Origin of the sequence: Roseovarius sp. B08, assembly GCF_051417955.1 — a bacterium.
Taxonomy (GTDB): domain Bacteria; phylum Pseudomonadota; class Alphaproteobacteria; order Rhodobacterales; family Rhodobacteraceae; genus Roseovarius.
In genome coordinates this window covers 2,692,993-2,801,814 of record NZ_JBPRLW010000001.1, presented here as the reverse complement: position 1 = coordinate 2,801,814, position 108,822 = coordinate 2,692,993, and the positions used below count along the sequence as shown (strand labels likewise).

Sequence of the window (108,822 nt, the reverse complement as noted above, 5' to 3'; positions counted from 1 at the left end):
ATTCACGCCGAGGAAACGCTGAAGCTGAAACGGCGTCTTAACGAAATTTACGTAAAACATACCGGACAATCCCTGAAGAAGGTCGAGGATGCGCTGGAGCGCGACAACTTCATGTCGCCCGAGGAGGCCAAGGCCTGGGGCCTGATCGACGAAATCGTGGAAAACCGGGCGAAAGGTGACGAAGAGGGCAGCTGATCCGCATGGTCGGACGCAACGGGGGGCAGCGGCGATTTTGACATTGAGGTGCCAAACGCTCTGCCCTAAGCTGCCCGGGACGGACGAGAAACCAGGGACCCGCGCAAGGGCCGGCTGACCCGGCCACATCCCCGCGGATGGCGCAACACGACGGGTCGGATACGTGACGCAAGGCGTCAAAAGGTGCGAGAATGGCGAATAATTCCAGTGGCGACAGCAAGAACACGCTCTATTGCAGCTTCTGCGGCAAGAGCCAGCATGAGGTCCGAAAACTGATCGCGGGCCCCACCGTGTTCATTTGCGACGAATGTGTCGAGCTGTGCATGGACATCATCCGCGAAGAGACCAAGACCGCCGGGCTGAAGGCCACCGATGGCGTGCCCACCCCGCGCGAGATCTGTGACGTGTTGGACGATTACGTGATCGGCCAGTTCACCGCCAAGCGGGTGCTGTCGGTCGCGGTGCACAACCACTACAAGCGGCTGAACCACTCCGGCAAGAACGACATCGAACTGCAGAAGTCCAACATCCTGCTGATCGGCCCCACGGGCTGCGGCAAGACGCTGCTGGCGCAGACGCTGGCCCGCATTCTCGACGTGCCCTTCACCATGGCCGACGCCACCACGCTGACCGAGGCAGGTTACGTGGGCGAGGATGTCGAGAACATCATCCTCAAGCTGTTGCAGGCGTCCGAGTACAACGTCGAACGCGCGCAGCGCGGCATCGTCTATATCGACGAGGTCGACAAGATCACCCGCAAGTCCGAGAACCCCTCGATCACCCGAGACGTGTCGGGCGAGGGCGTGCAGCAGGCGCTGCTGAAACTGATGGAAGGCACTGTCGCCGCGGTGCCGCCGCAAGGCGGACGCAAGCATCCGCAACAGGAATTCCTTCAGGTGGACACCACCAACATCCTTTTCATCTGTGGCGGTGCCTTCGCCGGTCTCGACAAGATCATCAGCCAGCGCGGCAAGGGCAGCGCCATGGGCTTTGGTGCCGACGTGCGCGACAACGACGCCCGCAACGTGGGCGAGGTCTTCAAGGATCTCGAACCCGAGGATCTGCTGAAATTCGGCCTGATCCCGGAATTCGTCGGCCGCCTGCCGGTCATCGCCACGCTGGAAGACCTGGATGAGGAGGCGCTGGTCACCATCCTGACCCAGCCCAAGAACGCCCTGGTCAAGCAGTACCAGCGCCTGTTCGAGCTGGAGAACGTGACGCTCAGCTTCACCGAGGACGCGCTGACCGCGATCTCCAAGCGGGCGATCGAACGCAAGACCGGCGCGCGCGGCCTGCGCTCGATCCTCGAGGATATCCTGCTCGACACGATGTTCGAGCTGCCCGGCATGGAAGACGTCGAGGAAGTGGTGGTCAACGAAGAGGCCGTCAGTTCCGAGGCCGCACCGCTGATGGTGCATGCCGAGTCCAAGAAGGAAGGCACCAGCGCCGGCTGATCCGGCGGCGGGCCTTCTGCCGCACAAATTTTTACGAAGAATTTGGGCAAGAAAATTCGAATTTTCTTGCCCATTTTCTTTGAAAGAAAATGGTCCCGCGCCAACGCGCACGACCGATCTGCGACCAGAGCCTTTTTGCCGGCCATTGCCCGCGACCGGCAAAGACAGGCCGCCGCGGCGGTCTTGCGGGCTGGACCTTGGCGGCGATCTGCGGCATATCGGGGCCAGGGACATTCCGGAGGATCACGATGGGTCTGCTCACCTCGCTTCTGCGCGCCGTCACATGGTGGAACGGCGCCACGCTCAACACGATGATTCACACCCGCCGCAAGGGCGTGAAGGTCGGTGAGGACGATCAGGGCAACATCTTTTACCAGACCGGCGACGGCAAGCGCCGCTGGGTGATCTTCAACGGCGAGGCCGAGGCCAGCCGCGTCAGCCCCGAATGGCACGGTTGGCTGCACCACACCTACCGCGAGCCGCCCACCGAGGCGCCGTTCAAGCGCAAGCCGTGGGAAAAGCCGCACGAGGAAAACCTCACCGGCACCGCGCTGGCCTATGCGCCCGCCGGCTCGATCCGCCGCGCCGACCCGGCCGAGCGCCGCGACTACGAGGCCTGGAGCCCCGAGTAACCCCGACCCTTCGAGCCAGGAGCATCGCGATGGCCAGCGAGAACATGACAGAGGTCGCCGTCGGTGGGGCCGTGCTGGCTCTTGCCGCGGGCTTCATGATCTATGCCGGACAGGTCAGCGGTTTTTCCGGCGCCGCGCCGGAATACGAGCTGCGCGCCAGCTTCCGCAGTGCCGACGGCATCGACGTGGGCACCGATGTGCGCCTCGCCGGAGTGAAAGTTGGCCGCGTCACCGACATGCAACTCGACCCCGAAACCTACCGCGCCCGCGCCGTCTTTACGGTGCGCGAGGATATCGAGGTGCCCGACGACAGTGCGCTCGCCATCAGTTCCGAGGGCCTGCTGGGGGGCAATTTCGTCGAGATCATGCCCGGCGGCTCGCCGTTCTATTTCGCCGCCGGCGACGAGATCGAATTCACGCAAGGCTCGGTCAGCCTGATCGGGCTTCTGACCAAGTTCGTGGCCGGCGACGACATGACCGGAGACGCCCCCGAATGAGCCTGAGGCACCGCAGCACCCTGACTGCCGCACTGGTGGCGCTGGTTCTCGCCGAGCCGGTCGCGGCGCAGGACGAGGTAGAGGTCGGCACCGGCGTCGTCTTGCGCTGGGTCGACAAGATCACCACCGAATCCGGCGACCTCGAGATCGCCAATGCCAGCGCCGGCAACATCGGCCGGATGCGCGTGGAACTGGGCGAATGCCGCTATCCCGCGGGCAACCCGGCGGGCGATGCCTATGCCTTCCTGACCGTTCACCCCGAAGACGCGGCACCCCCAATCTTTTCGGGCTGGATGCTGGCCTCGTCGCCCGCGCTGAACGCGGTGGAACATCAACGCTACGATATCTGGGTGTTGCGCTGCACCACCCAGTGAGAGGACGGATCGAAGGGCGGGTGATTGATATCCGCCGTCACCTCCAGCGCGGCCCTGAGCAGGTCGCGGTACACGGCCCGCGGGATCTCCTCCGCGCCTAGGCTGGCCAGGTGATCGGTCTGGAACTGCGTGTCGAACAGGACGAAACCGCAGCGACGCAAGTGCCCGGTCAGATGCGCCAGCGCCAGCTTGGACGCGTCGGTGCGGCGCGAAAACATGCTTTCGCCGAAGAACGCGCCGCCGAGGGTCACGCCATAGACCCCGCCCGCCAGCACGTCGTCCTGCCAGATCTCCAGCGAATGGGCATGGCCCCTGGCGTGCAACTCCATGTAAAGGCTGCGAATCTGGCCGTTGATCCAGGTCTCCGCCCGGTCGGCGCAACCATCGACCGTGCCCGCGAAATCGGCGTTCAGCGTCGCGGTATACTCAGCCCGCCGCAGCCGTCGCGCAAGCGAGCGCGATACGTGGAACCCCTCCAGCGGCAGCACGCCGCGCAGCCGCGGGTCGACCCAGAACAGCTCGGGGTCATTGCGCGATTCGGCCATCGGGAAAATGCCCGCGGCATAGGCCTGCAACAACAGGTCGGGGTCGAGAGGCAGCTGGCGGTCTGACATGGGCGATCGGAGGGCGGGCCCGCGTTAAGGCTTCGTTACATGACCCCATGCTAAGCTTTTGCACGCTGCATGGCAAAGGAGATGACATGGACGGCCTGAACGATGCACCCGCACCCGGCAAGAATGATGACAGCGGCGCGGTGGACGACACCCTGCGCCAGCGGGCCAACCGACGACAGGCGCGCTACGGCATGCTGTTCGACTGTTTCCGCCACGTGATCACAGACAGCAGTGTGCTCTATCTCGGCGCGGGCGACGGCAGGTGGTGCGCCGACCTCGCGCAGGCCGGCGCGTTGCAGGTCGTGGGCGTCGAGGCGCAGGCGGAGCTCGTCGCGCGGTTCGACAACCTGCCCGCCATCGGCGCCCGCGAACGGGTCGAGATGCGCCATGCCCCGCCGCTCGACTTTCTGCAAAACGCCGCCGACAGGGACAAGCGGTTCGAACTGGTGGTGCTGATGGACGTGCTGCGCGATGTCAGCGACCTGCACGGCATCTTTGCCGATGTCGCGGCGCTGCGTCCGCGGATGGTGCTGGGCGACGGGGTGATGGCCAACACCTGCGACCCCATCCTGCGGCTGGAGCCGCGGCGCGCCACCGGCGGCACGGCCCGCCCGCCGCACATGATCCCAAGCCGCGGGGCGATCACCCAGGCGGCCGAGGTCGCGGGATTCGAGGTGGACTGGACCGACTGGACCCAGCTGCCCCAAGGCCTGCGCGACGGTCTGGCAGATTACTATCGCAACGGGCCGATCAGCCGGTCAAGCTTTACGCTGATCGCCAGACACGGCTGAGCGCGCCGCAAGGACGTGCCGCCAAGGCGGCGCAGCGGCAAGCGGCTGTTGTCATGACCAACGCCGCCAAGGTCTGAAAGTCTCGCCCTCGACGCCGCCCTGCGTCAGCGGCGCGAGACCGTTGCGCATCGTGCGTGATCGCGCGTCCGAAGCGCTCTTTCCCGCCGCGCCGCCGGGGGCGGGGTCAGCCGTTTTGCAGGTTTGTCTTCAGCCAGTTTTCCAGCCAATGGATGTTGTAGTCGCCCGAATGGATGTCGGCCTCCTGCAGCAGCGCGTGAAACAGCGGCACGGTGGTGTCGACGCCATCCACGATCAATTCGCCCAGGGCGCGGTTCAGACGGGCCAGTGCGGTGGCGCGGTCCTGCCCGTGTACGATCAGCTTGCCGATCAGCGAATCGTAATAGGGCGGGATCGAATAGCCGTCATAGAGCGCTGAATCCATCCGCACGCCCAGCCCGCCGGGCGCATGGAACTGCGTGATCCTGCCCGGCCGGGGCGAGAAGGTCGGCAGTTTCTCGGCGTTGATGCGCACCTCGATGGCGTGGCCGTTGATCTTCAGATCCTCCTGCTTGAAGGACATGGGCAGCCCTTCGGCCACGCGGATCTGTTCCTGCACCAGGTCGACGCCGAAGATCGCCTCGGTCACCGGGTGTTCGACCTGAAGGCGGGTGTTCATCTCGATGAAATAGAACTCGCCCTTCTCGTAAAGGAACTCGATCGTGCCCGCGCCGGCATAGTCGATCTTGGCCACCGCATCGGCGCAGATCTTGCCGATGCGTGCGCGCTCTTCTTCGGTGATGCAGGGGCCGGGGGCCTCCTCGAACACCTTCTGGTGCCGGCGCTGCAGCGAACAGTCCCGCTCGCCCAGGTGCACCGCGCGGCCCTTGCCGTCGCCAAACACCTGGATCTCGATATGGCGCGGCGTGGTCAGGTATTTCTCGATATAGACCTCGTCATTGCCAAAGGCCGCCTTGGCCTCGGACCGCGCGGTCAGAAAGGCGCTTTCCATGTCGGCGGCGGTCTGCGCCACCTTCATGCCGCGCCCGCCACCGCCGGCTGTGGCCTTGACGATCACCGGATAGCCCATCTCTTCACCCAGCGCCTTGGCGGCGGCGAGGTCGGGCACGCCGCCTTCCGAGCCGGGCACGCACGGTACGCCAAGCGCCTTCATCGTGTCCTTGGCGGTGATCTTGTCACCCATCACCCGGATATGCTCGGCGGTGGGTCCGATGAAGGTCAGGTCGTGGTCCTCGACGATCTGCACGAAATTGGCGTTCTCGCTGAGAAAGCCATACCCGGGGTGAATGGCCTGCGCGCCCGTCACCTCGCAGGCGGCGATGATCGACGGGATCGACAGGTAGCTTTCAGAGCCCGGCGGCGGGCCGATGCAGACCGATTCGTCGGCCATGCGCACATGCATCGCGTCGGCATCGGCGGTGGAATGCACCGCCACGGTGCGGATGCCCATCTCGCGGGCGGCGCGGATCACCCGCAGGGCAATCTCGCCCCGGTTGGCCACAAGGATCTTGTCGAACATCGCCTGGCCCTTATTCGATGATCATCAGGGGCGCGCCGTATTCCACCGCGGCGCCGTCCTCGACCAGGATGCGCTTGACGGTCCCGGCACGGGGGGCGGGAATGTGGTTCATGGTCTTCATCGCCTCGACGATCAGCAGCGTGTCGCCCTCGGCCACCTGCTGGCCGGTCGACACGAAGGCCGGCGCGCCCGGTTCGGCCTGCATGTAGACGGTGCCCACCATGGGCGAGGTCACGGCGCCGGGATGGCTGGCGGGGTCCTCGGACGGGCCAGAGGCGTCCGCCGCCGGCGCCGCCGACGGGGCAGAGGCCATGGGCGCGGGAGCCGCGGCCTGCGTCGGCGCCGCCATCTGCTGCACCACCTTCTGCTTGCGGCTGACGCGCACGTTCAGCGTGTCGTCGTCGCCATACTCGCGCTTGACCTCCAGTTCGGTCAGGTCGTTGTCGTTCAGCACCTCGGCCAACGCCTTGATGAAAGCCACATCCGCGTCGTGGTTCGTTTTGGAAGTCTTGTCCGGCATCCCGTATCCTCGAAGCTTGGATCGCGGCCTGCTGTCCCGCCGGGCCACGCCTGTCTTGTTTTGCGCGCTTATAGGCCAGGACGGGCCTCCTGGAAAGCGCCTATTTGCAAGGGAATCTGGGGCATCCGGTACAGGATTGCGAGGGAAAAATCACATCCGCCGCAAGCAGGTGGCTTTCCGCGCTGGAAAGACCGCGCCGCCGGGCGGCGACGGAGTTTGCGATTGCACTGACCGGCGGTCGGCGAAACACTGGTCGCAAAACATAGACCGCGAGGATGCGCATGAACATCGCCCATTGGCTCCAGCGCCAGGCAGAGGCCGGCGGGACCGCGCCCGCGCTCTTTCACGGCACGAAATGCTTGGCCGACTACGCCGGGTTCCACGCCCGCGCGGCCGCCTTCGCCGGCGGTCTCGTCGCGCGCGGCTTGCGGCCCGGCGACCGCGTGGCGCTCTTCATGGCCAACCATCCCGAGTATCTCGTGGCGCTTTTCGGCAGCTGGATCGCCGGGGCCGTGGCAGTGCCTGTCAACGCCCGCCTGCACGGGCAGGAGGTGGCCTGGATCCTCGACAACGCCGATGCGTCGCTCTGCATCGCGACCGGAGAGCAGGCCAGTGCGCTGCAGGACGCCGCCTGTCCTGTCGCGGCGCCGGGCGAGGTTGCGGGCGACGCGCTGCCCCTCGTGTCGCGGGCACCGTCGGACCTTGCCTGGCTCTTCTACACCTCCGGCACCACGGGCCGGCCCAAGGGCGTGCAGATCACGCACCGGATGCTTCAGGCAATGAGCCTGGCCTACCTCGCCTCGGTCGATGCGGTCAGCGCCGGGGACGCCACGCTTTACGCCGCACCGATGAGCCACGGCGCCGGGCTCTACAGCCTGGTGCACGTGTTGATGGGCACCCGCCACGTGGTGCCGCAAAGCGGCGGCGTCGATCCGGGCGAGATCCTCGACCTCGCGGCGCATTTCGGGCGGATGCACATGTTCGCCGCGCCCACGATGGTGCGGCGCCTGACCGACCATGCCCGGCAACACGGCCGCGACGGCACCGGCCTGCGCAGCGTGGTCTATGGCGGCGGGCCGATGTACGTGGCCGACATTAAGGCGGCGCTGGACGTGTTCGGGCCTGTCTTCCTACAGATCTACGGCCAGGGTGAGGCACCCATGGCGATCACGGCCCTGCCGCGCGAAGACGTGGCGGCCCGGCGCGCCCTTGCCACCGTGGGCCGCGCCCAGGCCGGAGTCGAACTGCGCGTGGGCGACGAAGCGGGCCGGCCCCTGCCGCCCGGCGCTGTGGGCGAGATCATGGTGCGCGGCGACCTGGTGATGCCGGGCTACTGGCGCAACGATGCCGCCACCGCCGAGACCATTCGCGACGGCTGGCTGATGACCGGCGACATGGGGTGTCTTGACGAGGCGGGCTATCTCACTTTGCAGGACCGCTCGAAGGACATGATCATCTCGGGCGGGCAAAACGTGTATCCGCGCGAGGTCGAGGAGGCGCTCCTGCCCATCCTGACGTCTCCGAGGTGGCCGTGGTGGGCCGCCCAAGTGACGAGTGGGGCGAGGAGGTGGTGGCTTTCGTTGTGCCGAAGGCCGGAACGCTGGACCGGAACGCGCTCGATGCGCACTGCCTGAACCGGATTGCCCGGTTCAAGCGCCCCAAGGCCTATGTCGCGGTGGAGGAACTGCCAAAGAACAATTACGGCAAGGTGGTCAAGACCGCGCTGCGGGACCGGCTGTCGCAGCCATGAGGCCCCGGGCGCCGGCGGAAATTTGCAAATTTCCGCGCCATTTTCTTGCAAGAAAATGAGTCAGGATTTGCGCAAATCCTGACCCGGAAAATACGCATTTTCCGGATCGATTTCTGCGCAGAAATCGCCCGCTCAATCCTCGTCCGTGTCGCCGGACAGCAGCCGGTCTGCCTTCTTGCGCACCAACACCGAGCGCAGGTCATGCATCGCCAGCAAGAGCGCGTCGGTCACGTCTTCCAGTTGTTCATCGGTGGCGCGCGATTGTGCCCAGTGCGTGGTCAGGTTCAGGTAATCCACCGCCCGGTGAATGTCGTCGATGTCCCGCCTTGCCAGCAGCTCGGTGCGGGCATCCATCCACTCCTTGATGACCCGCGCATCCTCGTCGCTCAGGTCCCGGTCGCCATGCGGTTTGACCTGGCCGTTCTTGATGTTGATGACCGCGATCTGGTCCATCTCGATCCGCCGCTGGCGGTTCTCGGTGTCCACGCGAAACACGAAAGCCCCGTTCTCGCGGACGCGGAAGTAATAGTCTGGCAACTCGCCGCTCACGCGGGCCTCCCCTGCGACGTGACAGGACTTCGGTCAATCGCCTGACCCATTACGACAATTTCCCGCAAAAGTCCGCTATCCGGGCGCAGGCCTCCGTCAGGGCGGCATCCGATGTGGCGTAACTGACACGGAAATAGGGCGACAGGCCGAAGGCCGCGCCATGCACCACCGCGACGCCGGTCTCCTCCAGCAGCGCCGTCACGAAGGCCTCGTCGCTGTCGATCACGGTGCCACCCGCGCTGGTCTTCCCGACCAGACCCTGAATCGACGGATAGACATAGAACGCCCCCTCGGGCCGCGGGCAGGTGATGCCGGGCACGGCGTTCAGCGCCTCGACCACCAGATCGCGGCGGCGGACGAACATCTCGTTATGCGGGGCGATGAAGTCCTGCGTGCCGTTCAGTGCCTCGATCGCCGCCCACTGGCTGATCGAGCAGGGGTTCGAGGTGGATTGCGACTGGATCTTGCGCATCCCTCCGATCAGCACCTCGGGCCCGGCGGCATAGCCGATCCGCCAGCCGGTCATTGCATAGGCCTTGGAAACCCCGTTGCAGGTCAGCGTGCGCTCGTACAATCCCGGCTCGACCTGCGCGGGGGTGCAGAATCGGAAATCGCCGTAGGCCAGGTGCTCGTACATGTCGTCAGTCATGACCCAGACATGGGGGTGGCGCATCAGCACGTCCGTCAGCGCCTTCAGCTCGTCCCACGAATACCCCGCGCCGGTGGGGTTGGACGGCGAGTTGAAGATGAACCAGCGGGTCCTGGGCGTGATCGCCGCCTCGAGCGCCTCCGGCGTCAGCTTGAACCCGGTCTCCAGCCCGGCCTCGACGATCACCGGCGCGCCGCCCGCAAGCCGCACCATGTCGGGGTAGCTGACCCAGTAGGGGGCCGGAATCACCACCTCGTCGCCCGGGTTCAGCGTGGCCATCAGCGCGTTATAAAGGATCTGCTTGCCGCCCGACCCGATGCTGACCTGCGCGCGCGTGTACTCCAGCCCGTTGTCCCGCTTGAACTTGGCACAGACCGCGTCTTTCAGCTCGGGGATGCCATCGGGCGCGGTATAGCGCGTCTTGCCTTCCTCAATGGCGCGGATGCCCGCGGCGCGGATGTTCTCGGGCGTGTCGAAATCGGGCTCGCCCGCGCTCAGCCCGATCACGTCCTCGCCCGCTGCCTTCATCTCCAGCGCCTTGGCGGATATCGCCATGGTCGGCGAAGGTTTCACGCGGGCCAATGTCGCGGACAGCGGATTCATGTCGCACCTCGGGTGGTTTTTACGCTGTGGTCTTCGTAGGTCATGGTCCATATGCTAGGCAAGACGCATTCGAAGGGCCGAGCCCCGGAAAGGAAGACCATGACCGCCGAGACGCAAGACAACTGGTACGATCCCGAGGCCACCACGTTCGGTGACCGTCTGGCGGGCGCACGCGAGGCGGCGGGCATGACCCAGAAGGAAATGGCACAGCGCCTTGGCGTCAAGCTCAAGACCCTGCAAGGCTGGGAAGATGACATCAGCGAACCGCGGGCCAACAAGCTCAGCACCGTGTCGGGCCTGCTGAATGTCAGCCTGCGCTGGCTTCTGATGGCCGAGGGTGACGGCCCCGAGGCTCCTGCCGATATCGAGGCCAACGCCGACGTCACGGCCATGATGACCGAGATCCGCGCCCTGCGCACCCAGATCGTCGGCACGGCGGAGCGTCTGGGTCGTCTCGAAAAGACCCTGCGCAAGGTCCTGCAGGACCGGGTCTGACCCGCCCCGTGGCCGAAACCGACGACACCAGGCTCAAGCGGCTGCGGATGCGCTCGATGCGCCGTGGCACCAAGGAGATGGACATCCTGCTGATGCGCTTCTCCGAGGCGCGTCTGGCGGCGCTGTCCCCGGCCGAACTGGACCTTTACGAGGCACTGCTGGAGGAAAACGACCAGGACCTCTACCAGTGGATCACGGGGCAGACGCCGCCACCGCCACACCTGGCCCCGCTGATCGGGCAGGTCCGCGCCGTGTCCGCGGGTTGACGCAAGCCGCGAAATACTTCGCATTTTACCTTATATTGGCTGCATTTAACCGATTATTCGGCTTTCTTTGTCACATCGGTCCCCGAGCAGTAGCGCACGGAGACAGTGATGAGTTTTCAACAACAGATGCCGACCGCTGTGCAGTCGGATGGATTCATGGCGGGGTATCTCGATGCGCTGTCCCTGGTGGAGCGGCTGCACCGGCTGCTCCTGGATGTCATCAAGGACGAGTTCGAGCGCATCGGCGTGCTCGAGATCAACGCCGTGCAGGCGCTGCTGCTGTTCAATGTGGGCGACAACGAGGTGACGGCGGGCGAACTCAAAACGCGCGGGTATTATCAGGGCAGCAATGTCAGCTACAACCTCAAGAAATTGGTCGAGATGGACTACATGCACCACCAGCGCTGCGAGATCGACCGCCGCTCGGTCCGCGTGCGGCTGACGCAGAAGGGGCGGGGCATCCGCGATGTGGTGGCGGGCCTGTTCGAACGGCACGCCGAGGGGCTGCAATCGCGCGGTGTCATCACCCATGACGGCATCGACCAGATCACCAGCGCCCTGCGCCGGGTCGAACGCTACTGGACCGATCAGATCCGCTATATCTACTGAAACATTTCGCGAGAAACCGGGGAAACAGATTTTCGCAAAACGCCTTGAGGCAGGCGCAGGTCCGCGGGCTGTGGCGGCACGAGCCGGGACAGGTTCGGCAGTTGCAGTTCGCGGATCAGCTTGCGGCGCATGGCGGCGGCGAAGTCGGCGTGGTCCTGCGCCACCTCGGCAAAGGCACCGGGGCCGTGCAGCACATAGGCGCGGTAATAGCCCGCCAGCGACTTCACGTTGTGCAGGTTCTTCGAGGTGTTCGAGCGCGACTGCGGCCCGATCACCAGCCCGTTAACAGTCACGTCGCCCAGATCCGTCGGGGACAGGTCGCGCGGGTGCAGCCCGATATTGGCTGGTCCGTCACCCGAGATATCCAGCGTCCGGCGCAGGCAGACGGCCTGCCGGTTCAGAGCCGCCACGCCGTAGAGGACCGCCGCGCTGATTGCCGTGGTCGGGTCGTCGCCCGTGGCCTTGCGCGTCGCCCGCAGGCGGGCCGCGACCTCGGCCAGACGCGCCGCACCATCGATCGTGGTCCAGTCCAGCAACAACCGCTGGTCCCGCACCCCGCTCCATTCATAGATCATCAGCCGCACCGGCGCCTCGGGGACGGCCAGAAACGCCGCCTGCACGTCTGGCGCCATCAGGGCGGCGGCTAGCCCGTCGGTCTGAAGCCGGTATTCGGCCGCATCCACCGATCCCGACACGTCCAGCCCCAGCGCCAGCGCCTGTCGGCACTCTGCCTGTGCCAGTCCCGGCCACAGCGCGGCACAGGCCAGAACCAGCGATCGCAATCTCATCCGTGCGGTCCGGGCCGCGTCACGCTGCCCAGGATGATGTCGTTGATTTCACGATATAGTTTACGGGTCATCGCCTCGGTGAACTCGTCGAACCCGTTGGCCACCACCAGAAACGCGCCGGGGCCGTGCAGCACCTCGGCGCCGTACCAGGTCAGCACGCCGGGGTCCTCGCCCAGCACCACCAGCCCGTTCACCGTGACGTCCTGCATCGGGAAATGCCGGTACGCCTCGCGCGGCCCGTAGCGATAGTTGTTCACCCCGTCGCCCGACACGTCGATCACCCGCCGCTCGCAGTCCGGCCCGTTCTGCAAAAGGCTCGCGCCATATCCCAGCGCCGGACCCATCGAGGTGGGAAACTCGTCATGGCTGCGGCGCATCTTCAGCAGGGTTTCCACGGCGGCGTCGATCGCGGCGGGGCGGTCCAGCACCGTCCAGTCCAGTTGCAGCTTGTGCTGGTAGAACCCCGACCACTCGTAGACCGCCAGCGCCACATGCCCCGGTGCACCCCTCAGGATCGCGTGGCGCACTTCCTCGGCATCCAGAGCGGCGGCCAGCCCCACGCGTTGCAAATCGTACTCGGCCGCGTTCACCGAGGACGACACATCCACCGCCAGCACCAGCGCCAGCCGGCATCCCTCGGCCCCGGCCTTCAGTGGCATCAGCGCCATGAGCGCAAGGGCAAGGCCGCGCGCCGCCCTCATTCCATCAAGTCCCTCAGACGCGCCCGCGTCGCCTCGTCCAGACGCGCGCGCAGCACCATGTCGTGGGCGAAAAGGATATCCTCGGTTCGCGTCCCCCAACCGATATTGTGCGTCACCAGCGGCCGCGCGCCATCGGCGCTGCGCCCCTCGGCCACGATCCCGATATGCGGCAGGCCCGAGCCGGTCAGCCGCCAGCTGACGATATCGCCCGGCGCAAAATCGTCCGGGTCGTCGCTCGGGCCCTCTGCCGCGCCCATCCGGCGCAGCAGGGTTTCCAAGTTCGGCACCCGCCGGTGGTCGATGTTGCGATCGGTCGTCGTCAGGCCCCAGATCGAGGGGTAGGCGGCGAAGTCGGCCTTCATGTCACGGTTCACCGCCAGTTGCAGGTCGATCCCGTGCGCATCGCGCAAGGCCCGGATCACCACGTCGGTGCACACCCCCGCTCTCGCGGCACGTCCCCGCCGGGAAAGTCCAGCCCGACATAGGACGGGTCGTAGGTCACCGTCACGCCCACCTGTTCCGCCGCCGCCTTTGCCAGCGGGTTGGCGAGGGCAGGGGTGGCGGCCAGCGCCGCCAGGACAAGTGCAAGGCGGCGCAGACCCATCACCAGTGTCCGGTATTTTCCATGCTGGCCCAGGGCTCCGCCGGTTCCAGCGCGTCGCCCGCCTGCAGCAGTTCCACCGAGATGTTGTCGGGGCTGCGCACGAAGGCCATGCGCCCGTCGCGCGGCGGACGGTTGATCGTCACGCCGTTGTCCTGCAGATGTTTGCACATGTCGTAGATGTTATCGACCGAATAGGCCAGGTGCCCGAAATGCCGGCTGTCATCGGGCAGGTCGTCGTCGCCATCCCAGTTCCAGGTCAGCTCCACGGGACATTCCTCCTGCCCCGGGGGCGCCATGAAGATCAGCGAAAACCGGCCCTGCTCGCTGTCCATCCGGCGTGTCTCCTTCAGGCCCAGCAGTTCGTAGAAGGCCATGGATGTCTCCAGGTCCTTCACCCGGACCATCGTGTGCAGGTATTTCAGCGCCATAAACGTGCGGCTCCTTCGTTTTTGGATACCCCCCACAGTTAGCCGAAAGCGCCGCGCTGTCCAGAGCGGGGCGGGGACCTCAGAATTCCGAGCGGATGCCGAAACTGACCGAGGTTTCGTCCACGTCGAAGCGGCTGATGTTCGACCGCGTCTGCTCGGCATTCAGCGATACTGTGGGCACGAACCCCATGTAGCTCCAGTCCTGGAAGGTCGCCGTGACGCCGCCAAAGGTGCTGGAGTCGCTGCGCCCGCCGGGGACCGTCAGGAAGATGCGGTAGCTGTCGTAATCCACGACACTGTGGCCCAGTTGAAAACTGAGCTTCGCCGGCCCGATCTCGCGCCCCATCGTGTAGCTGACAATCCCGGTCCATTGCTCGCGCGCCTGGTTCACGCCGTCGGTCTCGGTGGTGCGGTAATTGACGTATCCGCCGATGCGCGCGCCATTCGCCAGCTTGTAACCGACCTGTGCGAAGGCTTCGTATTGCGTGGCGTCGTTATAGGGCCAGGTCTCGTCTTCCTGAAACTCCACCGCGCTGCCAAAGCTGAGTTGCGTGTGCTCGCCAAGGCGATTGTGACGCTCGATCCCCAGCCGTGCGAAATCGTATAGCGGGCTGCCACCGTACCACGTGCGCCCGCCGGTGACATCGAATTCCCACTGGCCCCGCTTCGACGCATCGACCATGATATGGTTCACCCCGGCCTGCAGGCGCGAGGACGAAAGGTCCGACCCGCTCAGCCCCGGCACGGCGTTGTTGAATTTCACACGTCGCGTATAGGCCCGTCCGGTCAGCCGGGTCATGAACCGCTCGCCATAGGCGATGCGATAGCTGGCTTGCAGATCGGTGGTGGCGACGATCCCGCCGATGGCCTGCGCGCTGGGCGACAGCACGCCCACCACCGGCACGCCGTCGATGATGTTATAGGGGCTGTTGGACCCGTTATTGACGTTGTCCGAGGGCGAGACCGAGAATTTCAGGTCGAAGTTAAGCGGGTTATGGGCGCGCACCGTTCGGAACGCCTTGATGGAATCCTTCCGCACCTCCTCGGTCGGGGCGTGCTGTACCGCGCGGCGCAGCCAGAATTGCGACAGCGTCAGCCGGTCGTCGGCATAGGCCATCTGAGAGGCCAACTGAGCCGCCTCATATTTCTGCACCGGGGTCCGGGCCGTGTTGAACGCCTTGCGCGCGGATCTGCGGCCGAACCCGTAGGCCTTGACCTGCGCGAATGCCAGCGCCTGCGTGTAATGCGCCTGACCATCGCGCGGGTTGGCCTTGAGCAGTCCTTCGCTCAGGCGATAGGCCAGTTTGGGCCGCTTCTGCTTGAGCGCCTCGACGGCCAGCGCCTGCGCATCGGGCAGGGACAGTTCCACACTTTCGGGCGTATCGGCGCTGTCGGCCGGGGCCGAAAGCCCCCAGGCCGACAGCGCCGCAATCAGCGCCAGTGCGGCGGCTCCGCGTGCGTTACGGGTTGGTGCCGGCACAGCCCGCGGCGTCTTCGACAGGTTGGCCACATTGGTCGAGCACGAAGACACCGTATTCCTCTTCGTTGTCGAGGTCCAGCGGGTTGTTCGGTCCATCGAACTCTTCAAGGCGAACGATACCGGCTACGCCCGACGCGTTTGTCCCGCCAAATACCCCACCATAGGAACCAATCTGTTGGCCATCGACGTTCTCGTCTGGAAAGCCAAGCGCATCGTACTCGACAGACCCCACAAACGTGCCATCGCTGTCAATGGGTGTTTGAACCAGGACAACCGAAGGCAGTGGGGTGCCGCCCTCGACTAGTTCACGACTGGTTATGTTACCCTCTAGATTGCCATTCTCGAAATTTGCGTTAATGAAAACCTGGCCAGTTATTTCGCCAGCTTGAGGAATGCCGAGTTCTGTCTCCGTGGTCGGCGGTTGGGGAGTGAGATCCTCGCCGCTGCCCGCGCCATTTGTCAGACCAACATAATTGCCGGCATAGCTGACCTGTCCGGCTGCCGGTGAGTAGCCTCCGTCACGTTCATAAAAACCGCCGCCAAAAGAGCGATTGCGCGGACCGGGTGACATGGCGGCACCGGCACGCACGGCGGCGTCGTTGTTCGACTGGGCAATATAGATCGTGTAATGCCGGTCCAGACCGTCATCCTGATAGGTGTAGGCTTCATAACCATTGCGATCCTGTCCGGGACGGCGCTGGTAAGGCACCGGATTTGGGCTGCCGTCGAGCGTCAGCCCCTCCACCGTCAATGTCTGCGTCGCCGCATTGTAATTCAGACGGGTCAGGTCACCGGCCAAGATCTGCGGAATGCCAGCCTCGGTGACAGGATTGTCCTCGTCGCCGGGGTCGGGGTCCGGCGCCGCGGGATCGGGATCGAACGGGTTGCTGCCCCCGCCACATGCCAGCAGGAACGCCGGCAGCACGAGTGATGCCACGAAACGGTTCATGATGAGTACTGCCCTCAATATGTGTTCGTTTTTTCTTTGTTTTGCCCAAGAGTCAGGGGTCTAGCGGGCAAAGTCAAAGTTTTTTTCATGGGCTTGCCCAGGAAATTCAGGCTGTGTTGCCATGCAACCTCCACCCGATCTGGAGGATTGTTTGCGCCGCGTCACAAGATATAGTGGGGCGCGACTCGCATTAGTTGTCCGCGCCCCGCAAATGCCCAAAGGCGGAAAGACTTGATGAAGCAATATCACGACGCATTGGTCCATGTGATGGAGCATGGCGTGCCCTCGACCGACCGCACCGGCACCGGCACGATCTCGGCCTTCGGGCTGCAATCGCGCTATGCCATGGCCGACGGCTTTCCGCTGGTGACCACCAAGAAGCTGCACCTGCGCTCGATCATCCACGAACTGCTGTGGTTCCTCTCGGGCGAGACCAACATCGCCTATCTCAAGGAAAACGGCGTCTCGATCTGGGATGAATGGGCGGATGCGGACGGCGACCTCGGCCCCGTCTACGGCCACCAGTGGCGCCACTGGCCGGGGCCGGTGGGCGAGATCGACCAGATCGAAACCCTGATGAAGATGATCCGCGAAACCCCCGACAGCCGCCGCCTGATCGTCTCGGCCTGGAACCCGGGCGACGTGCCCGACATGGCGCTGCCGCCCTGCCACACGCTCTGGCAGGTGCGCATCAATGGCGGCAAGCTGCACCTGCAGCTCTACCAGCGGTCCGCCGACATGTTCCTTGGCGTGCCGTTCAACATCGCCTCCTACGCGCTATTGCTGCACATGCTGGCCCATGTCACCGGCTACGAACCCGGCGATTTCGTGCACAGCTTCGGCGACGCGCATATCTATTCCAACCATGTGGATCAGGTGAAACTGCAACTCTCCCGCACACCCAAGCCGCTGCCGACGCTGCGCATCACCCGGGACGTCAAATCGATCTTCGATTTCCGGTACGAGGATTTCGAGATCACCGGCTACGACCCCGACCCGCACATTCCTGCCCCGGTGGCGGTCTGATGATCTCGCTGGTGGTGGCGACCGACCGCAACCGCGCCATCGGGCGACAGGGGGGCATCCCGTGGCACATCCCCGCCGACCTCAAGTTCTTTTCGCGCGAGACCACCGGAACCGCCTGCATCATGGGCCGCCGCACATGGCAAAGCCTGCCCGAGCGCTTCCGCCCCCTGCCGAACCGCCTGAACCTGGTGGTGTCCTCCGGCACGCCCGACGGCGCCGAGCACGTCCACCGCTCCGTCGACAGCGCCATCGCCGCCGCGCATGACGCCGGCTACGCCCATATCTGCGGCATCGGCGGGGCGGGGATCTACGAGAGCCTCTTGCCCCGCGCCGACCGTCTGGTGATCACCGAGGTCGATCTGGCCGTCGAGGACGCCGACACGTGGTTCCCGGAGTATGAGGCGGCGGAGTGGGAGGAAACGACCCGCTTCGTGCTCCAGTCCGACGACCCGCGCTGCGAGGTGGTGGAGCTTCTGCGCAAACGCTGATCAACCGTTCCGCCCGGCCCCGCCGGGCCGCGCCCGGCCTCCCCCCGGAGGGCGCGTTTGCGACTTCAGACCCAAAATGACCGGCGCGAGCCTGTGGGCGAGACCACCCGGATCGGAACCATGCGCCCTCCAGGTCGGGCGCGCCCCGGCAGAGCCCCCGTCCACGCACCGGCACCACACGCTCCCACATTAAAAATTGACACACCCCCGCCACTGCGTACCATATCCGGTATCCGTGGGACGGGCTTGGAAAAATTCATAGCGAACGAGGATCTTATGCAAATTCTTAAACCCATCGTGGCCGCGCTGGCCATCACCGCCATCGCCGGGCCGGCGTTCGCCGACGCCAAGATCTATCCGTATCATTCCAAGGACAACTATTGCCCCTACGGCCTGCAGCCGATCACCATTTCCGGTGTCATCTCCTGCGGTACGCCGAACCAGTCGCAAAGCTACAAACAGGTGATGCAGCATCCCACGCCTAAGAAACGGCTGCACGTCTACAAGGCGCGCCGCTCCTCCAACTGTGCGGAAGGCGAAAAGGGTTGTTTCTGACCCGCCACTGACAATTCCGGGTTTCGGGAAAGGGCGTGCCGGGGGCGCGCCCTTTCTTTGTCCGGCGCAATCGGTTTTGTTATGGACGCGTATATGCTGCGTATATACAGGCACTATACGTGACGTCATGAATCTGTTACATCCGGGCGGTGCAGGCAATTACAGGAGCACCGCCATGTTCAGGCATATCATCGGCCTCGCGCTCATCGTTCTCGGCACCACGCCGGCGGCGGCGACCAGCCCGATCGCGGACATTCTCTGCGAACCCAGCCATGCGCTCGTGCAGAAACTGTCGCGCCAGTTCGGCGAGGCGCGCTTTGCCCGCGGCACGCAAGGCCCGGATCAGGTGATGGAGGTCTGGACGGACGACGATGGCGGCTGGACACTGGTCGTGACTTACGCCACCGGCACATCGTGCATCGTCGCGATGGGAGAGAACTGGGATAAGGTTCAGGCCGAGAACCCGGCCTGAAGAGAGTGCTGCCTCGCGCGGGTGAAAGGCGGGATCAGACCGCCTTTATGTTGACGGCCATCGGGCGGCCGTCGCGGCCATCCTGAAGCTCGTATTCGACTTTCTGATTGTCGGCCAGGCCGGTCATCCCGGATTGTTCCACCTGGCTGATATGCACGAAGACGTCCTTGCCGCCTTCTTCCGGGGCGATGAAGCCATAGCCCTTCGTCGTATTGAACCACTTAACGGTGCCGGTCGGCATTCCGCTTCTCCTTCTTGCCGTTGTCTTCCCCGGATATGCCGGGCCATGTCGCCAAGGGGGACCGCGATCCCGCGCGTCGGCCCGAAGGCCGCGGGAGGCAGAACCAAGACCACAGATAAGAAGATTGTGCGCATCGTGTAAAAAGCAAGTGAAACACGCGTTCCCGATGCTTAGGTAGGGGGGCACGATGAAAACATGAGCGGAGCGAAGATGATCCTCTACGGGCTGAAAAATTGCGATACCTGCCGCAAGGCGCTGAAATCCCTTGGAAACGCAGAATTCCGCGATGTCCGCACCGATGGCGTGCCCGCCGACGTGCTCGAAAAGGCCCATAAACGGTTCGGCGCCGCCCTGCTCAACACCCGCTCCACCACATGGCGCGGCCTCGGCGAGTCGGAGCGTGTCAAAGACCCTCTGGATCTGCTGGCCGCGCACCCGACGCTGATGAAGCGCCCGCTGATCGACGATGGCGGCACGCTCTACCTCGGCTGGGGCAAGGACGTGCAGGCCGCCCTGGCCTGACCGAGAAAGGAGACCGTCATGCGCAACGCGGCACTCGTCCTGGGGATCATCGGCGGCTGCCTCGCCCTGATCGTCGGGTTCTTCAGCTTCGGCTATACCGAGTTCATCCGGGAATATGGCGAGGTCGAGGGGCTTGCCTCCGCGCTCGACCGCGAGGGGCTGGTGCGCACCGCCAGCTTTGTCTCGCCGCTTCTGGCCATTGCCGGGGCGGCCATGTCCAAGGCGCGGGCGCTGTGGGGCGGCGTCCTGATGCTGATCTCGGCCGGGCTGATGGCCTACACGTTCGGCATCGGTGCCTTCACGCTTTTCCCCATCGGTTTCGTCGGGCTGGCCGGTCTGCTGGCCATCGCGGCGGGCAAACCGGACGAACCCAAGGCGCATTTCTGAGTGAGACCCGCCCCGGGCTTGACCCGGGGCCTCTTGTTGCGGGAGGCCCCGGCTCGGAGGCCGGGGCGGGTTTTCCTTGAATTGACCTGTCAGCCCAGATCCGGCGGCGTCGCGTCCTTGGCCAGCGATGCCGTGACCTCCTCGAGGCTCTGAACGCTGGTCTGCTTTTCGCCCAGGCGGCGCACCGACACGGTCTTTTCCTCGACCTCGCGCATGCCCACGGCCAGGATCACCGGCACCTTGCCCACCGAATGTTCGCGGACCTTGTAGTTGATCTTCTCGTTGCGCAGGTCGGCCTCGGCCCGCACGCCCGCCGCCTTCAGCTGCTCGACCACGTCCAGCACGTACTCGTTCGCCTCCGACACGATCGAGGCCACGACCACCTGACGCGGGGCCAGCCAGAAGGGCAGCTTGCCTTCCCAGTTCTCGATCAGGATGCCGACGAACCGCTCGAACGACCCAAGGCAGGCGCGGTGCAGCATGAAGGGCCGGTGCTTCTCGCCATCCGCGCCGATATACGTCGCGTCCAGGCGCTCGGGCAGGTTGGGGTCCACCTGGAACGTGCCGCACTGCCAGACCCGGCCAATCGCGTCGGTCAGATAAAAGTCCAGCTTCGGCCCGTAGAACGCACCATCCCCCGGCTCCAGCGTATACTCACGCCCCACCGCCTTGATCGCGTTCTCCAGCGCGCCCTCGACGTAGTCCCAGGACTCGTCGCTGCCCACGCGCTTTTCGGGGCGCGTGGCAAAGCGGATCTCGAATTCGGGAAAGCCCAGCTCGCGGTAGACATCCGCGAGAAAGTCGATGAACCGCGCGCATTCCTCCTGGATCTGCTCCTCGGTGCAGAAGATATGCGCGTCGTCCTGGGTGAATCCGCGCACCCGCATGATCCCGTGCAGCGCGCCCGACGGCTCGAACCTGGCGCAAGACCCGAATTCGGCCAGCCGCAGGGGCAGGTCGCGATAGGATTTCAGACCCTGGTTGAACACCTGCACGTGGCAGGGGCAGTTCATCGGCTTCAGCGCGTTGATCCGCGTCTGGTCCTTGTTCTTGACGCCCGCGTCGTCATCCTCTCCGTCGCGGCTTTCGTCCACTTCAACCAGGAACATATGGTGCTGGTACTTGTCCCAGTGGCCGGATTTCTCCCACAGCTTTCGGTCCACGACCTGCGGCGTGTTGATCTCGCGGTAGCCGCCCGCGCGCTGCTTGCGGCGCATGTAATCCTGCAACTGGGTATAGATCGTCCAGCCATTGGGGTGCCAGAACACCTGGCCGGGCGCCTCTTCCTGCATGTGAAACAGGCTCATCTCGCGGCCCAGCTTGCGGTGGTCGCGTTTCTCGGCCTCTTCCAGGAAATTCAGATACGCCTTCAGCTTTTCCTTGCCGGTGAAGGCCACGCCATAGATCCGCTGCAACATCTGCCGGCTGGAATCCCCGCGCCAATAGGCCCCCGCGATGGACATCAGCTTGAACGCATCCGCCGGCACCTGTCCGGTGTGCTGCAAATGCGGACCCCGGCACAGGTCCTGCCAGTCGCCATGCCAGTACATCCGCAACGGCTCGTCGCCCGGAATGGCGTCGATCAGCTCCACCTTGTAGGGCTCATTATTGTCCTTGTAGTGCTGCACGGCGCGGTCGCGTTCCCACACCTCGGTGCGGACAGGATCGCGCAGGTTGATGATCTCGCGCATCTTCTTCTCGATCGCGCCCAGGTCCTCGGGGGTGAACGGCTCGGACCGATCGAAATCGTAATACCAGCCATTCTCGATCACCGGCCCGATGGTGACTTTCGTGTCGGGCCAGATCTCCTGCACCGCGCGGGCCATGATGTGGGCAAGGTCGTGGCGCACAAGCTCGTTGGCGGCTTCCTCGTCCTTCATCGTGTTGATGGCAATCTCGGCATCCTGCTCGATGGGCCAGGCCAGGTCCCAGTGCTTGCCGTCCACATGGGCCGAAATCGCCTTCTTCGCCAGCGAGGTCGAGATATCAGCGGCCACCTCGGCCGGGGTCACTCCGGCGTCGTATTGTCGCGCATTGCCATCGGGAAGGGTAAGGGAGATCTGAGCCATGTCTGGCCTCCTCGTCAGTTTGGCGCCCACGGAACGCCCGGTTGCAAGTTATGGTCTGCGCGGCTTGTGGCCTGCGCGCGCGAGCAAGTCAAGTAAACCTCGCGAATCCTGGGCCTGAATGGCCGTGCAGCAGGGGATTCGGTGTGCAAATGTATGCTTTTCCGCCGCGCCGCATTGCGGCGACATGAGCCGCAACACACCAAGAATATGAGAAAAATCACACTTTACGACTCGCTGCGATTCCCTATATAAGAAAAACGAAACGTACATTCCGTTTTAGTTATCGCCGACTGCAGCACAGCGAAGGAGCAAAACGTCATGAGCCGCTTTAACGAACATTTCGAACTTTCGGTCGAAGACATGGAATTGATCGAAAGCGCCCTGCACCAGTCGAAGGCGCACCAGCCCGAGCCGGTGACGCGCCGCATTCACGACCTGCTGGGTCGCCTGCACAACCAGAAAATCTTTTACCGTCCCAAGTCCGCGCCCTATGTCGGAGGCTAACCCGCCTCAACGACAAGGTGCGCAGTGCAAGCCGCATTCGAACGACTGACAGGACAGGAAAGTGACAAGGCCGAGGCCCGCAACGGGCTTCGGCATATCTTTCTCTCAGCCTCACCAAAATTGCCGATGGCTTGATCGACCCCAAGCTGGTGCTCAGCTGGCTCCTGGGCGTTCTCGGCGCGCCGGGCAGCCTTGTCGCGCTACTGGTGCCCTTGCGCGAGGCCGGCGCGCTCTTGCCGCAGGTCCTGCTCGCGCCGTGGCTCGAACACCGCAAACAGCGACGCTGGATGTGGGTCGTAGGCAGCGCGGGGCAGGGGGCCATGGCCGCCGGCATCGCCGCCTCGGCCCTCTTCCTGCAAGGTTGGGCCGCGGGCCTTGCCATCTGCGTGCTGCTGGCCACGCTGGCGCTCTTTCGCGCGGCCTGCTCTGTCTCCTACAAGGACATTCTGGGCAAGACCGTCGGCCAGACCAAGCGCGGCGCGGTTACCGGCTCGGCGGGCTCGGTGGCGTCCATCGCCGTGCTGGTCTTTGCCGGGCTGATGCTGGCGGGCCTCATCCAGTCCAGGACCGCCGTGATCGCCGCCATCGCCCTCGCGGCCTGCCTCTGGATCACCGCCGCCGTCATCTTCTCGACCCTCGACGAAGACGACAGCACTCCGCAAAAGGACACCGGCCTGCACCGTTTCCGCGATGTGATCCGCGAGGACGCGAACCTGCGCCGCTTCATCCTCGTGCGCGGCCTGCTGACCGCCACCGCGCTGGCGCCACCTTTCCTGGCCGTGATGACAACGCAAGGCAACGAAGAGACGGACAACCTGCGCACCCTTGGCGCGCTGCTCGTGGCTTCCTCGGCGGCGGGCTTCGTCAGTTCCTACGTCTGGGGCTGGCTGGCCGACCGGTCCAGCCGCCTGATGCTTCTGGCGGCGGGTCTTTTGGGCGCGCTGGCCATGGCTGCGGGTGTGGCCGCCAACCTTGCCGGATGGGCGCAGACCACCGCCATCATCCCCGGCGTGCTCTTCGTTCTGATGGTCGCCTATCACGGCGTGCGGCAGGCGCGCTCCACCTACCTCGTCGACATCTCGCCCGAGGATCGCCGCACGGTAAATTCCGCCGTCGCCAACCTCGCCATCGGGATCATTCTGCTGCTGGCCGGCGCCTTCGGCGGTGCGCTCAGCTGGGTCGGTCCCAACGCCGCGCTGATCGGCTTCGCGGCCATGTCGGCCCTGGGCGGGCTGACCGCGCTGGGCCTTCGCGATGTCACCTGACTGCATACCGCCGTATACAATTGTATCGCGCTGTATTCGCCCGCATGCGTGTGTTCACTGTAACATATTGTGACATAAAGAGATTTTTCATTTCCGGATGAAATGCTAACTTTGTTGCACGGCCCCACGGGTCGCAGACGCGGACAAAGAAAACGGTAGATTAAATGGCACGTCTCGATACCAGCACCGACGCCTCCGATGACGCGGGGGATGCGGACGATCCCGATCAAGCGGCGGGAAACACCTATTTCGGCTTCCCGGCCAGCGCGGTCCCCGACAAACCGGGGCAGGAGCGGGAATACACGCTCGACCGCATCGAGCGCAAGATAGGCTCCATTCTCTGACCACCGCTGGCGGCTTGAAACGCCGCCCTTTGGGTGACAGGTTCCCTTCAAACCTCGAAAGGGAACCCAAGATGTCAGAGACCAAGATGCTGACCTCGCCGCAAGGGCGGCGTCTGGCCTATAACAAGACCGACGGGGACGGGCCGGGCGTGGTCTTTCTCGGCGGCTTCAAGTCCGACATGGAAGGCACCAAGGCCCTCCATCTCGAAGACTGGGCCAAGCGCACGAGCCGCGCCTTTCTGCGGTTCGACTACTCCGGACATGGAAAAAGCAGCGAAGCATTCACAGACGGCTGCATCGGCGACTGGGCGGCGGATGCACAGGCCGCGATCGAAGAGCTGACCGACGGCCCGCAAATCCTCGTCGGCTCCTCCATGGGCGGCTGGATTGCCCTGCTCATGGCCCGCGCCATCCCCGACCGCATCGCGGGCCTCGTCACGATCGCCGCCGCGCCGGATTTCACCGAAGACAGCATGTGGGCAGGCTTTACCGAGGCGCAGCGCGCCGAACTCAAGGCCAAGGGCCGTCTCGCCCTGCCCAGCGAGTATGATGAGCCCTACATCATCACCCATCGCCTGATCGAGGAAGGGCGTGACAACCTCGTCCTGCGCTCGGAGCTCAAGCTGCCCTTCCCGGTGCGCTACCTGCAAGGCACGGCGGACGCGGACGTGGACATGTCGGTGGCGCTACGTCTGCTGGATCATGCCAAGGGCCGCGACATGCGCCTGACCCTCGTGGACGGCGCCGATCACCGCTTTTCCGACCCGGACTGCCTCGCCCTCATGACACGCTCCATCGAAGACGTGCTCGAGCGCATCGGGTGAGCGTCGCCGGATCGGCGGATTGCCGTAGCCTGCGCAACTTTCCTTGGTTTTCCGCCGCGCCTGTGGCAGAATCACCTTCATAAAACAGCGCAAAGCGCGCGGGCAGGCTAAGGAAAGCAGCAATGAAGGACCCCTTGGTGTTTCTGCCGGGCATGATGTGTGACGCACGTCTGTTCGGCCCCCAGATCGCGGCGCTCAGCCCCGATTTGCCTGTCACCGTCGCGCCCATCTCCCACGGCGACCGGGTCGAGGAAATCGCTTCGGGCCTGCTCGACCATCTTCCGCGCCGCTTCGCGCTGGCGGGGCTGTCGATGGGCGGCATCGTGGCGCTGGAAATCGTGCGCCGCGCGCCCGACCGGGTGACAAGGCTCTGCCTGATGGACACGAACTCGCTGGCCGAGACGCCGCAATCGGCCGCCAATTACGAACCCATCGTGACCAAGTTGCGCGCGGGCTTCACCGATCAGGCCGTGGCGGCGCTCCTGCGCCCCGAACACCTGGCACCCAATGCAGACCGCACCTCGATCCTGCACATGGTGACCAAGATGGCCGAGAACCTCGGCCCCGAGGCGATCACCCGCCAGGTCCGCGCCCTGCAGCGGCGCCGCGACTACCAGGCGACGCTGCGCAAGATCCACGTCCCGACGCTGGTGATGTGCGGCGTGCATGACACCCTCACGCCGGTAAAGCGGCACGAGTTCATGGCCGGTCTCATCCCCAATGCCGAGCTTGCGCTGGTGCAGGAGGCCGGCCACCTGCCGACGCTTGAGTCGCCCGAGGCCGTGACGGCCGCGCTGCGCGTCTGGCTGAAACAGCCCCTGGTTCTGCACAGGCGGGTGGAGGCGGGGTAGGGCGGGTCAACCTGGCAACTCAGCCTGTCATCCTTGGGCTCGACCCAAGGATCCTTCTGAGCGCGAGATCCCGGATCAAGTCCGGGATGACGTTTGTTTGACTTGGCCGCGCGATTGCCAGACCGCGGGATGGCGAATCGCCCGGCGTTCAAGGCACTTTATGGTAGCCATCTCCGCAAAATCTCGGTGTGAGGCACTTACGTCGCCCAATCGCCAGCCCGAGGGCGGTCTGGCGATCGCGCTGCGGCGCGGCCTTGCCGCGCCTTTGTTCCGCGCGTGGACAAAGACGGGCGTCATCCCGGACCTGATCCGGGATCTCTCCGCCCAAGGCGCACCCCTCACTCCGCCGCGATCTTGGCCTTCTTCTTGTCCTTGCGCGACTTCGTGCGGCTGCGCGCCGCCGGGTCCTCGGAATTGGCGTCGATGAAGTCCAGCACCAGGGGCCGGATGTTGTTGCGCCACGACCGGCCCGCGAAGATGCCGTAATGGCCCGCCTCGGGCTCCAGGTGGCTGGCCTTCATGTCGTCGGGCAGTCCGGTCAGCAGGTCCAGCGCCGCCACGCATTGCCCGGGCGCCGAGATGTCGTCCTTGCCGCCCTCAACCGTCTTTACCGCGACCTTGCTGATCGCGCCGATATCCACCTTGTGGCCATCGACGACGAATTCGTTCCTGGCGATCTCGCCCGCCTTGAAGATCCGCTCGACCGTCGACAGGTAGAACTCCGCCGGCATGTCCATCACGGCAAGGTATTCGTCGTAGAACTTGTTGTGCGGGTCGCGGTCGCTCGCCTCGCCCTGCGCCACGCGGCTGATCTGATTCAGGAACGCCTGGCTGTGACGCTCGGCATTCATCGACATGAACGACGCCAGTTGCAACAGCCCCGGATAGACCTTGCGCCCTACGCCCTTGTACTTGAACCCGACGCGCTGGATCATGGTGCCTTCCAGCTGGCCCATCGTCACGCTGTGGCCGAAATCCGTCACCTCGGTCGGTGTCGCGTCAGGGTCGATCGGCCCGCCGATCAGCGTCAGCGAACGGGGCTGCGCATCGGGGTCCTGCTCGGCGAGGTAGGCCGTCGCCGCGAGTGTCAGCGGCGCGGGCTGGCAGACGGCAATGACGTGCAGGTCATGGCCAAGCTCCCGCATGAATTCCACCAGGTAAAGCGTATAATCCTCGACATCGAACTTGCCTTCGCTGACGGGGATGTCGCGGGCGTTGTGCCAGTCGGTCACGTAGACCTCGCAATCCGGCAGCAGCGACTTCACGGTCGAGCGCAACAGGGTCGCGTAATGCCCGGACATCGGCGCCACCAGCAGAACGCGGCGGTCCATCTCGTCGCGTCCCTGCACGTTGAAGTGGATGAGGTCGCCAAACGGCTTTTCCACCACCGTCTCAATGCTGATCAGGTGGTCGCGCCCGTCCTCGCCGGTGATCGATTCGATCCCCCAGTCGGGTTTCGCCACCATCCGCTGAAAGGTGCGCTCGGTCACCTCGCCCCAGGCGGCCAGCCATTGAAACGCGGGGTTTGGGGTCAGCGCGAAGATGGGGTAAGATGCCATGGAAAACGCCGTCGCGCCCAACCACTGGTTGGTGTTTCGCATGGTTTCCATCAGGTCGTAGGTGGCCATGTACCGCATTACTTGCTCCTTCGGCGCAAACCGCCGAGTTGGTTCCATTCGTCGCAGTCCCACGGGCCTGCGCGGCCAGTATAGGCGGGCTGACGTTGCGCTGTGCTTACCAGACGCACGCATTCCGCGCCATGCTGCATGGCAGAAAGATTAGAGGATTTCGTAGAAATGGCAACGCCCGACACCGCTGACGAAAAAAATCTGGAGCGGATGAACGAAAATCTCGCAAAGGTCGAAGCCTTGTCACAAAGGCTCGTTCAGGCGCTAAGCCACCGCAACCCACCGATGCCTGAACTGAACGGTCCGGGACAGGATCTTTATGCACGTGCAGCGGCCTCGTACTGGCAGGCGCTGATGGAAAACCCCGGCAAGATCTACGAACAGCAACTGGAATACTGGGGCAAGTCCGTACGCCATTTCATGGAAGCGCAGCAGGCGCTGTTGCAGGGCCAGCCCCCCGCCGACGCCGCCGAGGACGATCCCGACCTGCTGGAGGGCGACAAGCGCTTCACGAATCCCCTGTGGAAGACGCACCCCTATTTCCGCCTCGTGAAGCAGCAATACGCCCTCAACAAGCAGGCGGTGGAAAAGGCCGTGGCCGAGGCCGACGACCTCGATCCCAAGGATCGCAAGCGCCTGAACTACTTCGCGAGCCAGATCGTCGACATGATGAGCCCGACCAATTTTCTCGGCACCAACCCCGACGCGCTGGAACGCGCGATCGAAACCGAGGGCGAAAGCCTGGTAAAGGGGCTGGAAAACCTGGTGTCGGATCTTGAGGCCAACAATGGCGAGATGGTCGTGCGCCTCGCAGATGAAGGAGCGTTCAAACTGGGCGAGAACGTCGCCGTGACCGAGGGCGAGGTTGTGTACCGCAACCGCCTGATGGAACTGATCCAGTACGCCCCCACAACCGCGCAGGTCCACAAGACGCCGCTGGTGATCTTCCCGCCCTGGATCAACAAGTACTACATCCTCGATCTCAAGCAGGAAAACAGCCTGATCAAGTGGATCACCGATCAGGGTTACACGCTCTTCGTCGCCTCCTGGGTCAATCCCGACGCGTCCTACCGTGACGTGCGGATCGACGACTATATCGAGGAAGGTTTCCTCACCGCCATCCGCGAGGCCAAGGCGATCACCGGCGAGAAACAGGTCAATGCCGTGGGCTATTGCATCGCCGGCACCACGCTGCACCTGACCCTGGCGCTGATGGCCAAGAGGGGCGATACCTCCGTCAAGTCCGCCACCTTCTTCACCGCGCTCACCGACTTTGGCGAGCAGGGAGAGTTCGTGCCCTTCCTGCAGGACGATTTCGTCGACGGCATCGAAAAGGAAGTCGAAGAGCAGGGAGTTCTGCGGTCCTTCATCATGGGGCGCACCATGTCCTTCCTGCGCTCGAACGACCTGATCTACAAGCCCGCGATCCGCAGCTACATGATGGGCGAAACGCCCCCCGCCTTCGACCTGCTCTACTGGAACGGCGACGGCGCCAACCTGCCCGCCGCCATGACCAGGCAGTACCTGCGCGACCTCTGCCAGGCCAACGCCTTCGCCGACAAGGGCATGAAAGTCTGCGGCGAAACCGTGCATATCAGCGACGTGACCGTGCCGATCATGGCGGTGACCTGCGAGAGCGATCACATCGCCGCGTGGCGCGACTGCTACCGCGGCTTCATGCAGACCGGTTCGAAAGACCGCAGCTTCATCGTGTCCGAGTCCGGCCACATTGCCGGCATCGTCAATCCGCCGTCGAAAAAGAAGTACGGCTATTACATGAACAAGGATCTGCCGCCCACGCCCGAAGAGTGGCTGGAAGGCGCGACAGAGCGCGAAGGCTCGTGGTGGACGATGTGGGAATCGTGGCTGCGCAAGCGCTCGGGCACCAAGGTAAAGGCCCGCGACCCCGGTGATTTCGAGCATCCCAGCCTCGGCCCGGCGCCCGGAACCTACGTGCTGCGCAAGGCAAACTCCTGACGCGAAATACCTTTTTCGGTTACATGAAGGTTTTGCTGCAGCGCAGCAAGAGGGGTTGCAATGCTGCATTGCAGCGTCTATATATGCTGCAGATGCAAACAGCGGGTCAGCCGCTGGCAAACAGAACACGACCGAAACCGAACATTAAGGAGCCGTACCCATGGCAAAAGCACAAGCACAAGACTTCAACGCGATGATGAAAGACATGATGGGCGCATTCCCCGTCGACACCAAGGCGATGGAAGAAGCGTTCAAGAACCAGGCCGCGCTGAGCGAGAAGATGTCGGGCGTCGCCCTCGAGGCCGCCACCAAATCGGCCGAGTTGTCGGGCAAGTGGACCCAGGACACCCTGACCAAGCTGCAGGACGTCACCAAGGCGAAATCCGAGCCGGCAGACTATGCCAAGGCCATGACCGACTTCGCGTCGGCCAATGCTGAATCGGCTGCCGAGCACATGGCCGCCTTCGCCGAGATCGCGAAGAAGGTCCAGATGGACACGGTCGAGCTGATGATGGCTGCTGGAAAAGACTTTCAGGAAGACGCCACCAAGGCCGTCAAGAAAGCCACCGACGACGTGACCGCCGCGGCCAAGAAAGCCTCGACCACCGCTGCCAAGTAATCGCAGCCGGTCACCGGTTTACCGAGTACGGGCCAACTTCCTCCCTTTCTGGCCCGGAACAGCGAAGGGCGAGCCTCACCGGCTCGCCCTTTTTTCGTATCCCTGTCGGAGAGGGCCGGGCCTGCCGGCGCGCTGTCAGCTGTCACGCGGGTCCGCCTGGGTCCCTGCTTGACGTAGCGGGTTGCGCTCAGAGCCGCCGTTCGGGCAAGGCCACTTGAGCCTCGGCTATGCGGGACATTGCTGCCGTTAATGTCTGACGCTGAGGAGACGCGTATCGACGGGCCGTGGTGCGGCGACCCGGCGATGGTGACGGGCAATTCATGCCAGCCAAGCACATCCAACCTCAGCGCGTGGCACGTTACCTGCCAAATCGCCGTGCCGGGGGACGGCCCGGCGATGCGCGGCGGGCTTCGCCCTTGGTCCGCGCGGGCGCTTCGTGACTATGGCAAAAAGGGTTCGCACCGTATATTCGCTGCGATGATAATGAATGGCCGATATGCAGGTTTTGCTGCCGTTCACGACACAGGCGAGCGTCAGCCCCTGGGGTGGCGATCCGACGGCAATTCTGAAGCGCTTTATGCCTGCCAAATACATCCTCGGAATGATCGGTGCGCCCAGCCTCAGCCAAATCGCCAGCCCAAGGGAGGGGCTGACGATGGCCGGGCCGCTTCGCGGCTGTTAACCGGCTGCGGGCTCGATGCCAGTGTCTCACATGCGCTCGCACCAGGCTTTCTCCGCAAGGTGCATGAAGGCCGCAAATGCGGGACGAAGCGGATGTAATATCCCGAGGAGACGCGCATCGACGGGCCGTGGCGCGGTGAACCGACGAGGGTGATGGGCATTTATGCCTGCCAGGCACTTCCAACCCGAGAGCGTGGCACTTCCCCTGCCAAATCGCCGTGCCGTCGCACCAAAGGTGCGCCAACTATAGTCGGCACGCCTCTGGCGTGACGGAACGGCCCGGCGATGCGCGGCGGACTTCGCCCTTGGTCCGCGCGGGCGCTTTATGAGTGTGGCAATCAAGGGGTCACTCAGGACCTCCGCTACCACACGTACAATTGGCGGCTATCGGCCTACGGTGGACATGCACTTGTGACCGCACAACCACACTCGCGGGACCGAGCGATTGCCATCAGATGGCAGCGCTTTAAGGTGGCCGGTGATTTCAACGACTCATCGGACGGACACATGCCCTTTGCCGCAGCAAGAAACCTCGTTCTCCTGGCGTGCAGCCTTCTTCTCGCGGCCTGCGCGGGAACGATGCCTTCGGACCTACCCGGCGGGTCGACATACCCCGAGTATAGCGAGATGCAGGAAGGCCACCTCACCATCGACGCCATCGACCCGCAATACCTGCGCGAGCCGAACCGCCGGACATCTGTGGAATACAACGGCCAGGAAGCCCCCGGCACCATCGTCGTCGATCCCTACGCCAAGTTCCTCTACTACGTCCAGGACAGCCAGAACGCCATCCGCTACCCCGTCGCCGTCGGCCGCGAAGGGCGCGGCTTCAGCGGGCGCGCCACGATCGGGCGCAAGGCGGAATGGCCGGGCTGGACGCCCACCGCCAACATGATCCGCTCCGACCCCGAGGCCTACGCGCCATTCGCCAAGGGCATCCCGGGCGGCAAGGCCAGCCCGCTGGGCGCTCGCGCGCTTTACCTCTACCGGGGCGGCCGCGACACCTATTACCGCATCCACGGCACGAACGACCCGGCCACGATCGGCAACCAGGGCAGCGCCGGGTGCATCCGTCTCTTCAACCAGGACATCATCGACCTTCACGCACGCGTCTCGGTCGGCGCTCCGGTCGTTGTCCGCAGCTACGAACAATCCGTCGCTGCGGAAGGTGTCGAGACGGCCAACCGGGGCGGCGAAATGGTGCCGAAACCTGTCGATCCGGAAAGCGTCTATGCCTATGTCGCCGAAGAGGCGCGGCGCAAGGCCGAGTATGAAGGCAGCCAGTAAGCGCCAGGGCGTCCGCGCGAGTCCTGCATCCCGCATAAATGAGCGGCTGACGGGCGCCCTGTCGAATCCCGAGGACTGAACCCGACGCCGCCTGTCATCCGACGACGCGCCGCGCTTTCGGCGCGTCCGGCGTCCGGTATGAAACGGTCATCCGGGGGCAGGGCAGATTGCTCGGCCTACCCGTTCCCGCGGATTGCAAAAGATTGACCGTATTCCAGTCTTGGTGTTGACGCGATTGCCGATCAGAAGGCTCGCATGACACACCTGTTCGCATTCGGATTCCTCCTCGCAGCTTTTTACCTGGGCGTCGCGAACGGCTTGATCCCCCACAAGCCCGGTGCGCCCCGACGTGGCGCGAGGCTAATGATCGTGGCGGGTGTTGTGGCCTTCGCGATCTGGGAATTCGGCCAATCCACTACCGCCGCCATGACGGCCGTAACCCTCGTGTTCGCGATCTTGTTTATGGTGCTGGTTTTCCTGTTGGGCCTGGGCATCCTGCTTGGCGCTCAAGTGGCGCGGCTCCGGACAAAAAGCACGACACGCACCCTTGCGGTCTGTGCGACGATGGCGGTTCCCGCCGCGCTCTGCGGATTGACGGCGTATCAGCTTGAACGTCACCGGGAAGCCGAAGAAGCCGCCAAAATAGCAGCCCGAAAGGCGTTCCGAAGCCAGACACTCAGCGCGAATTTCGGCGCACATTCCGTGACCTTCCCGGTAAGCCCGGGATTGACGATCAGGCATTTCTGCAAAGATCAAAGCCGGGTCTGTGTGACCAGCTGGTTAGCGGAAGGTATCAACCAGGCGCCAGCCGATGATCTGGTCCTGGTTTCGATGCAATTTTCAAGCATCACCAGTTTCGCGGAGGAATTCACCACGTGGTGCGCTAGCCGCCCCGATATTGCAAATACAGCCTGGTGCGAACGGCATCGGACACGCGATTTCACGCTTCAACTGGAAGGCAAGAGCCGCGTGCCCTGGGGACAGGGCGAAGGTGCCGAACCCTTTGAAGCGCCCGAGCAAATCAATTCGCTTGCGTGTTTTGATCATTGGAAAGGGCGCTATTGCCGCGCCATAATCGACGTTGCTCCGGGAATCGAGGCGCATGTCCCGTCGCACGGTCTGACGCCCGATGACGCAGGCCGGCATGCCCTCGAAACACTGCCCGCAATAAATCGCCTTTGGCAGGCCATGCTGCAAAGCGAATGACCCGCCGCGCGAGGGCGGCCCCCACCACACGCTCTTTCTTTTTGTTCTGCACTGGCATAGGCTTTGCTGCAGTGCACGCATTCCGGGGAGGACACACGTGGCCGAAGATGAAAAACCGCTCCTTATCAAACGGTATGCCAGCCGCCGGCTGTATAACACCGAGACATCGGATTACGTGACGCTCGAGGATATTTCCGAGTTCATACGCGGGGGTCGCGAGGTGCAGATCATCGACCTCAAATCGGGCGACGACCTCACCCGGCAATACCTGCTCCAGATCATTGCCGAACACGAAAGCCGTGGCGAGAACGTGCTGCCGATCAACGTCCTCACCGATCTCGTGCGCAGCTACACCACCCAGGCCACCTCGATGGTGCCGGATTTTCTGGCCGCCAGCTTCGAGATGCTGCAACAGGGTCAGTCCCAGATGATGGAAAACATGGCCAAGGCGAACCCGCTGGCCAAATCCTTCAACCAGATGCCCGGGATGGACACGATCCGCGCCCAGCAGGAGGCGTTCCTCAAGGCCATGACCGGCGGCGGCGTTCCCGGCATGACCGGCAAGGCGCCCGAAGAGGGTGCGCCCGCCAAGAGCGACACCGGCGACGAAGGTCTCGACGACATCAAGAAGCAACTGGCCGACCTGCAGGACAAGCTGTCCAAGCTCAGCAAGTAGGGGCGCCCGCATGGTCGACAGCCCCGGCCGCATCACCCTGTGGGGGATCGAGGTGTTCATGGCCGCGGCCGACGAACGCTCGATCTCCGCCGCCGCCAAGCGCTTGGGTGCCAGCCCCTCGGCGGTCAGCCAGCAACTCACCAACCTCGAGGGCGCGGTCGGTGCGACCTTGCTGCAGCGCAACGCGCGCCCCATCCGCCTGACCCCCGCCGGCGAGATCCTGAAACGCCGCGCCCAGGTCATCCTGAACGAGGCCGCACAGGCCCGCGCGGAACTCGCAATGTCCGACATGTCGATGCTCACCCGTTTCCGGCTCGGCATGATCGAGGATTTCGAGGCCGACGTGACGCCGCAGCTCCTCACCCACGTGGCTGCCGAGCTCAAGACCAGCCAGTTCCTGTTGGAAACCGGTGCCAGCCATTACCTCTACGATCTTCTGGAAAGCCGCACGCTCGACATGATCGTGGCCGCCGAGCTCAACGCGGGCGACGACTGGGCCGAGGTCCATCCCTTGCTGCGCGAGGGCTTCGTCGTGGCCGCCCCCAGGGCCCGGATCAAGCCGGACGGCGACGTGCTGCGCCAACTCAAGCGCCTGCCGCTCATTCAGTACACACAGCGCCATTACATGGGTCGGCTGCTCTCGGCCCATCTCGCCCGGCAGAAACTCAGCCTGCCACACCGCTTCGAGCTCGACAGCTACCACGCCATCCTCGCGCTGGTGGGGCAGGGGACCGGATGGACCATCCTGCCGCCGCTCGCACTGATGCGCGCCCGCCGCTTTGCCGACCAGATCGACGTGATGCCGCTCCCGTTCGAGCCGCTGACCCGCACGATCAGCCTGACCGCGCGCAAGCACATCCTGCAGGACCTGCCGGCCCAGCTGGCCGAAACCCTGCGCCCGATCCTGCGTGACACGATCGTCACCCCGGCGCTGGCCGAGTATCCGTTTCTGCGCGATCAGCTCGACCTGCTCTAGCTCTTTATGTGCCGTAGGCCCGTTCCGGCTCCACCGGCCCCGCCGCCGCCTCTGCCGCCGCAATCAGCGCATCGGCCACGAAGTCGAGATCAGCCCGGCTCAGCCGCGCGGGCAGCCGCACGTCACAGGCCCGCATCAGCATCGCCCGCGTCCGCGGCAGGTCCGGGGTCGGCCCCGGCAGGAACTGCCAGTTCCAGAAGGCCCGCGCATTGTCCGCCGACATGCCGAACACCTGCACCTTCACCCCGCGCTCCGCGGCGGCGGCGGCAAAGGCCCGCACCTCCGCGTCGCTCATGCCGACAAGGTTGAACTGGATCGAATCCGGCGCCCGCTCCTCGAGCTCCAGCTTGTCGGGCACCTGCATCCAGGGCGAGCTGTTCAGCCGCCCGGCCACGTAATCGTGGTTGTCGCGCCCGTCGCGCACCCGCCGCGCCACCTGCGCCAGCTGTGGCCGGATGATCGCCGCGCTCAGGTTGCCCATGCGCAGGTTGTAGAGCGGCAGCCGGTTCTGCCAGTCGGCAAAGGCGGCCGCCAGCAGGGAATCCTCGCCCGCCATATGCTTGGCCCAGTTATGCTCATACGCGCCCGACATGATCACGGCCCGCGCCACCAGGTCGGCATCGTCGGTCACCAGGATCCCGCCTTCGCCCGCGTTGACCAGCTTGTAGGACTGGAAACTGAAGCAGCCCACGCGGCCTATCGTGCCGATCTTGCGCCCGCCCCAGACGGTTCCCAGGCTGTGGGCGGCGTCCTCGATCACCGGGATGCCGCGCACGTCGCACAGCCCCATGATCGCATCCATGTCCGAGGTATGGCCCCGCATATGGCTGACGATCACCGCGTCGATCCGCTCGTCCAGCTTCGCTTCGAAATCGGCCATGTCGATCCGGTAATTCTCGCCCACCTCGCACAGCACCGGAACGCAATCGGCATGGATGACCGACGACGGCACCGCGGCAAAGGTGAAGCCGGGGATCAGCACCCGCGCATCCCGCGGCAGGCCCAGTGCCTTCAGCGACAAAAACAGCGCGGCTGAACAGGAAGACACCGCCAGCGCATAGCGCGTCCCCATCAGCGCGGCGAATTCCCGCTCCAGCAGGCTGACCGGCGCATCCTCGGGCGCGGTATAGCGGAACAGGTCGCCCGATTGCAGCATCCGGTCAATCTCGGCCCGGGCCGCCTCGGGGATGGGTTCGGCGTCATAGACGTTGGGTGCAAGGGTCATGTTCGGATTTCCTGTATATCGTTTTTCGATTTTCCGAAAGTATTACACCAAAACCGTCCCACCCCAAAGCGAAGATTTGGTAACCGCGACGCTCCGCCTCTCTTCCTCTGGCGACAAATATCCCAGGGGGGCGTCGAAACGCCGTTTCGACGCGGGGGACTGGTCCCCCTCCGCCGCGCGGACCGGTTCACCGCGTCTCGGACTGGGCCCAATCGCGAAACGCCGCCACCTTCGGGTCGTCCCACCTCTCCCGTGTCGCGATCAGGCAGACGCCGCCCATGGGCGAGGTGCAGACCATCTCCGGGAAAAGCTTCACCAGCAGGCCCGACTCTAACTCGTCGCGGTTCAGCGCAAGGTCCGCCATCACCACGCCCGCGCCCAGTGTCGCTGCCTTTGCCGCCATGTCGAGATTGGGAAAATCGCTGCCGCGGTCTGGGTCCACGCCGCGCACCTTAAAGGCCTCCAGCCATGCGCGCCAATCGGCATGGCGCGGCGTTTCGTGCAGCAGCAGGAAATCCGCCAGGTCTTCCGGCCGCTCCGGCCGTCCCTTTGCCGCCAGCAGCGCCGGCGCGCAGGCCGGGGTCACCTCCACCGGGAACAACGTCTCGACCCTCAGGTGATCGGGCCGGTCCGGCCAGTTCGTGACCGAAAAGCCCACGTCATACTGGTGCGCGTCAAAGCCATAGGGACCCACGAAATCCGTGGTCAGCCGCACACCGATTTCTGGGTGCAGGGCGCGGAATCTCTCAAGCCGTGGCAGCAGCCAGCGGATCGAGGTGGCGGGTGGGCAGATGATCCGCAAATCCGCCGCCTCCGTCCCGATCCGCGAGGTCTCGGCCAGTATGTCGCCGAAGGCCCGTGTCAGCACCGGCTGCAACCGCCGCCCGGCCTCGGTCAATTCGACGCCCTTGCCGTGGCGGCGAAACAGCAGCGTGCCAAGGTGCTCTTCCAGCAGCTTGATCTGCCGGCTGATCGCCCCGCGCGTCACGTGCAACTCGTCGGCCGCCCCGACAAAGCCACCGTGGCGGGCGGCGGCCTCGAAGGCGCGCAAGGCATTCAGCGGGGGCAGTCTCACGATCCCTCCCAGGGTGAGGTTTTCTCACCAATGATGCCAGAAAGAATGGTTTGAGTGCAAGCCGCCTCAAGCCGTATCCTCGAGGGGTAAATCGACCTCGAAAGGTTTTTCGATGTTCTGTAATTCAACACCATTGCCGCAACATCCCGCGCTCGCACAGCGTTTGTTCCGGTGGCTCACGCCCATGAGAAATACTGAGCCTTCCGAGGCGGCGATGCTGGCCGAGCTTGAGCGCCTGGCCGACACCTCGCCCCACCTGATGGTAGATCTCGGGTTCCGCGAAACCCGCACCGGTCCGCCCGGCGTGACCACGTGGCGGCGCGGGTTCCTGCGGGTCGTCCGCGACCCCGGCACGGGCGCCCGCCATCACGCCTTTCGCGTGCCCCGCGTCTGACCCGCCTCAGATCCCCATCCGGTCCCGCGTCGCGTACCACGTCATCGCCAGCACCAGAAGAGGCGAACGAAACGCCGTGCCCCCCGGAAAGGTCGGCGCCGGCACCCGCGCCAGCGTGTCAAAGCCTTGCGTTTCTCCGCGCACCGCGTCGGCCATCAGCTTGCCCGAGAACGCGGCCATGCCCACACCGTGCCCGGAATACCCCGAAGCCGACAGGACATTCGGCGCCACCCTCGCCAGGTACGGCATCCGTTTCATCGTGATCGCCAGCGTCCCGCCCCAGGCGTGATCGATTCTCACGTCCCGAAGATGCGGGAAAATCTGCGTCATCGGCTTGCGCACCAGCGCCGCGATATCGTCGGGGAAACGATAGCCATAGCTTTCGCCCCCGCCGAACAGCAGCCGCCTGTCATGGCTCAGGCGAAAGTAATTCACCACGAACTTCGAATCCGCCACCGCCACGTCCCGCGTCAGCACCTTGTCGGCATCGTCCCCCAGAGGCTCCGTCGCGACCACGAAATTGTTGATCGGCATCACCTTCGCGGCGACCTTGCGATTGAGCCCTCCCAGATAGCCGTTGCACCCCAGGATCACGTGATCCGCCGTCACCCGTCCTGCATCCGTGGCCACCACGGCGGGCGCGCCTTCGTCGATCCGGTGCACCTCGGCCCGCTCGAAGATCCGCACGCCCGCATCCCGCGCCGCCCGCGCCAGCCCGAATGCAAAGGCCAGCGGATGCAGATGCGCCGCCGACATGTCCAGCGACCCGCCCACGTATTTCGGCGAGGGGCAGAGCGCCTGCGCCGCGTCCCGGTCCAGTCTCTCGATCTGGTCATGGCCATAACGGCGAAAGAGAAAATCGGCATACTCATGCTCTTCGCGCACCTCCGCCCTGGAAAAGCACATATGCGCCACGCCGGGCTTCAGGTGGCAGTCGATCCCGTGCTTCTGCACCAGCCCTTTCACCAGCGCCTTGGAGCCTTCCGCCAGTTCCCACAGCTTCGCCGCATCGGCGCGCCCCACCATCTTTTCCAGCGTCTGCTGATCCTGCCGCTGCCCCGAGCCCAGCTGCCCGCCATTGCGCCCCGACGCGCCAAAGCCGACGCGATGCGCCTCCAGCAGCACCACGTCCAGCCCCGCCTCGGCCAGGTGCAGCGCCGCCGACAGCCCGGTGAACCCACCACCCACCACGCAGACATCCGCTTTCACCTCGCCCCTCAATGGCGGGAAAGGTTCCAGCTGCGGGGTCGTGGCGGCATACCAGCTGTTGGGATACTGTCCGGGTGTATCGTTGGAATAGAGCAGGTTCATTGCGGTACGGTCCTGTAATGGCTCAGCGAAAATGACGGCGCGTCGAGCGTGTCCACCCGGATGCCGTCGACTGTTGCCACCTGCAATTCGATCTTGAAACAGTCAGGGCAGGGGCGGCCCAGATGCGCCTCGGCCATCTCTGCCAGCCGGTCCGCCACGACGGGCGGCTCGGGCGGCGCAAATTCAGGGATCGCGGCAAAGGCATCCTCGGCTTGCAGCGCCTCGGCCATCCGCTCGGTCAGATCGACCGTCAATGACGGCTCGATCACCATGATCCCGCCCAGCCCACGCAGCTCTCCGTTCGTGTCGCGCAAATACCCGTCGATCCCTTCGCCCACGACCGGCCAGCCCCGCGGCGACGGATACTGCCGCCCGATCCGCATCGGGTTCAGCCGATAGGCATCGGTCTCGGGAAAGGCATGGGTGAACCCGGCGACGAACCGCGCCTCAAGTGCCGCCTCGTCAAATGGCTCCACCGGCTCGTGCCCGCTCTCGTCGGTCTCAACCAGGATGGCAGGCAGGCTCAGCCGCACCCGCTTGGGAAACACGATCGTCCCCGGCGCCGGCAGGTTCGGCGGCTCGATCATCACCACGTCCGCATCCTGCATCAGCTTGAACATTCGCGCCCGCGCCGTGTCGTGGTGGTCGAAGCTCTCGGTCACCAGTTCCACCGGCTCCGACGCCTCGACCAGCCCCGCCATGTCCCGCTCGTGCGGCGGATCGAAGGCCTCGTCACCGGAACAAAAGGCCCGGTAACAGCGGTACGTCTCGACCGCCTGCTTGTCTTGCAGCACCGTCACGAAGGCGCCGTCGGGCGGCATGCCCGGCGGGCTCAGGAACACGACCGACAGCAACGTCCGCTTCAGTTGTGCGCCCGGATCGTCGGTGTAAAAGGCCTGCCCCTGCGCCGCCTTCAGCGCGGCGGCGTCCCGCACCACGCGCAGCCCGTCGCCGGTCACCTGTTCATGCAGCATGAGCGCATAGCCACCTTCGTCCAGCGGCAGCCCCTCCAGAAAGTCATGCCGCTCGAGCCCGGCTGTATCTTGGGCCGCCGGTGCCGGGGCAGGGGTGTCGCGCAGCGCCCAAAGCCCTGCCGCCAACAGGGTCATCGCACCAACGGCAAGGACCGTGACCTTAGACATTCATCAGCAGATGCTCGCGCTCCCACGGGGAAATCACCTGCAGGAACTCGGCATATTCCGTGCGCTTGACGATGGAATAGACCCGCGCGAATTCGGGGTGCAGCACGTCGTGCAGCTCTTCCGCCTCGTCGAACAGATCCAGCGCCGCGCCCAGGCCGTCGGGGAAATCCGGCTCGCCCTCATAGGCGTCGCCCCGGTATTGCGGCTTGGCCCGCAGTTCGTTCCTGATGCCCAGCAGACCACAGGCTAGGCTGACGGCGATCCCCAGATATGGATTGCAGTCCATCCCCGCGATCCGGTTCTCCACCCGCCGCGCCTCGGGCTTGGACAGGGGCACGCGGATGCCTGTCGTGCGGTTGTCGCGCCCCCATTCCAGGTTGATGGGTGCGGCATTGTCCTTCACATACCGCCGATACGAATTGACGTAGGGCGCCATCACCGCAATCGCCGCCGGCATGTATTCCTGCAAGCCGCCGATGAAGTGATAGAACATGTCCGTCTCGCCGCCCTGGGGGCCGGAAAAGGCGTTCTTGCCGGTCTCCATGTCGATGATCGAGTGGTGGATATGCATCGCACTCCCCGGCTCGGCGGCGATGGGCTTGGCCATGAAGGTGGCGAAACAATCGTGCCGCAGCGCCGCCTCGCGAATGAGCCGCTTGAAGTAGAACACCTCGTCGGCCAGTTTCACAGGGCTGCCGTGCCGCAGGTTGATCTCCAATTGGCCCGCGCCGCCTTCCTGCGTGATCCCGTCGATCTCGAAGCCCTGCGCCTCGGCGAAATCGTAGATATCGTCGATGACCGGGCCGAACTCGTCCACCGCCGTCATGCTGTAGGCCTGCCGCGCGGCGGCCGGACGCCCCGACCGGCCCACCATCGGCTCGATCTCCTGCCGCGGGTCCAGGTTGCGGGCGATCAGGAAGAACTCCATCTCCGGCGCCACGACCGGCTTCAGCCCCAGTTTTTCATATTGCTTCACCACTCGTTTCAGCACGTTGCGCGGGGCGAAATGGATGGGGTCGTGATCCCTGTCATAGGCGTCATGGATCACCTGCAACGTCCAGTCTCCGGTCCAGGGCGCGGCGGTGGCCGTGCTCAGGTCGGGCGTCAGGATCATGTCGCGCTCGATGAACCCTTCGGCCCCCGCGGCCTCGCCCCAGTCTCCGGTTATCGTCTGGTAGAAGATCGAATCGGGCAGGTGGAAATACTCCTGCCGCGCGAACTTGGTCGCCGGCACCGCCTTGCCCCGCGCGATGCCGGGCAGGTCGGCGACGATGCATTCCACCTCGTCCAGCCGGCGGTTTTCCAGATAGGCCTGTGCCGCCTCGGGCAGTCCGGCCGTCCAATCCTCGGCCATGTCAGGCCCCTTTCCTGAAATGCACCGCCATGCGCGCGGCAAAGGCGGCGGCGTCCGTGGGCGTCTCGGCACTGGCGGTCGCCTGGGCCAGCTGGTCGTCCGGCACCACGCCCGCGCCGCGCTGGTCGATGATGGTCTGCAACACACGCGCGGTGAATTCCGGATGCGGCTGAATGGTCAGGATCGTGTCCCCGATCATCAGAGCCGCGTTCTCGCAGAACTCCGACCGCCCGATCACCTCCGCGCCCTCGGGCAGCTCGACCACCTGGTCCTGGTGCCAGGCGTGCATCGCCATCGGCTTGCCCTCGATCTGGTACTCGGTGCGCCCCACCGACCAGCCGCCGGGAAACTTCACCACCTTGCCGCCCAGGGCCTGCGCGATGATCTGGTGGCCAAAGCACACGCCGATCAGCGGCTTGCCCGCGTCGCGTATGTCGCGGATGAACGCCTCCAGCGGCTTGATCCAAGGGTGGTCCTCGTAGGCGCCGTGCTTGGAGCCGGTAATCAACCAGCCATCGGCGTCGTCGGGGCTCTTGGGGTAAACCTCGTCCACCACGTCGTAACGCTCGAAGGTAAAGCCGTCCCGCCCCAGCAGGTCGGCGAACATCGCGTCGTAATCGCCCGTGCTCTCGATCAGGTCGGGCAGGGCGTGGCCGGTCATCAGGATGCCGATTTTCATGTCACACCAGAAATTTGATCAAATTTACGCTAGCCGAGCCAATCGGCCCGATCAAGGCCGTTCTAGGCCATTTCCGGCGCCCACGCCACGGCCTCCGCGGGTCCGGCACGTTAACGATTTCGATCTGAGAAAATTACCGACGCGATACCACCCGGATACCGACGTAATACCGACGTGGGATTGCGGCATTAACATTTGAGTCGCTCAGACCGTCTCCAGATAGATTTTCCAGTGCTCCGCCGCGTCCATCTCTGCGAATAGCTCCAGTTCCTGCCGCTTGGTCATCACCAGGTTCTCGATCAGCATCGGCGTGAAAACGCGCGCCAATATGGGCGCCTGCTCGAACAGGTCGATGGCACTCTCCCAATCTTCGCAAAGCTGCAAGAGGTTGAGATCATAGGCATTTCCCGTGATCGGCTCGGGCGGCTCCAGCGCGTCCTCGATGCCCGTCAGGGCCGCACCCATCACCCCAGCAAAGGTCAGATAGGGGTTGGTATCGCCCCCCGCGACCCGGTGCTCGATCCGTCGCGCCTTGGGGCTGCCGCCGGGCACCCGAATGGCCGCCGTGCGGTTCTCATAGGCCCAAGCGACGCCGGTGGGCGCATGGGCCCCCGGCACCAGCCTTTCATAGCTGTTGGCGTGAGGCGCGAACAGAAGCGTGCTTTCCCGCATGGCTGAAATACAGCCCGCAACCGCCTGTTTCAAAAGGGTTGTTCCCTCGTCCCCGCCATTGTCAAAGACGTTCTTTCCATCCTCATCCCAGACCGAGAAATGCAGGTGCATCCCGTTGCCCGCATCGTCGGCAAAGGGCTTGGCCATGAAGGTCGCGGCAAAGCCGTGGTTGCGCGCCAGGTTGCGAATGAGCCGCTTGAACAGCCAGGTATCGTCAGCCGCGCGCATCGCATCCTGGTGGTTCAGCGTGATCTCGAACTGCCCCACACCGCTTTCGCTGGTCATGGTCTGCGCCGGGATGCCCATGGCGGCACAGGCGTCGTAAAGCTCTGACAGGAAGGGGTCAAAGAGGTCCAGCTGCGCCATCGACAGGATCTCTTCCGACCCGATTTCACGGCCCGTTAGGGGGTTCTTAACCGGGCTGAGCGTATCGTCACTGTCATCGACCAGGGTGAATTCCAGCTCGGTCGCGGCCACCACGCGCCATCCCCGCTTGGCATAGCGCGCCAGTACGGCGTCCAGGGCATGGCGCGGGTCGCCCTCAAAGGGGCGGCCATCCTCGTGATACATGGCCATCGGCACCAGCGGCTGTTCGGTTTCCAGCCAGGGCAGGGGCAGGGCGCCGCGCCCGGTGGGCAACAGGATGCCATCGGCGTCCCCGGTCTCGAACACCAGCGGGCTGTCCTCGATGTCGGCCCCGAAGATATCGAGGTTCAGCGCCGAGATGGGCATCCGCACCGCGCCTTTCTCCAGCTTGCTGGCATAGTCGCCGGGCACGCGCTTGCCGCGCATGCGCCCGTTAAGGTCGCACGCCGCCACGCGAAAGGTCTGGTAGGTCGAAAGGTCCATGAAGCGTTTCTTTATCCAAGAATAAAGCGGGGGGCCAGATACATTCGACCGCCCGCCTTTTTCTTGCTAGAAATACTCAATTCCAAGGGTTTACCCGGAAACTGACGCCCGATGGATGCTGTCGATCGACGCCGCGATCGTGTCATTGAACTCCGCGTCAGATTGCTGGGCCGACAGCCCTTCGGTCAGCGCGCGAGAGAAACTGGCGATCATGCCGGTGTTCTTCGACAGCCGGTCATTGGCCTCCTCCCGGCTGTAGCCGCCCGACAGCGCAACGACCCGCAGCACCCGGGGATGATCCACCAGCGCCTTGTAGTGGTTCGGTGTCTCGGGCAGCGTCAGCTTCAACATCACCTCGCGCCCCTCGGGCAGGGTGTCGAGCTGTCTTGCAATCTCGTCGCGCAGGATCGTTTCAGCCTCCGCCTTGTCATCGATCGAAATCGTGACCTCCGGCTCGATGATCGGCAGCAGCCCGTGATCGAGGATGTTGTTGCCGATCTCGAATTGCTGGTCCACCACGGCGGCAATGCCCGAGCCGGAGGCCGCATTGATCACCGACCGCATCTTGGTGCCGAAGATGCCCGCGTCATTGGCCCGGCCCAACAGGCTTTCAAGATCCGGGATCGGCTTCATCAGTTGAACGCCGTCCGCCTCGTCCGCCAGGCCCTTGTCAACCTTCAGGAATGGCACCACGCCACGCTCTTCCCACATGTATTGCGCCGACGGCTTGCCGCCCATCTCGCGGTCCATGGTCATCTCGAAAAGGATCGCGCCCAGCACCTTGTCGCCGGTAAAGGCCGGCGCCTGTGCGATGCGGGTCCGCATGTCGTGGACAAGGTCGAACATTTCTTCGTCCGAGCTGTAGGCGTCTTCCTCGACGCCATAAAGCCGCAGCGCCTTGGGGGTCGAGCCGCCCGACTGGTCCAGCGCCGCGATAAACCCTTGTCCCGCCCGCATCTGCTCCGTTTGTTCCGCCTTCGACATGCCATCCCTCTTGCCGGTAGATATGATTTTCCAGTTTCATACGTGAGGGCCGCTCGCCGCGCAATGCTCGGTGACGCCAAGGCGGCGGGGCTGCGCGAACATAACGCGCCCACCGCCGCAAGCTTGTGCAACCGTCAATCCGCCGCCGAATACCGGTCCGCGAGGTCGCTCTCGATCCAATCGGTCAGCGCCCGGGTCTGCACCTCGGTCCTCAGCGCCTGCCACGTCGCACTCACATCCAACCCGCGGTTCGCAAAGCGGTTCTCGATATCCTCGCGCAGGGGGCGGGCGCCGATATCGCCCGCCGCTTCGGCAATCAGGGCGAAATAATAGGCCTGTCGGTAAGAACGCGGCGCGCCAAGCCCGGTGAAATAAGCCAGCGCCTGCGAGCGCACGGCACGGATGTCATCCCCTGCCGGAAGGGCCGGCGCGCTCGGCTGCATCTCGATATGCGCATCCTGTGCCGCCAGGACCTGCGTCGTGGCCAGCCGTTCTTCCAGCCGGTCGAGCATGGCAATTGCCCCCGGCTGCCGCCCCGCCGCGGCGGTCAGCGTGTTCTGGTAGGCTGCGTCGGGATCGGTCGCCGCCTGCGCCTGTGCGGTCAGAAGCGCCGCCTCGGGCGCCTCGGCGCCACCTTCGACCAGCAGGGGAGCCAGGATATCCGGCACCAGCGCCTCGGTGCGCGGCACGCCGTCGCCCTGTAACAGCGCCTTTGCGATGTCGAGACGTTCCGCCGCGCTGACATCGCCTTCATCAAGCCGCCCCAACGTGTCGGCGCCCATCAAGTTCGCCCGGGCGATGGACGCGGTTCGGGCATCGGGCGCCAGCGCTTGCAAGAGCTCTTCGGGTCTCTCGTAAATCTCGGGTTCCAGCACGATGCCGCTGGCGGGAAGCTGCGCCTCGATGGTGATCTCGCCAGGGTCGCGCACGAAATCCGCGACATGGTTCATCAGGTCGTCGATGAACCGCCGTTCGGTCGCGGTCAGGGCGCGGGTCCCGTTGTTGCTGAGCATGTTGGTCAGCTCTTCGGTTCCAAGACTCTGGATCACCTCGGGCTGGCGCAGGTTCTCGGGGATGAGCGACGACAGCCGCTCCCAGCCGCCCTGGTCCTGCAGGCCCACGACAGCGCGGCGCACGCGGACCGCCGGATCGCCCGGCAGGCCGAACTGGTCCAGCCGCGGCAGGACCGCCCCTGCCGCGGCGAGATCGAGGATCGCAAGCTCATTGACCGCGGCCGAGCCGTTGACCCGAATCTCGCCGGTGCTGTGCACGTATTCGGCCTCGTAGGTCAGGCGGTCCACCTCGATCGCGTTGTACCCGGCCGAACGCAGGCCAAGCCCCACGTCGCGCGGCACACAGGCGATGGCGGCATTCGCCCCGACCATCGTGCTTGAAATCGTCGCCACGCCGAACGCCGCCGCCGGCTGGCCCAGATCGACGCTGATGCGCTGCACCGTGATCTCGCACTGACGGGCGCGGTCATGCGGCAGTTGCGGGCGCAGGGTCACGCCGGTCAGGGCCACGGTGCCGCGCAGGATATCGGTCTGCAGATGCTCGTACTCGACCTCCATCTGCGTGCGCAGCGCCGAAATGGCCACGCTGGCGAGGCTTTCGGCGATCCTGTCGACGGTAATCAGGTCAAGCAGGCCCGGCTTCGGGTCGCCCTCGGCGCTGCCCGGTGTGGCAAGGCCGAAGCAAAACACGGCGGCGATGGCAGATGTGAAACGGCGCATGATGGGCTCCCCCGGGTGAAATCGCACTGCGGGCAGGCTAGGCCCGCATCGACAGATACCACAGTCCGGGATTCCATACCTTTTAAAAGCGGTCACGGCGCCTGTGTGGGGCGAGGAAGGAGTCAACCACCCAAAGCCGCCACACCAGGCAGGGTCTTGCCTTCCATCCACTCAAGGAACGCGCCACCGGCGGTGGAAATATAGGTGAAATCCTCGGCCGCGCCCGCCTGGTTGAGGGCCGCCACAGTGTCGCCGCCGCCTGCGACCGATGTCAGCTTTCCGTCGCGGCTGCGCTGGGCGGCATGGGCGGCTGCGGTGTTGGTGGCCGCATCGAAGGGCTCGATCTCGAACGCGCCCAGGGGGCCATTCCAGATCAGTGTCCGCGCGGTATCGAAAGCGGCGGTGATCCGGGCGACGGCCTGTGGCCCGGCATCCAGGATCATCGCATCCTCAGGGCAGGCGTGGGCGGGCACGGTCCGGTACGCGGCACCGGCGCGGAACTCCTCGGCGACCACCACGTCGGCAGGCAGCAGGATTTCGCAGCCCGCGCCGCCGGCCTTGACCATGATCTGGCGTGCGGTGTCGGCCATGTCGTGCTCGCACAGTGATTTGCCGACGCTCAGGCCCTGTGCGGCAAGGAATGTGTTCGCCATCCCGCCGCCGATCACCAGCTTGTCCACCTTCTCGACAAGGTTTCCCAGAAGGTCCAGCTTGGTCGAAACCTTGGCCCCGCCCACGACCGCCACCAACGGGCGCTCGGGTCGTCCAAGAGCGGCTTCCAGCGCCGACAGCTCCGCCTGCATCAACCGACCGGCACAGGCGGGCAGGCGGCGTGCCAGCGCCTCGGTCGAGGCATGGGCGCGGTGCGCGGCAGAGAAGGCATCGTTGCAATAAACGTCGCCAAGGCCCGCAAGGCGCGCGGCGAAATCGGGGTCGTTCGCCTCTTCGCCCGGGTGAAAACGGATGTTTTCAAGCAGCAGGACCTCGGCGGCCTTGGCCTCGGCTGTGGGGTTCTCGGCCCCTTCCAGCGTTTCGATGAACTGCACGCTGTGGCCTGTGGCTTCTTGCAGGGCAGGGACCACCTGGCGCAGCGACATCTCGTCCACGACCTTGCCCTTGGGCCGTCCGAAATGCGCCAGCAGCAAGGGCTTGCCGCCCGCGGCAAGGATCGCGTCAATGGTGGGCTTGATCCGCTCCAGCCGCGTGGCATCGGTGACACGTCCGTTCTCAACGGGCACGTTGATGTCGACCCGCGTCAGCACCGTCTTGCCGTCCAGGTCCATGTCATCAAGCGTCTTCCAGCCCATCACGATCCCTCCCACGGATGCCAGTCGCGGGCCTTTTGGCGCGACCTTGCAGGGGCGTCAAGCTCTGGCTTGGCAATCCCGGCCCAAGCGCCTAGGTATTGCCCAGCCCAAGTCAAAAAGGAGGCCCCGGATGGCCGAGATCAAAGACCCCGAGAACACGATCCTGATGGAGCTGAAGGACGGCACCGTGACGATCGAGCTGCTGCCCGACGTGGCCCCGGGCCATTGCGAACGCATGAAGGAACTGGCGCGGTCTGGTCAGTACGACAACGTGGCCTTCCACCGGGTGATCGACGGCTTCATGGCCCAGACCGGCGACGTGGCCAACGGCAACATGGAAAACGATTTCAACCTTCGCATGGCGGGTACGGGGGGCAGCGATCTGCCCAATCTCAAGGCAGAGTTTTCGGGCGTACCGCACGACCGCGGCACGCTGGGCGCCGCGCGCAGCCAGAACCCCGACAGCGCCAACAGCCAGTTCTTCATCAACTTCTCTGACAACCATTTCCTCAACCGGCAATACACGGTCTATGGCCGGGTCATCGACGGCATGGAACATGTCGACTCCATCACCCGCGGCGAGCCACCCGCGAGTCCCGATCGGATGATCAGCGTAAAGGTGGCCGCCGATGCTTAAGCTTTCTGCACTCTTCACCATTCTGGCCGCTCCGGCGCTGGCCACCGGCCTTGAAATCGAGGTCGCGGGCGAGGCCAACGGCACGATCAAGGTCGACCTGCTGGAGGACGTGGCGCCCGGCCATGTCGAGCAGATCACCGAACTGGCCCGCGAAGGCGCCTATGACAACGTGGTTTTCCACCGCGTGATCGATGGCTTCATGGCCCAGACAGGCGACGTCGAGTTCGGCAAGATGGGCGGCGACATGTCCATGGCCGGCCGCGGCGGCAGCGATCGCCCGGACCTGGCCGCCGAGTTCTCGGACATCACCTTTGACCGGGGTGTTGTGGGCATGGCACGCAGCCAGAGCCCGAACAGCGCCAACAGCCAATTCTTCATCATGTTCGCGCCGGGCCCGTTCCTTGACGGGGAATACACCGTCGTGGGACGCGTGACCGAAGGGCTGGACGTGCTGGACGACATCAAGCGCGGTGAAGGCCCCAACGGTGCCGTTATCGGCGAGCCGGACCGCATGGTGTCTGTCACGGTCACGGAGTAAGGCGCGTGACGGCCACGGGGTACGAGCCGCTGAACGTGCTCAAACCCGTGGCCGACCGCATCTGGATCATCGACGGTGCGCCGGTGACGGTGATGGGCTTTCCCTTTCCCACCCGGGCCACGGTGATCCAACTGGAGAATGACGACCTGTGGGTGCATTCTCCGACCCCGCTCACCACGGATTTGCGGGATGCCTTGGCGGTGCTGGGGCCGGTGCGGCACCTGATTGCACCCAACCAGTTTCATTTTCTGCACATTCCCGAATGGGCTGAGGCCTATCCCGATGCGGCTTTCTGGTCTGCACCCGGTACGCATGAACGTGCAGCAAAGCTTGGGATCGGTTTGCCAAAAGGGCAGGAACTGAAGCGCTGCGCGGCAGAGGCCCATTGGAATGGACAGATCGACCAGCTCTTTGTGCGCGGCAGCCGGACGCACAAGGAGATGATTTTCCACCATAAGGCCTCCACCACGACGATCCTGACCGACTTGATCGAAGCCTTCGAGACCGACAAGCTGCCCGCGCGCTGCCGGCCATTCGTGTGGCTGAACGGCATCGACGACAGCGATGGCAAGACACCGCCCCTGATCCGCTGGACATTTCGTGACAAGGTGGCCTTTGCCGAGGATATCGAGACCATCGTCGGCTGGGGCGCGCGGCGCGTGATCATCGCACACGGGCGCTGGTACGAACGCAATGGCACGGCTGAGTTGGAGCGGGCCTTTCGCAAGTTGCTCGGTCCGCGCCAGTGGGACCGGGCGATGCGGGACATGAAGGCGCGCGAGCGAAAGGACGATCCTCGCTAGGGTGCTCTTGAGGCGGGCGCGCAGTTCAGGCAGGCTGTTTCGTATGTGCTGCCGGTCTCAGCGAATTAAGGTCGGGCGAAAACGAATCCTGACGCGCCTTTCCTGTGGCAGGTGACGGTTCAGCCGCCGGTTCACAAGCCCGAAGATCGAGATCACCACCAGTGTCAGCAGGATGAAATACCCTGCCAGGATCGGGTAGGGCACGAAAGGGTTGAAGGTCTTGTCCGCAAAGTAGTTCGCGTAATAAAGCGCGTCGCCCCGCTGTTGCCACGCCGGAAAGGCCGAGAAGAAGACCAGCGTGGTGGCGTGAAACAGGAAGATCGCCTCGTTGGTGTAGGCGGGCCAGGCCAGACGCAGCATGGTGGGCCAGATGATCCGCCGGAACCGGGTGAACCCCGAGAACCCGTAGGCATCGGCCGCCTCGACCTCGCCCTTTGGGATAGAGCGCAGCGCGCCATAGAAGATCTCGCCGGAATAGGCGGCCGTGTTGAGGAAAAGCACGATCAACGCGCCCAGCCAGGCGGCGGTAAACGGGTCGAAGGCCGGGTAGACGGATTTGAGGTTCAGGAAGGCCGCGTAGGCAAAGAAGAACTGGATGAAGAGCGGCGAGCCGCGGAAAATGTAGATGAACCAGGCCGAGGGCTTTTGCAGCAGGCGGTTGGGCGAGGCCTTGCCCACGGCCACCAACGTGGCGAGGCCAAAGCCGAGGATGATCGCCAGAACGCCGAAATAGATGTTCCAGATCATGCCGGAGCCGATCAGTGTGACCTGCTGGCAGAGGGTAAAGTCCTCGCGCGGCAGCAGACGTTCTCCCAGCCCGATGGAGCGCAGCCCGTAATCCTGGATGGTCTGCCAGCAACTCATCACGCCGCCGCCTTTCGCAGCGCTTCGCCGCCCGTGGTGGCCTGGCCGTGCGACAGCTTTATCATCAGACGGTCGAGCACGATCTCGGACACCCGCGTCAGGCCAAGGTAGAAGACCAGCAGCGCCAGGAAATACCACATGCGCCAATCGCCGTGCGGATAGTCGGTGAATTTCGGCAAGGCCGTGCCGGCCAGTTCCCGCGCCCAATAGACGATATCCTCGACGCCCAGCAGGAACAGCAGCGGTGTCGCCTTGGTCAGCACCATCCACACGTTACTGAGGCCGGGCAGGGCGTAGATCCACATCTGCGGGACGAGAATGCGCCAGAAGCTCTGGCGCGGTGTCATGCCGTAGGCTTCGGCGGTTTCCATTTGTGCGCGGGGCACGGTGCGCATGGCGCCGTAAAGCACGTTGCCGGCAAAGGCGCCGAAGACGATGGAAAAAGTAAGAACGGCGAGGAAAAAGCCGTAGATCTCGTGCACCCACTGATCGGCCTCGCCCAGGGGCAGTTTGGCCGCCTGGCAGACGATGAAGTCATTACCTTGCCGGATCGGTGCGTCCCAGTCCGGGCACCTGACCTTGTGCCGGACCCATTCGAAGCCCTGGTCGAGCGCGATGATGAAAAAGAGAAAAAACGCCGTGTCGGGCACGCCGCGCACCAGGTTGATATAGCCATGCGCCACCCAAGCGAGCGGGCGGAATTTCGACCGCGCGGCCGAGGCGGCGGCAAAGCCGAACGCCAGAGCGGTCGGCGCCGTGATTGCCAGCAACACCAGCACCAGTCCGACGGCGAAATAGAGATTGGCGTGCTTGGCCGTGGTCAGGTAGCAGGCCAGCCACTGAACATCGCCCAGCACGGAAGGGTCGGTGCAGAACTCAAACATGGCAACGTCCCGAGGCCCCGCTCATGGGCATCGGCCATCGCGTGACGCCGGGTGCGACTTTGCAAGTGGTATCGGCCATGTGTCCCCGTCAGGCCAGAAGCGCGCGCCCCGGAAGACCCGGGGCGCGCGACTGGATCAGCTTATTCGAAAGTCGAGGCGACTTCCCATTTCTTGATCAGCTCGTTCAGGCTGCCATCGTCCTTCATCGACTGGATCGCGGCGTTGAACGTCTCTTTCAGCTCGGTGTCGGATTCGCGGACACCCATGCCGACGCCGCCGCCCAGCGGCACGTCTTCGCCCACGAACATCATGTCGCTGTCCTCGGCCACGATCGGCGCGAGGAAAGATTTATCGGCCAGAACCGCGTCAGCCTCGCCGTTCTTGACGGCAGCGACTGTTTCCTCGGGCGTGGCGAATTCCACCAGCGTGGCGCCGGATTCCGCGATGTAGCCGGCCTGGATCGTGCCGGTCTGCGCGGCGATCACGCCACCTGCGACATCCACGTCCTCGGACATACCGGCATAGGCCGACGGATCCGGCGGCGTGTAGTTCTGGGTGAAATCAATCACTTCGTCACGCTCATCGGTGATCGACATGCCTGCGATGATGGCGTCGTAGTTGCCCCCCACCAGGTTGGGGATGATCGAATCCCAGTCATTCTTGACCCATTCGCAGGTCAGTTCGGCGCGCGCGCAGAGCTCGTCGCCCAGCTCCCGCTCGAAACCGTCGATTTCGCCCGCGTCGTTGACGAAGTTCCAAGGCGCATAGGCGCCTTCGGTTCCCAGGCGGATCGTCTTGTCCTGGGCCATCGCCATGCCGCCGGCCAGGGCCGCGGCGAGTGTGGATAGAACTAGCTTTTTCATAAGTGTCTCCCTTGCTTGGTTCTTTTGGTTCAGGCGGCCATCGTCGAGCTGAGAAACTGACGCAGCCGCTCGGATTTGGGCGAGCCGAAGAGTGTCTCCGGATCGCCTTCTTCTTCGATCAGGCCCTGATGCAGGAAAATGACGTGGTCCGACACGTCATGGGCCATTTTCATGTCATGGGTCACGATCATCATGGTCCGCCCTTCGGCGGCCAGGTCCTTGATCACGCGCACGACTTCCTGTTCCAGTTCGGGGTCGAGCGCCGAGGTGGGTTCGTCGAACAAAAGCGCCTCGGGTTCCATGCAGAGCGCGCGCGCGATGGCGGCGCGTTGCTGCTGCCCGCCAGAGAGTTGGGCCGGGTAGACATCGCACTTGTCGCCGATGCCGACCTTTTCGAGATAGCCGCGTGCGGCCTTCTCGACCTCATCCTTGGGACGGCCCAGCACGGTCACCGGCGCCTCCATCACGTTTTGCAGGATGGTCAGGTGGGCCCACAGGTTGAACTGCTGAAACACCATCGACAGATTCGTGCGGATCCGCAGCACTTGCCTGGGGTCTGCCGGGTGCCGGTTCAGGCCGGTGCCTTTCCACGTCACGGGCTCGCCCTTGAACAGGATGTCTCCCTGCTGGCTGTCTTCCAGCAGGTTGGCGCAGCGCAGGATGGTCGACTTTCCCGACCCCGAAGAGCCGATCAGCGACACCACGCTGCCCTTCGGCGCGGTGATGTCCACCCCCTTGATGACCTCAAGGCTGCCATAGGCCTTGTGCAGATTTCGGATATCGATGACGGGCGTTTCGTCAGGCAAAGGCAGCTTCCGGTTTGCAGGTCAGGCAGTAACATCGGACAATAGGGCAGTAATTTTGGGCCAATGCAACTTGCAAAACGATGTTTTTTCGTCCGTTTCGTGCGTATTGCCCGGCTTTTGGGCGAATGCGGCGGGGTGTCGTTGCGTCAAGCACGCGGCGGTGCAGGCGTCGGAATGGCAAGATAGGCCTCGGGCGGAAGGCGCACGATTCCGCGCAGGCCAAGCGCGTTGCGGGTTTCGGACGGCAGGGCCGCGATTGCGGTCTCCACGGCCCGAAAAACCGTGTCCGCGTCGTTGGCCGGCGCGGTGATGAAGGGCAGGGCGGGGCTGGGATCCGTTGCGGCGATAACGCGCAGTTCAGTTGTGAAGGCCTCGAACCGCTGCATCAAACGCCAAGTCTGTGCATCGAGCGCCGCCAGATCCGCTCCTCCTTCGGCCACCGCGCGGGCCGAGGCCTGGTGGCTGCCGGTGCGCAGCGTATCGGTGAATTCAAATCCGTGCGCTTCGGCCCAGGCGGCGGGCGCGGCCCAGCCGCTTTGCGACATCGGCTCGTTATAGGCAAAGCGCGCAGCAGCGAACTCCATCGGATCGGTCCGTGCGTCCTTCGCCCGGGCCACGAAGACCGAGCGGTATTCGCCGGGACCGCACCCGTCCAGGGAATAATCCGGCGTGCCGACCAGCGCGACCCTGCCATGCAGTCGGGCGCGATAGGGGTAGCCGCAGGTCTGGGACAGCAAGAGGTCCGGCGATTGCCAATCGTCCCAAGGGTCGCCACCACGGGTCAGATGGTCGGGCCCGTGGCCCAAACTTTCGCGGATGGCTTGCCAGAACCTGTCGGTTTCGGTCCTTAGTTCGGGCCGGTCGTACATTGGCAGACTGGCGATCATCCTTCTTCCTGGCGCTGGCGGGCAAGGGCACTGTCCATGTCGGTCACGCCCAGAAAATTTGCCGCCATGCGGATGATCGCATCCTCGCTGGCGTCGCGCTCACCATCGGCCAGCGCCACCTGCCAAAGTGCTTCGATGACGCCGACGCGGTCCTCGTAGGCCACGGCATCCTTGATCGCGCGTGTGAAACGCACAGTGTCGGGCGCTTCGGCTTCCAGTTGTTCGGCCTCGTCCAGCAGCGCCGCCGCGTCGGATTCGGGCAGCTGGTACCGGGTGCGCGCAATGGCCAGGATGCGCTGGCGTTCCTCGGTGTCGAAATGCCCGTCCGAGCGGGCGATGCGCACCAAAAGGGCGATCAGCGCCAGCCGGGCGTCCTCGTCGGGAAGCGTTTCGGGAGTCGAGTCGGTGAGCTTTTTCAGGAATTCCGCAAACATGAAGGGGATATAGGCAACCTGCCCGCCGCCGCCAACGAGAATCTGCGGACCGGGGCGCTATTGGCTGCCGCTCATCTCGGTTTCCGCGCGGGCCCGGGCGGCGTCGCTGTCCTCGGGCGACAGGCCCAGCGTCCGGCGCACGTCTTCCAGCACTTCGAGTTCCTCATCGTGGCGGACGCCATCGGCCAGCACCACTTCCCACAGCGCCTCCAGCGCGTCGACGCGCGCGGCGAAGCTGACCGTCTTGCGAAGAATGTCGCCGAATTCCTCGGTGTCGGGCGCGTCGCGCTCCAGTCGCTCGGAAGTCGCGCGCATCTTGGCCGCCTCGATCGGGCCCAGCCCGAAAAGCCGGACCAGCAGCAGGTCGATCCGGTGCACCTCTGCAAACTTGTAGCTGTGATCCGACATCGCCACACGCACCATCAGCGCCCCGAGCGCCAGCTTTTCGTCGGGCGCGGGCAGGGGCGGCGGCTCGGGCGCATCGAACGCGTGCAGCAAACGGTGAAGCAGCGAGGGTTTCTCCATTGGGCGGTTCCGTAAAATCGGGATCGATTGCTCCCGTTTAACGCGTCATCCGAGTGCAAGAAAACAAAATTGCTGGATTAAATCCGCCGATCCGCGCCCCGAGCCTGAAGCGTGACACATTTGCTCCAAACTAACGGCCAGTTTGCGCGTCAAAGCGTACTCATCCGTGTGATTTTCCGAATGTGAAGCCTGTCATGTCGCGCAACTCCGTTGTCAATATTTCGACCGCCGCGCCGGAGGATCAATTGGCCGACCTGCGCGGCTGCGCGCATGATGAGGCGCGCAGCTTTCTTCGGGCATACGACTGGACAGGAGACCCGAGGCGCGTTCTCGGCTGGGTCATGGCGCAGAGGTTCATGGATCTTGGAACGGCGCTGACCGTCTTCCTGAATGGCCAGCCGCATCGCTTCAACTACATGCCAAAGCGCGACATACCGAAGGAACTGTCAGGGGCGGCGCTTATGCTCGACTCGATCTGCCTGCGGCTGAATTCGGGCTTCTATCTGGTCTGGCCGGATCAGGACGTCGAGGATCGTTCGCGTATCCTGCGGTGGCTCGAGGCCCAAGCCGAGGACCGGCGGGAAGGCCGGCAGGGGCGCTATGTGCTGGACGAGCGGATCGTCGCGACGCTTCTGGAGAATGAGCTGCGCCTTGACCGCAAGGCCGAGACGGCCGTCTATCACGAACGCCGCTCACTTCTGCGGGATCTGTTCAGCCCGGTGCTCGAACTTGGCGTTTCGCGCCGAATGCTGCGTTTTCATCCGCCGCAAGAAGACCACGATGACGACCTGACGAACCTTCGCTACTGAAGGGCGCGGCAAAGACATCAGGGCACCCTGTGACGGGCGCCCTGACTGATTCGATAATCCGGGGTCAGAACTTGTACGCGACACCGACCGAGAATGCGTCGACTTCGCCGTCGCTGCCGCCCAGAGCGGGGCCAGAGAGATCGTAATTCGTGCGGGTGTACTCGAACCGGGTGGTAATATTTTCACTCAGCATCGTCTCCAGGCCGATGCCGTAGGAGATGCCCTGACCCGATCCCGAGACGCCGGCGGCGGCCACGTCCCAGTCCGTCCAGCCATAGCCCAGGGTGCCGTAGAGCAGCGAGTTGCCGAAGGCATAGCCGCCGCGGCCGCGCAGGTTGATGTTGTTCTCCAGGTCCAGCCCGGTGCCCATCACCGTATAATCCAGCTTGCTGTCGTAGCCCACCTCGGCACCCAGAACGAAATTGGGGGCAATGGCGTGGTTGTATCCGCCGAATACACCGGCGTTGATTTCGGGGTCGATCCCGATGGGCGCAGCCGAGATGCCGAGATTTTGCATGTTCACGCGGCCACCAAGGTAGAAACCCTGCCATTTCTCGGCATCCTGGGCCACGGCGGTGGTGGAAAGGGCCGCGGACAGGGCTGCGGCGGCGGTAAGGGATTTGTAGATCGTCTTCATTATGAACCTCATGTCTGTTCGTGGCCCGGGACAATCCCGGGGCTCGGACATAGGTCGCAGCGACATGAGGAACGGTTCAAACCGGGCGCTAGAAATTCTTAACGACCTGATTATGCGTGTTTTTCAGCCGAAATCAGACAAGGCGTGAGGTTTCCACGGCGGCCCGGATGAAATCCGCGAAGAGGGGATGCGGCTTGAACGGCTTTGACTTCAGTTCGGGATGGAACTGAACGCCGATGAACCATGGGTGGCCTTCCCATTCGACGATCTCGGGCAGGCGGCCGTCGGGCGACATGCCGGAAAAAGTCAGGCCGCATTCCTCGAGCTTCTTGCGGTACTCGATATCCACCTCGTAGCGGTGGCGGTGACGCTCGTCGATCGCGGTGCCGCCATAGACCTCGGCCACCTTGGAACCTTCCTTGAGCACGGCATCGTAGGCACCCAGACGCATGGTGCCGCCCTTGTCGTCGGTCACCTTGCGCTTGACCTTCTCGTTGCCCTGCACCCATTCCTTGAGGTGGTAGACCACGGGCGTGAAACGCTTCTTGCCGGCCTCGTGGTCGAACTCTTCCGATCCGGCGTCCTTGAGGCCCGCCTTGTTGCGGGCGGCCTCTATCACCGCCATCTGCATCCCCAGGCAGATGCCCAAGTAGGGGATCTTGCGCTCGCGGGCGAATTGCGCGGCCTTGATCTTGCCCTCGGTGCCCCGCTCTCCGAACCCGCCGGGTACGAGGATGGCGTGGTAGCCTTCCAGATGGGGGGCGGCATCCTCGCGGTCGAAGATCTCGGCATCGACCCATTCGACATTTACCTTCACCCGGTTGGCCATGCCGCCATGCGTGAGCGCCTCCTTGATCGACTTGTATGCATCCTCGAGTTGCGTGTACTTGCCGACGATGGCGACGTTGACCGTGCCATCGGTGTTGTGGATGCGGTCCACCACGTCCTTCCAGGTGGTCAGGTCGGGGCGCGGGGCGGGCGAGATATCGAACGCGTCCAGCACCGCCTGGTCAAGCCCTTCATGATGATAAGCAAGCGGCGCCTCATAAATCGAATTGAGATCGTAAGCCGCGACGACGGCTTCTTTCCGGACGTTGCAGAAGAGCGCGATCTTCTCGCGCTCTTTCTCCGGAATCGGCTGTTCGGACCGGCAGACAAGGATGTCGGGCGCGATCCCGATGGATTGCAGTTCCTTGACGCTGTGCTGGGTCGGCTTGGTCTTCAACTCGCCGCTGGCCGCCAGATAGGGCAAAAGTGTCAGGTGCATGAAGATGCATTGTCCGCGCGGGCGGTCATGGCTGAACTGGCGGATCGCTTCGAAGAAGGGCAGACCCTCGATGTCGCCCACCGTGCCGCCGATCTCGCACAGCATGAAATCGACCTCGTCATCCCCGATGCCGATGAAATCCTTGATCTCGTTGGTGACATGCGGAACCACCTGGATCGTCTTGCCGAGGTAGTCGCCCCGGCGTTCACGCTCCAGCACGTTGGAATAGATGCGGCCCGAACTGACCGAATCCGTCATCCGAGCGGGGACGCCGGTGAAGCGTTCGTAGTGGCCAAGGTCAAGGTCGGTCTCGGCGCCGTCATCGGTGACGAAGACCTCGCCATGCTCGAAAGGCGACATCGTGCCGGGGTCGACGTTAAGGTAGGGATCGAGCTTGCGCAGACGCACCGAAAAGCCGCGCGCCTGCAAAAGCGCACCCAATGCCGCAGAGGCAAGACCCTTGCCGAGGGACGAAACCACACCGCCGGTAATGAAAATATAACGTGCCATGGGCTGGCAATCCCCCGTGATTGCGGCGTTTATCGCCAGTTAAATGCGGTCGAATCGAAGCCTTCGGCACCGCATCACCACGGGACTCGAGCCATATAGGATTCGGACGAAACGCGCAATATGCTGTGACGCGCTGATGCGCGCCCGCAAGCCTTAGTGGTGTTTCTGGGTCAGTCCGCGGTGGGTGTCAGCGGTGCATCGTCGCCCGCCGACGGCGGCAGCAGACCGTCGCCCGTGCTGTCGAGTGCCGGATCGCTTTCCTCGGCCGCGGGCCTGTCGTCGGTGATGCGGTCCAGAACCGAAGAGCCGCCGGCATTCTGCGCCGCGATGATCGTCAGGGTCAGCGTCGTGGCAAAGATAGACAGGCCCAGCACCCATGTCAGCTTGCCAAGCGCCGTGGTGCTGGACCGCCCGGTGGACACGTTGCCGCCACCGCCGCCCATGCCCAGGCCGCCACCTTCGGAGCGCTGCAAAAGCACGACACCGATCAGCGCGAGCGCCAAGAGCAGGTGAACAAGCAGGATGACATTTTCCATAAGACGTGGTCCCTCGGGTTCGGATGGGCGGTATCTAAGCAATTCGGGCGTCCCCCGCAACCCGCCGTTTCAGCAGTTTGCGCGAGTCTCGCCTCTGTGGCCGGGGAACGTAGTGACCGAGCCCTACTCGTCCACGTCATCCATGTCGGACTGTCCCGACAGGCGCCGCCGGACATGGCTCCAGCTGAGGCCGATCCCGAGGACCAGTGACAGCGCGACAAGGCCCAACCACAGGTTTTGCGTCGGGTTGTCGAGATTCAGCAGGCCGAAATCCACCAGCACCCAGCCGAGCGCCGCCGCTATGGCCAGGATCAGCCCCATTCCGAACGCCCCGATCGAGCGCAGCGTGGCCCGCAGGTAGATGATGTAGCCGACCAAAAGCAGCAGCGCGAAAAGCACGGTCAGCGGCATCTGCGCGTCCCAATTGTTTTGCGCCCAGACGATGAAATTGTACCGTGTCGGGTTGAATGTCGCGGCCAACAGGACGAAGGCCAATGCCCACCTGACGATAAATCCGGTCATTCGCGATCTCCTGCCATGCGTCGGTAAAGATGTGCCTGCCGGGGGCGGGTCTGTCCAGACCGGGTGTGAAATTCCGGTTTCGCACGCTTGGCGGTGTGGGTATACGGGCGCGGGGTTCAACCACCGCCTGAGAGGTTTCCATGGCAAATGTCGTCGTTGTCGGCGCCCAGTGGGGCGACGAGGGTAAAGGCAAGATCGTTGACTGGCTGAGCGAGCGCGCGGACGTCATCGCGCGGTTTCAAGGCGGGCACAATGCGGGCCACACGCTGGTGATCGACGGCAAGGTCTACAAGCTGAACGCGCTGCCCTCGGGCGTCGTGCGGGGCGGTAAGCTGAGTGTCATCGGCAACGGCGTGGTGCTTGACCCGTGGCACCTGCTCAAGGAAATCGACTCGATCCGCGAGCAGGGGGTCGAGATCAGCCCCGAGACGCTGATGATCGCCGAGAACACGCCGCTGATCCTGCCGATCCACGGCGAACTGGACCGCGCCCGAGAGGAAGCGGCCAGCAAGGGTACCAAGATCGGCACCACCGGCCGCGGCATCGGCCCGGCCTACGAGGACAAGGTCGGCCGCCGCTCGGTCCGCGTGGCGGACCTGGCCGACGACGCGACGCTGGAGGCGCGGGTGGACCGCGCGTTGCAGCACCACGATCCGCTGCGGAAGGGCCTGGGGATAGAGCCGGTGGACCGCGACGCGCTGGTGGCTCAGCTCAAGTCCATCGCGCAGGAGCTTCTGCCTTATGCCGCACCGGTCTGGAAGGTGCTGAACGATCAGCGCAAGGCGGGCAAGCGCATCCTGTTCGAGGGCGCCCAGGGTGCGCTGCTGGATATCGACTTCGGCACGTATCCCTTTGTGACGTCCTCGAACGTCATCGCGGGGCAGGCCGCTACGGGCGTCGGCATGGGGCCGGGGGCGATCGATTACGTGCTCGGCATCGTCAAAGCCTACACCACCCGCGTCGGCGAGGGACCCTTCCCCACCGAATTGCAGGACGCGGACGGTCAGCGGCTGGGGGAGCGCGGGCACGAGTTCGGCACCGTGACGGGCCGCCAGCGGCGCTGTGGCTGGTTCGATGCGGCGCTGGTGCGCCAGACCTGTGCGACGTCGGGCGTGACAGGGATCTCGCTGACCAAGCTCGATGTGCTGGACGGGTTCGACACGTTGAAGATCTGCGTCGGCTACGAGTTGGACGGCAAGCAGCTGGATTACCTGCCTACGGCAACCGACCAGCAATGGCGCTGCAAGCCCATCTACGAGGAAATGCAGGGCTGGTCCGAGACCACCGAAGGCGCGCGCAGCTGGGCAGACCTGCCCGCCAACGCGATCAAGTACGTGCGTCGGGTCGAGGAGTTGATTCAGTGCCCGGTCGCGCTACTCTCCACGTCGCCCGAGCGGGAGGACACGATCCTTGTGACCGACCCCTTTGCGGACTGAGACCGACAAAGCTTTAGAGAACTGCATGGCCCTGAGTTACAAAGCCCGCCGCCGCTGGTCGCTGGTGATCCTGTTGATCGCACTGCCGCTTTACATCGTGGTGGCAGTCAACCTGACGGACTGGCTGCGGGCGCGGTATGACGTCGGCATCCTGGCCGAACTGGTGATTTTCATCGTGCTGGGCGTCGCGTGGATCCTGCCTCTGAAGCCGGTCTTTCGCGGCGTGGGTCAGCCGGACCCGGACCGCACGGATCAGTCCTAGAACAGATGGCCTGACTTCTCGGCCTTGGTGGCGAGGTAGCGGCGGTTGTGTTCGGTCTCGCCCACCTTCAGCGGCACCCGCTCGACCACGTCAATGCCGCAGTTTCGCATCATCTCTATCTTGGCGGGGTTGTTGGTCAGCAGACGCACCGCGCCGAACCCCATGCTACGCAGGATATCGGCGCCGATGCGGAAGTCGCGCTCGTCATCCTCGAATCCCAACCGGTGATTGGCCTCGACCGTATCGAACCCCTGATCCTGAAGCGCGTAGGCCCGCATCTTGTTGGCAAGGCCAATGCCGCGCCCCTCCTGGTTGAGGTAGAGCAGAACCCCTGCGCCTTCCGCCCCCATCTGCGCAAGGGCCGCCCGAAGCTGCGGGCCGCAATCGCATTTCAGACTGCCCAGAAGGTCGCCGGTGAAGCACGCGGAATGCAGGCGTGACAGCACGGCAGCGCCGCGCGGCGGGCTGCCGATCTCGATGGCGTAATGCTCTTCGCCGCCGTCCTCGGGCCGCCAGATGTGCAGGCGCCCGGCCTCGGACACTTCAAGCGGCAGGCGGGCGCTGACGACCTTGTGCATCGGGCTCGCCTCTTTCAGATGCGCGGTGATGTCGGCCACGTTGAGGGCGGTCAGGCTCGCATCCAGCGCCTCCGCCGGGATCGCCATGACGAGCGCGGCGGGCAGAAGGCGGGCCGACTTCACCAGCATCAGCGCGGCGCGGTGGGTGTCGGCCTTGCCCTCGCGGGCAGAGGTCAGCGGGCCCTTCATCGGGGTGCGCAGGTCATCCGCCGGGTCCGCCACGGCCTGTACCCAGGACAGGGGTGACTCTTTGGGGATAACGATACGCGCAAGATCACCGTCATAGGCGCGGGCCTTCAAGGTCGCGGCGCGACGCGCCGAGATGGCCAGGTGCAGGTCCAGGCCTGTCGATTGCAAAGCGGCAAGGCGGGCGGGATCGCAGGTTTCGGCTGCCGCGACGATGGCGAGCGCGTTCCCGTCGCGCAGCACCACCGGCACGCCCATGCGAAGGTCGGCGCGGGACCGCGCAAGAAGCTCTGTCTTGTCGGGGCCAAGCTGCATGGCGCGGAATCCCTTGTCGGTGACACTGTTCTGCCAGCCTGACCTACAGAGTTTTGGAACGAAATGAAACATTTGACGGCTTCGCAACACTAGCCCGTGATTACGGTGTCACAGACCTTGTCCGCTGCGTCGGGCTGGCACAAGTAGCAGCCAGTAAAACAGGGAGACTGCGATGGCTCAACTGAAGAAAATTCTGCTCGTGGACGATGACGACGACCTGCGTGAGGCCCTCAGCGAGCAACTGGTGATGACCGAAGACTTCGACGTCCTCGAGGCCGCGAACGGGGCGGAAGCCATGGCACATGCCAAGGAAGGTATATACGACCTGGTGATCCTGGATGTCGGTTTGCCCGATACCGACGGCCGCGAGCTTTGCCGGTTGATGCGCAAGCAGGGTGTCAAGGCGCCCATCGTGATGCTGACCGGCCATGACGGCGACGCCGACACGATCCTGGGTCTCGACGCGGGCGCCAACGATTACATCACCAAGCCGTTCAAGTTTCCCGTCCTTCTGGCCCGCCTCCGGGCGCAATTGCGCCAGCATGAGCAATCCGAGGATGCGATCTTTCAGCTTGGACCATACACGTTCAAGCCGGCGATGAAGATGCTGATCACCGAGCAGGATCGGAAGATCCGCCTGACGGAAAAGGAAACCAACATCCTGAAATTCCTCTACCGTTCGCCCGAGGGGGTCGTGGCCCGCGACGTGCTTTTACACGAGGTCTGGGGTTACAACGCCGGTGTCACGACGCACACGCTGGAGACGCATATCTACCGCCTGCGACAAAAAATTGAACCGGATCCCTCCAACGCGCGTTTGTTGGTGACAGAGTCGGGAGGCTATCGCCTGTTGGCTTGATCCGGAGCAAGGCCGCGTGCCGAGCCGTCCGAAAGAGATATGACTTACCCGCCGCATACGGGCCTAAATCTATGCACCTCCCTGTTGGACTGACCCCGGCCTTGGCCGGGGTCTTTTTTGTGGAAGCTATCCGTCCGGGTCGTCGACATACGGCAGTGTTGCCTGGAAATCGCCAACCATCGTCACGGAGCCTTCGTCTTCGGCCTCAGCGCTCATTCCGGCGTCCTCGGGTGACAATATGGCCGTGAAGTCGCCCGAAATCACAAGCCGCTCACCGGCGACCGTCAAGGCCGAGAGAGTAATGTCGGTATCAGCGGGCATTGCCTTCAGAGTGCCGTTTTCCGTTGTTTGAGTGAGAATGACCGAAAGCTCTTGCGCTTCGGCCTCGGCGCCGAGCCCGTCGGTCTTGAACGAAAGCGTGAGGCCGGGATTGCGTGACAGCACCTCGGGTGCCTCGTGCGCGACAAGTCGGATCGAGACGCCATCGTTCTCACGCTTCCAATGGCTGCCACCGTCCTGGTCTGGCTCGACGACCTGCCAACTGCGGGTTTGTGCGTCGAGCATGGCACTGACGGTGCCGCTGGCGTATTGGGCGAATGCGGGCTGTGTCACGAGCAAGAACGGGATAAGCAGGGCGAGCAGACGTTTCATAAAACCTCCAGATATAGGAACGACATCTTGCCGTTGAAACGCGTAGACGGTGCGGGCGTTCCGGTTCGCAAGCTCTGGACCTCTTGGATCGCCTTTTCTAGGGTGCCGAGACGTTGAACGAGGACCGCCGACCAATGCCTTTCACACTTGCAACCTGGAACATCAACTCGGTCCGCCTGCGCGAGCCGATCGTCCTGAAACTGTTACAGGAGGAGGCGCCGGATATTTTGTGCCTGCAGGAGTGCAAATCACCCGTCGAGAAAATCCCGCTGGAGGGGTTCGCGGCGCTTGGCTATCCCTACGTGATCGCGCGGGGGCAGAAAGGATACAACGGCGTTGCGATCCTGTCGAAGCTGCCGATCAGGGATGTGGGCGACCGGGACTTCGCGGCGCTGGGTCATGCCAGGCACGTGGCTGGAGAGCTTGAGAACGGGGTGGTCATCCACAACTTCTATGTGCCGGCCGGCGGCGATGTGCCGGACCGCGAGGTGAACCTCAAGTTCGGGCAGAAGCTGGATTACCTGACCGAGATGCGCGACTGGTTCCGCGATGACAGGCCTAAGAAATCCGTTCTTGTCGGCGATCTCAACATCGCCCCGCGCGAGGACGACGTGTGGAGCCACAAGCAGCTTCTTAAAGTGGTCAGCCACACACCGGTCGAGGTGGAGCATCTCAACAACGCGCTTGAGGCCGGCAAATGGACCGACGTTACCCGTGCCGACATTCCCCAGGGCCAGCTTTACAGCTGGTGGTCCTACCGTGCGCGGGATTGGGACGCGGCCGACAAGGGACGGCGGCTGGATCATATATGGGCCAGCGACGATATCAGGTCCGCGGCGCATTCCAGCCGGATTCTCAGGCCTGCAAGAGGTTGGGAGAAGCCGTCGGACCACGCGCCGGTCTTTGCAACCTTCGATCTGTAGCGGGGCGAAAATCAGGGTATTTTTGTGGCGGAACCTTCTTGAAAGTTCTGGTGCGCGCGTGGTGGAAGGGGGAGTCGCTCTGGCCATAATGCTGCGCGTTTCCAATAGCTTGTTCGGTCGGGTATGGAAATCCGGACCTGTGATTTCCTCGCGTTACACCAAACATGAGATCGTGGGGAAGCGGAATAGGGACATCTCATGCGCAAACTGTCCAGACGCGCGGTGCTTTTCGGGGGCGGGGCCCTGGTGGGCGGTGCTCTGACGTCCCGCCTGGGTGCGGACCTGCCGGGGTACGAGGGCGTGTCGTGGACGAGGCCCAAAGGTGCTGTGGGCACGCTGAACGACGCGAGCGGGCTGAGCGAGACGCCGGTGCACAGGCACCTCGTGATCGAGCGAGGGTGGGGCGATGCGCTGGTCGAGGCGACCCGCGCCGAGATCAAAGAGGCGCGGGCCGGGGGACGGCCGGTCAATGTGGGTGCAGCGCGACATTCGATGGGCGGGCAGGCCATTCCGCGCGAAGGTCACGCGGTGACCTATCAGGGCGGGTTCGTGGAGCCGGACAGCGAGAACGGCACATACAGGGTGCAGGCGGGGACGCGCTGGTCGGAGGTGATCACAGCGCTGGACCAGATTGGGTTCGGCCCCAAGGTGATGCAATCCAACAATGACTTCGGCGTCGCGGCGACCTTCTGCGTCAACGCCCATGGCTGGCCGGTCAGGCTGGGGCCGATGGGGGCAACGGTGCGCAGCTTTGACATGGTCTTGCCCGATGGGGAACTGGTGACCTGTTCGCGCAAGCAAAACGCGGAACTGTTCGGGCAGACGATGGGAGGCTATGGCCTGACCGGGGCGATCACCGAGATGGTGGTGGAGATGGCGCCGAACCGGCGGCTGGTGCCGCAGTTCGATGAGATGCGGGCGGAGGAATTCGGCGCGCGTTTCGTCGAAGCATTGGACGACGAAACCGTCAACATGGCCTATGGGCGGCTGAACGTCGAGCGGGCGTCGTTCTTCGACAAGGCGCTGATGATCACCTATCGGACGGCAGAGGATCAGGACGCGCTGGAGCCTGCGGGAGGGTCGAACATGGCGGCGCATGTGGCGGCTCGGGTCTATCGCTGGCAGTTGGGGAACGAGCCGTTCAAGTCGCTGCGCTGGTGGTTCGAGAGCGAACTGGGCCCGGCGCTGGGCGGCGGGGCGGTGACGCGCAACGCGTTGATGAACGAGCCGGTCATCACGCTCGATGACCGCGACCCGAACCGCACGGATATCTTGCATGAATACTTCGTGGCGCCGGAACGGTTTGCTGAATTCGTGGCGTTGTGCCGCGAGATCATCCCGGCCTCCTACCAGGAGTTTCTGAACGTCACGCTGCGCTTTGTCGATCGGGACCCGGTGAGCGTGCTGGCCTATGCGCCGGTCCCAAGGATCGCCGCCGTGATGTCCTTCAGCCAGGAAATGACGGCGCGGGCCGAGGCGGACATGGCGCGGATGACGCGCGCGCTGATCGACGGGGTGACGGGGATTGGCGGCACCTATTACCTGCCCTACCGGCCCCATGCCACGCCGGCGCAGATGGTGCGGGCCTATCCGCGGGCGGCGGAGTTCGCGGCCGCGAAACGGGCGCTGGACCCGGAGCTGACATTCCGCAACAACCTTTGGGACACATATCTGGGTGCGCTATGACATTGCTTCGTAAAATCTGTTTCTTCTACACGGCGGCGCTGCTGGCAGCGGCCTCTATCAATTACATTCCGGGGCTGACCGATGAGGACGGTCTGGCCTTCGGGATCTTCGCGCTGGATCCGTTCGACGATGCGTTGCACCTGGTGTCAGCGCTCTGGGCGCTGGCGGCGGGGATGATCAGCCACCGGGCGGCGAAAATATTCCTGGTTATTTTCGGTGCGCTGTACCTGGCCGACGGGATCTTCGGGATATTCACAGCTTATGGCTTTCTTGATTTCGGAATCCTTACCAGCCCGTCCCAGGGTTTTTCGCTGTCGGTGCCGCGCATCCTGGCCAACCTGCCGCATATCGGGCTGGGGGGCTTTGCGCTCTTTGCCGGAACCGTGCTGGACCGGGGGGCGCGCGCTTGATGCGGCGTCTGATGAAATGGCTGCTGCGGCTTGGGCTGGTGGTGATCGTGCTGGTCGCGGGGCTGGTGTCGCCGGTGGTTTACAACGAGTTGGCCTGTATCCCCGCGGCCAAGCCCGAGACCTATACGCCCCTTTTGCCGCCCGAGCACCGGCGCGACGAGTCGCGCACGCTGATGACCTATCCGGAATGGCATATCGTGCATGCCTATGACGATTATGCGCAGGTGATCAGCGCGGGCGATCCGCACGAGTTCGGCTATATGCAGGCGATCGGCGGGTTCTGGTCGAGCCTGTGTGCGCTGAGCCACGAGAGCGCGGAGCATGGCGGGTTCACGTCCGAGAGCAAGCAGACGATTTACGTGATCGGGGTGAGCTTCACCGCCGAACTGCTGGCCAAGGCGGCGTATGAGGAAACATTGGGGCGGCTGGCCGCGTGGTGGCGTGGACCGGAGCGTGCGCCGCTGGATGATCTGTCGGCGGACCAGGCGCGGGCCTATGCGAAGTTTTTGCAGCAGGTGCCTTGGTATAGATGGGATTTCCAGGGTGATCGCGAAGACCTTGCCACCAATGCGACCGACAGTCTGCGCGACCGCGAGCGGCGCCTGGCGCTTGGGTTGGAGTACGGTGCCAAAGCGGCCTACGCGAAAGCGATCGAGGGGGCCGTGGCGCAGGTGGGCGCGGACGCGTTGACCCTGCGGATGATCGTGACGGACATCAGCGAGGACGCGTTGCGGGCCATGGGCACGGTCGAGGTGATCGGGCCGGTGGAGGGCGGTATCGAGATCGAGACGCCGCGCTATCGCGAACTGACCGTCATCCTGCAGCAGATGGCCGAGGCCGGCGCGGAGTTCGTCGAGATCGCGGGCAATGACCAGATCATGTTCACCGCGCTGTCGCAGGCCGAGGAGGTGGCCGGGGCGATCCATTCCTTCGCGCGGCAGGGGTACGGCGATTCGCGGCATTTGGTGATCGTTAACGTGACCGACCTGGCCGAGAGATTGCGGCAGATGGAGGATGCGACGGGCGTGGAGCGGCTGCGGCTGGAACATATCCATGACTATTAGGCGCTGGGCGCTGGCGTTGGCCTGCGTGGTGGCGGGCTGGGTCGGGACGCTGATGCTGGTGATGGTGGCCACGGACGCGGCGCCGGGGGCTATAGTGCTGTTTCCAAAACAGAACTTCGTCACCAACCTGCCCGATGGCTCGGCGGTGGTTGGCGGTGGCAAAGCCTGGGTGGCGGTGCGCGGAGAGGGCCCTGGACTTGGGCTGGCGCTCTACCGGGCCGGGGGACGGGTGGTATTGCCGGCAGGGCTGCCGGGATGTCTGCCGCTGCCGGAGGGGCAGCGTTAACCGATTCGACGGCCCGGAAGGCAACGTCGGTATTGCGTCGGTATCTAAGTGGTATCACGTCAGTGCCGTTTTTCGTTCTCTGGCAGGCGTCGGTTCGTTACCCCGCGACGCGGTGCGGTAACGGTGTTGGCGGCGGCGCCCCTTGCAACACGGGTCCGCGTGGGCCATTTAGACGGCAATTGACACGCCCACGCGATGCGGAGGATCCGATGCTTGAACTTGGTGGCCAGACCCAACCCCAGACCGACCTGATCAAGGACGTCTCGGAGGCGGACTTCATGACCGAGGTCGTCGAGGCCTCGCAGACCGTGCCGGTGATCGTGGATTTCTGGGCGCCGTGGTGCGGCCCGTGCAAGACGCTGGGCCCGCAGCTGGAGGCGGCGGTCACCAAGGCCAAGGGCGCGGTGAAGATGGCCAAGGTCAATGTGGACGAGAACCAGATGATCGCGCAGCAGCTGCGGGTGCAGTCGATCCCGATGGTCTATGCGTTCTGGCAGGGCCAGCCGATCGACGGGTTCCAGGGCGCGGTGCCGGGATCGGAGATCGACGCGTTCGTGAGCCGCGTGGTGCAGGCCGCCGGCGGCGAGGCGGGAGATTCTGGTCTGGAAGAGGCGATTGCGGCGGCGCAGGAGATGCTGGACCAGGGGGCTGCGACCGATGCCGCCCAGACCTTTGCGGCGATCCTGCAGGAGGACGACAAGAACGCGGCCGCCTATGCCGGCCTGGTGTCGAGCCATATCGCGATGGACGATCTGGACCAGGCCGAGGCGATCCTGAACGGCGCGCCGGCGGAGATTTCCAAGGCGCCGGAACTGGAGGCGGCGGCGGCGCAGTTGGCGCTGGCGCGGCAGGCCGCGGATGCGGGCCCGGTCAGCGAATTGCGCGCAAAGGTCGAGGCCGACCCGAACGACCACCAGGCGCGGTTCGACCTGGCGCAGGCGCTGCACGCGTCGGGCCAGACGCAGGAGGCGGTGGACGAACTGTTGGAGCTTTTCCGGCGCGACCGGGAGTGGAATGACGCGGCGGCGAAGACGCAGCTTTTCACCATTTTCGACGCGCTGAAACCAAGCGATCCGGTGGCGCAGGCGGGGCGGCGCAAATTGAGCTCGATGATATTTGCCTGATGCCGCCCGCGGGCTAGGTCACCCGACATGATATTACAGGGTGATCTGCCGGAGATAATTCCGGTCTTTCCGTTGCCGGGGGCGCTGCTGTTGCCGCGCTCGCGACTACCGTTGCACCTGTTCGAGCCGCGTTACCTGGCGATGCTGGACGATGCCCTGAAGACGCCGCATCGCCTGATCGGGATGGTGCAGCCGGACACCGGCGCGCGGGCGGGAGAGCACGGCCTGCACCGGATCGGCTGCGCGGGGAGGGTGACCCAGTTCTCCGAGACCGAGGACGGGCGTTACATGATCACGCTGTCGGGCGTGTCGCGGTACCGTGTGAATTCGGAGGTCGAAGGCTTCACCCCCTATCGCCGGGCGCATGTGACATGGGACGGGTTCGCGCAGGATCTTGCCCCGATCGACAGCGATCCGGACTTTGACCGACCGTCCTTCATGCAGTTGCTGTCGCGCTATTTCGATGCGCGGGAGTTGTCGACCGACTGGGAGGCGCTGAAGGAGGCGGAGGATGAATTGCTGATCAATTCGCTGTCTATGCTGCTGGGGTTCGAGCCGGAGGACAAGCAGGCGCTGCTGGAGGCGCCGAGCCTGTCGACGCGCCGCGAGACTTTGGTCACGCTGATCGAGTACGATCTGCGCGGCGGGGATGACAGGGAGATGATGCAATGAGCGATGCGGACATGACTGCGCCGGAGTTCGACCGGCACATGCTGGAGGCGCTGATCTGCCCGCAGACGCATTCGGTGCTGGAATACGATAGCGAAGCGCAGGAGCTGGTGAGCCGCAACGCCGGGCTGGCCTTTCCGATCCGGTCGGGGATTCCGATCCTGCTGATCGACGAGGCGCGCAGACTGGACTAGCGGGGTGCGCGCGCGGCGCGCACGCTGGTTGTCTCGGCGTCGGCCGGGGGCCGCCGCCTCGGGGCTGGTTCAGGCGCGACGCTGCATCCGGCTGGTGCGCCGGGCGCAGGCGTCGGAGCCTCCGGCGGGGATATTTATGGCCAGAAGAAGAGGGGGGCGAGCCATGACGACGCCCGTCTTTTCATTGCTGGAACCACTCACAATCCGAACGGTTCGGTGTGCGGTGTCATTTGCCGTGTCGCGACCGGCTGGCCATCACGTCGCGGCCCAACGTGAGGGTGTAGGCCTCGAGCCGGTGCAGCGCGGTGTCGGCGGCGGCGGCATCCTGAGCCTCGAGCGCGTCGGCGAGGGCGGTGTGCAGGCCGACGATTTCGCCGCGCGAGCGGGCGGTGAAGGTGATCATGTTCATCAGCGGCTGCATGGCCTCGACCGCGCCGGCCAGTTGGTAGCTGAGCACGGGGTTGCCCGCGGCGTCGACGAAGGCGCGGTGCAGGGTGACGTCGGAGGCGCAGAAGGCTTCGTCCGACAGGTCCGGCTGCGACTGGCGTGCGATCTCGGCGCGCATGGTGGCGAGGCACTCGGCGGTGCGGCGCCGGGCTGCGAGGGGCGCGCAGGCGCGTTCGAGGGCGTAGCGGGCCTCGCAGGAGGTCTCGAAGCTGACAGCGTTCATCGACAGAAGCAGCGTGGAGGTGGTGATCTGCTGGCTGTAGGCGCCCTCGTAGCTGAGGCGGTTGACGAAGGCGCCGCCGAAGGCGCCGCGCTGGGTGCGGATCAGCGATTGCGCGGCCAGGCGTTTGAGGGCTTCGCGCACGGTGGAACGGGAGACGCCGAATTGCTCGGCCAGTTCCGCCTCGGACGGCAGGCGTTCGCCGGTGATCATCCGGCCCTCGACGATGGCGTCGCGGATCGCCTCGGCGATCTGGGCCGAGAGGTCCTGGCGCGGTGTGGCGGGGCTGGCGGTTTTCATTTGTCAGACCTTTAATTGTCTGACATTCATAAGGGCAATCGTGACTCGAACCAAGGGTGTTCTTCGGCATGTCGGCTCTTTCCCTGCGCACCGTGGCCTGGCTGGCGTTTTTCGCGGCGATCCTGGCGGCATGGGTGGTGATGTACCTGATGGCGACGGGGATGGACCTGGACCTGATCGGGCGGCCCGGGCCGATGGGGGAGAAGATGCGGGAGATGCGGCCCGGCATGGAGATGGGCATGGGCGGCGGCATGGCGATGGACCGGTTCGGGCCGCTGTTCGCCATGTGGGCGATCATGATGGCGGCGATGATGCTGCCGACCATGGTGCCGACGCTGCGCTGTTACGATGACCTTATCCGCAGCGCCGATGGCACGACCGCCGGGTGGCTGGGCGTGCTGGCGGGGTATTCCGTCGCCTGGGTCGGCTTCGCCGCCATGATCGCTTGGGTGCAGGTGGCGCTGCTCTATGGCGGGGTGATCGACATGCTTGGGATCGCGAAGTCGTCCTTGATTGCGGGCGGGCTGCTGATCGTCGTCGGGGCGTTCCAGTTCACGCGGGCCAAGGAGGTGTGTCACGGGGTCTGTCACAGCCCGATGACCTATTTCCTGGGGCATTGGCGCACCGGCTTTGGCGGGGGCGTGCGCATGGGGCTGGGGCTGGGCGCGTTCTGCGTGGGCTGCTGCTGGGGCTTCATGGCGCTGGGCTTCGTGGGCGGCGTGATGAGCCTGCTTTGGATGGGCCTGGCGACGCTTTTCATGGTATTGGAGAAACTGCCGCAGATCGGGCACCGGGTGATCCGGCCGATGGGTGTGGCGCTGATCGCGGGCGGGGTGGCGGTTCTGGCCGCGCCGCTGGTAAATGGAGGATAGAGCATGGCTTTGACACGCCGGAAGGACGCCGACAAGCTGCCGGTGTCGCAGCGGATCGACAACCGGATGGCGAACCCCAAGCGGCGCAGGATGACGCCGACCGAGTGGGCCATCAAGGGCGAGCTGTTCCTGAACTGCTCTTGCACGGTGTTCTGCCCCTGCGTCGTGAGCCTTGGGGCGCATCCGCCCACGGAAGGGCATTGTCATGCGTGGATGGCGATCGCGATCGACGAGGGGCATTACGAGGGCGAGGATCTGTCGGGCCTGAACGTGGGCCTGCTGGTGGATATCCCCGGGCGCATGGGCGAGGGCAACTGGAAGGTGGCAGCCTATGTGGACGAGCGCGCCTCTGGCCGCGCCTATAACGGGATCCTGCAGATCTTCAGCGGGGCGGCGGGGGGCACGACGGGCCTCTTCACCATGCTGGTGAGCGAGATCATCGGGGCGGAACGCGAGAAGGTCGAGATCGTGCGCGACGGCAAGAAACGCGGGCTTTATATCGGGCGCAAGATCCAGGGCGAGATCGAGATGCTGGACGGGGCGAGCCCGGATCATCCGGTGATGGTGACGAACTCGAAATACTGGATGGGGCCGGACATCATCGCCGCAAGGGGCACCAAGAGCCGGGTGCGGGATTACGGCCGGGTCTGGGATTTCGGCGGCATGTCGGCGGAGGTGTGTCCGATCGACTGGAAAGGGCCGAAGTAGGGGCGCCGGCGATGATCACTCCCGAATATTGCCGCAGGATGGCGCGGTACAATGCGTGGCAGAACCGGCAGCTGACCGAGGCGCTGGACGCACAGCCGCTGGAGGTGCTGACCGAGGATCGTGGCGCGTTTTTCGGTTCGATCCTGGGGACGCTGAACCATCTGCTGTGGGGTGACCGGATGTGGATGGCGCGGTTCGATCCGTCGGTCCAGGCGCCGAAGGTCGGCGTGAAGCAGAGCGTGGAGATGCATCCGACGCTGGGGGCGTGGAGCGCGGAGCGGTATCACGTGGACGGCAAGATCGGCCATTGGGCCAATTCGTTGCGCGCGATGGACCTGACCGGCGAGTTGCGGTGGTATTCCGGCACGCTGGGGCGGGACATGGTGACGCCGCGCGCCTTGTGCGTCACGCATATGTTCAACCACCAGACCCATCACCGCGGACAGGTGCACGCGATGATGACCGCCGCCGGGCTGGAGGCGCCGGTGAGCGACCTGTTCCTGATGCCCGGGGAGGGCTGAGCCGATGCTGGCCTTTGTCCTGGCGCTGGTGGTGATCGTGGCCGTCGCCCTGAGCCTGGGGCGGGGGCGCATGGGCGGTCGTTTGGGCGGGCCGGGGAAAAAGCCCGCCAAGCGGGCGTGCAAGTGGAGCGAGACCGGCAACAGCAATGGCCGGTTCGTCGAGTATCGCTGTGCGGCCTGCGGGGTGTCGGCCTTTTCCGCCACCGGTGCTGCGCCGGCGATCTGCAAGAGCAACCTGAAGGGGTCTGCCTGATGCCGATGATTTCCCTGTCGCGCCGGTTGCGGCGAACGCCTTTTTCCGACGGGGTCGAGGCCGCCGGGGTCAAGGGCTACACGGTCTACAACCACATGCTTTTGCCGACGGTGTTCCGCTCGGTCGAGGAGGATTATCGCCATCTGAAGGACGCGGTGCAGGTCTGGGATGTGGCCTGCGAGCGGCAGGTGGAGCTGCGCGGCCCGGATGCGGGGAGGCTGATGCAGATGTTGACGCCGCGCGATCTGCGGGGGATGACGGCGGGGCAGTGTTACTACGTGCCCATCGTCGACGAGACGGGGGGCATGCTGAACGACCCGGTGTCGGTGAAGCTGGCCGAGGATCGCTGGTGGATTTCGATTGCCGACAGTGACCTGCTTTACTGGGTGAAGGCCACGGCGCATGGCTGGCGGCTGGACGTGCTGGTGGATGAGCCGGACGTGTCGCCCCTGGCGGTGCAGGGGCCGAAGGCGGAAGAGCTGATGGCGCGGGTCTTTGGCGACGGGGTGCGCGATGTCCGGTTCTTCCGCTTCGGCGTGTTCGATTTCCAGGGGCGGGACATGGTGATCGCGCGGTCGGGCTATTCCAAGCAGGGCGGCTTCGAGATTTATGTCGAGGGCGAGGATATCGGAATGCCGCTGTGGAATGCGCTGATGGAGGCGGGCAAGGATCTGGATGTACGTGCGGGCTGTCCGAACCTGATCGAGCGGGTGGAAAGCGGTCTGCTGAGCTATGGCAACGACATGACCGACGACAACACGCCGCATGAATGCGGGCTGGGGCGGTTTTGCAACACGCAGAGCGCCATCGGCTGTATCGGGCGCGATGCGCTTTTGCGGGTGTCGAAGGAAGGCCCGGTGCAGAAGATCTGCGCCATCGCCATCGACGGCCCGAAAGTGCCGCCCTGTGACCGGTGGTGGCCGGTGACGGCGAATGGCAAGCGGGTGGGGCGGGTGAGTTCCGCCGCGTGGAGCCCGGATTTCAACATTAACGTGGCCATCGGCATGGTGCGGATGACCCATTGGGACGCGGGCACCGAGGTGCAGGTGGAGGCGCCGGATCAGGTCCGGCGCGGGGTGGTGCGGGAAGGTTTCTGGAACTGATGCCCGCTTGGGACAGGAAAGCGAGGGGCCAGCCCCTCGCGCTCCCCGGGATATTTTGGGCCAGAGGAAAAGCAGGGGCGGCGTTGGTGCGGCCGCGCACATACTTGGAACGATGAAAGCGGGGGAGCCTCGCTCAGCAAGACAGGAGACTGGACATGTTCAACGCATTGGTTGTCGAGAAGGACGAAGAGAGCGGCAAGACCTCGGCGGAGGTGAAGCAGATCGGGATGGACGACCTGCCCGAGGGCGAGGTGACGGTCGCGGTCGAGTATTCGACGGTGAACTACAAGGACGGGCTGTGCATCGGGCCGGGCGGCGGTTTGGTGCGGAAATATCCGCACGTGCCGGGGATCGATTTTGCCGGGACGGTCGAAGCGAGCGACGATGACCGGTACAAGCCCGGCGACAGGGTGGTGCTGACCGGCTGGCGCGTGGGCGAGGCGCATTGGGGCGGTTATGCCCAGAAGGCGCGCGTGAAGGCCGACTGGCTGGTGCCGCTGCCCGAGGGGCTGGATACGCGTCAGGCGATGGCGGTGGGGACCGCCGGGTTCACCGCGATGCTGGCGGTGATGGCGCTGGAGGACCAGGGGCTGGGCAAGGGCCCGGTGCTGGTCACCGGGGCGGCCGGTGGCGTGGGCAGCGTGGCGACGGCGATCCTCGCCAAGTTGGGGCACGAGGTGGCGGCCGTCACCGGGCGGCCGGAGCAGGAGGGCTATCTGAAGAGCCTTGGGGCCAGCCGGATCGTGCCGCGCGAGGAGCTGACCGAAGTGACCAAGAAGCCGCTGGAGGCGGAGGCCTGGGGCGGCTGCATTGATGCGGTCGCGGGCGCCATGCTGGGCCGGGTGTTGAAGCAGATGGAGTATGGCAGTTCGGTCGCGGCTATCGGCCTTGCGGGCGGGGCGGCGATCGAGGGGGCGTTGATCACGCCGTTCATCCTGCGCGGTGTGAACCTCTTGGGCATAGACTCGGTCATGCAGCCTTATGACAACCGGCTGCGCGCGTGGGAGCGGATCGCCAGGGACCTGCCGATGGACAAGCTGGACGAGATGGTGCAGCCCGCGACCCTGTCGGACCTGCCGGGGCTGGGGCGCGACATCCTGAAAGGCCAGGTGAAGGGCCGTGTTGTCGTCGATGTCAACGCGTGATGGCCTGACCATAAGGCTGGTGCGCGACGGCGATGCCGACGCGCTCTGGCCGATCCTGCGCGAGGTGGTGCGCGCGGGCGACACCTATGCCATCGAGCCGGACCTGTCGCAGAGCCGGCTGATGGAATATTGGTGCGAGGCCCCGCGCGCGACCTACGTGGCGGAACTGGATGGCCAGATCCTGGGGACCTATTACATCAAGACCAACCAGGCGGGCGGAGGCAGTCACGTGTGCAATTGCGGCTACATCACGGCCCCGGCGGCGCGGGGGCGGGGTGTGGCGCGGGCGATGTGCGAGCATAGCCAGGACGTGGCACGCGCCCTGGGCTACGAGGCGATGCAGTTCAATTTCGTCGTGACGAGCAATGTGGGGGCCATCGCGCTGTGGACAAAGCTCGGCTTCGAGCCGGTGGGGCGGTTGCCGAAGGCGTTTCGGCATCCCAGGCAGGGGCTGGTGGATGCGCTGGTGATGTTCAAGTGGCTGGGGGCTGAGGTGGCGTGCTCTCTGCGTGCTCCGTCGAGAGGCGGCGGTTGACGATGAAGTGCTATTTGCTTGAAGCAAATTACGGCACGCCGGATTTCCTGGATTACGTGTTCGCGCGTGCACCGGACTATGGTGAGCGGATCCACTATGACGATTATGAAGACGAGTGGGTTCCCGGCCGCGACATGAAATACGAGCATGGCGGGCCGTTGTCGTATGGTGCCACGGTCAAGGGTGGCAGGTTTACCGACAAGACCCGTGCGGAGTTTCAGAAGATCTGGTGCGTGAGCAGGCCCAAGGCAGAGCGGACATTCGATGTCATCAAGCCGTTCGGTGAAAGCCTCAAGGCCATCCCTTTGTTTTCAGAGCGTCTCAAGGACGTGATCGAGGCTGTCGATCCTGCCTTGTTCGAGTTCGTGCGCATGGAGCGCACCTGGGATGATGTCCGCAAGACGCCGATCGCGGGTGGGCCGTTTTTCTAGCCAATCTTCTGGCGCGCCGGGATTGCTGGGATCAGGACCGCACGCGGATCGTGCCTCGGGAGCGTGGCGACGGCAGCTATTTCAACACGATTTCGGGATCCGGGCGCGCGGTGCTGCGGTCGCGTGTGGGAGATGCGCTGATCTGGCGTGATACCCTGGCCAAAACCGTCGTCTGCACCGATGCGTTCAAGGGGATGGCAGAGACCGTTGGCTGTAAAGGATGGCGGTTTGATGAAATCACCGTGACGGACGACAGGTAGGGCGGCTTTAGGGAATCCGCGACGGGGCGTTGTCGCGCGACGGTATGGACGCAGGCGGGTCGACCGTGGAGGCGCGTGGGTTTTCACCCACCCTACGGGACATGTTTGGGAGTAGGGTGGGCGAGAGCCCACGCGTCGGGCGCGAGGAGGCGGGGCCCGGTGGGCGTGCGCGGGTTTCACCCATGCGTACGATGGCGCTCCACTCCGGGAAATCATGGGAATGGATGCAAGGTGGTCCTCGGGACCTCACGGATTCCTCGGCGGAATCGTGCGAATCGTTGCTGATCATGGTATGGAACTCGCGTGGGATTCGTTGAAAAAGTCGGCGATGCATCCCAGATCTCGAGAAATTGGATAAAAATATTGGGAAAGCGTGGGAAAACTACATTGAGCTTCTCCGCTACCATATTTTGTGTTCAGTATTCTGCAGTGCGCTAGGTGCTGCGTCAAAATGGCTTCAGATGGCACAGGATGTTGATCGGGAGGGGACCTGAAATCAACATTATGTAGCTCAATGCGCAAATTTTTCGTTGAGTTCCATGAAGTACCATGTCATACCTTTAACCACGATGAGGACGGACACAGGGGCACACAACGACCCCGAAAAACAACAAAGACCAGAGCAGGTTTCATACAGGTACCCGCTTCATCAGAACGAAGAGATCCGGCGCGCGGGCGAGCAGACATCCCCCCAGGTGGCGCGCGCAGCTGGACACCCCGCGAGAGCGGGACGAGGGCGGCGGATTGGGCAGTGGCAGCAGCTCAATCCGCCGTTTCGTGTTTCGGGCGGCACTTTTGAAACGCGGGGGAACGAGGGACGGGCCGGACAGTGGTTCTGAGCTTCAGAGGCGAGTTCAACCAGAAGGTTGACGGCAAGGGTCGGATGTCGATCCCTGCCGATTTTCGCGCTGTGCTGGCCGATGGCGATCCGCGCTGCCCCGAAGTCCCGCTGCCGCGTGTCGTCGTGCTGCACGGGCCGCATCTGAAAAACTGTCTTCACGCCTACACGATCGATGCCATGGCCGAGATCGAGGAAGGCATCCGCAAGCTGCCGCGCGGGTCGGACGCGCGTAAACGCGCGAGCCGCATGATCCTGGGCAAGTCCTGGGACACGGAAGTGGACAAGGACGGGCGCATCGTGCTGCCCCAGCGGTTGCGTCTGCAGATCGGGCTGGAAGGCGAGGCGGTGATGGTCGCGATGGGCGATTATTTCGAGATATGGAACGCGGCGACCTATGATGAGGTCGAGGCGGCGGAGACCGCGGCCTTCCTGGAAGAGCAGGACGGCGATTTCGATCCGCTGACCCTGATAGATCCGCCCGGGGAGGAATGAGCGATGGGGAATGCTGCCGCAAACCATCCCCATGTTCCCGTTCTCATAGAGCCGATTCTTCGCGCCGTGGCGCCGGTGACCGGCACGTGGCTGGACGGCACCTTGGGGGCGGGCGGCTATACCCGCCGCCTGCTGGAGGCCGGGGCCGACACCGTGATCGGCGTGGATCGCGACCCGCTTGCCATAGAGTTGGCCGCCGAGTGGGCCGACGACCGGGTGGAACTGGTGCAGGGGACGTTTTCCAAGCTGGATGAGTATGGGACGGAGCTGGATGGCGTGGTGCTGGACCTGGGCGTGTCGTCGATGCAGCTGGACCGGGCCGAGCGGGGGTTTTCCTTCATGAAGGACGGGCCGCTGGACATGCGGATGAGCCAGGCGGGGCCGAGTGCCGCCGATATGGTGAATGCCATGGACGAGGCGGACCTGGCCGACATCCTGTTTCTTTACGGCGAGGAGCGGGCGAGCCGGCGGATAGCAAAGGCCATCGTGAAGAAGCGCGAGGACGTGCCGATCGTCACGACGCTGCAACTGGCGGAAATCATCGAGGGATGCCTGCCGCGTCCCAAGCCGGGGCAGGTGCATCCCGCGACGCGCAGCTTTCAGGCGATCCGCATCGCGGTGAATGATGAGTATGGCGAGCTGGTGGAGGGGCTGGAGGCCGCCGAGCGGGCGTTGAAGCCCGGCGGGCAACTGGCCGTGGTGACGTTCCATTCCATCGAGGACCGGATGGTGAAGCGCTTTCTGGCCGAAAAGACCGGGAATACCGGCGGTGGCAGCCGTCACGCGCCGGTGGTGGAGAGCGACCCGCCGACATTCCGGCAGGACACGCGCAAGGCGATCGGGCCGGACGAGGCAGAACTGGCGGAAAACCCGCGGGCGCGCAGTGCCAAGCTGCGTGTCGCCCAGCGGACCGATGCCGCGCCGCGGCCGGTGGACAGGGGCCGCATCGGGATGCCGATGCCGAAGACGCATAATCGACGAGGGGACAGGTAATGCGCAGTTTTTTCTACGTCATGACCGCCGTCATGGTCATCGCACTGGCCTTCTGGGCCTACCGGGAAAACTATGAAACGCAGGCCGCGCTGTCGCGGTCGGAAGCGGTGCAGCAAAAGATAGCGGACCAGCGCCAGCGTCTGCGCGTGCTGAACGCGGAATGGGCCTATCTGAACCGGCCCGATCGGCTGCGCGACCTGGTCGAGATCAATTTCGATCAGCTGGGGCTGTTGCCGTTCCAGCCCTACCAGTTCGGCAAGATCGATCAGGTGGCCTATCCGTCCGAGGGGCCCTTGCCGATTTCCAATGTCATCGACGTGATGGAACGGGAGCAGCAGCCATGATCCGCACCCCCTTGCGCCCGCTGGCGCGTATCCTGAAGGCCCGGGAAGCGGGCGAGAACCCCGACGCCATCGAGCGCGAGAACATCCGCCTGCGCCACGAGGAGACGCGCGACCGTGCGCGGATGCGCGCCGAGGGGCGCCTGTTGGTGATGGGGGCGTTCTTTGTCTGCGCCTTTGCGGTCATTGGCGGGCGCATGGGCGTGCTGGCCAATACCGACCCCGAAGAGCCGCGCACCGGGTTCGCGGGCGCCGATATCGTGGCGCAGCGGGCCGATATCGTGGACCGCGAGGGACGCATCCTGGCCACGAATTTCGAGACCTACAGCCTGTATGCCCAGCCCCAGCAGATGGTCGAGCCCGAGCGGGCGGCCGAGGCACTGGCGGCGATCTTCCCGGATCTGAAGGTCGATCGGCTGAAGCGGGATTTCACGGGCAAGCGCAAGTTCCTGTGGGTGAAGAAGAAGCTGAGCCCCGAGCAGCGCCAGGCGGTGCATGACATCGGCGAGCCGGGGCTGCTGTTCGGGCCGCGCGAAATGCGGCTTTATCCCAACGGCAAGCTGGCCGCGCATGTCTTGGGCGGTGCGAGTTTCGGGCGCGAGGGCGTGCACGCGGCGGAAGTGATCGGTGTCGCGGGCGTCGAGAAGTTCTATGACAAGCGGTTGCGCGATCCGGCGATGGGGCACAAGCCGTTGCAACTGTCGATCGACCTGTCGGTGCAGTCGGCGGTCGAGCGGGTGTTGCAGGGCGGCATGATGCTGATGAACGCCAAGGGCGCGGCGGCTGTGCTGATGGAGGTGCAGACCGGCGAGGTCGTGGCGCTGGCCAGCCTGCCGGATTTCGACCCCAACGACCGCCCCCGCCCGTCGATTGCCGGGGAAAAGCCCGGCGACAGCCCGCTGTTCAACCGGGCGGTGCAGGGTGTCTATGAGCTGGGCTCGGTTTTCAAGGCGTTCACCGTCGCGCAGGCGCTGGACCTTGGGCTGGTGAATCCGTCGACGATGATCGACACCAAGGGGCCGCTGCGCTTCGGCAAGTACCGGATTCGCGATTTTCGCAATTACGGCAACGAGCTGGATGTCAAAACGGTGCTGGTCAAGTCGTCCAATATCGGCACCGCGCGCATCGCGCAGATGATCGGAATCGACCGGCAGCAGGATTTCCTCAAGTCGCTGGGCTTTTTCGAGCCGACGCCGTTCGAGATTGTCGAGGCGGAGGGCGGCAAGCCGCTTTTGCCCTCGAAATGGACCGATCTGTCGCTGATGACGATTTCCTACGGGCACGGGTTGTCATCGAGCCCGCTGCACCTGGCGGCGGGGTATGCGACCATCGCCAATGGCGGGCGGCTGGTGAAGCCGACGGTGATCAAGCAGCCCAAGGGGCAGCTGGGGCCCCGGGTGATGTCGGAGCGTGCGGCGGCCGAGACGATGCAGATGCTGCGCGATGTGGTCACCGAGGGCACGGCCTCTTTCGCCGAGGTCGATGGCTACGCAGTGGGTGGCAAGACAGGGACAGCGGACAAGCCGAAGCCCAGCGGCGGGTATTACGAGGACAAGGTGATCGCCACCTTCGCCAGCGTGTTCCCGGCGCATGATCCGCGCTACGTTCTGGTGGTGACACTGGACGAGCCGGTGGAGACCACGGGCCCCGAGCCGCGCCGGACGGCAGGCTGGACCACGGTGCCGGTGGCGGCGGAAATCACACGTCGCGTCGCGCCGCTTCTGGGGCTGCGGCCCGAGATTGAACCCGCGCCATTAACAGGTATAACGCTGACATCGAATTGACGGGTTGAGACAAAGGCCGAAGGCGTGGGGCAGAGCAAATCCTTGGCAGAGCTGGGCCTGACCGCCCAGGGGGGCCGGCGGGCTGAGATCACCGGGCTGGCGGTGGACAGCCGCGAGGTGAAGGACGGGTCCTTGTTCGCGGCGTTGCCGGGAAGCCGCGTGCATGGCGGCCAGTTCATTTCCTATGCGCTGCGCATGGGGGCGGCGGCGATCCTGACCGACCCCGAGGGCGTGGCGCTGGCGGCCGAGGAACTGGCCGACAGCGATGCCGCGCTGGTGGTGGCCGAGGACCCGCGCCAGACGCTGTCGTTCGCCGCCGCATTGTGGTTCGGCGCGCAGCCCGAGACGATGGTGGCGGTGACAGGCACCAACGGCAAGACATCGGTGGCGAGTTTCACGCGGCAGATCTGGATGGCGCTGGGGCTGGAGGCGGTGAACCTTGGCACCACCGGCGTCGAGGGCGCGTGGGAGGCGCCGCTGGCGCATACCACGCCCGAGCCGATCACGCTGCACCGGGTGCTGGCCGAGGCCGAGGCCAACGGCATCACCCATGCGGCGATGGAGGCGTCGAGCCACGGTTTGGCGCAGCGGCGGCTGGACGGCGTGCGTCTGGTGGCGGCGGGGTTCACGAACCTGAGCCAGGATCATCTGGATTACCACGCCGATTTCGACGACTACTTCAACGCCAAGGCGGGCCTGTTCGAGCGGGTCCTGCCCGAGGACGGCGTGGCCGTGATCAACGTGGACGACCCGCGCGGGCCGGGCATGGCGGACGTCGCCCATGGCCGGGGGCAGGACGTGCTGGCGGTGGGCCGGGCCGAAGGGGCGGACCTGCGGATCCTGAACCGGGTGTTCTCGCCCACCGGGCAGACCTTGCGGTTTTCCTGGCGCGGGCAGGTCCACCAGGTGGAGCTGAACCTGATCGGCGGCTTTCAGACCGACAATGTGATGCTGGCCGCCGGGCTGGCCATCGGTGCAGGGGCTGACCCGGACCGGGTGTTTGCGACGCTGCCGGTGATGCGCACGGTGCGGGGCCGGATGCAGCTGGCGGCGACGCGCTCCAGCGGGGCGGCGGTGTTCGTGGATTACGCCCACACGCCCGAGGCGGTGTCGACCGCGCTTTACGCGCTGCGCCCGCATGTGCTGGGCCGGATGGTGGCGATCGTGGGCGCGGGCGGTGACCGCGACCGGGGCAAGCGGCCCCTGATGGGGCGCGCGGCGGCGGAAAATGCCGACGCGGTGATCGTGACCGACGACAACCCGCGCAGCGAGACGCCGGGCGACATTCGCGCCGCTGTGATGGAGGGAGTGCGCCAGGCCGGCGGCGAGGACCGGGCCATCGAAGTGGGCGACCGGGCCGAGGCGATTTTGCGCGGTGTCGACATGCTGGGTCCGGGCGATGCGCTGCTGATTTGCGGCAAGGGGCACGAGACCGGGCAGGTCGTGGGTGACGACACCTTTCCCTTCGACGATTGCGAACAGGCGAGCGTGGCGGTCTCGGCGCTGGACGGGGGCGTGGCGTGAGCGTTTTGTGGACAGCGCGGGAGGCCGTGGCGGCCACGGGCGGACGCAGCACCTGCGACTGGACCGCGACGGGCGTGTCGATCGACACCCGGACAATGCAACCGGGCGATTTGTTCGTGGCGCTGAAAGACGTGCGCGACGGGCATGACTTCGTGGCGCAGGCGCTGGAGAATGGCGCGGCGGCTGCATTGGTTGCGCGCGTCCCCGAGGGCGTGGCCGCTGATGCGCCGCTTCTGATCGTGGACGAGGTGCTGCCGGCGCTGGAGGACCTGGGCCGGGCGGCGCGGGCGCGAACGGATGCGAAGGTGGTGGCGATCACCGGGTCGGTGGGCAAGACCTCGACCAAGGAGATGATGCGCGCCGCATTGCAGGGGCAGGGCAAGACACATGCCGCCGAGGCGAGTTACAACAATCATTGGGGCGTGCCGCTGACGCTGGCGCGGATGCCGCGCGACACCCAGTTCGCGGTGATCGAGATCGGGATGAACCATCCCGGAGAGATTTCGCCGCTGGCCGTGATGGCGCGCCCGCACGTGGCGCTGATCACCACCATCGCGGCGGCGCATCTGGAGGCGTTCGAGAATATCGAGGGGATTGCGCGGGAGAAGGCTGCGATATTCGACGGGTTGGAGCCGGGCGGCACGGCGGTGATCAACGCCGACGTCGGCACGGCGGATATACTGGAAGACGCGGCACGCGCGAAGGCCGGGACGGTGGTGCGGTTCGGAACCGCGGAGGGGTCGACATCCGGCTGACCGACGTGACGGTGCATGACGCCGCCACCGTGGGCAAGGCAGAGGTCGCGGGCGAGGAGATCCTGTTCAAGGTCGGCACGCCGGGCCGGCATTTCGCGCTGAACGCGCTGGCGGTCATCGCCGCCGCGCAGGCGATGGGGGCCGACCGGGACGTGGTGGTCTGCGACCTGGGCCTGTGGCGGCCGTACAAGGGGCGCGGCACGCGCGAGGTGCTGGTGCTGGACGCGGTCGAGGAGGCGATGTCGATCGAGTTGATCGACGACGCGTTCAACGCCAACCCGACCTCGATGGCCGCGGCGCTGGAAGTTCTGGCCGCCGCCAGGGTGCGCGACGACATCGGGCGGGTGTCCGCGGGGCGGCGGATCGCCATTCTGGGCGACATGCTGGAACTGGGCCCGGACGAGGCGCGGATGCACCGCGACATCGCGAAACTTCCCTTCATGGACCAGGTGCAGGTCATCCATTGTGTCGGTCCGCGCATGAAAACCCTTTACGACGCGCTGCCGGAGGCGCAAAGGGGCCGCTGGACGGAAACCGCGGCGGACCTGGCCGCCGAGGCGCACCGTCTGGTGGATGCGGGCGACGTGATCCTGGTGAAGGGCTCGAAGGGCAGCCGCGTCAGCGAAGTTGTCACCGCGCTGCGCCGTCTGGCGCAGGCCGTCGCGGAAAAAGAGGACGTTTGAATGCTTTACTGGTTAACCGAATTGTCGGATGGCGGCGACGTCTTCAACCTGTTTCGCTATATCACCTTCCGCTCGGGCGGGGCGTTCCTGACCGCGCTGGTTTTCGGCTTCATCTTCGGACCTCCGCTGATCAACGTGCTGCGCCGGACCCAGGGCAAGGGCCAGCCCATCCGCAGCGACGGCCCCGAAGGGCACTTGGCGAAGTCGGGCACGCCCACGATGGGGGGGCTGCTGATCGTCGGCGCGCTGCTGACCTCGACGCTGTTCTGGGCGCGGCTGGACAACCCTTTTGTCTGGCTGGTGCTGTTCGTGACCATGTGTTTTGGCCTGATCGGGTTCTGGGACGACTACGCCAAGGTCAGCAAGCAGAACCACAAGGGCGTGCCGGGCAAGGTAAGGCTGGCTCTGGGGTTTCTGATCGCAGGCGTGGCGGCCTATTGGGCCAGCATGTACCACCCCAGTGAATTGCAGTACCAATTGGCGCTGCCGGTGTTCAAGGACACGCTGATCAACATGGGTCTGTTCTTCATCCCCTTTGCGATGTTCGTGATCGTGGGGGCGGCGAATGCCGTCAACCTGACCGATGGCCTTGATGGGCTGGCGATCATGCCGGTGATGATCGCCGCCGTGACGCTGGGGATCATCGCCTATGCCGTGGGACGGGTCGACTTTACCGAGTATCTGGATGTGCACTACGTGCCGGGGACGGGGGAGATCCTGGTCTTCGTGGCGGGGCTGGCCGGGGGCGGCCTTGGGTTTCTGTGGTATAACGCGCCGCCGGCGGCGGTCTTCATGGGCGACACCGGGTCGCTGGCCCTGGGCGGCGCGCTGGGGGCCATCGCAGTGGCGGCCAAGCACGAGATCGTGCTGGGCATCGTCGGCGGCATCTTTGTGGTCGAGGCGCTGAGCGTCATCATCCAGGTGATGTATTTCAAGCGCACCGGCAAGCGCGTGTTCCTGATGGCGCCGATCCACCACCATTACGAGAAAAAGGGCTGGGCCGAGCCGCAGATCGTCATCCGCTTCTGGATCATCGCGCTGATTCTGGCGATGATTGGGCTGGCGACGCTGAAGGTGCGGTGATGGCGACGGTCCGCGACACCAGGGGCATGATCAAGGGCATGGCGCCGGTGCGCGACGCCGAGACCTGGCATTTCTGCACGACGGACGATCGGGACCTGGCGGAGCGCGCGCGGCCGCATGCGCTGGCGGTCTTTGGCGAGGATGAGGGCGTATCGCTGATCCTGCCGGATGAAGTGGCGCGGGATCTGGATTTCCCCATGGAGATGCCGATGAGCCGGATCACCCTGTCGGTGCATTCGGCGCTCGACGGGGTAGGGCTGACGGCGGCGGTGGCCGGCGCGCTGGCCGAGGCGCTGATCCCCTGCAACGTGGTCGCGGCCTATCATCACGATCATGTCTTCGTGCCCGAGGAGCTGGCCGGGAAGGCGATGACGATCCTGCAGGACGTGGCGCGGCAGGCGGAGTGACATCGGCAATCTCTGGTCACGCGGGCGGGGATCGGGTAGCCAATTCGAAACACCAGTTCGGAGGCGTTGGACGTGATACCGGTTCGGGGAGTGGAAGGGCAATGCGTGGCGGTGCTGGGCCTGGGGCGGTCGGGGCTGTCGGCGGCGCGGGCGCTGCGGGCGGGCGGCGCGGACGTGCTGTGCTGGGACGACAACCCGGCGGCGCGGGAGGGCGCCGCCGAGGAAGGGTTCGATATCCGGCAGTTCCGCTCGGCGGAGGATTTTGCCGATGTCGCCGCGCTGATCGTAAGCCCCGGCATTCCGCATCTTTACCCTGAGCCCAACAAGATCGTGGCCGCCGCCCAAGAAGCGGGCGTGCCGGTGGACAACGATATCGGCCTCTTTTTCCGGTCGCTGGCGACGAATGAGTGGAACAGTTTCGACGCGCCGCCACGGGTGATTGCCGTGACCGGGTCGAACGGGAAGTCGACGACCTCGGCGCTGATACACCACATATTGCAGGAGGCGGGGCGCGAGGTGCAGCTGGCCGGGAATATCGGGCGTGGCGTGCTGGATATCGACCCGCCGGGGGATGGTGACGTGGTGGTGCTGGAACTGAGCAGCTATCAGACCGAGCTGGCGCGCGCGCTGACGCCGGATGTGGCGGTGTTTACCAACCTCAGCCCCGATCACCTGGACCGGCATGGCGGGCTGGGGGGCTATTTCGCGGCCAAGCGGCGGCTGTTCGCGGAAGGCGGGCCGGACCGGGCGGTGATCGGCGTGGACGAGCCCGAGGGGCTGTTCCTGGCGGGGCAGATGGCGGAAGCGCCGGGCGACGACCGGGTGATCCGGGTGTCGGTGGACCGCAAGCTGACCGGGCCGGGATGGCAGGTCTTTGCCCGCAAGGGGTTCCTGTCGGAGTATCGCAAGGCGCGGCAGGTGGGGTCGATCGACCTGCGGAAGATCAAGGGCCTGCCGGGGGAGCACAATCACCAGAATGCCTGCTGCGCCTTTGCCGCGTGCCGGACGCTGGGGCTGAACCCCAAGGTGATCGAGGCCGCGATGCAGAGCTTTGCGGGCCTGCCGCATCGCAGCCAGCTGGTGGCCGAGAAGGACGGCGTGAGTTTCGTCAACGACAGCAAGGCGACGAACGTGGATGCGGCGCTGATGGCGCTGCTGGCGTTCGACCGGATCCGCTGGATCTGTGGCGGGTTGGAGAAGGAAGGCGGGTTGGCGGGACTGGCGCCGGCGTTGTCACACGTGACCAAGGCCTATGTCATCGGGCGCGAGGCGGCTGGGTTCGCGCTGCAGCTTGGCGATGTCGATGCGGAGGTCTGCACGACGATGAGCCATGCGGTGATGCGGGCGATGGAGGATGCGCAGCCCGGCGAGACCGTGCTGCTGGCCCCGGCGGCGGCGAGTTTCGATCAATACGACAGCTTCGAGCGGCGGGGTGAGGATTTCATAGCCGAGGTGAAGGCGCGGCTTTAGCGGCGCGCCCCAAGGAGGAGGTCCCCCCAGGTCAAGCCCGGGGCAGGCAGGGTCAAGCCTGGGACGGGTGGTTGGGCTTTGACGTTGCGCATGCGAGGGGCCAGCCCCTCGCGCTCCCCGGGATATTTATGGCCAGAAGAAGAGCAGGTCAGCCTGCCGCGGCGATGGCGGTGCCAGCGGCCCAGCCAGTGGACCAGGCCCATTGGAAGTTGTAGCCGCCGAGCCAGCCGGTGACGTCGACGGCCTCGCCGATCATGTAGAGGCCCGGGACGTCGCGGCTTTGCATGGTCTTTGACGAGATGCGGTCGGTGGCGATGCCGCCCAGGGTGACCTCGGCGGTGCGGTAGCCTTCGGAGCCGGTGGGCTTGAGATGCCACTGGCGCAGGGCGTCGGTGATTTCCGCGAGCCGGGCGTCGGACTGGTCGGCAAGATTGCCCGAAAGGGACAGCGCGGGGGTGAGGTGCTCGACGAGGCGGGCGGGCAGGTGGCGGGCAAGCTCGGTGGTGAGGGCGCGGCGGCCCTCGGCCTGGCGCTGGGCGCGGAGGGTGTCGTAGAGGCTGGCGTCGGGGTCGAGGTCGAGGGTGATCGCCTCGCCTTCGTGCCAGTAGGAGGAGGCTTGCAGGATCGCGGGGCCCGAGAGGCCGCGATGGGTGAACAGGACGGCCTCGGCGAAGCTGGTATCGTTTGCCGTCACGCGGGCGGGGGCGGCGATGCCGGAGATGGGCGCGAAGCGCTTGTCGGAGAAGGTGAGCGGGACGAGCGCGGGGCGCGTGTCGGTGACGGCATGGCCGAACTGGCGGGCGATGTCGTAGGCGAGGCCAGTGGCGCCCATGGCAGGGATGGACTTGCCGCCCGTCGCCAGCACGAGGTTGCGGGCGGTGACGATGTGGCGCATGCCTTCGCGGTCGAGCGTTACGGTGAAGCGGGTGCCGTCATGAGAAATCTCGCCCACGGTGGTTTGCAGCCAGAGCGTGGCCCCGGCCGCCGCCATCTCGTCACGCAGCATCTGGATGATCTGGGGGGATTTGCCGTCGCAGAAGAGCTGTCCCAGGGTCTTTTCGTGCCAGGTGATGCCGTGGCGGGCGAGAAGGTCGATGAAATCCCATTGGGTGTAGCGGCTGAGCGCGGATTTGTGGAAATGCGGGTTCTGCCCGAGAAAATTGCCGGGCGCGGTATGCAGGTTGGTGAAGTTGCAGCGCCCGCCGCCGGAGATGCGGATCTTTTCGCCGGGGGCGCGTGCATGATCCACGACAAGCGTCTCCGGCCCCGAATGAGCCGCGCACATCATGCCGGCGGCGCCGGCGCCGAGGATCAGGGTGGTGACGTTCATGCCGTTCCCGTGCCCCAGCGACGGACGGGCGTCAAGATGGCGCTGCTGGGTACGGTGCCTGTCATTGGAACATGGGGCGCTTGGCGGGGTTGACGTCTCGCAACCCAATACGAGTGGAGGAGTCACATGAATATCCAGACAAAACCCGACGTGCTGACTGCTCAGGACGAGTATCCGACCCGCGTACCGGGCGAGGAACGACTGAGTGAGCGCAAGGACCCCGTGCTTTGGTCCGACTGGTCTGAAGACGCGCCGATCGCCAAGGAGGAAGCGGAGCACTATGCCGAGCACGGTTTTCTGGTGCGGCACGACATGTTCGAGAAGGACGAACTGGCACTGCTGACCGAGACCGCGGACAAGCTGCGCGAAGGCGGCGGGGACATTCCCGACGACGACCTGATCCACGAGCCCGACAGCGACGCGGTGCGCACCGTCTTTCGCCTCGACGATCACTCCAAGGCATTCCGCCGTCTGGCCTGCGATCGCCGCCTGGCTGGCGTGGCCGAGTTCCTTCTGGGCGACCAGGTGTACCTGCACCAGTCGCGCCTGAACTACAAACCGGGGTTCGCCGGCAAGGAGTTCTACTGGCACTCGGATTTCGAGACCTGGCATGCCGAGGACGGGATGCCGCGGATGCGCGCGGCGTCGGCCTCGGTGCTGCTGACGCCGAACGGGCCGCACAATGGCCCGCTGCTGCTGGTGCCGGGATCGCAGAACGTGTTCATCAGCTGCGTGGGCGAGACGCCCAAGGACAACCACGAGACCTCGCTGAAAGAGCAGAAGGTCGGTGTGCCGCAGCCCGAGACGATCGACCGGATGGCGCGGGAGGCCGGTGGCATCGCGTCGGCGCAGGGGGACACCGGTACGGTGATCTTCTTTGACTGCAACACGCTGCACGGCTCGAACGGGAACATCACGCCCGATCCGCGGGCCAATGCGTTCTTTGTCTACAACGCGATGTCGAACGCGCTGACCCGGCCTTATGCCGCCCGTGGTCCGCGGCCCGACTTCCTGGCCAACCGCGCGACGCCCGAGGCGATCCGCACGGTTTCCGGCAATCTGACCGGGTAAAGGCGACCCGGTGGATGCAGAATGCTTCCCACCGGGCAAAACTGCTGCTATACTGGACCGAACGCCCCCGGCAAAAGAGGGGCAAGAGGCAGTGTTCGGCGGATTCAAATGACAGAAATGGTGTATGGTGCGGCCCCCGTGCAGGGCGGCGAACCGATCCTCCCCAAATGGTGGCGGACCCTCGACAAGTGGTCGATTTCCTGCGTGCTGATCCTGTTCGGGATCGGGCTTCTGCTGGGGCTGGCGGCCTCGGTGCCGCTGGCGGAAAAGAACGGGTTCGAGCAGTTTCATTACGTGAAACGGCAAGCGGCCTTCGGCTTCATGGCATTGGGGGCGATGCTGCTGACGTCGATGATGAGCCCGCTCCTAGTGCGGCGGTTGTCGGTGCTGGGCTTCGTCGTGGCGTTCCTCGCGATGGCGATGCTGCCGTTTTTCGGCACGGATTTCGGCAAAGGGGCGGTGCGGTGGTACAGCCTCGGGTTCGCCAGCCTGCAACCCTCTGAATTCCTGAAACCCGGTTTTGTGGTGGTGACCGCCTGGATGCTGGCCGCGAGCAAGGAGATCAACGGACCGCCGGGGGTACGGCTGAGCTTTGTCCTGGCGGTGATCATCGTGGCCCTGCTCGCGATGCAGCCGGATTTCGGGCAGGCGTGCCTGGTGCTCTTCGGCTGGGGCGTGATGTATTTCGTGGCCGGGGCGCCGATCGTGCTGCTGGTGCTGATCGCGGGGATCGTGGTGTTCGCGGGCTCGCTGGCCTACTCCAATTCGGAACACTTCGCGCGGCGGATCGACGGGTTCCTGAGCCCGGACGTGGACCCCAATACGCAGCTGGGCTTTGCCACCAACGCGATCCGCGAGGGCGGGTTTTTTGGCGTGGGCGTGGGCGAGGGGTCGGTGAAATGGTCGCTGCCCGACGCGCATACGGATTTCATCATCGCCGTGGCGGCCGAGGAATACGGGCTGATCCTGGTGCTGGCGATCATCGTGCTTTACGCCAGCATCGTGGTGCGGTCGCTGAGCCGCCTGATGCGCGAGCGCGATCCGTTCATCCGGCTGGCGGGCACGGGCCTTGTGGCGATGTTCGGCGTGCAGGCGATGATCAACATGGGCGTCGCCGTGCGGCTGTTGCCGGCCAAGGGTATGACCCTGCCATTCGTGAGCTATGGCGGCTCGTCGCTGATCGCGACGGGGATCGCGGTGGGGATGCTGTTCGCCTTTACCCGCAGCCGTCCGCAGGGCGAGATCAACGACATCCTGAGGGCGCGTCCGAGATGAGCGAACGTTCCCCCCTTCTGGTGATCGCGGCGGGCGGCACGGGTGGGCACATGTTTCCCGCGCAGAGCCTGGCTGAGGCGATGCTGCGGCGGGGCTGGCGGGTGAAGCTGTCGACCGATGCGCGGGGCGCGCGCTATACCGGCGGCTTTCCGCATTCGGTCGAGATCGAGCAGGTGGCGAGTGCGACCTTTGCCCGGGGCGGAATTTTCAACAAGCTGGTGGCGCCGTTTCACATCCTTGGCGGTGTGCTGGGCGCGACGTTGCGGATGCTGCGCGACAGGCCCGCCGTTGTTGTGGGCTTCGGCGGGTATCCGACGATCCCGGCGCTGAGTGCGGCGATGATCCTGCGGCGGCCCCGCATGATCCACGAACAGAACGGCGTGCTGGGGCGGGTGAACAAGCTGTTCGCCAAGCGTGTCGACAAGGTGCTGTGCGGCACGTGGCCCACGGCCTTGCCCGAGGGTGTGGAGGGCACGCATGTGGGCAACCCGGTGCGGCTGGCGGTGCGTGAGCGCGCGGGCGCGGGATACATTCCGCCGGGCGATTACCCGATGTCGATCCTGGTGATCGGCGGCAGCCAGGGCGCGCGTATCCTGAGCGACGTGGTGCCGCCCGCAATCGCCAACCTGCCGATGGACGTGCTGCGCAACATCCGCGTGAGCCACCAGGCGCGCGACGAGGACGGCGAGCGGGTGGCGAAGCTATATGCCGAGAACGGGATCGATGCCGACGTGCAGCCGTTCTTCCGCGACGTGCCGGCGCGGATGTCCGAGGCGCAGCTGGTGATCAGCCGGGCGGGGGCGTCTTCGGTGGCCGACATCTCGGTCATCGGACGGCCCGCGATCCTGATCCCCTTTGCCGCCGCCACGGAAGACCACCAGGCGGCCAATGCCAAGGGGTTGTCCAAGGCCGGGGGCGCGATCGTGATCCCGGAATCGCGGCTTGAGGTCGACGCACTTTCGGAGCAGATAGCCTCGGTGCTGACGAATCCCGATGGCGCCTTGCAGATGTCACGGGCGGCGCTGAGCGTGGGCATGCCGGATGCGGCGCAGGCGCTTGCGGATATAACAGAAGAACTGGCACGGAGCAGACAGTCATGAGGGACCTTTCATTCGAAGGAGCCAAACCGATGAACGCGGCATTGAAACTTCCGGGCGACGTGGGCCCCATTCATTTCGTGGGCATCGGGGGGATCGGCATGTCGGGCATTGCCGAGGTCCTGCTGAACCATGGCTATACCGTGCAGGGCTCGGACCTGAAGACGTCGAAGATCACCGACCGGCTGGAAAAGGCCGGCGCGACGATTTTCGAGGGCCAGGCGGCGTCGAACCTGGACGACGCGCAGGTGGTGGTGATTTCGTCGGCAATCAAGCCGGGCAATGCCGAACTGGACGAGGCGCGGCGGCGCGGCTTGCCGGTGGTGCGCCGGGCCGAGATGCTGGCCGAGCTGATGCGGCTGAAGTCGAACGTGGCGGTGGCGGGGACACATGGCAAGACGACGACCACGACGATGGTCGCGGCGCTGTTGGACCATGGCAAGTACGACCCCACGGTGATCAATGGCGGGATCATTCACGCTTACGGCTCGAACGCGCGCGTGGGGCAGGGCGAGTGGATGGTTGTGGAGGCCGACGAGAGCGACGGCACCTTCAACCGGCTGCCGGCGACCATTGCCATCGTGACCAATATCGACCCCGAGCACATGGAGCATTGGGGCACGGAAGAGGCGCTGCACCAGGGGTTCCTGGATTTCGTGTCGAACATTCCGTTTTATGGCCTGGCGATCTGCTGCACCGATGATCCGGACGTGCAGACTCTCGTTGGCAAGATCAGCGACCGGAGGGTGATTACTTTCGGGTTCAACGCGCAGGCCGACGTGCGGGCGATGAACCTGACCTACGAGGCCGGCGTGGCGCATTTCGACGTGGCGTTGCAGGCCGAGGGCAAGGTGATCGAAGGCTGCACCCTGCCGATGCCGGGCGACCATAACGTATCGAATGCGCTGAGCGCGGTGGCCGTGGCGCGATCGCTTGGCATGAAGCTGGACGAGATCCGCGAGGCGCTGGCGGCGTTCGGCGGCGTGAACCGTCGATTTACCCGCGTGGGCGAGGTGGACGGGGTGACCATCATCGACGATTACGGCCACCACCCGGTGGAGATCGCCGCCGTGCTGAAGGCGGCGCGGCAGGCCACCAAGGGACGGATCATCGCGGTGCATCAGCCGCACCGGTATTCCCGCCTGCATTCGCTTTTCGACGATTTCTGTGCGTGCTTCAACGATGCCGACGTGGTCGCCATCGCCGAAGTCTATGCCGCCGGCGAGGACCCGATCGACGGGGCCACGCGCGACGACCTGGTGGCAGGGCTGATTGCCCATGGCCACCGGCACGCGCGGGCGATCCTGGGCGAGGAGGACCTGGTGCGGCTGGTGCGCGAACAGGCGAAACCGGGCGACATGGTGGTGTGTCTGGGCGCGGGTACGATCAGCGGCTGGGCGAACGGGTTGCCGGAAAAGCTGAAGGGCTGATGGTGGCGGTGGCCGGAATTTTCGGAAAATTCCGGGCCGGAAAATGCGCATTTTCCGGTACGTTTTTCGCGAGAAAAACGTACCCCGGAGGTCGGGCATGACACTTGTTGTCCTGTGCTGTCTCTGGGTGATCGCGGGCACGCTGGTGGCGATGCTGCCGACGCGGCATCAATACGCACCGGGGATCTTTCTGCTGGCGCTGGCGCCGGTGCTGATCTGGATGATCGGGCGGGATCACGGGGTCATCCCCGCCGCGCTGGCGGTGCTCGCGCTTTTGTCGATGTTTCGCAATCCGCTGCGCTATTTCACGCGGCGTCTGGCGGGGGAAAAACCGGAGGTACCTAAATGAGCATGTCCCTGGTCCTGTTCTTTATCTGGGCCGTTGCCGCGAATTTGCTGGCGATGATCCCCAGCCGCGACAACCATTGGCGCCGGGCCTATGTGCTGATCGCCGTGGGCATTCCGCTGCTGGGCTACGTGACCTGGCAGAACGGGCCCTGGGTGGGGCTGTTGGTGCTGGCCGCGGGGATGAGCCTGTTGCGCTGGCCGGTCATCTATCTGGGCCGCTGGGCGCGCCGGGTCGCCGGAGGTAATGCGGACGGCGGTGGGAAGTGAGTATTTCCGGCAAGAAAAAGCATAATGTCCATCTTTCGGTTCGGGGCGTAATCGGGCACAAGCTGGCGCATGAATGAGCTTCCCGAACCCCGTGGCCGTCTGAGCGAGAAGCGCATGCTGGCCGATCTGACATGGCTGCGCGTGGGCGGGCCGGCGGATTGGCTGTTTCAGCCGGCGGACCTGGATGACCTGGCGGCGTTCCTGCGCGATCTGGATCCGGGCGTGGCGGTGTTTCCGATGGGTGTGGGCAGCAACCTGATCGTCCGGGATGGAGGCTTGCGCGCGGTGGTGATCCGGCTGGGGCGCGGGTTCAACGATATCGAAGTTGACGGAACGCGCGTGACCGCGGGTGCTGCGGCGCTGGATGCGCATGTGGCCCGGCGCGCGGGCGAGGCGGGGGTGGACCTGACCTTTCTGCGCACCATTCCCGGCGCCATCGGGGGCGCGGTGCGGATGAATGCCGGATGCTATGGCAGTTACGTGGCAGATCATTTCGTCGAAGCGCAGGCGGTCAGCCGCGCGGGCGAGGTAGTGACGCTGAGCGCCGAGGACCTGAAGTTCCAGTACCGCCAGACCGATTTGCCCGAGGGCTGGGTGATCACGCGCGCGACGTTCGAGGGCGTTGCGGGCGATCCCGGGGAACTGGCCGCGCGGATGGACGCGCAGCTGAAAAAGCGCGACGAGACGCAGCCGACCAAGGACCGGACGGCCGGAAGCACGTTTCGCAATCCGGCCGGGTTTTCCAGCACCGGGCGGGCCGACGACACCCATGACCTGAAGGCGTGGAAGGTGATCGACGACGCCGGGATGCGCGGCGCCACGCGGGGCGGGGCGCAGATGAGCGAGAAGCATTCGAACTTCCTGATCAACACCGGGGGCGCCACGGCGGCGGACCTGGAAGGTTTGGGCGAGGAGGTACGAAAAAGGTTTTCCAAGACAGCGGAATAGAGTTACATTGGGAAATCATGAGGGTCGGCGAAACGGCCCCCTCCGCGAATTGAGGCGGACACAATAAAACAAGGGTCGATAACGACCCGGGACATTGAGGCAGTAAGGTGGTTTCTTCGAGCGGAAACGCCCCGACTGTTGCGGTGATAATGGGTGGCCCCTCGGCCGAACGCGAGGTGTCGCTTTCGTCAGGACAGGAATGCGCCGCAGCACTCCGGGAGGCAGGCTATGAGGTGGTCGAGGTCGATGCCGGCCGCGACCTTGCCGTGGTTCTGGCCGATCTCAAACCCGACGTGGTGTTCAACGCCCTGCATGGCCGCTGGGGCGAGGATGGCTGTGTGCAGGGGATGCTGGAGTGGATGCAGATCCCCTATACCCATTCGGGCGTGCTGGCCTCGGCGCTGGCGCTGGACAAGCAGCGCACCAAGGCGGCGTATCGTGCCGCGGGCCTGCCGGTGGTCAACAGCGTCATCGTGGACAAGGACGAGGTGGGAAAGGCGCATGTGATGCCGCCCCCTTACGTGGTGAAGCCCAATAACGAAGGCTCGTCGGTGGGCGTCTATATCGTGCACGAGGCCGCGAACGCGCCGCCGCAACTGTCCGAGGACATGCCGCAAACCGTGATGGTCGAAGCGTTCGCGCCGGGGCGCGAACTGACGACCTCGGTGATCGGCGACCGGGCGCTGGGGGTGACGGATATCATCACCGATGGGTGGTACGATTATCATGCGAAATATGCCGCCGGTGGGTCGCGGCACGTGATCCCGGCCGACATTCCTCAGGAAATTGCCGATGCCTGCGAGGATTACGCGCTGCGCGCCCACGCGGTGCTGGGATGCCGCGGGCTGAGCCGCACGGATTTTCGCTGGGACGAGGCAAAGGGGCTGGAGGGGCTGATCCTGCTGGAGACCAATACCCAGCCCGGAATGACGCCGACCTCGCTGAGCCCCGAGCAGGCGCAGGCGGCGGGCATGAGCTTTCCGCAATTGTGCGACTGGCTGGTGAAGGACGCGTCATGCAACAGGTGAAACCATTGGAGCCCAAGGCCGATCCGGCGCCGTCGCGGTGGTCGTACCGCTATCAGCGGCTGATGCTGACGCCGCTTTTCCGCAAGCTGTTGCGGGTGGGGGTGCCGTTCTGCCTGATCATCGGCCTCGGCACGGCGTATTTTTCCAACCCCGAGCGGCGCGAAGCGATCGCACTGGCGGTGATCGATCTGCGCGAGCAGATCGAGACACGGCCGGAGTTCATGGTGAACCTGCTGGCGGTGGAAGGCGCGAGCGCGACGGTCGAGGAGGATATCCGCGAGATCTTCCCGCATGACCTGCCGGCCAGTTCGTTCGACATCGACCTCGACGCGGTCCGCCTGTCAATTGCCGGTCTGCCGGCGGTTGCCAGTGCGTCCGTCCGGGTGCGGCAGGGCGGCGTGCTGGTGGCGTATGTGCAAGAGCGCCAGCCGGTGGCGATCTGGCGGTCGCGCGATGGCTTGGGCGTGGTGGACATCGAAGGCGTGGTGATCGGCGATATCATGCAGCGCGCCGACCGCGCCGATCTGCCGGTGATTGCCGGCAAAGGCGCGACCGACGCCGTGCCCGAGGCGATGGCGATCCTGCAGGCGGCGGCGCCGCTGCGGTCGCGGCTGCGCGGGCTGGTGCGCATGGGCGAGCGGCGGTGGGATGTGGTTCTGGACCGCGGCCAGCGCATCCTGCTGCCCGAGACCGATCCGGTGCGGGCGCTGGAGCGGGTGATCGTCTTGGCCGAAGTGCAGGACATGCTGGAGCGTGACCTTGCGGCGGTGGACATGCGCCTGGCATCCCGGCCGACCATAAGAATGAACGAAAACGCGGTGTCCGAATGGTGGCGCGTGACAAAAATGACCGTAGGGGCGGAAGAGTGACATGATCGAGCTTTATGAATCGCAAAGGGCGATGCGGAACATGCGCCGGGCGGCGATGCAGCGCGGTGTCGTGGCGGTTCTGGACGTGGGCACCTCCAAGATCGCCTGCCTCGTGCTGCGTTTCGACGGCAGCGACCGGCTGCGTGAAACCGAGGGTGTGGGCGCGCTGGCGGGCCAGGCCGGGTTTCGTGTGATCGGGGCGGCCACGACGCGGTCGCGGGGCGTGCGCTATGGCGAGATCACCACGATGACCGAGACCGAGCGGGCCATTCGCACAGCCCTGCAGGCCGCGCAGAAGATGGCCAATATCCGGGTCGATCACGTGATCGCCTGTTTCTCGGGTGCCGAGCCGCGCAGCTATGGGCTGGCCGGGCAGGTGTCGCTGGAAGCCAGCACCGTGTCCGAGCAGGACATCAGCCGGGTGCTGTCGTCCTGTGACGTGCCCGATTTCGGCGAGGGTCGCGAGGTGCTGCACGCCCAGCCGGTGAATTTCGCGCTGGACCACCGCTCGGGCCTCAGCGACCCGCGGGGGCAGCTGGGGCAGGACCTGGCGGTGGACATGCACATGTTGACGGTCGATGGCGCGGCGATCCAGAACCTGGCGCATTGCGTCAAGCGCTGCGACCTTGAGCTGGCGGGGCTGGCCAGTTCGGCCTACGTGTCGGGCATCTCGGCGCTGGTCGAGGACGAGCAGGAGCTGGGCGCGGCCTGCATCGACATGGGCGGCGGAAGCGCCGGCGTGTCGATCTTCATGAAGAAACACATGATCTATGCCGACTCCGTGCGGATCGGTGGCGAGCACGTCACCGGCGACATCTCGATGGGGTTGCAGGTGCCGCACGCCACCGCGGAGCGGATCAAGACATTCTACGGCGGCGTGGTGGCCACGGGCATGGACGACCGCGATATAATCGAGATTGGCGGCGAGACCGGCGACTGGGAACATGACAGGCGCACGGTAAGCCGCGCGGAACTGATCGGCATCATGCGCCCGCGGGTCGAGGAGATCCTGGAAGAGGTGCGCGCGCGGCTGGATGCCGCCGGGTTCCAGCATCTTCCCAGCCAGCAGATCGTGCTGACCGGCGGCGGCAGCCAGATCCCCGGACTGGACGGGCTGGCGACGCGCATCCTGGGACAGCAGGTGCGGCTGGGACGGCCCCTGCGGGTGCACGGCTTGCCACAGGCGGCGACGGGGGCGGGCTTTGCCAGCGCCGTGGGGATGTGCCTGTTTGCGGCGAATCCCCAGGACGAATGGTGGGACTTCGAGATTCCGGTGGATCGCTACCCGGCACGATCCCTGAAAAGGGCGGTAAAATGGTTCAAGGACAACTGGTGATCGCAAAATCTGGGGGTTTCGGCGAAATCCCGCGTGAAAGCGGGAAAAAAGACCCATATTTTGTGGTATTTTCGTGTTTTTTGGGTGACGTAAGGGCGCCGGGACGGTACTGTTAATACAATTTAGGCGGATCAAGCCTGCGCGAGGCGGGCACAACAGCAGGCAAAGAAGGCGGAGCTATGACACTTAACCTCAGCATGCCAGGTCAGGGACAGGACCAGGAACTCAAGCCGCGCATCACCGTTTTCGGTGTTGGCGGGGCAGGCGGCAACGCCGTCAACAACATGATCGAGAAACAGCTGGAAGGCGTCGATTTCGTCGTCGCCAACACCGATGCGCAGGCGCTGTCCCAGAGCAACGCGCCGAACCGGATCCAGCTGGGTGTGAAAGTCACTGAAGGGCTGGGCGCCGGCGCGAAAGCCGCCGTGGGTGCCGCAGCCGCCGAAGAGAACATCGAGCAGATCGTCGACCAGCTGGCCGGCGCGCACATGTGCTTCATCACCGCCGGGATGGGCGGCGGCACTGGCACCGGCGCGGCCCCGATCATCGCTCAGGCAGCGCGTGAACTTGGCGTGCTAACCGTCGGTGTCGTCACGAAACCTTTCCAGTTCGAAGGCGCCAAGCGGATGCGCCAGGCCGAGGAAGGCGTCGACACGCTGCAAAAGATGGTCGACACGCTGATCATCATCCCGAACCAGAACCTGTTCCGCCTCGCGAACGAGAAGACGACCTTCACCGAGGCGTTCTCGATGGCCGATGACGTGCTGTACCAGGGCGTGAAGGGGGTGACCGACCTGATGGTGCGCCCGGGCCTGATCAACCTCGATTTCGCCGACGTGCGCGCGGTGATGGACGAGATGGGCAAGGCGATGATGGGCACCGGCGAGGACGACGGCGAAGAGCGCGCCATCCAGGCCGCCGAGAAGGCCATCGCGAACCCGCTTTTGGACGAGATCAGCCTGCGCGGCGCGAAGGGCGTCCTGATCAACATCACCGGCGGGCACGACCTGACGCTGTTCGAACTGGACGAAGCGGCCAACCGCATCCGCGAGGAAGTGGACGCCGACGCCAACATCATCGTGGGCAGCACGCTGGATCCGACGATGGAAGGCTTCATGCGCGTGTCGGTCGTGGCCACCGGCATCGACGCCAGCGACGAAAGCAAGGAAATCCCGGTGCCGCGCCGCAAGCTGGCAGAGCCGCTGAAGCCGGCCGAAGAGGTCGAGATCGAGGCGGTCGAGACCTACGAGGAAACGGTCGAGCCGGCAGCGGAGCCTGTCGTGGCGGCCAGCACCGAGTCTGCGGACGAACCCAGCCTGTTCAATGCCTTCGACGCGCAGCGCGCGGCGGCGGAAGAGCAGATGGAAGAGATTTTCGACGCCGAGGGTAGCGACCGCGACGTACCGCCGCCGGCCTATACGCCACGCCCCGAGCCCGAAACCTTCGTGGCGCAGGCGGAAGAGCCCGAGACCTTCGTTGCGCCCAAGGCGCCTGCGCCGGGCACCCCGTCTCAGGACGCGCTGGCCCGGCTTCAGGCCGCGGTGCAACACCGTGGCAGCGGCACGCCCCAGCGGCAGGCGCCGACACCAGCAGCGGCCCCGGAACATGCCGCCGAGAGGCCGCGTTTCGGGATCAATTCGCTGATCAACCGGATGACGGGCCACGGCGCGGAAGGCGCACAGCAACCGCCGCGCCCGGCGCGCCAGCAACCTCCGATGCAGGCCACGGCGCCACAGCCGGAGGTGCGTGACGAGCGCGAGGAAGAGGACGACCAGATCGAAATTCCCGCCTTCCTGCGCCGCCAGGCGAACTGAACCGGACAACAAATCAACCTGTAAAAGGGCCGCGATCCGCGGCCCTTTTGCGTTGCGGAACAGGGGTTGAACGGGGTCTTTCCCCGGTCGGCAAAAATTCGCCAAGCCTTGCAACATTGATGTTTCAGCGCGTTGCAAAGAGTGAATTGAGCATCTGCGTCCCGCGCAATAGATGTGGCCCAGTTGAATTAAATGAGCCGATAATCGGCCTGAGGTAAGCACGTGCAGAATACGGTCAAAACCCCGGTTTCGTTCGATGGCGTCGGCCTGCATTCGGGTGCTTTCGCCCGTGTGACAATCCTGCCGGCGCCTGCGAACCGCGGCATCGTCTTTCGCCGGATCGATTGCGAACTGCGTCATTGCGAGATCCCGGCCCGCTGGGACATGGTGAACCAGTCGCCGCTCTGCACGCTGCTGGAAAACGCCGCGGGCGTGCGTGTCTCGACGGTCGAGCACATCATGGCGGCGCTGTCGGGCTGTGGCGTGCACAACGCGGTGATCGAGGTCAATGGCCCCGAGGTTCCGATCCTCGACGGAAGCTCTGCCCCCTTCGTGCATGGTATCCTGTCCACCGGGCTGCGCCGTCAGCACGCGCCAGTGCGGGCGCTGAAGGTTCTGAAACCCGTCGAAGTGACAAAAGGCGACGCGTCGGCGCGGCTGGTGCCGCACGACACGCTGTTGCTGGAATTCGCGATCGAGTTCGAGGATGCCGCGATCGGGCGGCAGAAGAAGATCCTGAACATGTCGAACGGCAGTTTCGTGCGCGAATTGTCGACCGCGCGCACCTTCTGCCGCAAGGCGGATGTCGATGCGATGCAGGCCAACGGCCTCGCGCTTGGGGGCAATCCCGGCGAGAACGCCGTGGTGTTCGACGGCGACCGTGTCCTGAGCCCCGGCGGGTTGCGCCAGCCTGACGAGCCGGTGCGGCACAAGATGCTGGACGCGCTTGGCGACCTGGCGCTGGCGGGCCTGCCGATCCTCGGGCATTACATCGGCCTGCGGGCCGGCCACGCGATCACCAACGATCTGTTGCGCGCGCTTTTTGCCCGGCCCGATGCGTTCGAGATCGTGACCTGCGACGCCGAAACCGCCGCGCGTCTGCCCGGGGCGGGCGTGCATTGGGGCGAGATCTCTGAGGTTGCCTGACCACAGGCGCGGGCTTTGTGACGGGCAATCGGGTCTAAGGCGTTTTGCCGCGGAAAATTATGTGCTAGGACGCCCTTGGTAATGCGGATATGATCCTGCGAAATCAAGCGGCCTTAAGGCCTGAACACAAGTTTAGCACAGGCTTTTGGGGGTACGTGCGAGCATGACAGGCGGCAGAATCGGGATCGGTTTGGCAGCGGCCCTCGTGGCCTCGACGATGCTTGCGGGCTGCGGCGGCGTGAACTCGCGCATCGAACGCGGCGAGGTCGATTACGAACAGTTCACCGCAGAGCAGATCTTTGGCCGCGCCGAATATGACCTTGCGCGCGGCGATCCGGAACTGGCGGCCGAGCTTTTTGCCGAGGTCGAGCGGCTCTACCCCTATTCGGAATGGGCCAAGCGGGCCGTGATCATGCAGGCCTTTGCCTATCACAAGGACGAGGATTACGAGAACAGCCGGTCCGCCGCGCAGAGGTATCTCGATTTCTATCCCGCCGACGGCGACGCGGCCTATGCGCAATACCTGCTGGCACTCAGCTATTACGACCAGATCGACGAGGTGGGCCGCGACCAGGGCCTGACATTCCAGGCGCTGCAATCGCTGCGGCAGGTGATCGAACAGTATCCCGACAGCGAATACACCAGCTCGGCGATCCTGAAGTTCGACCTGGCTTTCGACCATCTGGCGGCCAAGGAGATGGAGATCGGGCGCTATTACCTGCGGCGCGATCACTTCACCTCGGCCATCAACCGCTTCCGCGTGGTGGTGGAGGATTTCCAGACCACGACCCACACCGCGGAGGCGCTGCACCGGCTGGTCGAGGCGTACCTGTCGCTGGGCCTGACGAACGAGGCGCGCACGGCGGGGGCGATCCTGGGCCACAACTTCAAGAGCACCGAATGGTACGAGGACAGCTACAAGCTGTTGACCGGGCAGGGGCTGACACTGGAAGCGGTGGGCGACAGCTGGCTGCGGCAGGTCTATCGTCAGACGATCCTCGGACGCTGGCTATAACCCGCGGGAGCCTTGAATGCTCCGTGCGCTGGAGATTCGCGACATTCTGATCATCGACCGGCTGGAGCTTGCGTTTCAGCCCGGGCTGAACGTGCTGACCGGCGAGACCGGGGCGGGCAAATCGATCCTGCTCGACTCGCTGGGCTTCGTGCTGGGATGGCGCGGCCGGGCCGAGCTGGTGCGGCAGGGGGCCGGGCAGGGCGAGGTGGTGGCCGAGTTCGACCTGCCGGAGGGGCACGCGGCACGGGCGGTTCTGGAAGAGGCGGGGCTGCCGGTGGAGGACACGCTGATCTTGCGGCGCGTGAACACCGGGGACGGGCGCAAGACCGCGTGGGTCAATGACCGGCGCTGTTCGGGGGATGTGCTGCGGGCGCTGTCGGACACGCTGGTGGAGTTGCACGGGCAGCATGACGACCGGGGCCTGCTGGACCCGAAGGGGCACCGCGACCTGCTCGACGAGTTCGGCGAGCTGGCGGGGCGGCGCGACAAGGTGCGCATCGCGTGGAAGGCGCGCAGCGCGGCGCGTAAGGCGTTGAACGAGGCCGAGGCGAAGCTGGCCGAGATGCGCGCCGAGGAAGAGTTCCTGCGTCACGCGGTCGAGGAGTTGGACGCGTTGTCGCCCCAACCGGGCGAGGAGGCGGAGCTGGACACGCGCCGCCGCCTGATGCAGCAGTCCGAACGGATCCGCGAGGATATAGCCCGCGCGCAGGCCGCGCTGCGTGACGGCGCCGAAGGCCAGGCGCAAGACGCGCTGCGCTGGCTGGAAGGCGCCGCGGACAAGGCCGAGGGCCGGCTGGAAGAGGTACTGGCGGCATTGGGGCGCGCCATGGTCGAGCTTGATGAGGCGGCGAGCGGGGTCGAGGATTGCCTTGAGGCGCTGACGTTCAATCCGCTTGAACTGGAAGAGACCGAGGAGCGCCTGTTCGCGATCCGGGCGCTGGCTCGCAAGCATGGCGTGGCGCCGGACGAGCTGGCCGGCTTTGCCGAGGACGTGCGGGCGCAGGTCGCACGTCTTGAACAGGGGGATGCGGACCTCAAGGCGTTGCAGGCGGCGGTTGCCGAGGCCGACGCGGCCTATGCCGACGCCGCCGGCGCGCTGAGCGACGCGCGCGCCAGGGCGGCGGGCAAGCTGGACAAGGCCGTGATGGCAGAGCTGGCCCCGCTGAAGATGGACCGCGCGGTCTTTGCCACCCAGGTGACCCAAACCGATCCGGGCGAGACCGGGCAGGACGCGGTGACCTTCACTGTGGCCACCAATCCCGGCGCGCCGGCAGGCCCCTTGGGCAAGATCGCCTCGGGCGGGGAGTTGAGCCGCTTCCTACTGGCCCTCAAGGTCTGCCTGACCGGTGGGCAAAGCGGGCTCACGCTCATATTCGACGAGATCGACCGCGGCGTGGGCGGGGCCACCGCCGATGCGGTGGGCCGGCGGCTGGCGGGGCTGGCGTCGGACAACCAGGTTCTGGTGGTCACGCATTCGCCGCAGGTGGCCGCACGGGGCGCGCATCACTGGCGCGTCGAAAAGCGCGTCACCAAAGGACAGACCCTGTCGACGGTCACGGCGCTGGATGCGGCCGCCCGCACCGACGAGATCGCACGGATGCTGTCGGGCGAGACCATCACCGAAGAGGCCCGCGCCGCCGCCGAAGCGCTTATGGCGGGCTGACCCCCTTTTCCTCTGGCCGGAAATATCCCGGGGGAGCGGTGAACCGCAGGTTCGCCGTGGGGGCAGCGCCCCCCTCTCTAAGGCGTCACAGGCGCCGCGCCGTCAGTTCCGCGGCGGCACCAGCTTGCCGGGATTCATGATGTTGTCGGGATCGAGCGCCTGCTTGATCGTGCCCATGAGGCCCCAGGCGGGGCCGTGCTCGCGCTCCATGTAGCCCAGCTTGCCCACGCCGATGCCATGCTCGCCCGTCGCGGTGCCGCCCAGCGACAGGGCCAGCTCTACCAGGTGTTCCGAGGCGCTCAGCACGCGGGCCTTGTCGGCGGCATCCTCGGGGTCGAATTGCAGGATGGCGTGGAAATTGCCGTCGCCCACATGGCCGAGGATCGGCCCCTCGATGCCTTGGGCATCCAGGTGGCTGCGCGTTTCCTCGAGCGCGCGGGCAAGGTTCGAGATCGGCACGCAGATATCGGTGACCAACGCCTTGGTACCGGGCCTGTGAGCGACGATGGCGTGGTAGGCGGCGTGGCGCATGGCCCAGAGCGCGGTGCGTTCCTCGGTCTTGCGGGCCCAGTCGAAGCCCTTGCCGCCGAACTCCTGCGCCAGCGCGCCGAAGGTTTCGGCCTGTTCGGCCACGCCTGCGTCCGAGCCGTGGAATTCCAGCAGCAGATGCGGGCAGACGGGCAGGGCGGCGCCGGAATAGGCATTTACCGCCTCGACGCTTTGCGTGTCCATCAACTCGATCCGGGCCAGCGGAAGGCCCATCTGCACGGAGGCCATGACCGCCTCGACCGCGTCGCCCACGGACTCGAAGGCGCAGACGGCCGCCGAGATCGCCTCGGGCGTGCCCTGCAGGCGCAAGGTGATCTCGGTAATGAGGCCCAGCGTGCCCTCGGAGCCCACGAACAGCGCCGTCAGATCGTAGCCGGCAGAGGACTTGCGGGCACGGGTGCCGGTGCGGATGACCTCGCCGGTGGCGGTGACCACTTCGAGCCCCAGCACGTTGTCGCGCATCGTGCCATAGCGCACGGCCGTGGTGCCGCTGGCGCGGGTCGAGGTCATGCCGCCGATCGAGGCGTTGGCGCCGGGGTCGACCGGAAAGAACAGGCCCGTGGCGCGCAACTCCTCGTTCAGCGCCTCGCGGGTGAGCCCGGGCTGCACGCGCACGTCCATGTCGCCCTGCGAGACCTCGAGGATGCGGTTCATGCGCTGGAAGTCGACGCAGATCCCGCCCGAGAAGGCCTGCGCCTGTCCTTCGAGCGAGGTGCCGGTGCCCCAGCCGATCACCGGCACACTGTGGCGGGCGCAGGCCTGCACGATCCGGCGCACCTCGTCGGTGTTTTCGGGATAGGCCACGGCGTCGGGCGGGGCGTCCGCAAAATGCGTCTCGCTCCGACCATGCTCTTGCAGATCGGACTTGGACAGGCTGAGCCGTTGCCCTAAAACGGGCGATAACTCTGAAATGGCGTCCCTAATACCCATGTCGAACCCCCGCATTCCCCTAGAGCCGCACAGTATGCGAAGCGGTGCCTACAGGGAAGCGCCCTGCGTCACAAGGTTGGGGGCAAGCAGTTGACCGATACCGGGACAGCGCAGCACGGGGCCGGTCCGGGCCGGTTGCGACGCGGATCGCGACGGGCCAGGAGGGTCAGCCGGAACGCGTGGCGGGTGCTGCGCGACAAGGGGCCGAGCCAGTTCCAATTCTGGCTGATCGCGCTCGGGATCGGCATTGCCGCGGGGTTTGCCGCGCTGTTCTTCCGCAAGGGCATCAATGCGTTGCAGCTTTTGCTTTACGGCTCTGAAGACCCGTCGCTGATGCACAGCTGGGTGTCGACCCTGCCGTGGTACTGGGTGTTGGTGATCCCGGTGGGCGGTGGGCTGGTGGTGGGGGCGATCCTGCACCGTTTCACGCCCGATGGCCGTGTGCGGTCGGTGGCCGACGTGATCGAAGGCGCGGCGCTGAACGAGGGCCGGGTGGAAACGCGGGCCGGCCTGGCCTCGGCGCTGGCGTCGATGATCACGCTGGGCACGGGCGGCTCTTCGGGGCGCGAAGGGCCGGTGGTGCACATGGCCGGCGTGATCTCGACCTGGGTCAGCAACCGGATCAATGCCAACGGGATCACCGGCCGCGACCTTCTGGGCTGTGCCGTGGCGGCGGCGGTGTCGGCGTCGTTCAATGCGCCCATCGCCGGCGCGCTCTTCGCGTTGGAGGTCGTGCTGCGGCACTTCGCGCTGCATGCCTTTGCGCCGATCGTCATCGCCTCGGTTGCGGGCACGGTCATCAACCGGCTGGAATTCGGTGACGTGACCGAGTTCGCGCTTCCCGTGGCCAGCATGTTGGAATTCTATGTGGAATTGCCCGCCTTCCTGATCCTGGGGCTGCTGTGCGGGGGGGTGGCCTTTGCGCTGATGCGGGGGATCTTCTTTGCCGAGGGCTTTGCCGACCGGGTGCAGGCGCGCACAGGTCTGCCGCGCTGGCTGCGCCCCGGGGTGGCGGGGCTGATGCTGGGCATTCTGGCGATCGGGTTTCCGCATATCATCGGCGTGGGGTACGAGACCACCTCGAAGGCGCTGACCGGCAAGCTTCTGTGGAACGAGGCGGTGGTGTTCTGCATCCTCAAAGTCGTCGCCGTGGCGATCACCATCGGCGGGCGCATGGGAGGCGGGGTGTTTTCGCCCTCGCTGATGGTCGGCGCGCTGACCGGGCTGGCCTTTGGCCTGGTGGCGACGGCACTGTTGCCGCAATGGTCGGGCGCGCCGACGCTCTACGCGCTGGCCGGGATGGGGGCGGTGGCCGCCGCGGTGCTGGGCGCGCCCATATCGACCACGTTGATCGTGTTCGAACTGACGGGCGACTGGCAGACCGGGCTGGCGGTGATGGTGGCGGTGTCGATGTCCACCGCGCTGGCGTCGAAACTGGTGCGGCACTCGTTCTTCCTGACGCAGCTGGAGCGGCGGGGTGTCAGGCTGGCGGCCGGTCCCCATGCGTACCTGCTGACCATGTACCGTGCGGGGCGGGTGATGCGCGAGACCGGCGCCGAGCGGAGCGCGCGCGAGGACGCCTGCTGGGAGTTGATCGAGGACGGGGTCTATATCGACGCCAACGCGACGCTGGACGTGGCGATGCCGATCTTCGAGCGCACGGGCGTCGCGTTCATCCCGGTGGTGACGCTGACGGGCGAGGATGCGAAGCCCGAATTGCAGGGGGCGCTGTTCCATGTCGATGCGCTGAAGGCCTATAACCGCGCGCTGACGGCGGTTTCGGCGGAAGAGCATAGCTGAGGGAGAGGGCGGAATTTTGAGAAAATTCCGGGCAAGAATTTTCTGAAAATTCTTGGCGCCTAACGCACCAGTTGCGCCTTCATGCCCGGTTCGGGAAAGCAGGTGGCGGGCTGGCCCGTCGCCTCTTGCCAGCGGCCGATGGAACGGCGGGTTTTGAAGCCCGGCAATCCATCGGCGCCACCCACGTCGTGGCCCATACCCTCGAGGGCGCGTTGCATGGCGGCGATGTCGGAGCGGTACATCTTGCCCACCGCGCTCCACGGGGCGGAGAAATCGCCGACGCCGTACTGGATGCGGTCGCCGACATGGCCCACGTAAAGCGCGTAGAGGTCGGACATGTTGTAGTCCTTGAGCACGTAGAAGTTGGGCGTGACCACGAAGGCCGGGCCGTTGCGCCCGGCGGGCATCATCAGGAAGCCTTCGCCGCGGCGTTCGTGATCGGGGAAAGGGCGGCCCGAGACGCGGGTGATGCCCATGGCTTCCCATTCCGCGATGGGGCGGCCCTGGTCGGGGCCTTCGAGGGAACAGGAAACGGAAGCGGGCACGGTGATCTCGAAGCCCCAGTCGCGGCCCGCGACCCAACCGTGGCGGGCAAGATAATTGGCGATGGAGGCCAGCGTGTCGGGCACCGAGCCCCAGATATCGGCACGTCCGTCGCCATCGCCGTCGGCGGCGTATTGCAGAAAGCTCGACGGCATGAATTGCGGCTGGCCGAGCGCGCCCGCCCAGGAGCTGCGGAGGGGGCCGCTGGCGTGGCCGGCTTCGGCGATTTGCAGGGCGGCGATGAGTTCCTCGCGGAAATAGGCGGCGCGGGTGGCCATGAAGCCCTTGGTGCCCAGGACATCGAACACGTTGTGGGGGATCCTGGCGCGGCCATAGGCGCTTTCGCGGCCCCAGATGCCCAGCAGGATGCGACCGGGCACGCCGGTCTGTTTCTCGATCCGGGAAAGGGTGGATGCGTGGCGGCGGGCGAGATCGCGGCCAATGGCGGCGTCGCCCGAAACGCCGCGGAAATAGCGGCCCGGGGCGCCGAATTCGGATTGGGTCTGGCGTTTGGGCGTGGTGGCCTCGGACCCCGGCGGGACGAGGTCGGGCAGGTCCCAGTTGAGGCGGACGCCACTCATGGCCCGCTCGAACGTGGCGCGGGAGACGCCTTTTGCGCTTGCGGCGGGCCAGATGTCCTGTTCAAGCCAACTGCGGAATTGCTGTTCGATGGCGGCGCGGTCCTCTGCGAGGGCGGGCAGGGCCGTGAACAGGGCAAGAAGCAAAGCGCAGCGGGACAATAGGTGGATCATGCGGTCATCCTTCGTCAAAACGGGTGAGGCAGGCGGTGATGCGTTCGACGGCGGCTTCGTAGCGGGTGATCTCTTCCTGGGGGAGGTTCTCGTAGTCCTCCATCAAGAGGCCGCGTCCCTCGGTGACCGGGGTGGCGGAGCGCAGGGCGCAGGCGCGGTCGGGGCACGCGCAGGTGTCCACAGCCGCATCTTCGGCATGAAGAAGGCGAACATTGTCGGGATGACATGCGGCGAGGAAGGTGACGCAGAGCGCGAACGCGTATCGCATAACTGAGACCTCTCAGGAGGGATCGGACCCAAACCGGGTCAGACACGTCTCCTTGTCACTTTGGTACAGGGGTTTGTGCGATACAAGCGACGGCACCTCGATGCTGCCGAACGCGTCCAGGTAGGCTTGCTCATAACTTTCCATGTCGTCGAGGCGTTGAGCGGCCTCGGTAAGCGGCCTGTAAAAGTCCGCGTCGTCGATC

116 protein-coding genes and 4 pseudogenes (2 of these 120 cut by a window edge) are annotated in these 108,822 nt (G+C 65.0%); 77 read left to right on the top strand and 43 right to left on the bottom strand.

Annotation, left to right across the window (positions count from 1 at the left end; genetic code table 11):
• The 5 genes from ACSQ76_RS14225 to ACSQ76_RS14205 form a co-directional block, all read left to right on the top strand.
• Positions 1-195: the 3' portion of an ATP-dependent Clp protease proteolytic subunit gene (locus ACSQ76_RS14225; protein WP_306129028.1), read on the top strand. 438 nt of this gene lie to the left of the window's left edge; the window shows 195 of its 633 coding nt (coding positions 439-633); its start codon lies off the left edge, out of view; the stop codon is at positions 193-195.
• 191 nt (positions 196-386) lie between these two features.
• The gene (clpX, locus tag ACSQ76_RS14220; protein WP_306129027.1) at positions 387-1,649 is read left to right on the top strand and encodes an ATP-dependent Clp protease ATP-binding subunit ClpX; all 1,263 of its coding nucleotides are present in this window, start codon (positions 387-389) and stop codon (positions 1,647-1,649) included.
• Between the two features lie 248 nt (positions 1,650-1,897).
• Entirely contained in the window at positions 1,898-2,281 is a 384-nt protein-coding gene (locus tag ACSQ76_RS14215) for an NADH:ubiquinone oxidoreductase subunit NDUFA12 (RefSeq protein ID WP_437157095.1), read from the top strand.
• Between the two features lie 29 nt (positions 2,282-2,310).
• Entirely contained in the window at positions 2,311-2,778 is a 468-nt protein-coding gene (mlaD, locus tag ACSQ76_RS14210; RefSeq protein WP_437157094.1) for an outer membrane lipid asymmetry maintenance protein MlaD, read from the top strand.
• Positions 2,775-3,152 (top strand): DUF2155 domain-containing protein, encoded by a 378-nt coding sequence (locus tag ACSQ76_RS14205; protein ID WP_437157093.1) that lies wholly within the window; start codon positions 2,775-2,777, stop codon positions 3,150-3,152. The genes mlaD and ACSQ76_RS14205 overlap by 4 nt, the downstream gene beginning before the upstream one ends.
• On the opposite strand, the gene aat is transcribed toward ACSQ76_RS14205, so the two are convergent.
• Positions 3,116-3,766 (bottom strand): leucyl/phenylalanyl-tRNA--protein transferase, encoded by a 651-nt coding sequence (gene aat / locus ACSQ76_RS14200; protein ID WP_437157092.1) that lies wholly within the window; start codon positions 3,764-3,766, stop codon positions 3,116-3,118. The two genes, ACSQ76_RS14205 and aat, sit on opposite strands and share 37 nt — an antisense overlap.
• A gap of 86 nt (positions 3,767-3,852) precedes the next feature.
• On the opposite strand from aat, the gene ACSQ76_RS14195 reads away from it, so the two are divergent.
• Positions 3,853-4,557: a class I SAM-dependent methyltransferase gene (locus ACSQ76_RS14195; protein WP_437157091.1), complete on the top strand. Its 705-nt coding sequence runs from the start codon at positions 3,853-3,855 to the stop codon at positions 4,555-4,557.
• A gap of 184 nt (positions 4,558-4,741) precedes the next feature.
• Here the strand turns inward: ACSQ76_RS14195 and accC are convergent, their stop codons facing one another.
• A complete protein-coding gene (accC, locus tag ACSQ76_RS14190) occupies positions 4,742-6,094 on the bottom strand; it encodes an acetyl-CoA carboxylase biotin carboxylase subunit (RefSeq protein ID WP_437157090.1) in 1,353 nt (450 codons plus the stop codon).
• 10 nt (positions 6,095-6,104) lie between these two features.
• Entirely contained in the window at positions 6,105-6,614 is a 510-nt protein-coding gene (gene accB / locus ACSQ76_RS14185) for an acetyl-CoA carboxylase biotin carboxyl carrier protein (RefSeq protein ID WP_306129020.1), read from the bottom strand.
• 281 nt (positions 6,615-6,895) lie between these two features.
• Between accB and ACSQ76_RS14180 the strand changes: the two are divergent.
• Positions 6,896-8,364 (top strand): annotated as a pseudogene (locus tag ACSQ76_RS14180) (class I adenylate-forming enzyme family protein).
• A 132-nt stretch (positions 8,365-8,496) separates the two neighbouring features.
• Here ACSQ76_RS14180 and ACSQ76_RS14175 read toward each other — a convergent pair.
• Complete coding sequence (locus ACSQ76_RS14175; protein ID WP_437157089.1) at positions 8,497-8,913, bottom strand: hypothetical protein; 417 nt, start codon at positions 8,911-8,913, stop codon at positions 8,497-8,499.
• Between the two features lie 49 nt (positions 8,914-8,962).
• Entirely contained in the window at positions 8,963-10,165 is a 1,203-nt protein-coding gene (locus ACSQ76_RS14170) for a pyridoxal phosphate-dependent aminotransferase (RefSeq protein WP_437157088.1), read from the bottom strand.
• A 99-nt stretch (positions 10,166-10,264) separates the two neighbouring features.
• On the opposite strand from ACSQ76_RS14170, the gene ACSQ76_RS14165 reads away from it, so the two are divergent.
• The 3 genes from ACSQ76_RS14165 (at position 10,265) to ACSQ76_RS14155 (ending at position 11,535) form a co-directional block, all read left to right on the top strand.
• A complete protein-coding gene (locus ACSQ76_RS14165) occupies positions 10,265-10,660 on the top strand; it encodes a helix-turn-helix domain-containing protein (protein WP_437157087.1) in 396 nt (131 codons plus the stop codon).
• 8 nt (positions 10,661-10,668) lie between these two features.
• Positions 10,669-10,926, top strand: a complete 258-nt coding sequence (locus ACSQ76_RS14160; RefSeq protein ID WP_306129015.1) for a succinate dehydrogenase assembly factor 2 — start codon at positions 10,669-10,671, stop codon at positions 10,924-10,926.
• A gap of 108 nt (positions 10,927-11,034) precedes the next feature.
• A complete protein-coding gene (locus tag ACSQ76_RS14155) occupies positions 11,035-11,535 on the top strand; it encodes a MarR family winged helix-turn-helix transcriptional regulator (protein ID WP_437157086.1) in 501 nt (166 codons plus the stop codon).
• Here ACSQ76_RS14155 and ACSQ76_RS14150 read toward each other — a convergent pair.
• From ACSQ76_RS14150 to ACSQ76_RS14125, 6 genes and pseudogenes are all read right to left on the bottom strand, one after another.
• Positions 11,529-12,323 (bottom strand): DUF1194 domain-containing protein, encoded by a 795-nt coding sequence (locus ACSQ76_RS14150; protein WP_306129013.1) that lies wholly within the window; start codon positions 12,321-12,323, stop codon positions 11,529-11,531. The genes ACSQ76_RS14155 and ACSQ76_RS14150 overlap by 7 nt on opposite strands.
• Positions 12,320-13,024: a DUF1194 domain-containing protein gene (locus ACSQ76_RS14145; RefSeq protein WP_437157085.1), complete on the bottom strand. Its 705-nt coding sequence runs from the start codon at positions 13,022-13,024 to the stop codon at positions 12,320-12,322. Before ACSQ76_RS14145 ends, ACSQ76_RS14150 begins: the two co-directional genes overlap by 4 nt.
• Positions 13,021-13,628, bottom strand: a pseudogene (locus ACSQ76_RS14140) (DUF1287 domain-containing protein). Before ACSQ76_RS14140 ends, ACSQ76_RS14145 begins: the two are co-directional and overlap by 4 nt.
• A complete protein-coding gene (locus ACSQ76_RS14135; protein WP_437157084.1) occupies positions 13,628-14,056 on the bottom strand; it encodes a VOC family protein in 429 nt (142 codons plus the stop codon). The pseudogene ACSQ76_RS14140 and the gene ACSQ76_RS14135 overlap by 1 nt, the downstream one beginning before the upstream one ends.
• 79 nt (positions 14,057-14,135) lie before the next feature.
• The gene (locus tag ACSQ76_RS14130) at positions 14,136-15,587 is read right to left on the bottom strand and encodes a hypothetical protein (protein ID WP_437157083.1); all 1,452 of its coding nucleotides are present in this window, start codon (positions 15,585-15,587) and stop codon (positions 14,136-14,138) included.
• Positions 15,517-16,485 (bottom strand): thymidylate synthase, encoded by a 969-nt coding sequence (locus ACSQ76_RS14125; RefSeq protein WP_437157082.1) that lies wholly within the window; start codon positions 16,483-16,485, stop codon positions 15,517-15,519. The genes ACSQ76_RS14130 and ACSQ76_RS14125 overlap by 71 nt, the downstream gene beginning before the upstream one ends.
• 234 nt (positions 16,486-16,719) lie before the next feature.
• Between ACSQ76_RS14125 and ACSQ76_RS14120 the strand changes: the two genes are divergently transcribed.
• From ACSQ76_RS14120 to ACSQ76_RS14105, 4 genes are all read left to right on the top strand, one after another.
• Positions 16,720-17,511, top strand: coding sequence for a thymidylate synthase (locus tag ACSQ76_RS14120; protein ID WP_437158210.1), 792 nt, complete (start codon positions 16,720-16,722; stop codon positions 17,509-17,511).
• Positions 17,511-17,999 carry a dihydrofolate reductase gene (locus tag ACSQ76_RS14115; protein ID WP_437157081.1) on the top strand — a complete coding sequence of 163 codons (489 nt, stop codon included), beginning with the start codon at positions 17,511-17,513 and terminating at the stop codon, positions 17,997-17,999. Before ACSQ76_RS14120 ends, ACSQ76_RS14115 begins: the two co-directional genes overlap by 1 nt.
• A 276-nt stretch (positions 18,000-18,275) precedes the next feature.
• Positions 18,276-18,554: a hypothetical protein gene (locus ACSQ76_RS14110; RefSeq protein WP_437157080.1), complete on the top strand. Its 279-nt coding sequence runs from the start codon at positions 18,276-18,278 to the stop codon at positions 18,552-18,554.
• A 175-nt stretch (positions 18,555-18,729) separates the two neighbouring features.
• Positions 18,730-19,026: a hypothetical protein gene (locus ACSQ76_RS14105; RefSeq protein WP_437157079.1), complete on the top strand. Its 297-nt coding sequence runs from the start codon at positions 18,730-18,732 to the stop codon at positions 19,024-19,026.
• A 34-nt stretch (positions 19,027-19,060) separates the two neighbouring features.
• Here ACSQ76_RS14105 and ACSQ76_RS14100 read toward each other — a convergent pair whose 3' ends face one another.
• Entirely contained in the window at positions 19,061-19,267 is a 207-nt protein-coding gene (locus ACSQ76_RS14100; protein WP_306129003.1) for a cold-shock protein, read from the bottom strand.
• A 210-nt stretch (positions 19,268-19,477) separates the two neighbouring features.
• Here ACSQ76_RS14100 and ACSQ76_RS14095 point away from each other — a divergent pair, with 210 nt between their 5' ends.
• Positions 19,478-19,789, top strand: coding sequence for an arsenate reductase family protein (locus ACSQ76_RS14095; protein ID WP_306129154.1), 312 nt, complete (start codon positions 19,478-19,480; stop codon positions 19,787-19,789).
• Positions 19,790-19,807: 18 nt separating this feature from the next.
• Entirely contained in the window at positions 19,808-20,176 is a 369-nt protein-coding gene (locus ACSQ76_RS14090) for a hypothetical protein (RefSeq protein ID WP_306129002.1), read from the top strand.
• Between the two features lie 89 nt (positions 20,177-20,265).
• On the opposite strand, the gene thrS is transcribed toward ACSQ76_RS14090, so the two are convergent.
• Positions 20,266-22,245 carry a threonine--tRNA ligase gene (thrS, locus tag ACSQ76_RS14085; protein WP_437157078.1) on the bottom strand — a complete coding sequence of 660 codons (1,980 nt, stop codon included), beginning with the start codon at positions 22,243-22,245 and terminating at the stop codon, positions 20,266-20,268.
• 318 nt (positions 22,246-22,563) lie between these two features.
• Between thrS and ACSQ76_RS14080 the strand changes: the two genes are divergently transcribed.
• The 5 genes from ACSQ76_RS14080 (at position 22,564) to ACSQ76_RS14060 (ending at position 26,033) form a co-directional block, all read left to right on the top strand.
• Positions 22,564-22,749: a hypothetical protein gene (locus ACSQ76_RS14080; protein WP_306129000.1), complete on the top strand. Its 186-nt coding sequence runs from the start codon at positions 22,564-22,566 to the stop codon at positions 22,747-22,749.
• Between the two features lie 131 nt (positions 22,750-22,880).
• A complete protein-coding gene (locus ACSQ76_RS14075) occupies positions 22,881-24,014 on the top strand; it encodes an MFS transporter (protein WP_437157077.1) in 1,134 nt (377 codons plus the stop codon).
• Between the two features lie 164 nt (positions 24,015-24,178).
• The gene (locus tag ACSQ76_RS14070) at positions 24,179-24,358 is read left to right on the top strand and encodes a hypothetical protein (RefSeq protein ID WP_437157076.1); all 180 of its coding nucleotides are present in this window, start codon (positions 24,179-24,181) and stop codon (positions 24,356-24,358) included.
• A 71-nt stretch (positions 24,359-24,429) separates the two neighbouring features.
• Positions 24,430-25,182 carry an alpha/beta fold hydrolase gene (locus ACSQ76_RS14065; RefSeq protein WP_437157075.1) on the top strand — a complete coding sequence of 251 codons (753 nt, stop codon included), beginning with the start codon at positions 24,430-24,432 and terminating at the stop codon, positions 25,180-25,182.
• Between the two features lie 122 nt (positions 25,183-25,304).
• The gene (locus ACSQ76_RS14060) at positions 25,305-26,033 is read left to right on the top strand and encodes an alpha/beta fold hydrolase (RefSeq protein WP_306128996.1); all 729 of its coding nucleotides are present in this window, start codon (positions 25,305-25,307) and stop codon (positions 26,031-26,033) included.
• A gap of 338 nt (positions 26,034-26,371) precedes the next feature.
• Here ACSQ76_RS14060 and phaZ read toward each other — a convergent pair whose 3' ends face one another.
• A complete protein-coding gene (gene phaZ / locus ACSQ76_RS14055) occupies positions 26,372-27,670 on the bottom strand; it encodes a polyhydroxyalkanoate depolymerase (RefSeq protein WP_306128995.1) in 1,299 nt (432 codons plus the stop codon).
• Positions 27,671-27,829: 159 nt separating this feature from the next.
• On the opposite strand from phaZ, the gene ACSQ76_RS14050 reads away from it, so the two are divergent.
• The 7 genes from ACSQ76_RS14050 to ACSQ76_RS14020 all read left to right on the top strand — a co-directional run bounded on the left by ACSQ76_RS14050 (position 27,830) and on the right by ACSQ76_RS14020 (position 35,083).
• A complete protein-coding gene (locus ACSQ76_RS14050) occupies positions 27,830-29,638 on the top strand; it encodes a PHA/PHB synthase family protein (protein WP_437157074.1) in 1,809 nt (602 codons plus the stop codon).
• A 160-nt stretch (positions 29,639-29,798) separates the two neighbouring features.
• Positions 29,799-30,257: a phasin family protein gene (locus tag ACSQ76_RS14045; protein WP_306128993.1), complete on the top strand. Its 459-nt coding sequence runs from the start codon at positions 29,799-29,801 to the stop codon at positions 30,255-30,257.
• 487 nt (positions 30,258-30,744) lie between these two features.
• Positions 30,745-30,939, top strand: coding sequence for a hypothetical protein (locus ACSQ76_RS14040; protein WP_437157073.1), 195 nt, complete (start codon positions 30,745-30,747; stop codon positions 30,937-30,939).
• 578 nt (positions 30,940-31,517) lie between these two features.
• Positions 31,518-32,225, top strand: a complete 708-nt coding sequence (locus ACSQ76_RS14035; protein WP_437157072.1) for a L,D-transpeptidase — start codon at positions 31,518-31,520, stop codon at positions 32,223-32,225.
• Between the two features lie 255 nt (positions 32,226-32,480).
• Positions 32,481-33,431 (top strand): hypothetical protein, encoded by a 951-nt coding sequence (locus ACSQ76_RS14030; RefSeq protein WP_437157071.1) that lies wholly within the window; start codon positions 32,481-32,483, stop codon positions 33,429-33,431.
• Positions 33,432-33,528: 97 nt separating this feature from the next.
• Entirely contained in the window at positions 33,529-34,107 is a 579-nt protein-coding gene (gene phaR, locus ACSQ76_RS14025) for a polyhydroxyalkanoate synthesis repressor PhaR (RefSeq protein ID WP_437157070.1), read from the top strand.
• Positions 34,108-34,117: 10 nt separating this feature from the next.
• On the top strand, positions 34,118-35,083 hold the full coding sequence (locus ACSQ76_RS14020) for a LysR family transcriptional regulator (RefSeq protein WP_437157069.1): 966 nt from the start codon (positions 34,118-34,120) through the stop codon (positions 35,081-35,083).
• A 4-nt stretch (positions 35,084-35,087) separates the two neighbouring features.
• On the opposite strand, the gene ACSQ76_RS14015 is transcribed toward ACSQ76_RS14020, so the two are convergent.
• On the bottom strand, positions 35,088-36,308 hold the full coding sequence (locus tag ACSQ76_RS14015; RefSeq protein WP_437157068.1) for a DegT/DnrJ/EryC1/StrS family aminotransferase: 1,221 nt from the start codon (positions 36,306-36,308) through the stop codon (positions 35,088-35,090).
• 187 nt (positions 36,309-36,495) lie between these two features.
• On the bottom strand, positions 36,496-37,383 hold the full coding sequence (locus ACSQ76_RS14010; protein WP_437157067.1) for a LysR substrate-binding domain-containing protein: 888 nt from the start codon (positions 37,381-37,383) through the stop codon (positions 36,496-36,498).
• 184 nt (positions 37,384-37,567) lie between these two features.
• Here ACSQ76_RS14010 and ACSQ76_RS14005 point away from each other — a divergent pair, with 184 nt between their 5' ends.
• Positions 37,568-37,777: a hypothetical protein gene (locus ACSQ76_RS14005; protein WP_437157066.1), complete on the top strand. Its 210-nt coding sequence runs from the start codon at positions 37,568-37,570 to the stop codon at positions 37,775-37,777.
• A gap of 6 nt (positions 37,778-37,783) precedes the next feature.
• On the opposite strand, the gene ACSQ76_RS14000 is transcribed toward ACSQ76_RS14005, so the two are convergent.
• The 8 genes from ACSQ76_RS14000 to ACSQ76_RS13965 form a co-directional block, all read right to left on the bottom strand.
• The gene (locus ACSQ76_RS14000) at positions 37,784-39,088 is read right to left on the bottom strand and encodes an NAD(P)/FAD-dependent oxidoreductase (RefSeq protein ID WP_437157065.1); all 1,305 of its coding nucleotides are present in this window, start codon (positions 39,086-39,088) and stop codon (positions 37,784-37,786) included.
• The gene (locus ACSQ76_RS13995; RefSeq protein WP_437157064.1) at positions 39,085-40,230 is read right to left on the bottom strand and encodes a hypothetical protein; all 1,146 of its coding nucleotides are present in this window, start codon (positions 40,228-40,230) and stop codon (positions 39,085-39,087) included. The genes ACSQ76_RS14000 and ACSQ76_RS13995 overlap by 4 nt, the downstream gene beginning before the upstream one ends.
• Complete coding sequence (locus ACSQ76_RS13990) at positions 40,223-41,584, bottom strand: glutamine synthetase family protein (protein ID WP_437157063.1); 1,362 nt, start codon at positions 41,582-41,584, stop codon at positions 40,223-40,225. The genes ACSQ76_RS13995 and ACSQ76_RS13990 overlap by 8 nt, the downstream gene beginning before the upstream one ends.
• Position 41,585: 1 nt before the next feature.
• Positions 41,586-42,263 carry a type 1 glutamine amidotransferase gene (locus tag ACSQ76_RS13985; RefSeq protein ID WP_437157062.1) on the bottom strand — a complete coding sequence of 226 codons (678 nt, stop codon included), beginning with the start codon at positions 42,261-42,263 and terminating at the stop codon, positions 41,586-41,588.
• 204 nt (positions 42,264-42,467) lie between these two features.
• Positions 42,468-43,784, bottom strand: coding sequence for a glutamine synthetase family protein (locus ACSQ76_RS13980; protein ID WP_437157061.1), 1,317 nt, complete (start codon positions 43,782-43,784; stop codon positions 42,468-42,470).
• A gap of 90 nt (positions 43,785-43,874) precedes the next feature.
• A complete protein-coding gene (locus ACSQ76_RS13975; RefSeq protein ID WP_437157060.1) occupies positions 43,875-44,768 on the bottom strand; it encodes a fructose bisphosphate aldolase in 894 nt (297 codons plus the stop codon).
• Between the two features lie 134 nt (positions 44,769-44,902).
• Positions 44,903-46,501 carry a hypothetical protein gene (locus ACSQ76_RS13970; RefSeq protein WP_437157059.1) on the bottom strand — a complete coding sequence of 533 codons (1,599 nt, stop codon included), beginning with the start codon at positions 46,499-46,501 and terminating at the stop codon, positions 44,903-44,905.
• A gap of 122 nt (positions 46,502-46,623) precedes the next feature.
• Positions 46,624-47,808 (bottom strand): phosphoglycerate kinase, encoded by a 1,185-nt coding sequence (locus ACSQ76_RS13965; protein ID WP_437157058.1) that lies wholly within the window; start codon positions 47,806-47,808, stop codon positions 46,624-46,626.
• Between the two features lie 130 nt (positions 47,809-47,938).
• Between ACSQ76_RS13965 and ACSQ76_RS13960 the strand changes: the two genes are divergently transcribed.
• Genes ACSQ76_RS13960 through ACSQ76_RS13950 form a run of 3 tightly spaced genes read left to right on the top strand, consistent with a single transcriptional unit; the run spans position 47,939 to position 49,786 of the window.
• Positions 47,939-48,445: a peptidylprolyl isomerase gene (locus tag ACSQ76_RS13960; protein WP_306128977.1), complete on the top strand. Its 507-nt coding sequence runs from the start codon at positions 47,939-47,941 to the stop codon at positions 48,443-48,445.
• The gene (locus ACSQ76_RS13955) at positions 48,438-48,983 is read left to right on the top strand and encodes a peptidylprolyl isomerase (protein WP_437157057.1); all 546 of its coding nucleotides are present in this window, start codon (positions 48,438-48,440) and stop codon (positions 48,981-48,983) included. The genes ACSQ76_RS13960 and ACSQ76_RS13955 overlap by 8 nt, the downstream gene beginning before the upstream one ends.
• Before the next feature lie 5 nt (positions 48,984-48,988).
• Entirely contained in the window at positions 48,989-49,786 is a 798-nt protein-coding gene (locus ACSQ76_RS13950) for a DUF4336 domain-containing protein (RefSeq protein ID WP_437157056.1), read from the top strand.
• 57 nt (positions 49,787-49,843) lie between these two features.
• Here ACSQ76_RS13950 and ACSQ76_RS13945 read toward each other — a convergent pair whose 3' ends face one another.
• The 7 genes from ACSQ76_RS13945 to ACSQ76_RS13915 all read right to left on the bottom strand — a co-directional run bounded on the left by ACSQ76_RS13945 (position 49,844) and on the right by ACSQ76_RS13915 (position 55,049).
• Positions 49,844-50,650 (bottom strand): ABC transporter permease, encoded by an 807-nt coding sequence (locus ACSQ76_RS13945; RefSeq protein WP_437157055.1) that lies wholly within the window; start codon positions 50,648-50,650, stop codon positions 49,844-49,846.
• The gene (locus ACSQ76_RS13940; protein ID WP_437157054.1) at positions 50,650-51,534 is read right to left on the bottom strand and encodes an ABC transporter permease; all 885 of its coding nucleotides are present in this window, start codon (positions 51,532-51,534) and stop codon (positions 50,650-50,652) included. The genes ACSQ76_RS13945 and ACSQ76_RS13940 overlap by 1 nt, the downstream gene beginning before the upstream one ends.
• Before the next feature lie 140 nt (positions 51,535-51,674).
• On the bottom strand, positions 51,675-52,397 hold the full coding sequence (locus ACSQ76_RS13935) for a transporter substrate-binding domain-containing protein (RefSeq protein WP_306130683.1): 723 nt from the start codon (positions 52,395-52,397) through the stop codon (positions 51,675-51,677).
• A gap of 29 nt (positions 52,398-52,426) precedes the next feature.
• On the bottom strand, positions 52,427-53,203 hold the full coding sequence (locus ACSQ76_RS13930; RefSeq protein WP_437157053.1) for an ABC transporter ATP-binding protein: 777 nt from the start codon (positions 53,201-53,203) through the stop codon (positions 52,427-52,429).
• A 146-nt stretch (positions 53,204-53,349) separates the two neighbouring features.
• The gene (locus tag ACSQ76_RS13925) at positions 53,350-54,090 is read right to left on the bottom strand and encodes a phosphate/phosphite/phosphonate ABC transporter substrate-binding protein (RefSeq protein ID WP_437157052.1); all 741 of its coding nucleotides are present in this window, start codon (positions 54,088-54,090) and stop codon (positions 53,350-53,352) included.
• Positions 54,087-54,524, bottom strand: a complete 438-nt coding sequence (locus ACSQ76_RS13920; protein WP_306130680.1) for a TerB family tellurite resistance protein — start codon at positions 54,522-54,524, stop codon at positions 54,087-54,089. The genes ACSQ76_RS13925 and ACSQ76_RS13920 overlap by 4 nt, the downstream gene beginning before the upstream one ends.
• Positions 54,525-54,581: 57 nt before the next feature.
• Positions 54,582-55,049, bottom strand: coding sequence for a TerB family tellurite resistance protein (locus tag ACSQ76_RS13915; protein ID WP_437157051.1), 468 nt, complete (start codon positions 55,047-55,049; stop codon positions 54,582-54,584).
• 194 nt (positions 55,050-55,243) lie between these two features.
• Between ACSQ76_RS13915 and ACSQ76_RS13910 the strand changes: the two genes are divergently transcribed.
• Positions 55,244-55,858, top strand: a complete 615-nt coding sequence (locus ACSQ76_RS13910) for a hypothetical protein (protein WP_437157050.1) — start codon at positions 55,244-55,246, stop codon at positions 55,856-55,858.
• Positions 55,859-55,922: 64 nt separating this feature from the next.
• Here the strand turns inward: ACSQ76_RS13910 and ACSQ76_RS13905 are convergent, their stop codons facing one another.
• The 4 genes from ACSQ76_RS13905 to ACSQ76_RS13890 all read right to left on the bottom strand — a co-directional run bounded on the left by ACSQ76_RS13905 (position 55,923) and on the right by ACSQ76_RS13890 (position 59,330).
• Positions 55,923-56,495 carry an outer membrane protein gene (locus ACSQ76_RS13905; RefSeq protein ID WP_437157049.1) on the bottom strand — a complete coding sequence of 191 codons (573 nt, stop codon included), beginning with the start codon at positions 56,493-56,495 and terminating at the stop codon, positions 55,923-55,925.
• A gap of 133 nt (positions 56,496-56,628) precedes the next feature.
• Positions 56,629-58,272: a CTP synthase gene (locus ACSQ76_RS13900; protein WP_306130676.1), complete on the bottom strand. Its 1,644-nt coding sequence runs from the start codon at positions 58,270-58,272 to the stop codon at positions 56,629-56,631.
• 170 nt (positions 58,273-58,442) lie between these two features.
• Positions 58,443-58,808 (bottom strand): preprotein translocase subunit SecG, encoded by a 366-nt coding sequence (secG, locus tag ACSQ76_RS13895; protein WP_306130675.1) that lies wholly within the window; start codon positions 58,806-58,808, stop codon positions 58,443-58,445.
• 123 nt (positions 58,809-58,931) lie between these two features.
• Complete coding sequence (locus ACSQ76_RS13890) at positions 58,932-59,330, bottom strand: DUF6524 family protein (RefSeq protein ID WP_437157048.1); 399 nt, start codon at positions 59,328-59,330, stop codon at positions 58,932-58,934.
• A gap of 140 nt (positions 59,331-59,470) precedes the next feature.
• Here ACSQ76_RS13890 and ACSQ76_RS13885 point away from each other — a divergent pair, with 140 nt between their 5' ends.
• On the top strand, positions 59,471-60,766 hold the full coding sequence (locus ACSQ76_RS13885) for an adenylosuccinate synthase (protein WP_306130673.1): 1,296 nt from the start codon (positions 59,471-59,473) through the stop codon (positions 60,764-60,766).
• Positions 60,767-60,791: 25 nt separating this feature from the next.
• Positions 60,792-61,028, top strand: a complete 237-nt coding sequence (locus ACSQ76_RS13880; RefSeq protein WP_437157047.1) for a DUF2842 domain-containing protein — start codon at positions 60,792-60,794, stop codon at positions 61,026-61,028.
• On the opposite strand, the gene ribA is transcribed toward ACSQ76_RS13880, so the two are convergent.
• A complete protein-coding gene (gene ribA, locus ACSQ76_RS13875; RefSeq protein ID WP_437157046.1) occupies positions 61,025-62,107 on the bottom strand; it encodes a GTP cyclohydrolase II in 1,083 nt (360 codons plus the stop codon). The two genes, ACSQ76_RS13880 and ribA, sit on opposite strands and share 4 nt — an antisense overlap.
• A gap of 172 nt (positions 62,108-62,279) precedes the next feature.
• Here ribA and ACSQ76_RS13870 point away from each other — a divergent pair, with 172 nt between their 5' ends.
• Entirely contained in the window at positions 62,280-62,966 is a 687-nt protein-coding gene (locus ACSQ76_RS13870; protein WP_437157045.1) for a response regulator transcription factor, read from the top strand.
• A gap of 126 nt (positions 62,967-63,092) precedes the next feature.
• Here ACSQ76_RS13870 and ACSQ76_RS13865 read toward each other — a convergent pair whose 3' ends face one another.
• Entirely contained in the window at positions 63,093-63,617 is a 525-nt protein-coding gene (locus ACSQ76_RS13865) for a hypothetical protein (RefSeq protein WP_437157044.1), read from the bottom strand.
• Positions 63,618-63,751: 134 nt separating this feature from the next.
• Between ACSQ76_RS13865 and ACSQ76_RS13860 the strand changes: the two genes are divergently transcribed.
• The 8 genes from ACSQ76_RS13860 (at position 63,752) to ACSQ76_RS13825 (ending at position 69,973) form a co-directional block, all read left to right on the top strand.
• On the top strand, positions 63,752-64,540 hold the full coding sequence (locus tag ACSQ76_RS13860) for an exodeoxyribonuclease III (protein WP_437157043.1): 789 nt from the start codon (positions 63,752-63,754) through the stop codon (positions 64,538-64,540).
• A gap of 198 nt (positions 64,541-64,738) precedes the next feature.
• Complete coding sequence (locus ACSQ76_RS13855) at positions 64,739-66,226, top strand: FAD-binding oxidoreductase (protein ID WP_437157042.1); 1,488 nt, start codon at positions 64,739-64,741, stop codon at positions 66,224-66,226.
• Positions 66,223-66,636, top strand: coding sequence for a DUF4383 domain-containing protein (locus tag ACSQ76_RS13850; RefSeq protein WP_437157041.1), 414 nt, complete (start codon positions 66,223-66,225; stop codon positions 66,634-66,636). Before ACSQ76_RS13855 ends, ACSQ76_RS13850 begins: the two co-directional genes overlap by 4 nt.
• 11 nt (positions 66,637-66,647) lie before the next feature.
• Positions 66,648-67,700, top strand: coding sequence for a hypothetical protein (locus ACSQ76_RS13845; RefSeq protein ID WP_437157040.1), 1,053 nt, complete (start codon positions 66,648-66,650; stop codon positions 67,698-67,700).
• Positions 67,690-67,986, top strand: coding sequence for a hypothetical protein (locus ACSQ76_RS13840; RefSeq protein WP_437157039.1), 297 nt, complete (start codon positions 67,690-67,692; stop codon positions 67,984-67,986). Before ACSQ76_RS13845 ends, ACSQ76_RS13840 begins: the two co-directional genes overlap by 11 nt.
• 209 nt (positions 67,987-68,195) lie before the next feature.
• Positions 68,196-69,110, top strand: a complete 915-nt coding sequence (locus tag ACSQ76_RS13835; RefSeq protein WP_306130663.1) for a thioredoxin family protein — start codon at positions 68,196-68,198, stop codon at positions 69,108-69,110.
• Between the two features lie 27 nt (positions 69,111-69,137).
• Positions 69,138-69,782, top strand: a complete 645-nt coding sequence (locus ACSQ76_RS13830; protein ID WP_437157038.1) for an LON peptidase substrate-binding domain-containing protein — start codon at positions 69,138-69,140, stop codon at positions 69,780-69,782.
• Positions 69,779-69,973: a Trm112 family protein gene (locus ACSQ76_RS13825; RefSeq protein WP_437157037.1), complete on the top strand. Its 195-nt coding sequence runs from the start codon at positions 69,779-69,781 to the stop codon at positions 69,971-69,973. Before ACSQ76_RS13830 ends, ACSQ76_RS13825 begins: the two co-directional genes overlap by 4 nt.
• A 226-nt stretch (positions 69,974-70,199) precedes the next feature.
• Here the strand turns inward: ACSQ76_RS13825 and ACSQ76_RS13820 are convergent, their stop codons facing one another.
• On the bottom strand, positions 70,200-70,940 hold the full coding sequence (locus tag ACSQ76_RS13820; protein WP_437157036.1) for a FadR/GntR family transcriptional regulator: 741 nt from the start codon (positions 70,938-70,940) through the stop codon (positions 70,200-70,202).
• A 68-nt stretch (positions 70,941-71,008) separates the two neighbouring features.
• Here ACSQ76_RS13820 and ACSQ76_RS13815 point away from each other — a divergent pair, with 68 nt between their 5' ends.
• The 18 genes and pseudogenes from ACSQ76_RS13815 to murD all read left to right on the top strand — a co-directional run bounded on the left by ACSQ76_RS13815 (position 71,009) and on the right by murD (position 87,141).
• Positions 71,009-71,812: a DUF2182 domain-containing protein gene (locus tag ACSQ76_RS13815; protein ID WP_437157035.1), complete on the top strand. Its 804-nt coding sequence runs from the start codon at positions 71,009-71,011 to the stop codon at positions 71,810-71,812.
• A 3-nt stretch (positions 71,813-71,815) separates the two neighbouring features.
• Entirely contained in the window at positions 71,816-72,520 is a 705-nt protein-coding gene (locus tag ACSQ76_RS13810) for a DUF1326 domain-containing protein (RefSeq protein ID WP_437157034.1), read from the top strand.
• 11 nt (positions 72,521-72,531) lie between these two features.
• Positions 72,532-73,041 carry a DinB family protein gene (locus ACSQ76_RS13805; protein ID WP_437157033.1) on the top strand — a complete coding sequence of 170 codons (510 nt, stop codon included), beginning with the start codon at positions 72,532-72,534 and terminating at the stop codon, positions 73,039-73,041.
• A gap of 4 nt (positions 73,042-73,045) precedes the next feature.
• A complete protein-coding gene (locus ACSQ76_RS13800) occupies positions 73,046-73,294 on the top strand; it encodes a hypothetical protein (RefSeq protein WP_437157032.1) in 249 nt (82 codons plus the stop codon).
• A complete protein-coding gene (locus tag ACSQ76_RS13795) occupies positions 73,294-74,397 on the top strand; it encodes a dimethylsulfoniopropionate demethylase (protein WP_437157031.1) in 1,104 nt (367 codons plus the stop codon). The genes ACSQ76_RS13800 and ACSQ76_RS13795 overlap by 1 nt, the downstream gene beginning before the upstream one ends.
• Before the next feature lie 155 nt (positions 74,398-74,552).
• The gene (gene acuI / locus ACSQ76_RS13790) at positions 74,553-75,542 is read left to right on the top strand and encodes an acryloyl-CoA reductase (RefSeq protein ID WP_437157030.1); all 990 of its coding nucleotides are present in this window, start codon (positions 74,553-74,555) and stop codon (positions 75,540-75,542) included.
• Positions 75,529-76,077: an N-acetyltransferase family protein gene (locus tag ACSQ76_RS13785; RefSeq protein ID WP_437157029.1), complete on the top strand. Its 549-nt coding sequence runs from the start codon at positions 75,529-75,531 to the stop codon at positions 76,075-76,077. Before acuI ends, ACSQ76_RS13785 begins: the two co-directional genes overlap by 14 nt.
• 2 nt (positions 76,078-76,079) lie before the next feature.
• On the top strand, positions 76,080-76,508 hold the full coding sequence (locus ACSQ76_RS13780; RefSeq protein ID WP_437157028.1) for an imm11 family protein: 429 nt from the start codon (positions 76,080-76,082) through the stop codon (positions 76,506-76,508).
• Between the two features lie 8 nt (positions 76,509-76,516).
• Complete coding sequence (locus ACSQ76_RS13775; RefSeq protein WP_437158209.1) at positions 76,517-76,768, top strand: hypothetical protein; 252 nt, start codon at positions 76,517-76,519, stop codon at positions 76,766-76,768.
• Positions 76,769-77,597: 829 nt separating this feature from the next.
• On the top strand, positions 77,598-78,101 hold the full coding sequence (locus ACSQ76_RS13770) for a division/cell wall cluster transcriptional repressor MraZ (RefSeq protein WP_437157027.1): 504 nt from the start codon (positions 77,598-77,600) through the stop codon (positions 78,099-78,101).
• A gap of 3 nt (positions 78,102-78,104) precedes the next feature.
• Positions 78,105-79,094 (top strand): 16S rRNA (cytosine(1402)-N(4))-methyltransferase RsmH, encoded by a 990-nt coding sequence (gene rsmH, locus ACSQ76_RS13765; RefSeq protein WP_437157026.1) that lies wholly within the window; start codon positions 78,105-78,107, stop codon positions 79,092-79,094.
• Positions 79,094-79,438, top strand: a complete 345-nt coding sequence (ftsL, locus tag ACSQ76_RS13760) for a cell division protein FtsL (protein ID WP_306130650.1) — start codon at positions 79,094-79,096, stop codon at positions 79,436-79,438. The genes rsmH and ftsL overlap by 1 nt, the downstream gene beginning before the upstream one ends.
• Positions 79,435-81,219, top strand: a complete 1,785-nt coding sequence (locus tag ACSQ76_RS13755; RefSeq protein WP_437157025.1) for a peptidoglycan D,D-transpeptidase FtsI family protein — start codon at positions 79,435-79,437, stop codon at positions 81,217-81,219. Before ftsL ends, ACSQ76_RS13755 begins: the two co-directional genes overlap by 4 nt.
• Positions 81,220-81,243: 24 nt before the next feature.
• Positions 81,244-82,743 (top strand): UDP-N-acetylmuramoyl-L-alanyl-D-glutamate--2,6-diaminopimelate ligase, encoded by a 1,500-nt coding sequence (locus ACSQ76_RS13750; RefSeq protein ID WP_437157024.1) that lies wholly within the window; start codon positions 81,244-81,246, stop codon positions 82,741-82,743.
• A pseudogene (locus tag ACSQ76_RS13745) lies at positions 82,740-84,181 on the top strand (UDP-N-acetylmuramoyl-tripeptide--D-alanyl-D-alanine ligase). Before ACSQ76_RS13750 ends, ACSQ76_RS13745 begins: the two are co-directional and overlap by 4 nt.
• Positions 84,182-85,264 carry a phospho-N-acetylmuramoyl-pentapeptide-transferase gene (gene mraY, locus ACSQ76_RS13740; RefSeq protein ID WP_437157023.1) on the top strand — a complete coding sequence of 361 codons (1,083 nt, stop codon included), beginning with the start codon at positions 84,182-84,184 and terminating at the stop codon, positions 85,262-85,264.
• Positions 85,264-85,671: an ACT domain-containing protein gene (locus tag ACSQ76_RS13735; protein WP_437157022.1), complete on the top strand. Its 408-nt coding sequence runs from the start codon at positions 85,264-85,266 to the stop codon at positions 85,669-85,671. The genes mraY and ACSQ76_RS13735 overlap by 1 nt, the downstream gene beginning before the upstream one ends.
• A gap of 72 nt (positions 85,672-85,743) precedes the next feature.
• Positions 85,744-87,141, top strand: a complete 1,398-nt coding sequence (gene murD, locus ACSQ76_RS13730) for a UDP-N-acetylmuramoyl-L-alanine--D-glutamate ligase (RefSeq protein ID WP_437157021.1) — start codon at positions 85,744-85,746, stop codon at positions 87,139-87,141.
• A 148-nt stretch (positions 87,142-87,289) separates the two neighbouring features.
• On the opposite strand, the gene ACSQ76_RS13725 is transcribed toward murD, so the two are convergent.
• Positions 87,290-88,471 carry an NAD(P)/FAD-dependent oxidoreductase gene (locus ACSQ76_RS13725; protein ID WP_437157020.1) on the bottom strand — a complete coding sequence of 394 codons (1,182 nt, stop codon included), beginning with the start codon at positions 88,469-88,471 and terminating at the stop codon, positions 87,290-87,292.
• Positions 88,472-88,597: 126 nt separating this feature from the next.
• On the opposite strand from ACSQ76_RS13725, the gene ACSQ76_RS13720 reads away from it, so the two are divergent.
• From ACSQ76_RS13720 to recN, 14 genes and pseudogenes are all read left to right on the top strand, one after another.
• Entirely contained in the window at positions 88,598-89,542 is a 945-nt protein-coding gene (locus ACSQ76_RS13720; protein WP_437157019.1) for a phytanoyl-CoA dioxygenase family protein, read from the top strand.
• 108 nt (positions 89,543-89,650) lie between these two features.
• Positions 89,651-90,817, top strand: coding sequence for a putative lipid II flippase FtsW (ftsW, locus tag ACSQ76_RS13715; RefSeq protein ID WP_306130641.1), 1,167 nt, complete (start codon positions 89,651-89,653; stop codon positions 90,815-90,817).
• Positions 90,814-91,917 (top strand): UDP-N-acetylglucosamine--N-acetylmuramyl-(pentapeptide) pyrophosphoryl-undecaprenol N-acetylglucosamine transferase, encoded by a 1,104-nt coding sequence (locus tag ACSQ76_RS13710; RefSeq protein WP_437157018.1) that lies wholly within the window; start codon positions 90,814-90,816, stop codon positions 91,915-91,917. The genes ftsW and ACSQ76_RS13710 overlap by 4 nt, the downstream gene beginning before the upstream one ends.
• Positions 91,918-91,946: 29 nt before the next feature.
• Positions 91,947-93,344, top strand: a complete 1,398-nt coding sequence (gene murC / locus ACSQ76_RS13705; protein WP_437158208.1) for a UDP-N-acetylmuramate--L-alanine ligase — start codon at positions 91,947-91,949, stop codon at positions 93,342-93,344.
• Positions 93,345-93,441: 97 nt separating this feature from the next.
• Entirely contained in the window at positions 93,442-93,693 is a 252-nt protein-coding gene (locus tag ACSQ76_RS13700; RefSeq protein ID WP_437157017.1) for a DUF2484 family protein, read from the top strand.
• On the top strand, positions 93,690-93,959 hold the full coding sequence (locus ACSQ76_RS13695; RefSeq protein WP_437157016.1) for a DUF2484 family protein: 270 nt from the start codon (positions 93,690-93,692) through the stop codon (positions 93,957-93,959). The genes ACSQ76_RS13700 and ACSQ76_RS13695 overlap by 4 nt, the downstream gene beginning before the upstream one ends.
• Before the next feature lie 69 nt (positions 93,960-94,028).
• Positions 94,029-94,960, top strand: a pseudogene (gene murB, locus ACSQ76_RS13690) (UDP-N-acetylmuramate dehydrogenase).
• A 96-nt stretch (positions 94,961-95,056) separates the two neighbouring features.
• On the top strand, positions 95,057-95,935 hold the full coding sequence (locus ACSQ76_RS13685; protein WP_437157015.1) for a D-alanine--D-alanine ligase: 879 nt from the start codon (positions 95,057-95,059) through the stop codon (positions 95,933-95,935).
• Positions 95,923-96,804 carry a cell division protein FtsQ/DivIB gene (locus tag ACSQ76_RS13680; RefSeq protein WP_306130635.1) on the top strand — a complete coding sequence of 294 codons (882 nt, stop codon included), beginning with the start codon at positions 95,923-95,925 and terminating at the stop codon, positions 96,802-96,804. The genes ACSQ76_RS13685 and ACSQ76_RS13680 overlap by 13 nt, the downstream gene beginning before the upstream one ends.
• Before the next feature lies 1 nt (position 96,805).
• Positions 96,806-98,140 (top strand): cell division protein FtsA, encoded by a 1,335-nt coding sequence (gene ftsA, locus ACSQ76_RS13675; RefSeq protein WP_437157014.1) that lies wholly within the window; start codon positions 96,806-96,808, stop codon positions 98,138-98,140.
• Between the two features lie 179 nt (positions 98,141-98,319).
• Positions 98,320-99,954 carry a cell division protein FtsZ gene (ftsZ, locus tag ACSQ76_RS13670; RefSeq protein ID WP_306130633.1) on the top strand — a complete coding sequence of 545 codons (1,635 nt, stop codon included), beginning with the start codon at positions 98,320-98,322 and terminating at the stop codon, positions 99,952-99,954.
• Positions 99,955-100,176: 222 nt separating this feature from the next.
• Positions 100,177-101,100, top strand: coding sequence for a UDP-3-O-acyl-N-acetylglucosamine deacetylase (gene lpxC, locus ACSQ76_RS13665; RefSeq protein ID WP_437157013.1), 924 nt, complete (start codon positions 100,177-100,179; stop codon positions 101,098-101,100).
• Positions 101,101-101,263: 163 nt separating this feature from the next.
• Entirely contained in the window at positions 101,264-102,115 is an 852-nt protein-coding gene (locus tag ACSQ76_RS13660) for an outer membrane protein assembly factor BamD (RefSeq protein WP_306130631.1), read from the top strand.
• Between the two features lie 16 nt (positions 102,116-102,131).
• Complete coding sequence (recN, locus tag ACSQ76_RS13655; RefSeq protein WP_437157012.1) at positions 102,132-103,778, top strand: DNA repair protein RecN; 1,647 nt, start codon at positions 102,132-102,134, stop codon at positions 103,776-103,778.
• A 102-nt stretch (positions 103,779-103,880) separates the two neighbouring features.
• Here the strand turns inward: recN and ACSQ76_RS13650 are convergent, their stop codons facing one another.
• Positions 103,881-105,257: an FAD-binding oxidoreductase gene (locus ACSQ76_RS13650; protein ID WP_437157011.1), complete on the bottom strand. Its 1,377-nt coding sequence runs from the start codon at positions 105,255-105,257 to the stop codon at positions 103,881-103,883.
• Positions 105,258-105,392: 135 nt separating this feature from the next.
• Between ACSQ76_RS13650 and ACSQ76_RS13645 the strand changes: the two genes are divergently transcribed.
• Positions 105,393-107,057 carry a chloride channel protein gene (locus ACSQ76_RS13645; RefSeq protein ID WP_437158207.1) on the top strand — a complete coding sequence of 555 codons (1,665 nt, stop codon included), beginning with the start codon at positions 105,393-105,395 and terminating at the stop codon, positions 107,055-107,057.
• A gap of 59 nt (positions 107,058-107,116) precedes the next feature.
• Here the strand turns inward: ACSQ76_RS13645 and ACSQ76_RS13640 are convergent, their stop codons facing one another.
• The 3 genes in view from ACSQ76_RS13640 to ACSQ76_RS13630 are tightly spaced (at most 12 nt apart) and all read right to left on the bottom strand, a layout consistent with a single transcriptional unit that may run on beyond the window.
• Positions 107,117-108,352 carry a lytic murein transglycosylase gene (locus ACSQ76_RS13640; RefSeq protein WP_437157010.1) on the bottom strand — a complete coding sequence of 412 codons (1,236 nt, stop codon included), beginning with the start codon at positions 108,350-108,352 and terminating at the stop codon, positions 107,117-107,119.
• A 4-nt stretch (positions 108,353-108,356) separates the two neighbouring features.
• Positions 108,357-108,620, bottom strand: a complete 264-nt coding sequence (locus ACSQ76_RS13635; protein WP_437157009.1) for a hypothetical protein — start codon at positions 108,618-108,620, stop codon at positions 108,357-108,359.
• 12 nt (positions 108,621-108,632) lie between these two features.
• Positions 108,633-108,822 carry the 3' portion of a hypothetical protein gene (locus ACSQ76_RS13630; RefSeq protein WP_437157008.1) on the bottom strand. It continues 239 nt past the right edge of the window, so the window shows 190 of its 429 coding nt (coding positions 240-429); the start codon falls outside the window, past its right edge; the stop codon is at positions 108,633-108,635.

Excerpts from the sequence above, each read along its gene's own strand:
- clpX (WP_306129027.1), top strand. The coding sequence starts at position 387 with ATGGCGAATAATTCCAGTGGCGACAGCAAGAACACGCTCTATTGCAGC.
- ACSQ76_RS14215 (WP_437157095.1), top strand. The coding sequence starts at position 1,898 with ATGGGTCTGCTCACCTCGCTTCTGCGCGCCGTCACATGGTGGAACGGC.
- mlaD (WP_437157094.1), top strand. The coding sequence starts at position 2,311 with ATGGCCAGCGAGAACATGACAGAGGTCGCCGTCGGTGGGGCCGTGCTG.
- ACSQ76_RS14205 (WP_437157093.1), top strand. The coding sequence starts at position 2,775 with ATGAGCCTGAGGCACCGCAGCACCCTGACTGCCGCACTGGTGGCGCTG.
- aat (WP_437157092.1), bottom strand. The coding sequence starts at position 3,766 with ATGTCAGACCGCCAGCTGCCTCTCGACCCCGACCTGTTGTTGCAGGCC.
- ACSQ76_RS14195 (WP_437157091.1), top strand. The coding sequence starts at position 3,853 with ATGGACGGCCTGAACGATGCACCCGCACCCGGCAAGAATGATGACAGC.
- accC (WP_437157090.1), bottom strand. The coding sequence starts at position 6,094 with ATGTTCGACAAGATCCTTGTGGCCAACCGGGGCGAGATTGCCCTGCGG.
- accB (WP_306129020.1), bottom strand. The coding sequence starts at position 6,614 with ATGCCGGACAAGACTTCCAAAACGAACCACGACGCGGATGTGGCTTTC.
- ACSQ76_RS14170 (WP_437157088.1), bottom strand. The coding sequence starts at position 10,165 with ATGAATCCGCTGTCCGCGACATTGGCCCGCGTGAAACCTTCGCCGACC.
- ACSQ76_RS14165 (WP_437157087.1), top strand. The coding sequence starts at position 10,265 with ATGACCGCCGAGACGCAAGACAACTGGTACGATCCCGAGGCCACCACG.
- ACSQ76_RS14155 (WP_437157086.1), top strand. The coding sequence starts at position 11,035 with ATGAGTTTTCAACAACAGATGCCGACCGCTGTGCAGTCGGATGGATTC.
- ACSQ76_RS14150 (WP_306129013.1), bottom strand. The coding sequence starts at position 12,323 with ATGAGATTGCGATCGCTGGTTCTGGCCTGTGCCGCGCTGTGGCCGGGA.
- ACSQ76_RS14145 (WP_437157085.1), bottom strand. The coding sequence starts at position 13,024 with ATGAGGGCGGCGCGCGGCCTTGCCCTTGCGCTCATGGCGCTGATGCCA.
- ACSQ76_RS14135 (WP_437157084.1), bottom strand. The coding sequence starts at position 14,056 with ATGGCGCTGAAATACCTGCACACGATGGTCCGGGTGAAGGACCTGGAG.
- ACSQ76_RS14125 (WP_437157082.1), bottom strand. The coding sequence starts at position 16,485 with ATGAACCGTTTCGTGGCATCACTCGTGCTGCCGGCGTTCCTGCTGGCA.
- ACSQ76_RS14120 (WP_437158210.1), top strand. The coding sequence starts at position 16,720 with ATGAAGCAATATCACGACGCATTGGTCCATGTGATGGAGCATGGCGTG.
- ACSQ76_RS14115 (WP_437157081.1), top strand. The coding sequence starts at position 17,511 with ATGATCTCGCTGGTGGTGGCGACCGACCGCAACCGCGCCATCGGGCGA.
- ACSQ76_RS14110 (WP_437157080.1), top strand. The coding sequence starts at position 18,276 with ATGCAAATTCTTAAACCCATCGTGGCCGCGCTGGCCATCACCGCCATC.
- ACSQ76_RS14105 (WP_437157079.1), top strand. The coding sequence starts at position 18,730 with ATGTTCAGGCATATCATCGGCCTCGCGCTCATCGTTCTCGGCACCACG.
- ACSQ76_RS14100 (WP_306129003.1), bottom strand. The coding sequence starts at position 19,267 with ATGCCGACCGGCACCGTTAAGTGGTTCAATACGACGAAGGGCTATGGC.
- ACSQ76_RS14095 (WP_306129154.1), top strand. The coding sequence starts at position 19,478 with ATGATCCTCTACGGGCTGAAAAATTGCGATACCTGCCGCAAGGCGCTG.
- ACSQ76_RS14090 (WP_306129002.1), top strand. The coding sequence starts at position 19,808 with ATGCGCAACGCGGCACTCGTCCTGGGGATCATCGGCGGCTGCCTCGCC.
- thrS (WP_437157078.1), bottom strand. The coding sequence starts at position 22,245 with ATGGCTCAGATCTCCCTTACCCTTCCCGATGGCAATGCGCGACAATAC.
- ACSQ76_RS14080 (WP_306129000.1), top strand. The coding sequence starts at position 22,564 with ATGAGCCGCTTTAACGAACATTTCGAACTTTCGGTCGAAGACATGGAA.
- ACSQ76_RS14070 (WP_437157076.1), top strand. The coding sequence starts at position 24,179 with ATGGCACGTCTCGATACCAGCACCGACGCCTCCGATGACGCGGGGGAT.
- ACSQ76_RS14065 (WP_437157075.1), top strand. The coding sequence starts at position 24,430 with ATGTCAGAGACCAAGATGCTGACCTCGCCGCAAGGGCGGCGTCTGGCC.
- ACSQ76_RS14060 (WP_306128996.1), top strand. The coding sequence starts at position 25,305 with ATGAAGGACCCCTTGGTGTTTCTGCCGGGCATGATGTGTGACGCACGT.
- phaZ (WP_306128995.1), bottom strand. The coding sequence starts at position 27,670 with ATGCGGTACATGGCCACCTACGACCTGATGGAAACCATGCGAAACACC.
- ACSQ76_RS14050 (WP_437157074.1), top strand. The coding sequence starts at position 27,830 with ATGGCAACGCCCGACACCGCTGACGAAAAAAATCTGGAGCGGATGAAC.
- ACSQ76_RS14045 (WP_306128993.1), top strand. The coding sequence starts at position 29,799 with ATGGCAAAAGCACAAGCACAAGACTTCAACGCGATGATGAAAGACATG.
- ACSQ76_RS14040 (WP_437157073.1), top strand. The coding sequence starts at position 30,745 with ATGGCCGATATGCAGGTTTTGCTGCCGTTCACGACACAGGCGAGCGTC.
- ACSQ76_RS14035 (WP_437157072.1), top strand. The coding sequence starts at position 31,518 with ATGCCTTCGGACCTACCCGGCGGGTCGACATACCCCGAGTATAGCGAG.
- ACSQ76_RS14030 (WP_437157071.1), top strand. The coding sequence starts at position 32,481 with ATGACACACCTGTTCGCATTCGGATTCCTCCTCGCAGCTTTTTACCTG.
- ACSQ76_RS14020 (WP_437157069.1), top strand. The coding sequence starts at position 34,118 with ATGGTCGACAGCCCCGGCCGCATCACCCTGTGGGGGATCGAGGTGTTC.
- ACSQ76_RS14015 (WP_437157068.1), bottom strand. The coding sequence starts at position 36,308 with ATGACCCTTGCACCCAACGTCTATGACGCCGAACCCATCCCCGAGGCG.
- ACSQ76_RS14005 (WP_437157066.1), top strand. The coding sequence starts at position 37,568 with ATGAGAAATACTGAGCCTTCCGAGGCGGCGATGCTGGCCGAGCTTGAG.
- ACSQ76_RS14000 (WP_437157065.1), bottom strand. The coding sequence starts at position 39,088 with ATGAACCTGCTCTATTCCAACGATACACCCGGACAGTATCCCAACAGC.
- ACSQ76_RS13995 (WP_437157064.1), bottom strand. The coding sequence starts at position 40,230 with ATGTCTAAGGTCACGGTCCTTGCCGTTGGTGCGATGACCCTGTTGGCG.
- ACSQ76_RS13990 (WP_437157063.1), bottom strand. The coding sequence starts at position 41,584 with ATGGCCGAGGATTGGACGGCCGGACTGCCCGAGGCGGCACAGGCCTAT.
- ACSQ76_RS13985 (WP_437157062.1), bottom strand. The coding sequence starts at position 42,263 with ATGAAAATCGGCATCCTGATGACCGGCCACGCCCTGCCCGACCTGATC.
- ACSQ76_RS13980 (WP_437157061.1), bottom strand. The coding sequence starts at position 43,784 with ATGGACCTTTCGACCTACCAGACCTTTCGCGTGGCGGCGTGCGACCTT.
- ACSQ76_RS13975 (WP_437157060.1), bottom strand. The coding sequence starts at position 44,768 with ATGTCGAAGGCGGAACAAACGGAGCAGATGCGGGCGGGACAAGGGTTT.
- ACSQ76_RS13970 (WP_437157059.1), bottom strand. The coding sequence starts at position 46,501 with ATGCGCCGTTTCACATCTGCCATCGCCGCCGTGTTTTGCTTCGGCCTT.
- ACSQ76_RS13965 (WP_437157058.1), bottom strand. The coding sequence starts at position 47,808 with ATGGGCTGGAAGACGCTTGATGACATGGACCTGGACGGCAAGACGGTG.
- ACSQ76_RS13960 (WP_306128977.1), top strand. The coding sequence starts at position 47,939 with ATGGCCGAGATCAAAGACCCCGAGAACACGATCCTGATGGAGCTGAAG.
- ACSQ76_RS13955 (WP_437157057.1), top strand. The coding sequence starts at position 48,438 with ATGCTTAAGCTTTCTGCACTCTTCACCATTCTGGCCGCTCCGGCGCTG.
- ACSQ76_RS13945 (WP_437157055.1), bottom strand. The coding sequence starts at position 50,650 with ATGAGTTGCTGGCAGACCATCCAGGATTACGGGCTGCGCTCCATCGGG.
- ACSQ76_RS13940 (WP_437157054.1), bottom strand. The coding sequence starts at position 51,534 with ATGTTTGAGTTCTGCACCGACCCTTCCGTGCTGGGCGATGTTCAGTGG.
- ACSQ76_RS13935 (WP_306130683.1), bottom strand. The coding sequence starts at position 52,397 with ATGAAAAAGCTAGTTCTATCCACACTCGCCGCGGCCCTGGCCGGCGGC.
- ACSQ76_RS13925 (WP_437157052.1), bottom strand. The coding sequence starts at position 54,090 with ATGATCGCCAGTCTGCCAATGTACGACCGGCCCGAACTAAGGACCGAA.
- ACSQ76_RS13920 (WP_306130680.1), bottom strand. The coding sequence starts at position 54,524 with ATGTTTGCGGAATTCCTGAAAAAGCTCACCGACTCGACTCCCGAAACG.
- ACSQ76_RS13915 (WP_437157051.1), bottom strand. The coding sequence starts at position 55,049 with ATGGAGAAACCCTCGCTGCTTCACCGTTTGCTGCACGCGTTCGATGCG.
- ACSQ76_RS13910 (WP_437157050.1), top strand. The coding sequence starts at position 55,244 with ATGTCGCGCAACTCCGTTGTCAATATTTCGACCGCCGCGCCGGAGGAT.
- ACSQ76_RS13905 (WP_437157049.1), bottom strand. The coding sequence starts at position 56,495 with ATGAAGACGATCTACAAATCCCTTACCGCCGCCGCAGCCCTGTCCGCG.
- ACSQ76_RS13900 (WP_306130676.1), bottom strand. The coding sequence starts at position 58,272 with ATGGCACGTTATATTTTCATTACCGGCGGTGTGGTTTCGTCCCTCGGC.
- secG (WP_306130675.1), bottom strand. The coding sequence starts at position 58,808 with ATGGAAAATGTCATCCTGCTTGTTCACCTGCTCTTGGCGCTCGCGCTG.
- ACSQ76_RS13890 (WP_437157048.1), bottom strand. The coding sequence starts at position 59,330 with ATGACCGGATTTATCGTCAGGTGGGCATTGGCCTTCGTCCTGTTGGCC.
- ACSQ76_RS13885 (WP_306130673.1), top strand. The coding sequence starts at position 59,471 with ATGGCAAATGTCGTCGTTGTCGGCGCCCAGTGGGGCGACGAGGGTAAA.
- ACSQ76_RS13880 (WP_437157047.1), top strand. The coding sequence starts at position 60,792 with ATGGCCCTGAGTTACAAAGCCCGCCGCCGCTGGTCGCTGGTGATCCTG.
- ribA (WP_437157046.1), bottom strand. The coding sequence starts at position 62,107 with ATGCAGCTTGGCCCCGACAAGACAGAGCTTCTTGCGCGGTCCCGCGCC.
- ACSQ76_RS13870 (WP_437157045.1), top strand. The coding sequence starts at position 62,280 with ATGGCTCAACTGAAGAAAATTCTGCTCGTGGACGATGACGACGACCTG.
- ACSQ76_RS13865 (WP_437157044.1), bottom strand. The coding sequence starts at position 63,617 with ATGAAACGTCTGCTCGCCCTGCTTATCCCGTTCTTGCTCGTGACACAG.
- ACSQ76_RS13860 (WP_437157043.1), top strand. The coding sequence starts at position 63,752 with ATGCCTTTCACACTTGCAACCTGGAACATCAACTCGGTCCGCCTGCGC.
- ACSQ76_RS13855 (WP_437157042.1), top strand. The coding sequence starts at position 64,739 with ATGCGCAAACTGTCCAGACGCGCGGTGCTTTTCGGGGGCGGGGCCCTG.
- ACSQ76_RS13850 (WP_437157041.1), top strand. The coding sequence starts at position 66,223 with ATGACATTGCTTCGTAAAATCTGTTTCTTCTACACGGCGGCGCTGCTG.
- ACSQ76_RS13845 (WP_437157040.1), top strand. The coding sequence starts at position 66,648 with ATGAAATGGCTGCTGCGGCTTGGGCTGGTGGTGATCGTGCTGGTCGCG.
- ACSQ76_RS13840 (WP_437157039.1), top strand. The coding sequence starts at position 67,690 with ATGACTATTAGGCGCTGGGCGCTGGCGTTGGCCTGCGTGGTGGCGGGC.
- ACSQ76_RS13835 (WP_306130663.1), top strand. The coding sequence starts at position 68,196 with ATGCTTGAACTTGGTGGCCAGACCCAACCCCAGACCGACCTGATCAAG.
- ACSQ76_RS13830 (WP_437157038.1), top strand. The coding sequence starts at position 69,138 with ATGATATTACAGGGTGATCTGCCGGAGATAATTCCGGTCTTTCCGTTG.
- ACSQ76_RS13825 (WP_437157037.1), top strand. The coding sequence starts at position 69,779 with ATGAGCGATGCGGACATGACTGCGCCGGAGTTCGACCGGCACATGCTG.
- ACSQ76_RS13820 (WP_437157036.1), bottom strand. The coding sequence starts at position 70,940 with ATGAAAACCGCCAGCCCCGCCACACCGCGCCAGGACCTCTCGGCCCAG.
- ACSQ76_RS13815 (WP_437157035.1), top strand. The coding sequence starts at position 71,009 with ATGTCGGCTCTTTCCCTGCGCACCGTGGCCTGGCTGGCGTTTTTCGCG.
- ACSQ76_RS13810 (WP_437157034.1), top strand. The coding sequence starts at position 71,816 with ATGGCTTTGACACGCCGGAAGGACGCCGACAAGCTGCCGGTGTCGCAG.
- ACSQ76_RS13805 (WP_437157033.1), top strand. The coding sequence starts at position 72,532 with ATGATCACTCCCGAATATTGCCGCAGGATGGCGCGGTACAATGCGTGG.
- ACSQ76_RS13800 (WP_437157032.1), top strand. The coding sequence starts at position 73,046 with ATGCTGGCCTTTGTCCTGGCGCTGGTGGTGATCGTGGCCGTCGCCCTG.
- ACSQ76_RS13795 (WP_437157031.1), top strand. The coding sequence starts at position 73,294 with ATGCCGATGATTTCCCTGTCGCGCCGGTTGCGGCGAACGCCTTTTTCC.
- acuI (WP_437157030.1), top strand. The coding sequence starts at position 74,553 with ATGTTCAACGCATTGGTTGTCGAGAAGGACGAAGAGAGCGGCAAGACC.
- ACSQ76_RS13785 (WP_437157029.1), top strand. The coding sequence starts at position 75,529 with ATGTCAACGCGTGATGGCCTGACCATAAGGCTGGTGCGCGACGGCGAT.
- ACSQ76_RS13780 (WP_437157028.1), top strand. The coding sequence starts at position 76,080 with ATGAAGTGCTATTTGCTTGAAGCAAATTACGGCACGCCGGATTTCCTG.
- rsmH (WP_437157026.1), top strand. The coding sequence starts at position 78,105 with ATGGGGAATGCTGCCGCAAACCATCCCCATGTTCCCGTTCTCATAGAG.
- ftsL (WP_306130650.1), top strand. The coding sequence starts at position 79,094 with ATGCGCAGTTTTTTCTACGTCATGACCGCCGTCATGGTCATCGCACTG.
- ACSQ76_RS13755 (WP_437157025.1), top strand. The coding sequence starts at position 79,435 with ATGATCCGCACCCCCTTGCGCCCGCTGGCGCGTATCCTGAAGGCCCGG.
- mraY (WP_437157023.1), top strand. The coding sequence starts at position 84,182 with ATGCTTTACTGGTTAACCGAATTGTCGGATGGCGGCGACGTCTTCAAC.
- ACSQ76_RS13735 (WP_437157022.1), top strand. The coding sequence starts at position 85,264 with ATGGCGACGGTCCGCGACACCAGGGGCATGATCAAGGGCATGGCGCCG.
- ACSQ76_RS13725 (WP_437157020.1), bottom strand. The coding sequence starts at position 88,471 with ATGAACGTCACCACCCTGATCCTCGGCGCCGGCGCCGCCGGCATGATG.
- ACSQ76_RS13720 (WP_437157019.1), top strand. The coding sequence starts at position 88,598 with ATGAATATCCAGACAAAACCCGACGTGCTGACTGCTCAGGACGAGTAT.
- ftsW (WP_306130641.1), top strand. The coding sequence starts at position 89,651 with ATGACAGAAATGGTGTATGGTGCGGCCCCCGTGCAGGGCGGCGAACCG.
- ACSQ76_RS13710 (WP_437157018.1), top strand. The coding sequence starts at position 90,814 with ATGAGCGAACGTTCCCCCCTTCTGGTGATCGCGGCGGGCGGCACGGGT.
- murC (WP_437158208.1), top strand. The coding sequence starts at position 91,947 with ATGAACGCGGCATTGAAACTTCCGGGCGACGTGGGCCCCATTCATTTC.
- ACSQ76_RS13700 (WP_437157017.1), top strand. The coding sequence starts at position 93,442 with ATGACACTTGTTGTCCTGTGCTGTCTCTGGGTGATCGCGGGCACGCTG.
- ACSQ76_RS13695 (WP_437157016.1), top strand. The coding sequence starts at position 93,690 with ATGAGCATGTCCCTGGTCCTGTTCTTTATCTGGGCCGTTGCCGCGAAT.
- ACSQ76_RS13685 (WP_437157015.1), top strand. The coding sequence starts at position 95,057 with ATGGGTGGCCCCTCGGCCGAACGCGAGGTGTCGCTTTCGTCAGGACAG.
- ACSQ76_RS13680 (WP_306130635.1), top strand. The coding sequence starts at position 95,923 with ATGCAACAGGTGAAACCATTGGAGCCCAAGGCCGATCCGGCGCCGTCG.
- ftsA (WP_437157014.1), top strand. The coding sequence starts at position 96,806 with ATGATCGAGCTTTATGAATCGCAAAGGGCGATGCGGAACATGCGCCGG.
- ftsZ (WP_306130633.1), top strand. The coding sequence starts at position 98,320 with ATGACACTTAACCTCAGCATGCCAGGTCAGGGACAGGACCAGGAACTC.
- ACSQ76_RS13660 (WP_306130631.1), top strand. The coding sequence starts at position 101,264 with ATGACAGGCGGCAGAATCGGGATCGGTTTGGCAGCGGCCCTCGTGGCC.
- recN (WP_437157012.1), top strand. The coding sequence starts at position 102,132 with ATGCTCCGTGCGCTGGAGATTCGCGACATTCTGATCATCGACCGGCTG.
- ACSQ76_RS13650 (WP_437157011.1), bottom strand. The coding sequence starts at position 105,257 with ATGGGTATTAGGGACGCCATTTCAGAGTTATCGCCCGTTTTAGGGCAA.
- ACSQ76_RS13640 (WP_437157010.1), bottom strand. The coding sequence starts at position 108,352 with ATGATCCACCTATTGTCCCGCTGCGCTTTGCTTCTTGCCCTGTTCACG.
- ACSQ76_RS13635 (WP_437157009.1), bottom strand. The coding sequence starts at position 108,620 with ATGCGATACGCGTTCGCGCTCTGCGTCACCTTCCTCGCCGCATGTCAT.